General features: G+C 68.6%; 112 protein-coding genes, 1 tRNA gene and 3 pseudogenes (2 of these 116 cut by a window edge). 64 read left to right on the forward strand and 52 right to left on the reverse strand.

Going from position 1 to position 110,481, the window contains the following annotated elements:
- The 5 genes in view from JAN5088_RS02445 to JAN5088_RS02465 are tightly spaced (at most 59 nt apart) and all read left to right on the forward strand, a layout consistent with a single transcriptional unit that may run on beyond the window.
- Positions 1–678, forward strand: the 3' portion of a protein-coding gene (locus tag JAN5088_RS02445; protein ID WP_055681226.1) for a YebC/PmpR family DNA-binding transcriptional regulator. Its footprint begins 66 nt before the window's first position; the window shows 678 of its 744 coding nt (coding positions 67–744); its start codon lies off the left edge, out of view; it ends in the stop codon at positions 676–678.
- A gap of 36 nt (positions 679–714) precedes the next feature.
- Positions 715–1,365 carry a DUF998 domain-containing protein gene (locus JAN5088_RS02450; protein WP_055681227.1) on the forward strand — a complete coding sequence of 217 codons (651 nt, stop codon included), beginning with the start codon at positions 715–717 and terminating at the stop codon, positions 1,363–1,365.
- A gap of 48 nt (positions 1,366–1,413) precedes the next feature.
- On the forward strand, positions 1,414–2,007 hold the full coding sequence (locus JAN5088_RS02455) for a LysE/ArgO family amino acid transporter (protein ID WP_055681228.1): 594 nt from the start codon (positions 1,414–1,416) through the stop codon (positions 2,005–2,007).
- Positions 2,008–2,046: 39 nt separating this feature from the next.
- Positions 2,047–2,943 (forward strand): DMT family transporter, encoded by an 897-nt coding sequence (locus tag JAN5088_RS02460; RefSeq protein ID WP_055681229.1) that lies wholly within the window; start codon positions 2,047–2,049, stop codon positions 2,941–2,943.
- 59 nt (positions 2,944–3,002) lie between these two features.
- Complete coding sequence (locus JAN5088_RS02465; RefSeq protein WP_055681230.1) at positions 3,003–3,671, forward strand: thermonuclease family protein; 669 nt, start codon at positions 3,003–3,005, stop codon at positions 3,669–3,671.
- A 27-nt stretch (positions 3,672–3,698) separates the two neighbouring features.
- On the opposite strand, the gene JAN5088_RS02470 is transcribed toward JAN5088_RS02465, so the two are convergent.
- Together JAN5088_RS02470 and JAN5088_RS02475 are read right to left on the reverse strand one after the other, a co-directional pair.
- Positions 3,699–4,160 carry an SRPBCC family protein gene (locus JAN5088_RS02470; protein WP_055681231.1) on the reverse strand — a complete coding sequence of 154 codons (462 nt, stop codon included), beginning with the start codon at positions 4,158–4,160 and terminating at the stop codon, positions 3,699–3,701.
- Positions 4,161–4,214: 54 nt separating this feature from the next.
- Positions 4,215–5,444 carry a multidrug effflux MFS transporter gene (locus JAN5088_RS02475; protein ID WP_055681232.1) on the reverse strand — a complete coding sequence of 410 codons (1,230 nt, stop codon included), beginning with the start codon at positions 5,442–5,444 and terminating at the stop codon, positions 4,215–4,217.
- A 138-nt stretch (positions 5,445–5,582) separates the two neighbouring features.
- Between JAN5088_RS02475 and JAN5088_RS02480 the strand changes: the two genes are divergently transcribed.
- Both JAN5088_RS02480 and selD read left to right on the forward strand, forming a co-directional pair.
- The gene (locus tag JAN5088_RS02480) at positions 5,583–6,758 is read left to right on the forward strand and encodes a BaiN/RdsA family NAD(P)/FAD-dependent oxidoreductase (RefSeq protein ID WP_055681233.1); all 1,176 of its coding nucleotides are present in this window, start codon (positions 5,583–5,585) and stop codon (positions 6,756–6,758) included.
- Between the two features lie 66 nt (positions 6,759–6,824).
- Positions 6,825–8,996 carry a selenide, water dikinase SelD gene (selD, locus tag JAN5088_RS02485; RefSeq protein ID WP_055681234.1) on the forward strand — a complete coding sequence of 724 codons (2,172 nt, stop codon included), beginning with the start codon at positions 6,825–6,827 and terminating at the stop codon, positions 8,994–8,996.
- On the opposite strand, the gene mnmH is transcribed toward selD, so the two are convergent.
- The 3 genes from mnmH to aroQ all read right to left on the reverse strand — a co-directional run bounded on the left by mnmH (position 8,993) and on the right by aroQ (position 11,140).
- Positions 8,993–10,036: a tRNA 2-selenouridine(34) synthase MnmH gene (mnmH, locus tag JAN5088_RS02490; RefSeq protein ID WP_055681235.1), complete on the reverse strand. Its 1,044-nt coding sequence runs from the start codon at positions 10,034–10,036 to the stop codon at positions 8,993–8,995. The two genes, selD and mnmH, sit on opposite strands and share 4 nt — an antisense overlap.
- 80 nt (positions 10,037–10,116) lie before the next feature.
- A complete protein-coding gene (locus JAN5088_RS02495) occupies positions 10,117–10,722 on the reverse strand; it encodes a nucleoside/nucleotide kinase family protein (RefSeq protein WP_055681236.1) in 606 nt (201 codons plus the stop codon).
- The gene (gene aroQ / locus JAN5088_RS02500; protein ID WP_055681237.1) at positions 10,715–11,140 is read right to left on the reverse strand and encodes a type II 3-dehydroquinate dehydratase; all 426 of its coding nucleotides are present in this window, start codon (positions 11,138–11,140) and stop codon (positions 10,715–10,717) included. Before aroQ ends, JAN5088_RS02495 begins: the two co-directional genes overlap by 8 nt.
- A gap of 325 nt (positions 11,141–11,465) precedes the next feature.
- Between aroQ and JAN5088_RS19615 the strand changes: the two are divergent.
- A pseudogene (locus JAN5088_RS19615) lies at positions 11,466–13,794 on the forward strand (FAD-dependent oxidoreductase).
- Positions 13,791–15,945 (forward strand): annotated as a pseudogene (locus JAN5088_RS02525) (GcvT family protein). The pseudogenes JAN5088_RS19615 and JAN5088_RS02525 overlap by 4 nt, the downstream one beginning before the upstream one ends.
- 99 nt (positions 15,946–16,044) lie before the next feature.
- Here the strand turns inward: JAN5088_RS02525 and glnA are convergent.
- The gene (gene glnA, locus JAN5088_RS02530; RefSeq protein ID WP_055681242.1) at positions 16,045–17,451 is read right to left on the reverse strand and encodes a type I glutamate--ammonia ligase; all 1,407 of its coding nucleotides are present in this window, start codon (positions 17,449–17,451) and stop codon (positions 16,045–16,047) included.
- Positions 17,452–17,481: 30 nt separating this feature from the next.
- Entirely contained in the window at positions 17,482–17,820 is a 339-nt protein-coding gene (locus JAN5088_RS02535) for a P-II family nitrogen regulator (protein WP_055681243.1), read from the reverse strand.
- Positions 17,821–17,976: 156 nt separating this feature from the next.
- Here JAN5088_RS02535 and JAN5088_RS19620 point away from each other — a divergent pair.
- Positions 17,977–19,463: pseudogene (locus JAN5088_RS19620) on the forward strand (NAD(P)H-hydrate dehydratase).
- Here the strand turns inward: JAN5088_RS19620 and JAN5088_RS02545 are convergent.
- Positions 19,454–19,963, reverse strand: coding sequence for a Hint domain-containing protein (locus JAN5088_RS02545; RefSeq protein ID WP_055681244.1), 510 nt, complete (start codon positions 19,961–19,963; stop codon positions 19,454–19,456). The pseudogene JAN5088_RS19620 and the gene JAN5088_RS02545 sit on opposite strands and share 10 nt — an antisense overlap.
- A 129-nt stretch (positions 19,964–20,092) precedes the next feature.
- Between JAN5088_RS02545 and JAN5088_RS02550 the strand changes: the two genes are divergently transcribed.
- The 3 genes from JAN5088_RS02550 (at position 20,093) to JAN5088_RS02560 (ending at position 22,066) form a co-directional block, all read left to right on the forward strand.
- A tRNA-Leu gene (locus tag JAN5088_RS02550) sits at positions 20,093–20,177 on the forward strand.
- 189 nt (positions 20,178–20,366) lie between these two features.
- Positions 20,367–21,572, forward strand: a complete 1,206-nt coding sequence (locus JAN5088_RS02555) for a glycerate kinase type-2 family protein (RefSeq protein ID WP_055681245.1) — start codon at positions 20,367–20,369, stop codon at positions 21,570–21,572.
- A gap of 41 nt (positions 21,573–21,613) precedes the next feature.
- Entirely contained in the window at positions 21,614–22,066 is a 453-nt protein-coding gene (locus JAN5088_RS02560; protein WP_055681246.1) for a DUF1499 domain-containing protein, read from the forward strand.
- Positions 22,067–22,073: 7 nt separating this feature from the next.
- On the opposite strand, the gene JAN5088_RS02565 is transcribed toward JAN5088_RS02560, so the two are convergent.
- The 8 genes from JAN5088_RS02565 to JAN5088_RS02595 form a co-directional block, all read right to left on the reverse strand.
- Positions 22,074–23,099, reverse strand: coding sequence for an aldo/keto reductase (locus JAN5088_RS02565; RefSeq protein WP_055681247.1), 1,026 nt, complete (start codon positions 23,097–23,099; stop codon positions 22,074–22,076).
- 9 nt (positions 23,100–23,108) lie between these two features.
- Positions 23,109–23,891, reverse strand: a complete 783-nt coding sequence (gene xth / locus JAN5088_RS02570) for an exodeoxyribonuclease III (RefSeq protein WP_055681248.1) — start codon at positions 23,889–23,891, stop codon at positions 23,109–23,111.
- 80 nt (positions 23,892–23,971) lie between these two features.
- Positions 23,972–24,466 carry a hypothetical protein gene (locus JAN5088_RS02575; protein WP_143114845.1) on the reverse strand — a complete coding sequence of 165 codons (495 nt, stop codon included), beginning with the start codon at positions 24,464–24,466 and terminating at the stop codon, positions 23,972–23,974.
- Positions 24,467–24,814: 348 nt separating this feature from the next.
- Entirely contained in the window at positions 24,815–25,054 is a 240-nt protein-coding gene (locus JAN5088_RS02580) for a hypothetical protein (protein WP_055681250.1), read from the reverse strand.
- Between the two features lie 130 nt (positions 25,055–25,184).
- The gene (locus tag JAN5088_RS02585; protein ID WP_055681251.1) at positions 25,185–25,811 is read right to left on the reverse strand and encodes a hypothetical protein; all 627 of its coding nucleotides are present in this window, start codon (positions 25,809–25,811) and stop codon (positions 25,185–25,187) included.
- Positions 25,781–25,975, reverse strand: a complete 195-nt coding sequence (locus tag JAN5088_RS18130; RefSeq protein WP_158448462.1) for a DUF4123 domain-containing protein — start codon at positions 25,973–25,975, stop codon at positions 25,781–25,783. Before JAN5088_RS18130 ends, JAN5088_RS02585 begins: the two co-directional genes overlap by 31 nt.
- Positions 25,976–26,185: 210 nt before the next feature.
- Positions 26,186–26,587, reverse strand: coding sequence for a hypothetical protein (locus JAN5088_RS02590; protein WP_055681252.1), 402 nt, complete (start codon positions 26,585–26,587; stop codon positions 26,186–26,188).
- A gap of 10 nt (positions 26,588–26,597) precedes the next feature.
- Positions 26,598–27,800, reverse strand: a complete 1,203-nt coding sequence (locus JAN5088_RS02595; RefSeq protein WP_055681253.1) for a pyridoxal phosphate-dependent aminotransferase — start codon at positions 27,798–27,800, stop codon at positions 26,598–26,600.
- A 74-nt stretch (positions 27,801–27,874) separates the two neighbouring features.
- On the opposite strand from JAN5088_RS02595, the gene JAN5088_RS02600 reads away from it, so the two are divergent.
- The 4 genes from JAN5088_RS02600 (at position 27,875) to tig (ending at position 30,692) form a co-directional block, all read left to right on the forward strand.
- Positions 27,875–28,252, forward strand: coding sequence for a helix-turn-helix domain-containing protein (locus JAN5088_RS02600; protein WP_055681254.1), 378 nt, complete (start codon positions 27,875–27,877; stop codon positions 28,250–28,252).
- On the forward strand, positions 28,249–28,515 hold the full coding sequence (locus JAN5088_RS02605) for a succinate dehydrogenase assembly factor 2 (RefSeq protein ID WP_055681255.1): 267 nt from the start codon (positions 28,249–28,251) through the stop codon (positions 28,513–28,515). Before JAN5088_RS02600 ends, JAN5088_RS02605 begins: the two co-directional genes overlap by 4 nt.
- 77 nt (positions 28,516–28,592) lie before the next feature.
- The gene (locus JAN5088_RS02610; protein ID WP_055681256.1) at positions 28,593–29,090 is read left to right on the forward strand and encodes a MarR family winged helix-turn-helix transcriptional regulator; all 498 of its coding nucleotides are present in this window, start codon (positions 28,593–28,595) and stop codon (positions 29,088–29,090) included.
- A 276-nt stretch (positions 29,091–29,366) separates the two neighbouring features.
- Positions 29,367–30,692, forward strand: a complete 1,326-nt coding sequence (gene tig, locus JAN5088_RS02615) for a trigger factor (RefSeq protein ID WP_055681257.1) — start codon at positions 29,367–29,369, stop codon at positions 30,690–30,692.
- Positions 30,693–30,744: 52 nt separating this feature from the next.
- Here tig and JAN5088_RS02620 read toward each other — a convergent pair whose 3' ends face one another.
- Positions 30,745–31,932, reverse strand: coding sequence for a PQQ-dependent sugar dehydrogenase (locus JAN5088_RS02620; RefSeq protein WP_055681258.1), 1,188 nt, complete (start codon positions 31,930–31,932; stop codon positions 30,745–30,747).
- Positions 31,933–32,035: 103 nt separating this feature from the next.
- On the opposite strand from JAN5088_RS02620, the gene JAN5088_RS02625 reads away from it, so the two are divergent.
- A complete protein-coding gene (locus tag JAN5088_RS02625) occupies positions 32,036–33,535 on the forward strand; it encodes a malonate--CoA ligase (RefSeq protein ID WP_055681259.1) in 1,500 nt (499 codons plus the stop codon).
- Positions 33,536–33,544: 9 nt separating this feature from the next.
- Here the strand turns inward: JAN5088_RS02625 and JAN5088_RS02630 are convergent, their stop codons facing one another.
- The 5 genes from JAN5088_RS02630 to JAN5088_RS02650 form a co-directional block, all read right to left on the reverse strand.
- A complete protein-coding gene (locus JAN5088_RS02630) occupies positions 33,545–35,503 on the reverse strand; it encodes a bifunctional 2',3'-cyclic-nucleotide 2'-phosphodiesterase/3'-nucleotidase (RefSeq protein WP_055681260.1) in 1,959 nt (652 codons plus the stop codon).
- A 147-nt stretch (positions 35,504–35,650) separates the two neighbouring features.
- Positions 35,651–36,280, reverse strand: coding sequence for a 50S ribosomal protein L9 (rplI, locus tag JAN5088_RS02635; protein ID WP_055681261.1), 630 nt, complete (start codon positions 36,278–36,280; stop codon positions 35,651–35,653).
- A 12-nt stretch (positions 36,281–36,292) separates the two neighbouring features.
- On the reverse strand, positions 36,293–36,520 hold the full coding sequence (gene rpsR / locus JAN5088_RS02640; protein WP_055681262.1) for a 30S ribosomal protein S18: 228 nt from the start codon (positions 36,518–36,520) through the stop codon (positions 36,293–36,295).
- Positions 36,521–36,531: 11 nt separating this feature from the next.
- On the reverse strand, positions 36,532–36,903 hold the full coding sequence (gene rpsF, locus JAN5088_RS02645; RefSeq protein ID WP_055681263.1) for a 30S ribosomal protein S6: 372 nt from the start codon (positions 36,901–36,903) through the stop codon (positions 36,532–36,534).
- A gap of 197 nt (positions 36,904–37,100) precedes the next feature.
- Positions 37,101–37,544: a PRC-barrel domain-containing protein gene (locus JAN5088_RS02650; protein ID WP_055681264.1), complete on the reverse strand. Its 444-nt coding sequence runs from the start codon at positions 37,542–37,544 to the stop codon at positions 37,101–37,103.
- 197 nt (positions 37,545–37,741) lie between these two features.
- Between JAN5088_RS02650 and JAN5088_RS02655 the strand changes: the two genes are divergently transcribed.
- The 10 genes from JAN5088_RS02655 to JAN5088_RS02700 all read left to right on the forward strand — a co-directional run bounded on the left by JAN5088_RS02655 (position 37,742) and on the right by JAN5088_RS02700 (position 49,112).
- Positions 37,742–38,314, forward strand: a complete 573-nt coding sequence (locus JAN5088_RS02655; RefSeq protein ID WP_055681265.1) for a YceI family protein — start codon at positions 37,742–37,744, stop codon at positions 38,312–38,314.
- A 110-nt stretch (positions 38,315–38,424) separates the two neighbouring features.
- The gene (locus JAN5088_RS02660; protein WP_055681266.1) at positions 38,425–39,303 is read left to right on the forward strand and encodes an AAA family ATPase; all 879 of its coding nucleotides are present in this window, start codon (positions 38,425–38,427) and stop codon (positions 39,301–39,303) included.
- A gap of 52 nt (positions 39,304–39,355) precedes the next feature.
- Positions 39,356–40,561, forward strand: coding sequence for a vWA domain-containing protein (locus JAN5088_RS02665; protein ID WP_055681267.1), 1,206 nt, complete (start codon positions 39,356–39,358; stop codon positions 40,559–40,561).
- Between the two features lie 73 nt (positions 40,562–40,634).
- Entirely contained in the window at positions 40,635–41,120 is a 486-nt protein-coding gene (locus tag JAN5088_RS02670) for a DUF1203 domain-containing protein (protein WP_055681268.1), read from the forward strand.
- A 76-nt stretch (positions 41,121–41,196) separates the two neighbouring features.
- Positions 41,197–43,209: an OmpA family protein gene (locus tag JAN5088_RS02675; protein WP_055681269.1), complete on the forward strand. Its 2,013-nt coding sequence runs from the start codon at positions 41,197–41,199 to the stop codon at positions 43,207–43,209.
- Between the two features lie 132 nt (positions 43,210–43,341).
- Entirely contained in the window at positions 43,342–44,310 is a 969-nt protein-coding gene (locus JAN5088_RS02680; RefSeq protein WP_055681270.1) for an XdhC family protein, read from the forward strand.
- A complete protein-coding gene (locus JAN5088_RS02685) occupies positions 44,307–45,284 on the forward strand; it encodes a molybdopterin-binding protein (RefSeq protein WP_055681271.1) in 978 nt (325 codons plus the stop codon). The genes JAN5088_RS02680 and JAN5088_RS02685 overlap by 4 nt, the downstream gene beginning before the upstream one ends.
- A gap of 81 nt (positions 45,285–45,365) precedes the next feature.
- Complete coding sequence (locus JAN5088_RS02690) at positions 45,366–45,851, forward strand: (2Fe-2S)-binding protein (protein WP_055681272.1); 486 nt, start codon at positions 45,366–45,368, stop codon at positions 45,849–45,851.
- Positions 45,852–45,941: 90 nt separating this feature from the next.
- Positions 45,942–48,317 (forward strand): xanthine dehydrogenase family protein molybdopterin-binding subunit, encoded by a 2,376-nt coding sequence (locus JAN5088_RS02695; RefSeq protein WP_055681273.1) that lies wholly within the window; start codon positions 45,942–45,944, stop codon positions 48,315–48,317.
- Positions 48,318–49,112 carry an FAD binding domain-containing protein gene (locus JAN5088_RS02700; protein WP_055681274.1) on the forward strand — a complete coding sequence of 265 codons (795 nt, stop codon included), beginning with the start codon at positions 48,318–48,320 and terminating at the stop codon, positions 49,110–49,112.
- 273 nt (positions 49,113–49,385) lie between these two features.
- On the opposite strand, the gene infC is transcribed toward JAN5088_RS02700, so the two are convergent.
- Positions 49,386–49,931, reverse strand: coding sequence for a translation initiation factor IF-3 (infC, locus tag JAN5088_RS02705; RefSeq protein ID WP_074962630.1), 546 nt, complete (start codon positions 49,929–49,931; stop codon positions 49,386–49,388).
- 181 nt (positions 49,932–50,112) lie between these two features.
- On the opposite strand from infC, the gene JAN5088_RS19035 reads away from it, so the two are divergent.
- Positions 50,113–50,805: a hypothetical protein gene (locus tag JAN5088_RS19035; protein ID WP_055681276.1), complete on the forward strand. Its 693-nt coding sequence runs from the start codon at positions 50,113–50,115 to the stop codon at positions 50,803–50,805.
- A gap of 73 nt (positions 50,806–50,878) precedes the next feature.
- On the opposite strand, the gene JAN5088_RS02715 is transcribed toward JAN5088_RS19035, so the two are convergent.
- Genes JAN5088_RS02715 through cysG form a run of 6 tightly spaced genes read right to left on the reverse strand, consistent with a single transcriptional unit; the run spans position 50,879 to position 56,267 of the window.
- On the reverse strand, positions 50,879–51,718 hold the full coding sequence (locus JAN5088_RS02715; RefSeq protein ID WP_233489702.1) for a ferredoxin--NADP reductase: 840 nt from the start codon (positions 51,716–51,718) through the stop codon (positions 50,879–50,881).
- A 60-nt stretch (positions 51,719–51,778) separates the two neighbouring features.
- Entirely contained in the window at positions 51,779–52,216 is a 438-nt protein-coding gene (locus JAN5088_RS02720; RefSeq protein ID WP_082429784.1) for a DUF934 domain-containing protein, read from the reverse strand.
- 3 nt (positions 52,217–52,219) lie between these two features.
- Positions 52,220–52,954: a phosphoadenylyl-sulfate reductase gene (locus JAN5088_RS02725; RefSeq protein WP_055681278.1), complete on the reverse strand. Its 735-nt coding sequence runs from the start codon at positions 52,952–52,954 to the stop codon at positions 52,220–52,222.
- On the reverse strand, positions 52,944–54,593 hold the full coding sequence (locus JAN5088_RS02730) for a nitrite/sulfite reductase (RefSeq protein WP_055681279.1): 1,650 nt from the start codon (positions 54,591–54,593) through the stop codon (positions 52,944–52,946). Before JAN5088_RS02730 ends, JAN5088_RS02725 begins: the two co-directional genes overlap by 11 nt.
- A gap of 1 nt (position 54,594) precedes the next feature.
- Positions 54,595–54,888 (reverse strand): DUF2849 domain-containing protein, encoded by a 294-nt coding sequence (locus JAN5088_RS02735; protein ID WP_055681280.1) that lies wholly within the window; start codon positions 54,886–54,888, stop codon positions 54,595–54,597.
- Entirely contained in the window at positions 54,885–56,267 is a 1,383-nt protein-coding gene (gene cysG / locus JAN5088_RS02740; protein ID WP_055681281.1) for a siroheme synthase CysG, read from the reverse strand. The genes JAN5088_RS02735 and cysG overlap by 4 nt, the downstream gene beginning before the upstream one ends.
- A gap of 138 nt (positions 56,268–56,405) precedes the next feature.
- Between cysG and JAN5088_RS02745 the strand changes: the two genes are divergently transcribed.
- The gene (locus JAN5088_RS02745; RefSeq protein WP_055681282.1) at positions 56,406–56,867 is read left to right on the forward strand and encodes an Lrp/AsnC family transcriptional regulator; all 462 of its coding nucleotides are present in this window, start codon (positions 56,406–56,408) and stop codon (positions 56,865–56,867) included.
- Between the two features lie 3 nt (positions 56,868–56,870).
- Here the strand turns inward: JAN5088_RS02745 and JAN5088_RS02750 are convergent, their stop codons facing one another.
- The gene (locus JAN5088_RS02750; protein ID WP_055681283.1) at positions 56,871–57,335 is read right to left on the reverse strand and encodes a SixA phosphatase family protein; all 465 of its coding nucleotides are present in this window, start codon (positions 57,333–57,335) and stop codon (positions 56,871–56,873) included.
- 22 nt (positions 57,336–57,357) lie between these two features.
- Positions 57,358–58,371 carry a GTP 3',8-cyclase MoaA gene (gene moaA, locus JAN5088_RS02755; RefSeq protein ID WP_055681284.1) on the reverse strand — a complete coding sequence of 338 codons (1,014 nt, stop codon included), beginning with the start codon at positions 58,369–58,371 and terminating at the stop codon, positions 57,358–57,360.
- Positions 58,372–58,476: 105 nt separating this feature from the next.
- Between moaA and JAN5088_RS02760 the strand changes: the two genes are divergently transcribed.
- Positions 58,477–58,941 carry a hypothetical protein gene (locus tag JAN5088_RS02760; RefSeq protein WP_055681285.1) on the forward strand — a complete coding sequence of 155 codons (465 nt, stop codon included), beginning with the start codon at positions 58,477–58,479 and terminating at the stop codon, positions 58,939–58,941.
- Between the two features lie 14 nt (positions 58,942–58,955).
- Here the strand turns inward: JAN5088_RS02760 and JAN5088_RS02765 are convergent, their stop codons facing one another.
- From JAN5088_RS02765 to argE, 3 genes are read right to left on the reverse strand one after another with little or no spacing between them, the layout of a single operon-like run.
- Complete coding sequence (locus JAN5088_RS02765; protein WP_055681286.1) at positions 58,956–60,116, reverse strand: M20 aminoacylase family protein; 1,161 nt, start codon at positions 60,114–60,116, stop codon at positions 58,956–58,958.
- A 54-nt stretch (positions 60,117–60,170) separates the two neighbouring features.
- Positions 60,171–61,055: a mechanosensitive ion channel family protein gene (locus JAN5088_RS02770; protein ID WP_055681287.1), complete on the reverse strand. Its 885-nt coding sequence runs from the start codon at positions 61,053–61,055 to the stop codon at positions 60,171–60,173.
- 52 nt (positions 61,056–61,107) lie between these two features.
- Positions 61,108–62,277: an acetylornithine deacetylase gene (gene argE / locus JAN5088_RS02775; protein WP_233489699.1), complete on the reverse strand. Its 1,170-nt coding sequence runs from the start codon at positions 62,275–62,277 to the stop codon at positions 61,108–61,110.
- A gap of 149 nt (positions 62,278–62,426) precedes the next feature.
- Here argE and JAN5088_RS02780 point away from each other — a divergent pair, with 149 nt between their 5' ends.
- The 5 genes from JAN5088_RS02780 to JAN5088_RS02800 all read left to right on the forward strand — a co-directional run bounded on the left by JAN5088_RS02780 (position 62,427) and on the right by JAN5088_RS02800 (position 68,254).
- Positions 62,427–63,437, forward strand: a complete 1,011-nt coding sequence (locus JAN5088_RS02780) for an ABC transporter ATP-binding protein (protein WP_055681289.1) — start codon at positions 62,427–62,429, stop codon at positions 63,435–63,437.
- A complete protein-coding gene (locus tag JAN5088_RS02785) occupies positions 63,434–64,438 on the forward strand; it encodes an ABC transporter ATP-binding protein (RefSeq protein ID WP_055681290.1) in 1,005 nt (334 codons plus the stop codon). The genes JAN5088_RS02780 and JAN5088_RS02785 overlap by 4 nt, the downstream gene beginning before the upstream one ends.
- Before the next feature lie 49 nt (positions 64,439–64,487).
- On the forward strand, positions 64,488–66,203 hold the full coding sequence (locus tag JAN5088_RS02790) for a peptide ABC transporter substrate-binding protein (protein WP_055681291.1): 1,716 nt from the start codon (positions 64,488–64,490) through the stop codon (positions 66,201–66,203).
- A gap of 64 nt (positions 66,204–66,267) precedes the next feature.
- Positions 66,268–67,275, forward strand: coding sequence for an ABC transporter permease (locus JAN5088_RS02795; RefSeq protein WP_055681292.1), 1,008 nt, complete (start codon positions 66,268–66,270; stop codon positions 67,273–67,275).
- A gap of 67 nt (positions 67,276–67,342) precedes the next feature.
- Positions 67,343–68,254, forward strand: coding sequence for an ABC transporter permease (locus tag JAN5088_RS02800; protein ID WP_233489703.1), 912 nt, complete (start codon positions 67,343–67,345; stop codon positions 68,252–68,254).
- Positions 68,255–68,258: 4 nt separating this feature from the next.
- Here JAN5088_RS02800 and JAN5088_RS02805 read toward each other — a convergent pair whose 3' ends face one another.
- Positions 68,259–68,687, reverse strand: a complete 429-nt coding sequence (locus JAN5088_RS02805) for a protein tyrosine phosphatase family protein (RefSeq protein ID WP_055681294.1) — start codon at positions 68,685–68,687, stop codon at positions 68,259–68,261.
- Positions 68,688–68,827: 140 nt separating this feature from the next.
- On the opposite strand from JAN5088_RS02805, the gene JAN5088_RS02810 reads away from it, so the two are divergent.
- Positions 68,828–70,717, forward strand: coding sequence for an AMP-binding protein (locus JAN5088_RS02810; RefSeq protein ID WP_055681295.1), 1,890 nt, complete (start codon positions 68,828–68,830; stop codon positions 70,715–70,717).
- Positions 70,714–72,195: a hybrid sensor histidine kinase/response regulator gene (locus JAN5088_RS02815; protein ID WP_055681296.1), complete on the forward strand. Its 1,482-nt coding sequence runs from the start codon at positions 70,714–70,716 to the stop codon at positions 72,193–72,195. The genes JAN5088_RS02810 and JAN5088_RS02815 overlap by 4 nt, the downstream gene beginning before the upstream one ends.
- Here the strand turns inward: JAN5088_RS02815 and JAN5088_RS02820 are convergent.
- Entirely contained in the window at positions 72,192–73,415 is a 1,224-nt protein-coding gene (locus JAN5088_RS02820) for a bifunctional alpha/beta hydrolase/OsmC family protein (RefSeq protein WP_055681297.1), read from the reverse strand. The two genes, JAN5088_RS02815 and JAN5088_RS02820, sit on opposite strands and share 4 nt — an antisense overlap.
- A 106-nt stretch (positions 73,416–73,521) precedes the next feature.
- On the reverse strand, positions 73,522–74,853 hold the full coding sequence (gene gltX / locus JAN5088_RS02825; RefSeq protein ID WP_055681298.1) for a glutamate--tRNA ligase: 1,332 nt from the start codon (positions 74,851–74,853) through the stop codon (positions 73,522–73,524).
- 116 nt (positions 74,854–74,969) lie between these two features.
- Here gltX and JAN5088_RS02830 point away from each other — a divergent pair, with 116 nt between their 5' ends.
- The 7 genes from JAN5088_RS02830 (at position 74,970) to JAN5088_RS02860 (ending at position 80,906) form a co-directional block, all read left to right on the forward strand.
- Entirely contained in the window at positions 74,970–75,884 is a 915-nt protein-coding gene (locus tag JAN5088_RS02830) for an MBL fold metallo-hydrolase (protein ID WP_143114842.1), read from the forward strand.
- Between the two features lie 74 nt (positions 75,885–75,958).
- Positions 75,959–76,348 carry a cytidine deaminase gene (locus JAN5088_RS02835; RefSeq protein WP_055681299.1) on the forward strand — a complete coding sequence of 130 codons (390 nt, stop codon included), beginning with the start codon at positions 75,959–75,961 and terminating at the stop codon, positions 76,346–76,348.
- Entirely contained in the window at positions 76,345–77,661 is a 1,317-nt protein-coding gene (locus JAN5088_RS02840; protein ID WP_055681300.1) for a thymidine phosphorylase, read from the forward strand. The genes JAN5088_RS02835 and JAN5088_RS02840 overlap by 4 nt, the downstream gene beginning before the upstream one ends.
- Complete coding sequence (locus JAN5088_RS02845; RefSeq protein ID WP_055681301.1) at positions 77,658–78,833, forward strand: phosphopentomutase; 1,176 nt, start codon at positions 77,658–77,660, stop codon at positions 78,831–78,833. Before JAN5088_RS02840 ends, JAN5088_RS02845 begins: the two co-directional genes overlap by 4 nt.
- A complete protein-coding gene (locus JAN5088_RS02850) occupies positions 78,830–79,798 on the forward strand; it encodes an adenosine deaminase (protein ID WP_143114838.1) in 969 nt (322 codons plus the stop codon). The genes JAN5088_RS02845 and JAN5088_RS02850 overlap by 4 nt, the downstream gene beginning before the upstream one ends.
- On the forward strand, positions 79,799–80,428 hold the full coding sequence (gene upp, locus JAN5088_RS02855; protein WP_055681303.1) for a uracil phosphoribosyltransferase: 630 nt from the start codon (positions 79,799–79,801) through the stop codon (positions 80,426–80,428). It begins immediately after the preceding gene.
- Positions 80,429–80,510: 82 nt separating this feature from the next.
- Positions 80,511–80,906: a hypothetical protein gene (locus JAN5088_RS02860; protein ID WP_055681304.1), complete on the forward strand. Its 396-nt coding sequence runs from the start codon at positions 80,511–80,513 to the stop codon at positions 80,904–80,906.
- Here the strand turns inward: JAN5088_RS02860 and JAN5088_RS02865 are convergent.
- From JAN5088_RS02865 to JAN5088_RS02875, 3 genes are all read right to left on the reverse strand, one after another.
- On the reverse strand, positions 80,887–81,273 hold the full coding sequence (locus tag JAN5088_RS02865) for a TfoX/Sxy family protein (protein WP_055681305.1): 387 nt from the start codon (positions 81,271–81,273) through the stop codon (positions 80,887–80,889). The genes JAN5088_RS02860 and JAN5088_RS02865 overlap by 20 nt on opposite strands.
- 446 nt (positions 81,274–81,719) lie before the next feature.
- Entirely contained in the window at positions 81,720–85,412 is a 3,693-nt protein-coding gene (locus tag JAN5088_RS02870; RefSeq protein WP_055681306.1) for an efflux RND transporter permease subunit, read from the reverse strand.
- Positions 85,409–86,686, reverse strand: coding sequence for an efflux RND transporter periplasmic adaptor subunit (locus tag JAN5088_RS02875; protein WP_055681307.1), 1,278 nt, complete (start codon positions 86,684–86,686; stop codon positions 85,409–85,411). The genes JAN5088_RS02870 and JAN5088_RS02875 overlap by 4 nt, the downstream gene beginning before the upstream one ends.
- Before the next feature lie 232 nt (positions 86,687–86,918).
- Here JAN5088_RS02875 and JAN5088_RS02880 point away from each other — a divergent pair, with 232 nt between their 5' ends.
- The 4 genes from JAN5088_RS02880 (at position 86,919) to JAN5088_RS02895 (ending at position 90,777) form a co-directional block, all read left to right on the forward strand.
- On the forward strand, positions 86,919–87,578 hold the full coding sequence (locus tag JAN5088_RS02880; protein ID WP_055681308.1) for a tetratricopeptide repeat protein: 660 nt from the start codon (positions 86,919–86,921) through the stop codon (positions 87,576–87,578).
- 38 nt (positions 87,579–87,616) lie between these two features.
- On the forward strand, positions 87,617–88,933 hold the full coding sequence (locus JAN5088_RS02885) for an outer membrane protein assembly factor BamB family protein (RefSeq protein WP_233489700.1): 1,317 nt from the start codon (positions 87,617–87,619) through the stop codon (positions 88,931–88,933).
- A 48-nt stretch (positions 88,934–88,981) separates the two neighbouring features.
- Complete coding sequence (gene der, locus JAN5088_RS02890) at positions 88,982–90,445, forward strand: ribosome biogenesis GTPase Der (protein ID WP_055681310.1); 1,464 nt, start codon at positions 88,982–88,984, stop codon at positions 90,443–90,445.
- A 110-nt stretch (positions 90,446–90,555) separates the two neighbouring features.
- The gene (locus JAN5088_RS02895) at positions 90,556–90,777 is read left to right on the forward strand and encodes a hypothetical protein (protein WP_055681311.1); all 222 of its coding nucleotides are present in this window, start codon (positions 90,556–90,558) and stop codon (positions 90,775–90,777) included.
- Between the two features lie 50 nt (positions 90,778–90,827).
- On the opposite strand, the gene grxD is transcribed toward JAN5088_RS02895, so the two are convergent.
- From grxD to JAN5088_RS02930, 7 genes are all read right to left on the reverse strand, one after another.
- Entirely contained in the window at positions 90,828–91,190 is a 363-nt protein-coding gene (gene grxD / locus JAN5088_RS02900; protein WP_055681312.1) for a Grx4 family monothiol glutaredoxin, read from the reverse strand.
- A complete protein-coding gene (locus JAN5088_RS02905; RefSeq protein WP_055681313.1) occupies positions 91,183–91,458 on the reverse strand; it encodes a hypothetical protein in 276 nt (91 codons plus the stop codon). Before JAN5088_RS02905 ends, grxD begins: the two co-directional genes overlap by 8 nt.
- Positions 91,455–91,697 carry a BolA family protein gene (locus JAN5088_RS02910; protein WP_055681314.1) on the reverse strand — a complete coding sequence of 81 codons (243 nt, stop codon included), beginning with the start codon at positions 91,695–91,697 and terminating at the stop codon, positions 91,455–91,457. The genes JAN5088_RS02905 and JAN5088_RS02910 overlap by 4 nt, the downstream gene beginning before the upstream one ends.
- 62 nt (positions 91,698–91,759) lie before the next feature.
- Positions 91,760–93,934, reverse strand: a complete 2,175-nt coding sequence (gene purL / locus JAN5088_RS02915) for a phosphoribosylformylglycinamidine synthase subunit PurL (RefSeq protein WP_055681315.1) — start codon at positions 93,932–93,934, stop codon at positions 91,760–91,762.
- 69 nt (positions 93,935–94,003) lie between these two features.
- Positions 94,004–94,630 carry a DUF1638 domain-containing protein gene (locus JAN5088_RS02920; protein WP_055681316.1) on the reverse strand — a complete coding sequence of 209 codons (627 nt, stop codon included), beginning with the start codon at positions 94,628–94,630 and terminating at the stop codon, positions 94,004–94,006.
- The gene (locus JAN5088_RS19180) at positions 94,627–94,956 is read right to left on the reverse strand and encodes a YbjQ family protein (RefSeq protein ID WP_306455442.1); all 330 of its coding nucleotides are present in this window, start codon (positions 94,954–94,956) and stop codon (positions 94,627–94,629) included. The genes JAN5088_RS02920 and JAN5088_RS19180 overlap by 4 nt, the downstream gene beginning before the upstream one ends.
- Positions 94,957–95,169: a hypothetical protein gene (locus tag JAN5088_RS02930; protein ID WP_055681317.1), complete on the reverse strand. Its 213-nt coding sequence runs from the start codon at positions 95,167–95,169 to the stop codon at positions 94,957–94,959.
- Between the two features lie 112 nt (positions 95,170–95,281).
- Between JAN5088_RS02930 and JAN5088_RS02935 the strand changes: the two genes are divergently transcribed.
- Positions 95,282–95,779, forward strand: coding sequence for a gluconokinase (locus JAN5088_RS02935; RefSeq protein ID WP_055681318.1), 498 nt, complete (start codon positions 95,282–95,284; stop codon positions 95,777–95,779).
- Here JAN5088_RS02935 and JAN5088_RS02940 read toward each other — a convergent pair.
- The 3 genes from JAN5088_RS02940 to JAN5088_RS02950 all read right to left on the reverse strand — a co-directional run bounded on the left by JAN5088_RS02940 (position 95,766) and on the right by JAN5088_RS02950 (position 97,677).
- Complete coding sequence (locus tag JAN5088_RS02940; RefSeq protein ID WP_055681319.1) at positions 95,766–96,275, reverse strand: superoxide dismutase family protein; 510 nt, start codon at positions 96,273–96,275, stop codon at positions 95,766–95,768. The two genes, JAN5088_RS02935 and JAN5088_RS02940, sit on opposite strands and share 14 nt — an antisense overlap.
- 71 nt (positions 96,276–96,346) lie before the next feature.
- The gene (locus tag JAN5088_RS02945; protein WP_055681341.1) at positions 96,347–96,961 is read right to left on the reverse strand and encodes a glutathione S-transferase family protein; all 615 of its coding nucleotides are present in this window, start codon (positions 96,959–96,961) and stop codon (positions 96,347–96,349) included.
- Between the two features lie 14 nt (positions 96,962–96,975).
- Complete coding sequence (locus tag JAN5088_RS02950) at positions 96,976–97,677, reverse strand: cobalamin B12-binding domain-containing protein (RefSeq protein WP_055681320.1); 702 nt, start codon at positions 97,675–97,677, stop codon at positions 96,976–96,978.
- A gap of 161 nt (positions 97,678–97,838) precedes the next feature.
- On the opposite strand from JAN5088_RS02950, the gene JAN5088_RS02955 reads away from it, so the two are divergent.
- A complete protein-coding gene (locus JAN5088_RS02955; RefSeq protein ID WP_055681321.1) occupies positions 97,839–98,882 on the forward strand; it encodes a PA0069 family radical SAM protein in 1,044 nt (347 codons plus the stop codon).
- A gap of 31 nt (positions 98,883–98,913) precedes the next feature.
- Here JAN5088_RS02955 and bmt read toward each other — a convergent pair whose 3' ends face one another.
- On the reverse strand, positions 98,914–99,927 hold the full coding sequence (gene bmt, locus JAN5088_RS02960) for a betaine--homocysteine S-methyltransferase (RefSeq protein WP_055681322.1): 1,014 nt from the start codon (positions 99,925–99,927) through the stop codon (positions 98,914–98,916).
- A 110-nt stretch (positions 99,928–100,037) separates the two neighbouring features.
- A complete protein-coding gene (locus JAN5088_RS02965) occupies positions 100,038–100,364 on the reverse strand; it encodes a DUF1476 domain-containing protein (RefSeq protein WP_055681323.1) in 327 nt (108 codons plus the stop codon).
- Positions 100,365–100,499: 135 nt separating this feature from the next.
- Between JAN5088_RS02965 and purC the strand changes: the two genes are divergently transcribed.
- From purC to JAN5088_RS03030, 13 genes are all read left to right on the forward strand, one after another.
- The gene (gene purC / locus JAN5088_RS02970) at positions 100,500–101,261 is read left to right on the forward strand and encodes a phosphoribosylaminoimidazolesuccinocarboxamide synthase (protein WP_055681324.1); all 762 of its coding nucleotides are present in this window, start codon (positions 100,500–100,502) and stop codon (positions 101,259–101,261) included.
- Between the two features lie 9 nt (positions 101,262–101,270).
- Positions 101,271–101,498: a phosphoribosylformylglycinamidine synthase subunit PurS gene (purS, locus tag JAN5088_RS02975; RefSeq protein ID WP_055681325.1), complete on the forward strand. Its 228-nt coding sequence runs from the start codon at positions 101,271–101,273 to the stop codon at positions 101,496–101,498.
- 4 nt (positions 101,499–101,502) lie between these two features.
- Positions 101,503–101,970, forward strand: coding sequence for a hypothetical protein (locus JAN5088_RS02980; protein WP_055681326.1), 468 nt, complete (start codon positions 101,503–101,505; stop codon positions 101,968–101,970).
- 75 nt (positions 101,971–102,045) lie between these two features.
- Entirely contained in the window at positions 102,046–102,243 is a 198-nt protein-coding gene (locus JAN5088_RS02985; protein ID WP_055681327.1) for a CsbD family protein, read from the forward strand.
- Between the two features lie 131 nt (positions 102,244–102,374).
- Positions 102,375–103,409 (forward strand): alcohol dehydrogenase catalytic domain-containing protein, encoded by a 1,035-nt coding sequence (locus JAN5088_RS02990; RefSeq protein WP_055681328.1) that lies wholly within the window; start codon positions 102,375–102,377, stop codon positions 103,407–103,409.
- A gap of 57 nt (positions 103,410–103,466) precedes the next feature.
- Positions 103,467–104,135, forward strand: coding sequence for a phosphoribosylformylglycinamidine synthase subunit PurQ (purQ, locus tag JAN5088_RS02995; RefSeq protein WP_055681329.1), 669 nt, complete (start codon positions 103,467–103,469; stop codon positions 104,133–104,135).
- A 175-nt stretch (positions 104,136–104,310) separates the two neighbouring features.
- Positions 104,311–106,005 (forward strand): sensor histidine kinase, encoded by a 1,695-nt coding sequence (locus JAN5088_RS03000; protein ID WP_370736402.1) that lies wholly within the window; start codon positions 104,311–104,313, stop codon positions 106,003–106,005.
- Between the two features lie 13 nt (positions 106,006–106,018).
- Positions 106,019–107,353, forward strand: coding sequence for a sigma-54-dependent transcriptional regulator (locus tag JAN5088_RS03005; RefSeq protein WP_055681330.1), 1,335 nt, complete (start codon positions 106,019–106,021; stop codon positions 107,351–107,353).
- Positions 107,350–107,544 carry a hypothetical protein gene (locus JAN5088_RS03010; protein ID WP_055681331.1) on the forward strand — a complete coding sequence of 65 codons (195 nt, stop codon included), beginning with the start codon at positions 107,350–107,352 and terminating at the stop codon, positions 107,542–107,544. The genes JAN5088_RS03005 and JAN5088_RS03010 overlap by 4 nt, the downstream gene beginning before the upstream one ends.
- A 57-nt stretch (positions 107,545–107,601) precedes the next feature.
- A complete protein-coding gene (locus tag JAN5088_RS03015) occupies positions 107,602–107,811 on the forward strand; it encodes a hypothetical protein (RefSeq protein ID WP_055681332.1) in 210 nt (69 codons plus the stop codon).
- A complete protein-coding gene (locus JAN5088_RS18830) occupies positions 107,808–108,023 on the forward strand; it encodes a hypothetical protein (protein WP_055681333.1) in 216 nt (71 codons plus the stop codon). Before JAN5088_RS03015 ends, JAN5088_RS18830 begins: the two co-directional genes overlap by 4 nt.
- 119 nt (positions 108,024–108,142) lie before the next feature.
- Positions 108,143–108,379, forward strand: coding sequence for a hypothetical protein (locus tag JAN5088_RS18835; protein WP_055681334.1), 237 nt, complete (start codon positions 108,143–108,145; stop codon positions 108,377–108,379).
- Positions 108,380–108,832: 453 nt separating this feature from the next.
- Positions 108,833–110,481, forward strand: the 5' portion of a protein-coding gene (locus JAN5088_RS03030; protein ID WP_055681335.1) for an Rne/Rng family ribonuclease. 1,231 nt of this gene lie beyond the right edge of the window; 1,649 of the gene's 2,880 nt are visible here — the first part of the coding sequence; the start codon lies at positions 108,833–108,835; its stop codon lies off the right edge, out of view.

The following is a 110,481-nucleotide window of genomic DNA, read 5'->3' on the forward strand; positions in this document are numbered from 1 at the left end:
AAGCTGTTTTCCAAGCTGTCCAAGGAAATCACGGTTGCCGCCAAGATGGGCGACCCCGATCCCGACAAGAACCCCCGCCTGCGCCTTGCCGTGAAGGAGGCCAAGGGCCAGTCCGTCCCGAAGGACGTGATCCAGCGCGCCATCGCCAAGGCGTCGGGCGGCGATGCCGAGACCTATGACGAGATCCGCTACGAAGGTTACGGCCCAGGCGGCGTCGCCGTCATCGTCGAGGCGATGACCGACAACCGCAACCGCACCGCCTCGTCCGTCCGCTCGATCTTTTCCAAGAGCGGCGGCAATCTGGGTGAGACCGGGTCGGTCGGCTTCATGTTCGACCGCAAGGGGCAGGTGATCTATCCCGCCTCCGTGGGCGACGCGGAAACCGTGTTGATGGCTGCGATCGAGGCGGGCGCCGAAGACGTGGAATCCGACGATGAAAGCCACGTCGTCTGGTGCGCCGACACCGACCTCGCCGTCGTCTCGACTGCGCTCGAGGATCAGTTGGGCGAAAGCGAGAGCACCAAGCTCGTCTGGCGGCCGACGACCACGACGGAACTGGATCTCGACGGGATGCAGTCGCTGATGAAGCTGCTCGACGCGCTTGAGGATGACGACGACGTCCAGTCCGTAACCGCCAACTTCGAAGCCAGCGACGAGGTCATGGCCCAGATCGAGTGACCCGGAACCACGGCCCGGCACATCGGGTTGGGGTCCATGCCAGTCGATCCGCACCCCTTCGCCGGGCCTTTGCCCGAACACCCCCACCTGCTGCGCACCCTCGGGTGGATTGCGTTGCTGGGGCCGGCCGTCTTCATCGCCATGCTGATCGTCGCGGATGTGGTCGTCCCCGACCACGACTGGATCGCCGACACGGTCAGCGACCTTGGCGCGGGCAGATACGAATGGATCGCGGATGTGGGCATCTATGCCTATTCCGCCGCGCTTCTGGCCTGTGCGGTGGGTGCCGCCCACGCGCATCTGGGCGGCCGGGGATGGACGTTCGGTATCTACGGGTTGATCCTGCTGGGCCTGATCGTCTTCCTGATCGGCGCGCGCAACGAATACGGCGACGGCGACAGCGAGGGATGGGAAATCCACTCCTATCTCGTGTGGGTGCTGGGCGCGCTGTTCGCGGCGGTGCCCTGGGCGATGTCCGAAGGGGCGGGCCGGATCGCGCCCGCGCTGAAATGGTCCTGCCGCGCGGTCACTGTCCTGTGGGTGCCGCTGGCGCCCCCCTTCTTCATCTTTCCGACCGGCTGGGACGGTCTTTATGAACGGATGCTGGGGGCGATCACCTTCGTGTTCGTCGTCTCGATCGGCTTCGCGCTCATCGGTCGGGCCCGCGCCATCGAGACCCGCATCTGACGGCACCGCAGCCTTGCACCGTCGCGCCGGAGCCGCCATTCCGGCGCGATGACCTCGCTCACCTCCGGCTTCCTGCTCGGCGTCTCGCTGATCCTCGCCATCGGCGCGCAGAACGCCTTCGTCCTGCGGCAGGGCTTGCGGGGCGAGCACGTGATGGCCGTGGTGCTGACATGTGCCCTGTCGGATGCCGTACTGATCGCGGCGGGCGTCGCGGGGTTCGGCATCCTGGTGCAGACGGTGCCGTGGATCGTGCCGGTCTTTCGCTGGGGTGGTGCCGCGTTCCTTTTGGCTTACGGCGCGCGGGCGGCCTGGGCGGCGTGGCGGGGCGGCGGCGCGCTCCGGCCCGAGGGGCAGGCGGGCGGGCTGGGCCGGGCGGTGGCAACCTGCCTCGCCCTGACCTGGCTGAACCCGCATGTCTACCTCGACACGCTGGTTCTGCTTGGCTCCATCTCGACGCAGGCCGCGTCGCCCGTCCTGTTCGGGGCGGGGGCGGTGACGGCCTCCTTCGTGTTCTTCTTCGCGCTCGGCTACGGCGCGGCCTTGCTGCGCCCCGTGTTCGCCCGCCCGGCGGCGTGGCGGGTGCTCGATGCCGTGATCGCCGCGGTCATGTGGGCCATCGCCGCAAAGCTGGTTTCTGGCTAAGGACCTTGCGGATGCCCCCGCCCCGGCCCATGGAAAGGCATGACACCGCCCTCCCGCCCGTTGCAGGGCATCATGTGGATGATCCTGACCGGTCTGTGCTTCATCGCCGTCACGGCAGGGGTCAAATATTCCGCCCAAGGCCTGCCGGCCGCCGAAGCCGCCTTCCTGCGCTATCTGCTGGGGCTCGTGTTCCTGCTGCCGGTCGCCCGGACGCTGTTCGCCACGCGCCTGCCGGTCCGCGACGTGGGGATGTTCGCGGCACGTGGCCTGCTGCACGCCTTGGGCGTCATGCTCTGGTTCTTTGCCATGACCCAGATCCCCATCGCCGAGGTCACGGCGATGAACTACCTCAACCCCGTCTACGTCACCATCGGCGCCGCCATTTTCCTGGGCGAGCCTCTGGCCCTGCGCCGCATCGGCGCGGTGATCGTGGCACTTCTGGGCACGGTCGTCATCCTGCGGCCCGGCTTCCGCGAGGTCGAACCGGGGCACATCGCCATGATCGTGACCGCGATCCTGTTCGGGGGGTCCTATCTTCTGGCCAAGCCGCTGTCGGATCGCAATTCGGCGACGATGGTCGTGGGGATGCTCTCGCTGACTGTGACGCTGGGCCTCGCGCCCTTCGCCTTTGTGGTCTGGGTCACGCCGACGACGACGCAGGTGGCGTGGATGTTCCTCGTCGCGGCCTTCGCCACGGCGGGCCACTATTCGATGACGCGCGCCTTCGCGGCGGCACCCGTGTCGATCACGCAGCCGGTGACGTTCCTCCAGATGGTCTGGGCCGTGCTGCTCGGCTGGGCGGTCTTCGACGAGTCGCCGGACCTCTGGGTCATGGTCGGCGCCCTCATCATCATCGCGTCGGTCAGCTTCATCGCCTGGCGCGAGGCGCGGCTGAAACGGCGCATCACCCCGCCGTCGCCGGCCACGAAAGGATAGGGCTGCATTAACGATATTTTAACTTCTGACTTGTCCGGGGCCGATTCCTGCGGCATTCCATGGGCATGTTCAGACTTTGTTCACTTCTGCTGGCGATGCTCGCCGCTCCCGTTGCGGCGCAGACGCTGGCGGGGACGGTCCGCGTCATCGACGCCGATACCATCGACATCGGCGCCCCCGCGACCATCCGCCTGTTGGGCATCGACGCCGCCGAAGCCGACCAGACCTGCAGTGATGGCAATGCCGTCCTGCCCTGCGGCGCCATGGCGACGGAGGCGGCGCGGCGTCTGTATCACGGTCGACAGGCGAGCTGCCAAGTGCACCAGACCGACGTCTATGGCCGCGCCCTGGCCATCTGCTCGGTCGAGGGTCGCGACATCAACGCCGAACTCGTGCACCTTGGCATCGCGCGCGTCTACCGCGACGACCCGAGGTATTTCGAACAGCAGAAGGAGGCCGTCCTGCTGTCGCGCGGCCTCTGGGCCTACGACATGGTGGACCCAGCCGTCTGGCGGGCCGAGGGACGTGCCCGCAACGCAGCCAAGACGGCACCCGCGCCCCACGGCGACTGTGCCATCAAGGGAAACATCAGCGACAACGGCCGCATTTATCACTTGCCGGGCAGTCGGTCCTATGACCGGACGCGCATCGACGAAGGCCGGGGCGAGCGCTGGTTCTGTTCCGAGACGGAGGCCCGCGCCGCCGGCTGGCGCGCGGCCCGCGGGTAGGAAAGCCAACAGGTTACGGCGCGACGTTCACGCGGTTTCGTCGCCGCCCCCGCCTTCCACCTGCGTCTTGAAGTTCTCGAAGAACGTATCCGCCATCTTCGCCGAAAAGCTGTCGATCAGGCGGGAGCCCAACTGCGCGATCTTGCCGCCCACCTTGGCATCGACGGCATAGCTGAGCTCCGTCCCCTCCTCGACCTCGGCCAGGGTGACGTTGGCGCCGCCCTTGGCGAAACCCGCCACGCCGCCCTTGCCTTCGCCCGAGATGCGATAGCTTTCGGGCGGCCGCGCATCCGTTACCACGACGGCCCCTTTGAAGGTGGCCTTCACCGGCCCGACCTTCTGCGTCACCACCGCCTCGAACCCGTCGTCCGGGTTGCCGGTCAACTCCGAGCATCCGGGGATGCAGGCGCGCAGGGTGTCGGCGTCGTTCAGCCGCGCCCAGACCACGTCGCGCGGCGCGGCGATGATGCGCGTTCCCGTCAGTTCCATCCCGGCTCTCCCCCTCGTCCTGTCGCGACAGTCATGGCAGATGGAGTGGCGTGTTCACAAGCCGGAACCCGATGCGACCTGCCGGTTGCGCCGGATGGTCAGGACGATCGCGGCCAGACCGCACATCCCCGACGCCACCATCAGCAGCAGAAGCGGCAGCGTCCCGGATGCGGCCTGCGTCAACCAGGCCGCAATCACCGACATCGCCGCGCCGACGCCCAGCATCATCGCCCCGCCCAGCCCCGATGCCGTCCCCGCCAGATGGGGTCGGACCGAAAGCATCCCGGCCGTCGCATTGGGCACGACCAACCCGTTGCCGAGCCCGAGGAACGTCATGAAGCCGAAGAACACCCAATGCGACGTGAACCCGCTCGCCGTCAGCAAGGCCAGCGCCACCAGCCCCCCGGCCTGACCCAGGCATCCCGTCACGATCATCCGGTCGATCCCGTAGATCGCCGAATACCGACCCGAGATGCCGTTGCCGATCATGTAGCCGACCGCCGGCGCGCCGAAGAACAGGCCCAGTGTCTCGGGCGACATGCCGAAGACCTGTCGCCCGACGAAGGGCGCTCCGCCCAGGTAGGCGAAGAACGATCCCGACGCGAAGGCCGAGGCCGCGCAGTAACCCCAGAACCGGCGCGAGGTCAGGAGCGCCGGATACTGCCGGACCTGCGCGAACAGGCTCGCGGTGGATCGCGGCGCCGTCTCGCCCAGGTCGCGCCACGTGAGCAGCCACAGTCCGGCGCCCGCCGCCAGCAGGAGCCAGAAGTTGGCCTTCCACCCGAAGGACGTCTCCAGCACCCCGCCCACGTAGGGCGCGAGCATCGGCACCACGGACATGCCCATGGTGACATAGCCCAGCATCGACGCCGCCTTGTCCTGCGGATAGAGGTCGCGCACCACCGCCCGCGACAGCACCATCGCCGCCACGACGAAGGCCTGCGCCATGCGGAAGGCGAGGAAGATGCCGATGGTCGGCGCCCAGAGACACCCCAGCGTCGCCAGCATGAACAGCACCAGCCCCGTCAGGATCACCGGGCGTCGGCCATAGCGGTCCGACACCGGCCCCACGAACAGTTGCAGCACGGCGTTGACCGCCAGATACAGCCCGACCGACAGGCCCATGATCGCATCGGTGGTCGAGAAATGGGCCGCCATCGCCGGCAGCGACGGCAGGAACAGGTTCATCGACAGGGTCGACACCCCCACCAGCGCCACCAGCGTCAGGATATGCGGCGGGCTGCGGACGGGGCGCAGCGACGGGGGGTCGGTCAGGGTGGCCATCCGGCCTTGCTACGCCGATCCAGACGCGCTGTCTGCCTACGGGAATGCACAGACGGTTGTGCGGCATTGGCGGGCGATTGCGACCGGCGCCGGGGCGACCTAGAACCCTTGGCGGAACCAGGCACCCGAAAGGCCCGCATGAACTACGACGCGATCATCCTCGGCGCGGGCGGCGCGGGCCTGATGGCGGCCGCCACCGCAGGGCAGGCGGGGGCGCGGGTTCTGGTGATCGACCACGCGGACCGGCCGGGCAAGAAGATCCTGATCTCGGGCGGCGGGCGCTGCAACTTCACCAACACCGGGACGGAGGCCGACAGGTTCCTGTCCGACAACCCGCATTTCGCAAAATCCGCGCTCAGCCGCTATACCCAGTGGGATTTCCTGGTCCTGATCGAACGCCACCGCATTGCCTGGCACGAAAAGACGCTGGGGCAGCTTTTCTGCGACGGCTCGGCCCGGCAAGTGGTGGCAATGCTCATGGCGGAATGCGCGGCGGGCGGGGTCGAGGTCCGGCTGTCCACCACGCCCGGCCCCATCGAACAGGGCGACGGTCTGTTCCGCGTGGCAGGTGCGGCCGCGCCGAACCTCGTGATCGCGACCGGCGGGCCGTCCATCCCCAAGATGGGCGCCACGGGCCTCGCCTATGACATCGCCGCGCAGTTCGGCCTGCCGCTGGTGACCCCCCGCCCCGCCCTCGTGCCGATGACGCTGGGCGAGGGCGACGCGGCCTTCCGCGACATCGCGGGCGTGTCCTGCCCGGCGGTGGCCCGCGCCGGCGGCGTCGCATTCGAGGAGGCAGCGCTTTTTACCCATCGCGGCCTGTCCGGCCCGTCGATCCTGCAGGTCTCGTCCTATTGGTCGCCGGGTCAGCCCGTGTCGCTGAACCTTCTGCCCGGTGCAGCGGGCCTTCTGCGCGACGCCCGCCGCCGGATGCCGCGCGCACAGCTCAAGTCGGCGCTGGCCGAGCATCTGCCCCGGCGACTGGCCGATGCGCTGGCCGCGCGGATCGCGCTGGCGACCGAGATGGGCAACGCCTCCGACGCGGACCTCGACCGCGTGGCCGGGGTTCTGACCGACCTGACATTCCACCCCACGGGCACGGAAGGCTATGCCAAGGCCGAGGTCACGGCAGGCGGCATCGACACCGCCGCCCTGTCGTCACGAACGATGGAGGCGCGAAGCGTCCCCGGCCTCTATGCCATCGGCGAGGCGGTAGACGTGACCGGTTGGCTCGGCGGCTACAACTTCCAATGGGCGTGGTCGTCGGGCGTGGCGGCGGGTCAGGCCATCGCCGCCCGCCGCGCGGGCGCGTGACCGCGGGGGTTTGACGTCGCCGGCCGGATTGCGGATGCAGGGCGCGTCCGATGAAAGGGACCGAAGATGCAGGCCGACATCCCCCTGACCCGCGACCTCGTCCTCATCGGGGGCGGACATGCCCATGCGCTCGTCCTGCGGAAATGGGGGATGGACCCGCTGCCCGGCGCGCGGATCAGCGTCATCAACCCCGGTCCGACGGCGCCCTACACCGGCATGCTCCCGGGGCATGTGGCGGGCCATTACACGCGGGAGGAGCTCGACATCGACCTCCTGCGGCTGGCGCGGTTTGCAGGCGCGCGGCTGATCGACGGCGCGGCGAGCGGCATCGACCTGCATGCGCGGCTGGTCACGGTACCGGGACGGCCGCCCGTTGCCTATGACGTAGCGTCCATTGACGTGGGCATCACGGCGCAGATGCCCGAGGTTCCGGGCTTCGCCGAAAACGCCGTGGGGGCCAAGCCGCTGGATGTCTACGCCCGGTCCTGGCGTGCCTTCCGTGAGGCGGTCCGCCAGGGTGCTCGCCCGCCGCGGGTCGCCGTGATCGGCGGCGGCATCGCGGGGCAGGAACTGGCGATGGCCATGGCGCATGCGCTTCGCTCCGACGGCGCCGATCCGCAGGTGACGGTGCTTGAGGCGGCGCCGGTGCCCACCGGCACCGGCGACCGCGCGCAGGCCCTGCTGGACCGCGCGATGGCGGGCCTGGGCGTGACCCTGCGGACCGGCGTCTCGGTCGCGCGGGTCGGTCCCGAGGACGTGACGCTCGACGGCGGCGAACGCATCCCTGCCGCTTTAATCGTCGGCGCGGCAGGCGCGTGGCCCCACGGCTGGCTCACGGGCACCGGCCTGCCGCTGGAGGACGGGTTCATCCGCGTCGGGCCGACGCTGGCGGTCGAGGGGCGGGACGACCTGTTCGCGGCGGGCGACTGCGCCCACCTGACCCACGCTCCGCGCCCCAAGGCGGGCGTCTTTGCCGTGCGCGAGGCTCCGATCCTGCACCACAACCTGCGCGCGGCCCTGACCGGCGGCGCGATGCGCGCGTTCCGGCCGCAGAAGCACTACCTCAAGCTCGTGTCGCTGGGCGGCAAGGCGGCACTGGCGCAGCGGGGCGGGCTGGCCCTGTCGGGGGAATGGCTCTGGCGGTGGAAGGACCGCATCGACCGCAAGTTCATGGGCAAGCTTACCGACCTGCCCACCATGGCCGCGCCGGCCCTGCCGCGCCTGCGGGTGTCGGGCGGGGATGCGGGGACGAAGCCGCTATGCTCGGGCTGCGGGTCCAAGATCGGGGGCGACGCGCTGGCCGCCGCGCTGACGGCGTTGCCGTCCAATGTGCGCGACGACGTGCTGTCGCGGCCGGGCGACGACGCGGCTGTGCTGGCGCAGCCGGGCGGTGGGCGGCAGGTCATCACCACCGACCACCTGCGCGCCTTCACCCCGGATACGGCGCTGATGGTGCGGATCGCGGCCGTCCACGCGCTGGGCGACGTCTGGGCCATGGGCGCGCGGCCGCAGGCGGCGCTGGCCAGCATCATCCTGCCCCGCATGTCCGAAGACCTGCAGGCCCGCACCCTGACCGAGGCGATGGCCGTCGCGGCCGAAGTCATGTCCGCCGCCGGGGCGGAAATCGTCGGCGGCCATTCGACCATGGGGGCCGAGACGACCATCGGCTTCACCGTCACCGGCCTGCACGACGGCACCCCCATCGGCCACGGCGGCGCGCAGCCGGGCGACGCCATCGTCCTGACCCGGCCCATCGGCACTGGCGTCATCCTTGCCGCCGAAATGGCTGGGAAGGCTCGGGGGGCGGACGTCGTGGCGATGCTGAATCGCATGTCCACCCCGCAGGGCGATGCGGCGGCGATCCTGTCGGATGCGCGGGCCATGACCGACGTGACGGGCTTCGGGCTGGCCGGACACCTCAGCGCGATCTGCCGGGCGAGCGGAGTAGGCGCCGACCTGATCCTCGCCGCTGTGCCCGTCTATGCGGGGGCGGAGGATCTGGCTGCCTCGGGCCACGCTTCGACGCTGTTTCCCGCCAATCGCCGCGCAGCGCGGGTGACCGGGGGCGCAGGCGCACGGCTCGACCTGCTGCACGATCCGCAGACGGCGGGGGGCCTGCTCGCCGCCGTGCCCGCAGACCGGGCCGATGCGCTGGTGGCGGAGCTTCGGGCGGCGGGCCACGATGCCGCCCGCATCGGCACCTTCACCGACGGCCCGCCCGGCATCGCCTGCGTCTAGCCCAGCATCGCCATCACCCGTTCCGCCGCGCGGGCCAGGTCGGCGTCGGTCAGGCCGGAAAGGGCGACCGTGCCCGTGACCTGCCGTGCGGTCCGGGCGGGGCTGGCGTAGCGCGGATCGTAGTGGTCCGCGATCAGCGATGCGGCGAGATCCACGAACCGCCCCGCACGCGCCATCTCGTGCCAACCTTCGATGCGGTCGCGGGGATGATAGGGGCGCAACCGCTCGATCCGCGCGCGCAGGCGGTCGGCATCGTCGGTCAGGTCGGGATAGGCCGTCGTCAGGAAGCGGGCACGGGCCGCGACGGGCACCTCCATGCGGATCACGCGCGCCGTGCCCATGGCCGACCAGATCGCGGGCGGCAGCAGCACCTTTCCGATGGCGTTGCTCTCGGCCTCCAGGAACAGCGGGCGGGCGGGGTCGAGCGTGCCGATGGCCTGCGCAAGCCGCGACTCGAACATCTTCTGCGAGGGTTGCCCTCCGGCCCAGCCACCGAAGTTCGACCCCCGATGCTCGGCCAGCCCCTCCAGGTCGATGACCTGCGCCCCCAGCCGCGCCAGATGCGGCAGAAGCTGCGTCTTGCCCGATCCGGTGCCGCCGTCGATCAGCACCACCCGCGCGCCCAGCGGCCGATGATACAGTCGGTCCACCACCAGCCTGCGATAGCTGCGATACCCGCCATCCAGCACTTCGACGCGCCAGCCAATCTGCTCGAGGATCGTGGCGAAAGACCCCGACCGTTGCCCCCCGCGCCAGCAATAGACCAGCGGTCGCCAGCCGCCGTCACGATCGGCCAGCGCGCCCTCCAGATGCCCGGCGACGTTTCGCGCGACCATCGCGGCGCCCATCTTGCGGGCGAGGAACCTGTCCTGCCGCACATAGACGGTGCCGACTTCGGCGCGTTCCGCATCGCTCAGCGCTGGCAGGTTGATCGCGCCGGGGATGTGGTCCTCGGCGTATTCGGCGGGGGCGCGGACGTCGATCACGTCGTCGAACGGCAGTCCGTCGGGCGGGGGCAGAGCGGTCAGGGCGTGGCGCATGGGTCTTCCTCGGGTCGCGGGCGAGAGGCGCAGCATCGGGGCCGAAGGTCAACCGATCGGTTCGTCGCGTACGGAGCGCTTCAGCGCAGCGTCACCTCCGCCGGGACCGACCCGGACATCACGCGGCGCGCATTGGGCAGGTCGTTTTCTTCGGCCCTTGCCCGCGCCGCGTCGGGTGCAAGGCCGTGGTCCAGCCACCGCGCGATCAGCCGGTCGCGCAGCACCTCCTCCGGCACCTGAAGCGCGATCGTCATGTCCCACATCGGCGCGAGCGCCCGCCAGGGATCTTCGTCGAGCAACAGGTAGTTCCCCTCGACCACCGCGATTTCCGCCGTCAGGCACCCGCCGTCCGGCACCACGGCATCGGCGGCCCGGTCGAAGATCGGAAAGGCCACGTCGCCGCCCGCCCGGACCGTGCGGAGCAGTGCGGCAAGCCCTCCCACATCGAAGGTCGCGGGCGCGCCCTTCCGGTGGCGCAGGCCGCGCGCGTCCAGCACCGCGTTGTCCAGGTGGAAGCCGTCCATCGGCACAACCTGCGCCGACCGTCCCGCCGCGCGGATCGCATCGGCCAGTCGCGTGGCCAGCGTGGACTTGCCCGACGCGGGCGGCCCGGCCAATGCCACCAGCCGCCGCCCCGGCGGCAGCGCGGCGACCCTACGGGCCAGCGCTTCCATTCTCTCAGTCATCTGTGCCGGCGATCCAGCGAAGGGCGGCGCGATAACCTTCCGTCCCCAGCCCCGCGATCACCGCCTCGGCGCGGGCGCTGACGAAGGAGTGGTGACGGAACGCCTCGCGCCGGTGGATGTTCGAGATATGCACCTCCACCACCTTACCCTCGAAGGCGTTGAGCGCGTCGAGAATGGCAACGGAGGTGTGCGAATAGGCACCGGGGTTGATGACGATGGCGTCCACCGTGCCCCGCGCCTCCTGTATCCAGTCGATCAGCTGGCCTTCGTGGTTCGACTGCCGAAACGTCAGGTTGCCCAGGTCCAGCGCACGGCACGACGCCTCCACATCCGCCAGCGTCTCGGAGCCGTAGAGATGCGGCTCGCGCTGGCCCAGAAGGTTCAGGTTGGGGCCGTTCAGGATCAGGATGTCGGTCATGGCGCCTCCGTTCCCTCGGCCTAGCGAAGCGGCGCGGCTTTTCCAACCGGCAAGGCATCCGAACTTGCCGTCGCGCATTCTCCTGTGGCCTGATCGACGCGCGGGCTTGATCGGCCACCGCAACGCGGCCACGCTCCGCGCCGGAGGCATTCGCTTGACCTAAACCGCGCATATCCCCGCCGCAGCACCCCCCATCGGCGACCGGGTCGCCATGTCGGTGGCCGTGGCGCCGATGGATGCCGTGGATACCCCGCCAGACCGCACCGCCCGCGACTGAACCGGCCGCGCGTGCGGCCATCTGCGGCCGAACGAGCGAGCATCCGACATGATCCCAACGGACAAGTCCTTCCCGGCGAAGGCATGGGTCGTCATCATCGCGGGCGGCGCAGTGGGCGTCTCCTCCCTCTGTCACCTGGCGCAGCCGATTGCCCCAACTTCGCGGCAAGCTGGGCCATCATGAACATCCAGCGGTATTCCATGGCGCTCTCCGGCGGGCAGGCGGAGGCTGTGGATCATCCAATCGACTACCACGTCACCGTTGCCATTCGCCTGGCCCAGACGCCCGAGCGCACGCAGGAGTTCGAGCATGTATGCACCATCGGTGCGATGCAGGGCCTGCGCCCGTCGATGGTTGCGCCCGACGACATCCGCGCGCAAATCCCCTCTGCGAAAGCCCACGACCTGCCTGTCGGTTTCTGAGACCCGAAGGATGGCGACATCGACTCCGCGCAGTCGACGCAGGTTTTGGCGAAGGGCGCGCGCGAACTGGGCGCCCGCATCCTGCGCCACACCTCGGCGACCGGCATGACGCGCGACGGGGGAAGGCTGGGTCGTCCACGCTGATCGGGGCGACATCGCCTGCGACGTCATGGTGAACGCCGCCGGATACTATGCCGCCCGCGTCGCCGAATGGTTCGCCCCCCACGGCCGGCCGCCCCTGCCCCTGCTCATGGCAGTCATGTCGCACCAGTATCCGCTGGTCGAACCTATCGCGGAGATCGCCGCCCGGACCGCCGAACACGGGCAGAAGCTGCCGATGATCCGCGACCCCGACGTGAGCTATCACCTGCGGCAGGAAAAGACGGGCCTGAACCTCGGCCCCTATGAGCGGACCTGCCCGTCCGAATGGACAGCGGGCGACATGCCGGACGATTTCAGCTTCCATCTCTGGCGCGACGACCTCGACCGGCTGGAGGACTACATCGCCGACGCGATGGAACGGATGCCACCGCTTGCAACCGCCGGCGTCATCAACGGCCCCATTCCCCAGACCCCCGACGGCCTGCCCCTGATCGGACCGATGCCGGGGGGGGGGGCCGGGGGCCTTCGACGCCAACGTCTTCACCTTCGGCATCGCGCAGACCGGCGGCGCGGGCAAGGTGTTGGCCGACTGGATGACAAATGGCGCGATCGAGTGGGATTGCCGGAACGTGGACCCCTGCCGCGTCGGCGTCTATGGCTCCTACCCCACCAACGCGCGCGTGAAGGCCGGAGAGGTCTACGGCCACGGATACGCGATGCATTCCCCGCACGTGTGTTGGCCCGCGGGGGCGGGGCGCCGGTGTCGCCGCTGCATGACCGACTTCTGGAACAGGGCGCCGTCATGGGAAGCTACGGCGGCGGGGAGCGCGCCACATGGTTCGCGAAACCGGGCGACGATACCGGGTTCGACGCGACGCAGACAGGGGCGCAGAACGGTCCGTGGCACACGTGGGGGGCCGAAGAAGTGGCTGCCATGCAGACGGCGTGCGGCGTGCTGGACCTGTCCGGGTTCGCACGGTTCGACCTGTCGGGGCCGGACGCTGCGACGTGGCTGGGGGGCGGATCGCCGGGCGCCTGCCGAGCGTGGGCCGCATGACGCTTGCCTACCTTAAAGGGCCGACGGGCCGGTTCGCCACCGAGATGTCCGTCGCGCGCACAGGCCACGACACCTTCATCCTCATCACCGCAGCCGTCGTCCGCTGCTACGACCGCGACTTCTGCTGCGCGACCTGCCCCCCGGCCTGACCCTCGCAGACCGGACCGAGGACATTGCCTGCCTTCTTCTCACCGGCCCCATGTTCCGCGACGTCTTGGCAGCCGTTACCGACGTCGACCTGACGCTACCCTGGCTGTCGGTGCAGGACACGCGTGCCGCCGGGCGCCGGGCGCGACGGAACCGAGTCGGTTTTCCGGAGAGTTCGGCCGGGAAATCCATGTGTTGCGGGACGATCTTCAGGCGATACATGAAACGATCGACGCCACGCCCTTCGGCATGTGGGCGCTCGATTCCATGCGGATCGAAAAGGGCCATCCCGCTTGGGGCAGCGACCTCTCGCCCCCCTATACCCTGCGCGAGGTGGGCGCGGAACGGTTCACGTCTGATCCCGGCGCAGCACCCGACCGTGCCCTGACCATTCTGAAACTGGACGACTGCGGATATGACCCGCACCCCATGTCGCCCCGTCTCGCTGGGCGGCCGCCTGGTGGACGAGGTGACGTCGACCGCCTTCGGCCACCGCATCGGCAAGCCCGTCGCCATGGTCATACTGTCCTGCGCGGGCGCGCCGCCCGGCACGGAGGTGGAGGGCGAGGTCTTCGGCCGCCGCATCCCCGCCCGCGTCCACGGCGACGCGCCGCTCTATGATCCCGCCAACGAAAGGATGCGCGCATGACCCTTCCGTTCCGGGCCCGTGCCGTCGTCATCGGCGGCGGCGTCATCGGCTGTTCCGTCGCCTACCACCTGACGAAGTTTGGCTGGACCGATGTGGTGCTGCTGGAACGCAAGCGCCTGACCTCGGGCACGACATGGCATGCGGCCGCGCTGATCGCGCAGTTGCGCGCCTCGACCCGGATGACGCGGCTCGCGAAATACAGCGCCGACCTTTACGCGAGGCTGGGGGAGGAGACGGGCGTCGCCACCGGCCTGCGCCGCGCCGGATCGATGTCCGTCGCCCTGACCGCGGCGCGGCAGGAGGAGCTGCTGCGCGGCGCTTCCATGGCCCGCGCCTTCGGGGTGGAGGTGGAAGATCTGTCGCCGGCCGAGGTGGTCGAGAAATACCCCACCATCAACCCCGACGGCGTCGTCTTGGGCGCCTGGCCGCCGGGCGACCGGCAGGGCGATCCGGGAAACATCGCGCACGCGCTGGCCGAAGGCGCGCGACAGCGGGGGCCGCTATGTGACCGACGACGTCACCATGGGCACCATCGCGGCGGAGAATGTGGTCAACTGCGCGGGCATGTGGGCGCATGGCGTGGGGCGGACAGCGGGGGTGAACGGGCCGCTGCACGCTTAAGAACATTTCTACAACGTGACCGAGACCATTCCCGATCTGGCCCTCCTGCCGGTGCTGCGGGTGCCGGACGAATGCGCCTGTTACAAGAAGGATGCAGGCAAGATCCTGCTCGGCGCGTTCGGGCCGCGGGCCAAGTCCTGGAGCATGGCCGGCATCCACGAAAGCTTCGTGTTCGATGCGTTCCCCCCCCACTTCGACCGTTTCGAGCCGATCCTGAAGGCCACGATCAACCGCCTGCCCATACTGGCCGACGCGGGGATACACACATTCTTTAGCGGCCCCGAAAGCTTTACCCCCGACGACGCCTACAACTCAGGTCCTGCGCCCGAGTTCCCGAACGTCTGGATCGCGGCCGGGTTCAACTCGGTCGGCATCCAGTCGGCGGGCGGGGCGGGCATAGCGCAGGCGCAGTGGATGGAGGATGGCGAGGCGCCATTCGATCTGGGCGACATGGATATCGCACGCATCCAGCCGTTCCAGCGCAACCGGCGCTATCTGCGCGAACGCGCGACCGAGACGCTGGGCCTGCTCTATGCGGACCACTGGCCGTTCCGGCAGAAGGCCACTGCGCGGGGCGTCCGCCGTTCGCCGTTCCACGCGCAGCTCGACGCGATGGGCGCGGTCTTCTGCGAACTGGCGGGGTGGGAGCGGGCCAACTGGTTCGCCTTCCCGGGCGAGGCGCGGGAATATTCATGGGACTGGGGGCCGCAGAACCGGTTCGCGAACGCGGCGCACGAGCATGCGCTGATCCGGGGCGGTGCGGGCTTCTACGACATGTCGTCCTTCGGCAAGCTGCGGATCGAGGGGCGGGATGACGAGGCGTTCCTCAACCGCGTCTAGGGCGGCGATATGTCCGTGGACGTGGGCCGGATCGTCTATATCCAGATGCTCAATTCCCGCGCCGGCGTCGAGGCGGACGTGACCGTCACCCGCCTCTCCGAGACGGCTTGGCTGATGGTCACGCCGGCCGCGATGCGCGTCAAGGACGACGCCTGGCTGCGGCGCCATCTGGGCGACGCGAACGTGGTCATCACTGATGTGACGGCGGGCGAAGCGGTGCTGGCAGTCATGGGGCCGAAATCGCGCGAGGTGATGCGCGCAATCAGCCCCGGCGACTTTAGCACCGAGGCCTTCCCCTTCGGCACCGCGCGCGAGATAGAGGCGGGGCTGGGCTTTGCCGTCAAGACCGGCACGCCCGCGGATTTCATCGGCCGGGACGCCGTCCTGCGAAAGCGGGAGGAGGGGCTGACGCGGCGGATGCTGCAGTTCCGCCTGCGCTAGCCGCGTGTGATGTTGTATCATAACGAGCCGATCCTGCGCGACGGCCGCATCGTCGGCCACGTCGCCTCGGGCGCTCATGGCCACCATCCGGGTGGGGCGATGGGATTGGGCTATGTGCCCTGCGCGGACGAGAGCGTCGCCGATCTGCTCGGGTCGGACTGGTCGGTCGAAGTCGCAGGACGGAGGGTGGCGGCGGAGGCGTCCTTCGCGCCGATGTACGACCCGAAGGGGGAGCAGTTGAAGACTTGAAGGAAGGTAAGTCCTTCCTGAACAACGTGGTGCATGGCGAAGTTCACGTAACCGTGAAACGAATAAGGGCGGCCCCCGAAGGCCGCCCCGTCTTTCCCGTCAGCAGGAATAATACATCTGGTATTCGACCGGATGTGGCGTGTGTTCGTAGGCATAGACCTCTTTCCACTTCAGCCGCAGGTAGCCGTCGATCTGGTCGCGGGTGAAGACGTCGCCGGCCAGAAGGAACTCGTTGTCCTTTTCCAGCTCCTCGAGCGCCTCGCGCAGCGATCCGCAGACGGTGGGGATGGAGGCAAGCTCCTCCGGCGGAAGGTCGTAGAGGTCCTTGTCGGACGGCTCGCCCGGATGGGTCTTGTTCTTGATCCCCTCTAGGCCGGCCATCATCAGCGCGGCAAAGCACAGATAGGGGTTGGCTGCCGGATCGGGGAACCGGGCCTCGACGCGCTTGGCCTTGGGGCTTTCGGTCCATGGGATGCGGATGCAGCCGGAGCGGTTGCGCGCGGAATAGGCGCGCAGGACCGGCGCCTCGAACCCCGGAATCAGCCGCTTGTAGCTGTTGGTCGAGGGGTTGGTGAAGGCGTTGAGCGCCTTGGCATGCTTGAGGATGCCGCCGATGAAATACAGCGCCTCCATGGACAGGTCGGCGTATTGGTCGCCCGCGAACAGGGGCTTGCCGTCCTTCCAGATCGACATGTTGACGTGCATCCCCGACCCGTTGTCGCCCGCGATGGGCTTGGGCATGAAGGTTGCGGACTTGCCGTAGGCGTGGGCCACGTTGTGGATCACGTACTTGTATTTCTGCATGTTGTCGGCCTGCTCGACCAGCCCGCCGAAGATCATCCCAAGCTCATGCTGGCAGGAGCCGACCTCGTGGTGGTGCTTGTCGACGCGGATGCCCATGCGCTTCATGGTCGACAGCATTTCGCCGCGCAGGTCCTGGGCGGAATCGGTCGGGTTCACGGGGAAATAGCCGCCCTTGACGCCCGGCCGGTGGCCCATGTTGCCCATCTCGTATTCGGTGTCCGAGTTCCAGGCGCCGTCGGCGGCATCGACCTCGAACGAGACCTTGTTCATGGTGTTCGAGAACCGCACGTCGTCGAACAGGAAGAATTCCGCCTCCGGCCCGAAATAGGACGTATCGCCGATGCCAGACGCCTTGAGGTAGGCCTCGCACTTGGTGGCGGTGCCGCGGGGGTCGCGCTCATAGGGGACGCCGGTGTCGGGCTCGACCACGTTGCAGTGGATGCAGATCGTTTTTTCGGCATAGAACGGGTCGACGTAGACGCTTTCGGTATCGGGCATCAGCTTCATGTCGGACTGGTCGATCGACTTCCATCCGGCGATGGACGAGCCGTCGAACATGAAGCCTTCCTCCAGGAATTCCTCGTCGACCAGGTCGGACACCAAGGTGACGTGCTGCAACTTGCCCAGCGGGTCGGTGAAGCGGATGTCGACGTAGTCGGCCTCCTCGTCCTTGATCAGTTTGAGGACCTTGTCCGTGCTCATGGGATGTTCCTTGGTTGTGCAGGATGGGGTTCAGATGGCGTCCGTGCCGGTCTCGCCGGTGCGGATGCGGATGACCTGTTCGACGGGGGTTACGAAGATCTTGCCGTCGCCGATCTTGTCGGTGCGGGCGGCCTCGACGATGGCCTCGATCGCCGAATCTACCATGTCATCGGACAGCACCACCTCGATCTTCACCTTGGGCAGGAAATCGACGACGTATTCGGCGCCGCGGTAAAGTTCCGTGTGCCCCTTCTGGCGCCCGAAGCCCTTGACCTCGGTCACGGACAGGCCCTGGATGCCGATGTCCTGCAGGGCCTCCTTCACCTCGTCCAGCTTGAAAGGCTTGATGATGGCTTCGATCTTCTTCATCGCGTTCGTCCCCGCCCTTGTGTCGGGCAGGGCATGGCAGGCGCCGTGCGGGGGGTCCACCGGCGGGCGCCTCCGAGGCCGCATGCCGGGGTTGATTTCGGGTCCGATGCCGACAAATCAGGCAACATGCCGCTTTTTTGTGCAACGGAGAAACCGATGACCCCCGCCCCCCTGACCGCCGACGAGATGCGCGCGCTGGAGCGGGCCGCCATCGGCTCCGGTGCCGTGACCGGATCGGAGTTGATGGAGCGTGCAGGTCGGGGTGCGGTCGATGCGATACGCGAGCGTTGGCCCGGCCTCGGCCGCGCCACGGTGCTCTGCGGGCCGGGTAACAACGGGGGCGACGGTTTCGTCATCGCGCGGCTGCTGCGCGACGGCGGTTGCGACGTGACGGTTCACCTGTTCGGCGCGCTCGACAAGCTGCCGCCGGATGCACGCGCCAACCACGACCGCTGGGCGGCCACCGCGCCGGTCGGACGGATCGGCACGGACGCGGTCACGCCTGAAACCGACCTCTGGGTCGATGCGGTGTTCGGCATCGGCCAGACCCGCGCGCTGCCGGAGGAGGTGGTCGCGGTGCTGGCTTCCGCAAGGGATAGCGCCGCGCCTCTGGTCGCCGTCGACGTGCCCTCGGGCCTCGCGTCGGACACGGGCGAGGTGCTTCAGACGTTCCGCCCCGGGGCCGACCTGACCGTCACGTTCCACGGCCCGAAGCCCGGCCACCTGACCGGCGCGGGGCCGGAATGCTGCGGCAAGGTGGTCGTCGTGGACATCGGCCTGTGACCGGGGCGCGGACCCTGTCGGCGGCCGATCTGCAGCCCTTGGGGAAAGGCGGCGGTCACAAGTACGACGAGGGCCATGCCGTCGTCGTGTCCGGCGCGATGGGGCGCACCGGCGCCGCGCGGCTGTCGGCGCGGGGGGCGCTGCGGATCGGCGCGGGTCTGGTCACGGTCGCGGCTCCGGGGTCGGCGATGATGGAATGCGCGGCACAGTTGACGGCGATCATGCTGCGCCGCTGCGAAGACGGCGAGGCACTGGCGGAGATGCTGGGCGACGGGCGGCTGAACGCGCTCTGCCTTGGGCCGGGGCTCGGCACGGACGGGCGGGCCGGCGGGCTGGTCGACGCGGCGGTCGCGGCGCGGCGGTCGGTGGTTCTGGACGCAGACGCGCTGACAGTGCTTGCTGGATGCGACGATCCCTTCGCCATGCTCCACGACGCATGCGTCCTGACGCCCCACGGCGGCGAGTTCGCGCGTCTGTTTCCCGACATCGCCGAGCGGCTGGACGACATGCCCAAGGCGGATGCAACCTGGGAAGCGGCCGCCCGCGCGGGTTGCACCGTGGTCTTCAAGGGCCCCGAGACGGTGATCGCGGGCGCGGATGGGCGCACCTGGATCAACGATGCCACGGGCGACAGGGCGGTGCCGTGGCTGGCCACCGCCGGAACGGGCGACGTGTTGGCGGGGATGGTGACGGGGTTGCTGGCGCGCGGGCTGGACCCGGTGGACGCGGCGTCGGCGGCGGTCTGGCTGCATGCGGAGGCGGCACGCGCCTTCGGGCCGGGCCTGATCGCCGAGGACCTGCCCGAAATGCTGCCGCAGGTGCTGCGCACCCTGACGGGTGGAGCGCGGGGTCAGTCGTGACTGGCGGGCACGACGACGTGGCTTTCGGTGCGCCCGCTGGGTGCTTCCAGCCCGTCTGCCTGGATGGTGAGGGCGCTGCCGAAATCGAGGCGCCAGACCTCCGCCCGGCCCGCCGCCGCGATCTGGCGGCCGTCTGCCAGGCGCGCGACGGGGACGAGCGCGCAGGGTGCATCGAACAGCGCCTCGGCCCGCCAGTCGCGGATGGTGACGTGCTGGTCGGCGGCGAGGGTCGTGTCGCGTCTGGGGCGGCCCTGTCCCAGGCTGTCGGCACGGACGACGACGGTATCGGACAGATGGCGGGTCACGGCGCGCAGGACGGCGAGGCCCCGTTCGCGGGTGACGATCCGGTCACCGCGGCGCAGGTTCTCGACCGCGACGAGGCCCCGCGCGGTCAGGACCGGCGTTCCGGCAGCAAGGCCACCGCGGAACGTCGCCGGGGCCACGGCAACGGCGTCGGTACGGGCAAGTTCTTCGGCATTCCGGCGTAGCTGGACGGTCATGGCAGTGACCCCTTTCTGTGGCTGGCGATGCGATATGGATGGCGCTAAATTGCGGCGCAATGCGGGCAGGGCGGCGGAGTCTTCGCGGCCCTTTCAGCAGCATCCGAACGATGCTATGCCGCCGCCGATGCGGGTGTGGCGAAATTGGTAGACGCACCAGATTTAGGTTCTGGCGCCGCGAGGCGTGGGGGTTCGAGTCCCTTCACCCGCACCATCGGTTCTTTCCAAGGAAGATGTCGTGGCTCTCGCAACAGCGGCAGAGCGGCAGTCGTTTCTAATGAATGGTGAGAGCTCTTTTCTCAACTGGTTTCGACTTGGCGCCCCCCCCCTTTGATCGGACGTGCGCGCCGGTCGCATCCGCGTTATGCCTCCGTCAGGGCGAAGGGCAATTTCGGGGCAGTCGATGACTGACATGCGACGCGACCTGACCGCGATTTTCATGGCGGGTATGCGCCGGGCCGACCCTGTAGCGGCCACGGCGGCGGCGTTGCGGGATTTGCCGCGTCCTGACCTGATATTGGCATTGGGCAAGGCGGCGGGCGCGATGGCCGGCGCCGCCCTGACGCGGTTTCCGGGGGTGCCCTGCACGGTCGTGACGAATGCCGAGAACCCGGCCGACCTGCCGGGCACGCGGGTGATGATCGGGGGTCATCCCGTGCCCGACGACGGATCGCTCGCGGCGGGCGAGGCGCTGCTGCGGGCCGTTCGGCCGCTGACGGCCGGGCAACGGTGTCTCGCGCTGATCTCGGGCGGTGGATCGGCGCTGGCGGTGGCGCCCTTCGCCGGAGTGACATTGGCCGACAAGGCCGAGGTCTCGCGCCTGCTGCTCGGGGCGGGGCTGGACATCCGGGCGATGAACTTGGTGCGGCAGAACCTGAGCCGCCTGAAGGGGGGCGGGCTGGCGCATGCCGCGGCGCCCGCGACGGTGGACGCGCTGATCCTGTCGGATGTGGTGGGAGACGACCTGTCGGCCATTGCGTCGGGGCCGACCGTGGCGCCCATCGGCGGGCCCGCCGAGGCGCGCGCCCTGCTGCACGAGGCGGGGCTGTGGGACCGGATGCCGGAAAGTTGTCGCGTGGCATTGGACCGGCCCGACGCGGGGCCGGTGCCGCAGGGCACCGCGCGCCTGATCGGATCGAACCGCCTGTCGGCCGAGGCGATGCGAGCGGCGGCGCCGGGCGCCACACTCGACCCTGCGCCGCTGGTGGGCGACGTGGCCGAGGCGGCGGCAATGGTGGCGGCACGCGCGCGGGCGGGCGCGGGCACGACCCTTTGGGGTGGCGAGACGACGGTGGTCCTGCGCGGCGATGGGCGGGGCGGGCGCAATCAGGAACTGGCGCTACGGGTCGCGCTGGCCTTGCACGGCTTTGACCGGCCATGGGCGTTCCTGTCCGGCGGCACCGACGGGCGCGACGGGCCGACGGACGCGGCGGGGGCGCTGGTCGACGGTGGCACTCTTGGCCGGATCGCGGCCGCCGGGTTGGACGTGGAGGCGATGCTCGCGCGCAACGACAGCCATCCGGCGCTGGCGGCGGCGGGCGACCTGCTGATGACGGGCGGAACGGGAACGAACGTGGCGGACCTGCAGATCCTGCGTGTCGCGGAATGACGGGTTGTTCGCCCGGTCCGACGGCTTAGATGCGGAGGATGATGAAACGCACCCTTCTCGTCGCCGTCGCAGGTCTGGCCGTTGCCGGACTGGGATACATCCGCCTCGCCCCCATGGACCCCGTGGAGTGGCATGTGGACCCGGAGGCCGCGCAGCGGACAGGCAACCCGAACGACTATCTCGTAGCCGATGGCGGCGATCGCCCGGCGGCCCGGTCCGACGTGCTGCCCGGTGCGCTCATGGCGCGGTTGGACGAGGTTGCACTGGCCGAGGATGGCACGGAACGGCTGGCCGGGTCGCCGGAGGGGGGCTTCGTCACCTATGTCCAGCGGTCCCGCATCATGGGCTATCCCGACGCGATCTCGGTCCGCGCGGTTCCCGACGGCGACGGCAGCCGCCTGACGATCTACAGTCGGTCGCGCTATGGAAAGTCCGACATGGGCGTGAACGAGGCGCGGGTGAAGCGGTGGCTGGCCGCGCTCGACCTGACATAGCACGGCGTCAATAGGGCAATGGGTGCGCCTTGTTGAGGTCGTCGATCTGCGCGACGACCTCCTCCGCCAACGTCAGGTCCACGGCCTTCAACCCATGTGCCAGTTGCGCGGCGGTCGTGGCGCCGAGGATGGCCGAGCAGGCGAAGGGGCGCGTCCGCATCCAGGCCAGCGCCATGTGAACGGGATCGAGCCCGTGGGTGCGCGCAAGCTCCAGATAGGCGGCCGTGGCGGGTTGCACCCGGTCTGACCACCGGCCGCCCAGGTTCTCGGTAATCGACCGGCGGGAGCCTTCGGGCACCGCGCCGCGCTGATACTTGCCCGTCAGGATGCCGGTGGCGAGCGGCGAGAAGGCCAGCAGCGTCACCTGCTCATGCACCATCATCTCGGCCAGGTCGGTGTCGGCCGCGCGGTGCAGCAGCGAATATTCGTTCTGGATCGACAGTGGCCGGGCAGGGCCGTCGGCCGTCAGGCGCAGCCACTGGTCCATCCCCCAGGTCGATTCGTTGGACAGGCCGAAGGCGCGGATCGTGCCCCGGTCGATCTGCCGCTCCAGCGCGCCGATGCAATCGGCCATGTCCTGCAGGATGCCGGGGCGGTCGCCTTCGGGCCGATAGGTCCAGTTCTGGCGGAACTGGAAGCTGCCGCGATTGGGCCAGTGGAACTGGTAGAGGTCGATGTGGTCCGATTGCAGCCGGGCCAGCGACCCTTCGATGGCCTCGGGGATCGTGTCCGGCGTGATGGGCGCCCCGTCCCGCGATTTGCTTCCCGCGCCCGAGTGTTTCGTGGCGATGCGGATGCGGCCGGCGTTGCCCTGCGCGATCCAGTTGCCGATGACGGTCTCGGTGATGCCCGTGGTCTCGGGCCGGGGCGGTACCGGATACATCTCTGCCGTGTCGAGCCAGGTGACGCCCGCGTCGACCGCCATGGCGATCTGTTCGTGCGCCACCGCCTCGGGCGTCTGGTTGCCCCAGGTCATGGAGCCCAGCATGATCTCCGAGACGGTATCGTCGCGGCCGAGGGGGACGTGGCGCATGACGCCTCCTTACAGGTCGAGGTCGAGCCAGACGGGTACGTGGTCCGACGGCTTTTCGCGGCCCCGCATCTCGGTCTGGATGGTGCAGTCGCGCATCGCGTCGGCCACGGCGGGCGACAGCAGGAAGTGGTCGATGCGGATGCCGTCGTTCCTGTCCCAGGCATTGCCCTGATAGTCCCAGAAGCTGTAGTGCCCGGCGGCCGGCGTGCGCGCGCGGAAGGCGTCGGTCAGCCCCAGGTTCACCAGCCTGCGCCATGCCGCCCGCGTCTGCGGCAGGCCAAGGGCGTCGTCCTCCCAGGCCTTGGGGCGCGTGGCGTCCCGATCGTCGGGAATGACGTTGAAGTCGCCGGTCATCAGGAACGGCACCTCTTCGGCGAGAAGCTGCCGGGCGCGAACCTCCAGCCGGGCCATCCAGGCGAGCTTGTAGTCGTATTTCGGCCCCGGCGCCGGGTTACCGTTGGGCAGGTAGAGGCCGCAGATGCGGACGGCGCCCCGGTCGCCGATCACCGTGCCTTCGATATAGCGGGCCTGCTCGTCCTCGTCGTCGCCCGGCAGGCCGCGCGTGACATCCTCCACCGCCGTCTTCGACAGGATCGCCACGCCGTTGAAGCCCTTTTGCCCGTGGGTGTGGATCTCATACCCCGCGTCTTCGGCCAGATCGCGGGGGAAGGCCTCGTCCACCGACTTGATCTCCTGCAGGACGGCCACGTCGGGCGCATCCTCGCGCAGCCAATCGGCGACGGTCAGGTAGCGCGCCTTGATGCCGTTGACGTTGAAAGTGGCGATCTTCATGGCCCGGCCCCCGGCGGTCTGCGGGGGCGCGGCCCCCGGTGATCTTTGGGGGCGCGGCCCCCGGTGGTTCGCGGGCCGGTCTAGGCGAGGGTCGGCGGACTGTCACCCCTCCGGCGTGATCCGTGTCGACCGCGTTCCGCCGTCCTCCGTCGCCACCTGCTCGCGCAGCAGGTCGACCCGCCAGCGCGGCGAGTGCGGCGGCGGGGGAGCGTCAGATATTCCTCGCCCGCCCAGACGCAGGCCATGTTGGCCGAACGGCGGTAGAGCGGGAACCCCAGGATGAGGACCTCCGGCGCCGTGGGGTCGGCAACGGGTAGGACCGCGGTCAGGACACGGTCGCCGGGGATGGGGCCGTCGTGAAAGATGACCTGCCGCCCTTTAAGTTCGGAATAGGCCTGCGCGATCGTCAGGTCGTCCCGCTCGAACGGAAAGGGCGGGTCGAGCACGAAGGCCGCCGTCCGCACGGGGCCGTCCGGGCGCGGTGCGACGCCGCGGTCGTCATGGCTCGCCAGCCAGTCGGCGTATTCCGCATCGGTCCCGACGTGGCAGAAGGGCAGGTCCTCGGGTCTGGTCATGAAAAGCGCTCCCGCAAGTCCGATGGCCGCGGCGATGCCGAGAACCAGGAATGTGCTCAACAGCCCCAGTTGCATCATTCGCCCGCCGGCAGGAGGGTGAAGAAGCCGGCGGGCTGATCCGTGGACGTGTTCCCACCGACCGGAAGGGCCCGCGCGCCGTTCCTGCGCCAGAGCGCGTAGTCGTTGATCCCTTCCACCTCGCCGCCATCGGGGATGAGGGGAATAGACCCGGCGCTGAGACCGGGGTGGGGGTAGGCGACGTGCTCGGGCGGCAGGCATAGGACAGGATGCGCCCGTTCGGCGCGAAGGCATCGGCCGGAACCCGTGCAAGGTTGCCGAACGTCACGTTCATGTTCGACCCCGGCTCGCCGTAGTTGAGCGAAAAATAGTTCGGCAGGCCGTGGGCGAAGATAACGAGGTGATCCGCACGACGTTGATGCCCAGCGTGTCGCGCAGGCAGTCGAGGTCCCGCAACTGCCACTGCGAATAGTCACCCCGGACGTAGGCCACGGTGGTGCGATCGGCACGCCGGTAGCCGGGCGGGACGAGGGTGCCCTGCGTCACCCCGTAGCCGCAGGCGAGGAACATCGCCTTGTGCTGGAACCCGGAGGCCGGATATTCGAACTCGGATCCGATGACGATGATGTTCTCGGTCTTGTCGGGGCAGGTCGCGCAGTCTTCATCCGCCGCCGTCCGGGAGAACTGCGGGCCGGCCGTCTCAGGTCTCCGGCGGCGCGAGGGCGCGGGCGCGCGAATAGAGGATGTCGGACGCGGAGAGATCGTCGTCGGGCAGGCGCGACGCGCGGGTCAGGTCCGTGAGGTCGGCCCCCGCCCTCCGGGCGAGGATTGCGGCGCGGACGACGTTCCAGACCGCCGCCTCCCTCCGGTAGCCCGCCGCGCGGACCTCGTCGCAAAGGGCAGCGGTGTCCTCGGGCGGCACGGTGTCGAAGGGCGGCCCCTCGGCCCGGAGGGCGCGGTGGATTTCCTCCCTGAACGCCTCCCACCGCGCCGCACGGAACAGGGGCCGGTAGGTGTCGATCGCGCCGGGCGTGGCACTCCGCTGCGGCAGGGCGGCATCCGGCCCCGTGCAGACGAGGTCATCGCCCTCGGGCCGGATCACCGACCGGACAGCGGAGCCGTAGCGCCAGCCAAGTTCGGTGTCGTCCTCGGGGAAGGAGGCCCAGAGCGCCCCGGCGGTGCGAACCTCGCAGAAGCGGAGGAAATACCATTTCCCCGCGCGGTCCCTGTGCCGCGTCATCAGGCGCAGATGCCGGCGCAAGCCTTCGGTCCCCACACCCGCCCAGGTCCGCAGGATCAGGCCGGGCCGGTTCCCAAGAGGTGCCACGGCACGTCGTCCTCCGGTCGTCTTGTGACCATCGCCCGCAGCAGCCAAGACCCTTCGGACAGCCGCGCCAGCCAGGGTGCGCCATTGGCCATCTGGTCGCCGGCCCGCCCGTGCGAGAGGCACCGTGCCTCCTCTCCGTGCGCTTCCAGGAGTTCTGGCAGCAACGGAAAGGCCGTCGCATCCACCACCGCGTGACAGCATCCGTCGGACAGGCCCAGAAACGCCGCGACCCCCTCCGGCAGCGGATCGCTTCAGGAGGTCATCGGCCGGACCGGCCCCAGGCGTGTCGCGGTCAGTCGCGCCATGCCGTCCGCCCCCATCGCGGCGGTCCCGCCAGGCGGGACGAGGTGGAGCGGTGAGCCCACATTTCGCGCCTATCTCTCCTGCAACCGGTCGGCGCGCTTGCGCACCAGCACCGTTCGCAGGTCGTGCATGGCCAGCAGCAGCCGGTCCGTCACGGCGTCGAGCTGTTCCTCGGTGGCCCGCGACTGCGCCCAATGCGCGGTGAGGTTCAGGTGGTCGACCGCACGCCGGATGTCGTCCACGTCGCGGCGGGCAAGCTCCTCGCGCCGGGCAACCGTCCAGTCGTCGATGGCCGCGCGGTCGGCATTGGTCAGCTCTCGCTCGCCCTGCGCCTTGACCTGTCCGTTGTTGACGTTGACCGTCGCGATATGGTCCAGGTCGAGCCGCCGTTGCCGGTTCTCGGTATCCACCCGGAAGACCAGCGCGCCGTTTTCCTTGACGCGGAAGTAATAGGGGGGCAGGCCGCCGTTCATCGGCCGCCCCTCACGTCAGCCTCTCGCAGAACCGCTTGATCCGGTTGCAGGCCTCCTCCAGCGCCTTGTCCGAGGTGGCATAGCTGACGCGGAAGTGCGGCGAGAGGCCGAAGGCCGCGCCGAAGACGACGGCCACGCCCTCCTCCTCCAGCAGCGCGGTGGCGAAGGCCTCGTCGTCGGCGATCTCGGCCCCCTGCGCCGAGGTCTTGCCGATGCAGCCCGCGACGGAGGGATAGACGTAGAAGGCGCCTTCGGGCACCGGGCAGTCGATGCCGGGGCAGGCGTTCAGGCCCGCGACCACCAGATCGCGACGGCGCTTGAACAGGGCCTGGTTCGGGCGGATGAACTCCTGCGTGCCGTTGAGCGCCTCGACCGCCGCCGCCTGGCTGATGGAACAGGGGTTCGACGTCGACTGCGACTGCACCTTGCCCATCGCCTTGATGAGCTGTTCCGGCCCGCCCGCGTATCCGATCCGCCAGCCGGTCATCGCATAGGCCTTGCTGACGCCATTCATGGTCAGCGTCCGGTCCTTCAGGCCCGGTTCCACCTGCGCGGGGGTGGCGAAGACGAAGTTGTCGAAAACGAGGTGCTCGTACATGTCGTCGCTCAGCACCCAGACGTCCGGGTGCCGCATCAGCACGTCGGTCAGCGCCTTCAGCTCCTCGGCCGAATAGGCCGCGCCTGTGGGGTTCGAGGGCGAGTTGAACAGGAACCACTTGGTGCGCGGCGTGATCGCGGCCTCCAGCGCGTCGGCGGTCAGCTTGAACCCGGTGTCGATGCCCGCCTCGACGATCACCGGCTCCCCCCCGGCCAGCAGGACCATGTCGGGATAGCTGACCCAGTAGGGCGCGGGGATGATGACCTCGTCGCCGGGGTTCAGGGTGGCCATGAAGGCGTTGTAGATCACCTGCTTGCCGCCCGATCCCACGGTGATCTGCGACGGCGCGTAATCCAGCCCGTTCTCGCGCGCGAACTTGGCGGCGATGGCCTGCTTCAACTCGGGCGTGCCGTCGACGGCGGTGTATTTCGTCTGCCCTTCCTCGATCGCGCGGATGCCGGCCTGCTTGATGTTGTCGGGCGTGTCGAAGTCCGGCTCGCCCGCGCCCAGGCCGATGACGTCGCGTCCCGCGGCCTTCAGCTCCTTCGCCTTGGTGGTGACGGCGATGGTCGGCGAGGGTTTGACGCGCGAGAGGGTGTCGGACAGGAATGCCATGTCGGGTCTCCGGGTTGGCAAGAGGGTCGCGTCCGTCCTAGGTAAAGCGCGATCCGCAATCAAGGAGCAGTGCCGTGCCAGACCAGACCGATTGGTTCGATCCCGACACCACGACCTTCGGCGACCGCCTGACCGGCGCGCGGGAGGCCGTGGGGATGAGCGTCGACGAACTGGCCCAGCGGCTGGGCGTCAAGCGCAAGACCATTCTCGCGTGGGAGGACGACAGGTCCGAGCCTCGCGCCAACCGCGTCTCGACGCTGGCGGGTCTGACCAGCGTGTCGCTGATGTGGCTGATGACCGGCGCGGGCGATGGGCCGACGGTGGCGCGCCACGACTACGACGGCGATCTGGGAGCCGAACTCGGCCGCCTGCGCCGCGATGCCGCCGCCCTGACGGACCGTCTGGCCCGGCTGGAGGCACGGCTGCGGGCGCCCACGGCGAACGACGCATGACGTCCCCGGAGGAGGCGCGGCGGAAGCGCTTGAAGATCCGTGCCTGGCGCCGCGGCATCAAGGAAATGGACCTGATCCTGGGCGGATACGCCGACGAGCGTCTGGCCGCGATGGACGACGACGATCTGGCCCTGTTCGAGGCGGTGCTTGGCGAGAACGACCACGACCTTTATTCATGGGTCACGGGCCAGGTCGAAGCCCCCGCCCGCTTTGCTCCACTGATGGCGGAGCTTGGGCGCCGCGCCGCAACATATCGCGGATAGGACGTTTCGTTTAACGAAATGTCAGGAATTTTCGGTTCAAACCTTCTTCGACGAATATCGAGAGCAGGGTGTCCCGGATGAGCCGACTTGAAAAGTTCCAACCTCGCAAGCAGCCGGACTTCATGTCCGGCTACCTGGATGCGCTGACCTTGGTGGAGCGGCTGCACCGGCTGCTTCTCGACGTCATCAAGGACGAGTTCGAGCGTCTGGGCTTGATCGAGATCAACGCCGTCCAGGGGCTTCTGCTGTTCAACATCTCCGACAACGAGGTGACGGCGGGCGAGTTGAAGACGCGCGGCTACTATCAGGGTTCCAACGTCAGCTACAACCTCAAGAAGCTCGTCGAGATGGGCTACATGCACCACCAGCGCTGCGAGATCGACCGTCGCGCCGTCCGCGTCCGCCTGACCGCGAAGGGGCGGGAGGTGCGCGACGCCGTGGAAGGGCTGTTCGTGCGCCACGCCGACGGCATCCGCCACACCGGCGTCCTGTCCGATGCGGGGCTGGTCGAGATCGTGGGAACGCTGCGGCGGGTCGAACGCTACTGGGCCGACCAGATCCGCTATATCTACTGACGTCATTCCCGGCCCTCTGCCCGTGGAACACGGAAGGCGGGGGCCGGGCGCGGGCGGTGAAACCGCCACGCCAGCGACGCACGGCCCCGGCGGATCGCCGGGGCCGTGTGCCGTTCCGTACCGATCCGGCGCGCCGCGTGGGCTGCCGGGGAATCGGCTTGCGCCCCATCCGCCGCGCACATAGAGACGGGCACGATTTGGCCCCGCCCACCGGCGGGGAACGTTCGCACATGCGGGGGCCGGAACGGCCCGGCCGGTTAGACAAAGGATGATCCCATGCAGGTGACCGAGACCCTGAACGAAGGCCTCAAGCGCGGCTATACCATCACGGTCCCGGCCGCCGATCTGGAGGCCAAGGTCAACGAGAAGCTGGTCGAGGCGCAGCCGGGCATCGAGATGAAGGGTTTCCGCAAGGGCAAGGTGCCCATGGCCCTGCTGAAAAAGCAGTTCGGCCAGCGCCTGATGGGTGAGTCGATGCAGGAAGCCGTCGACGGCGCGATGAGTTCGCATTTCGAGACATCGGGCGACCGTCCCGCGATGCAGCCCAAGGTCGAGATGACCAACGAAGACTGGAAGGAAGGCGACGACGTGGTCGTGTCGCTGTCCTACGAGGCGCTGCCCGAGGTGCCGGAGGTCGATTTCTCGGGCGTCGAGATCGAGCGCCTGGTGGTCGAGCCAGCCGAGGAAGACGTGACCGAGGCGCTGGAAGGGCTGGCGAAGAACGCCCAGACCTTCGAGACCAAGAAGGGCAAGGCCGCCAAGGGCGACCAGGTCGTCTTCGACTTCCTCGGAAAGGTCGACGGCGAGGCCTTCGAGGGTGGCGCGGCCGAGGATTATCCGCTGGTGCTCGGCTCCAACTCTTTCATCCCCGGCTTCGAGGATCAGCTGATCGGCGTGAAGGCCGGTGAGGAGAAGACCGTGGAAGTGACCTTCCCCGACGAATACCAGGCGGAGCATCTGGCCGGCAAGGCCGCGACCTTCGACTGCACGGTGAAGGAAGTGAAGAAGCCTGCCGAAGCGAAGATCGACGACGAGCTGGCCAAGCAGTTCGGCTCCGAAAGCCTCGATGCCCTGAAGGGCCAGATCAAGGAGCGGCTGGCTGCGGAATACGCCGGTGCCGCGCGCCAGGTGGTCAAGCGCCAACTGCTGGACCAGCTCGACAGCCTCGTCACCTTCGACCTGCCGCCCTCGCTGGTGGATGCCGAGGCGCAGCAGATCGCGCATCAGCTCTGGCACGAGGAAAACCCCGACGTGCAGGGCCACGACCATCCCAAGATCGAGCCGACGGAGGAGCATCGCAAGCTGGCCGAGCGCCGCGTCCGACTTGGCCTCTTGCTGGCCGAACTGGGCCAGAAGGAAAACGTGCAGGTCACGGACGCCGAGATGACGCAGGCCATCATGACCCAGGCGCGTCAGTATCCGGGTCAGGAGCGGGAGTTCTTCCAGTTCATCCAGCAGAACCAGCAGGCGCAGCAGCAACTCCGCGCGCCCCTGTTCGAGGACAAGGTGATCGACCTGGTGCTGGACCGCGCCAAGGTCACGGACCGGACCGTCACGAAGGAGGAGCTTCAGGCCGAAGTCGAGAAGCTCGAAGAGATGTAGGTCTCCGGTCCTCGCAGAATGGGGGCGGCCCGCTGGGGCCGCCCCTTTCTTGTTATTCGGCCGGCGTGACGCGGATGACCGAACCGTTCTCGAAATCGGTCAGGATCACGAAGGAGCCGTCGGGCTGGATCTCGACGTCGCGGACCCGGCCGATGTCGCGCAACAGGCGCTCCTCTTCGGTGACGAGCCCGTCCTCGAGCGACAGGCGCACCACGCCGCCGGGCTTGAGCGAGCCGATCAGCAGGTCGCCGTTCCAGTCCGAGAACGTCTCGCCCGAATGGAACGCCATGCCGCCCGGCGCGATGACCGGATCCCAGAAGTAGACGGGCTGCTCCATCCCCTCCTGCGCAGCACCGCCCGACCCGACCACGCCGCCGTCGTATCGCTTGCCGTAGGAGATCACGGGCCAGCCATAGTTGAGCCCGGCTTCCGGCCGGTTCAACTCGTCCCCGCCCGCGGGGCCATGCTCGATGGTCCAGAAGGTGCCGTCGTCGGCGACCGCCGCACCCTGGATGTTGCGGTGGCCGTAGGACCAGATCGTGTCCACGGCACCGTCCTGATCCACGAAGGGGTTGCCCTCGGGCACGGTTCCATCGGGATTGACGCGGATGACCTTGCCGTAGGTCTTGTCGAGATCCTGCGCATAGAGCCGTTGGTCGTCGGTAAAATGCTCGCCGGAGGTGATGGCCACGGTCCCGTCGTCCAGGAACAACACCCGTGCGCCATAGTGCATCGGCGTCTCCGACGGCGGCTCCTGCACGAAGATGTCCTCGACATCGCTGACCGAGGCCAGGTCGTCCGACAGGGTCATCCGTGCCGCGGCGGTGGCGCTCTTGCCGTCGATGGGCTTGGCGTAGGTAAGGTAGATCGTCCGGCTGTCCGCGAAATCGGGGGCGAGTGCCACGTCGAGCAACCCGCCCTGCTTCTCGGCCAAGACCTCCGGGATGCCCTCGACGGGCTCCGACAGTGTGCCGTCGGCCCCGAGGTGGCGGAGGCGGCCGGCGCGTTCCGTGACCAGCCAGCCGCCGTCGGGCAGGTTCGCGATGCCCCAGGGGTGGACCAGCCCGCCGGCCAGCGTCTCGGTCGCAAGTTCGATGCCGCTGTCGGTCAGGGGCGCGCGGGTCTGTTCGGGAAAGGCGGGCGGATAATCGGTGTTGCGCTCGCCATAGGTGAAGCCCTGCGCCAGCGCGGCAGCGGGCAGAAGGGTGGCGAGGGTCAGGGGCAGGGTCAGGTGTCGCATCGTGGCCTCCGGCGTTCTGTTGTTGCTGATTGGTCAGATAGAGCCATGCCGCCCCGCGTCACGAACGCTTTACGCCCGCCCGCCGGTGGCGCAGAAACCAGACATGACCAATCCGCTCCACGATCTTCTGTTCGCGGCGCGCGCCGGCAGCGCCGCGCCCTTCCTGCACCTGCCCGGTGGGCGCACGCTGAGCCATGCCGACTTCGACCGGTTGTCGGCGCGCATCGCCCATGCGTTCGTCGCGCAGGGGCTGGCCCCCGGCGACCGGGTGGCCATGCAGGTGGCGAAATCACCCGAGGCCCTCGCCGTCGTGGGCGCCTGCGCGCGCGCGGGCCTCGTGATCCTGCCCCTCAACCCGGCCTATACGCCCGCTGAGACCGAGTATTTCGTCACCGACTCCGGCGCGCGCCTGTTCGTTTGCGATCCCGGCGACGCGGAGGCGATGGCGCAGGTTCTGGACGGCGTGCAGGTGATGACCCTGTCGGCGGACGGGCAGGGGACGCTGGCGCAGGCCGCGGCGGACGCACCCGACACTTTCGTCACCGTGCCGCGGGACGGCGGGGACCTCGCGGCGCTGCTCTATACCTCCGGCACCACGGGGCGGTCGAAGGGCGCGATGCTGAGCCAGGACAACCTGATCTCCAACGCGCAGACGCTGGCGCGGGAATGGCGCTTCACCGAACGCGACGTGCTGATCCACGCGTTGCCGATCTTCCATACCCACGGCCTGTTCGTCGCCACCAACGTCGTGCTGGCGACCGGCGGCGCGATGATCTTCCTGCCGAAGTTCGACCTCGATGCCATCGTTGCTGCCCTGCCGCGGGCGACGGCGATGATGGGCGTGCCGACGTTCTATACCCGCCTGCTCGACGATGGTCGGTTCGATCGCACGCTCGCGGGGCACATGCGCCTGTTCGTCTCCGGCTCGGCCCCCCTGCTGGCCGAGACGCACCGCGCGTTCGAGGCGCGGACGGGCCACCGCATCCTGGAACGCTACGGCATGACCGAGACGAACATGAACACGTCGAACCCCTACGACGGCGACCGCCGCGCCGGAACGGTCGGCCTGCCGCTGCCGGGGGTGGAGTTGCGGATCGTCGAAGGCGGCGCCCCGGTCGCCCCCGGCCGGACCGGCACGATCGAGGTGCGCGGCCCCAACGTCTTCCAAGGCTACTGGAACATGCCCGAAAAGACGGCGGACGAGTTGTCGCCCGACGGCTGGTTCGCCACCGGCGATCTCGGCACGCAGGACGCCGACGGCTATGTCACCATCGTCGGGCGCGCGAAGGATCTGATCATCTCGGGCGGCTACAACGTCTATCCGAAGGAAGTGGAGGAGGTGCTGGACGATTGCCCCGGTGTGCTGGAATCGGCGGTCGTGGGCCTGCCGCACGCCGATCTGGGCGAGGTTCCGGTGGCGATCCTCGTGGCGCAGCCCGGCACTTCGCCGGATCTCGCGGCGGTGGAGGAACGGCTGCGTGCCGCGCTCGCCCGCTACAAGCACCCCGCCCGGATAGTGGTCGCGGACGAACTGCCCCGCAACACCATGGGCAAGGTGCAGAAGGCCGCGCTGCGCCGGACATACGCGGACCTTCTGGCCTGATCCACGGCGTCAGAGGGTGATGCGGTATTGCAGGAACCCCTCGTCGTTCACGCCGACTTCCTCCAGCGTCAGGCCGGGCACGCCCTCGGCATAGGCCGCGGCCGCCGGGCCCGTCTCGAACAGCGCGGTCGCGCCCTCGACCGGGGCGAAACCCCAGTTGCCGTCGGCCGAAGGGCTGATGGTGCCCTGCTCGACGATGTAACGGACGATGACGTCGCGGTTGGTGTCCGGCGCCTCCAGGATGATGGTCGACCCGTCCGCGCCCGGGAACGACCCACCGCCCGATGCGCGGTAGTTGTTGGTGGCGACGACGAACTCCGCCTCCGCGTCGATGGGCGCGCCCTGATACGTCAGGTCAAGGATGCGGTTCGCGTCGGCGTCGGCAACCGCGCCTTCGGCATCGAACCGGGCGGGCTGGCTCAGGTCGATGCGGTATTCGACGCCGTCCATCACGTCGAAGTTGTAGCTGGGGAAATCGGGGTTCAGCAGAGGCACGTCGCTGTCGCCCGGCTGCACCCGGTTGAACATGCCGGCCGACCGCTCCAGCCAGTCCTTGACCTGCGCCCCGGTGATCTTCACCGCGCGCACCGTGTTCGGATAGAGATACAGGTCCGCCACGTTGCGGATCGCCACGTCGCCCGCCGCCACGTCGGTGTAATATTCCGGTCCGCCCCTTCCGCCCGACTTGAAGGGCGCGGCGGCCGACAGGACGGGGAGCCCCTCGTCCGCGGTGCCCTTCAGCAGTTGCTCCACATACCATTTCTGCGCGATCGACACGATCTGGACCGACGGGTCGTCGGCCACCTGCGCGAAATAGCTGTGCAGCGGGGCGTCGGTCTTGCCCACCGGACGGCGGACGTATTCCAGCGTCGCCTCGTGGTCGGCTTCGGTCGCGGCCAGCACGGCGTCGACGCTCTCGACCTGCGGCACCCAGGTCCGGTCCTCCTGCCGCACGGCGATGGGCCGGATCTCCGACGTCGACCCCGCGATGCGCCAGCCGTCGCCGTCCCGCTCCAGCAGCAGATCCACCAGCCCCATGTGCGAACCCCAGAAGCCGGGCATCACGGCGGGCTTGCCGTGGATGGTCCCCGCGACCGCATCGACATGGTCGATCCCGGCGTAATCCTCGCCCGGAAACTCCCGGTGGTGGTGGCCGGTCAGCACGACGTCGATGCCGGGCACGGCCGCCAGCGGCACGCTCGCGTTCTCCATCATCTCGGTATGCTCGGCCTCGCCGATGCCGCTGTGCGACAGGGCGATGACGATGTCGGCGCCCTCGGCCTTCATGCGCGGCACCCAGGCTTCGGCGGTGGCGACGATGTCGCGCGCGGTGACGTTGCCCTCCAGATGCTGCCGGTCCCACCGCATGACCTGCGGGGGCGTGAAGCCGATGACGCCGATGCGGATGGGGTGCGTCTCGCCCGCCCCGTCCGTCAGATCGCGGTCGAGGATGACATAAGGCGGCACCAGCGTGGTATCGGCCGTGGGCTCCGCCGCCTGTTCCCTGACGATGTTGGCCAGCACGATGGGGAACCCCGCACCGGCGACGGCCTTGTCGAGGAACTCCAGCCCGTAGTTGAACTCATGGTTGCCGATGGTGCCCGCGTCGAACCCCACGGCGTTCATCGCGGCGATCACGGGGTGGATGTCGCCCGCCTTCAGCCCGCGCTCATAGGCCATGAAGTCGCCCATGGGATTGCCCTGCAGAAAGTCGCCGTTGTCCAGCACGATGGTATTGCCCGCCTCGGCGCGCACCTGTTCGATCAGCGCGGCGGTGCGGGCCAGGCCCACGGTATCGACCGGTTTGTCGCCATAGTAGTCATAGGGCCAGACGTGGACATGCAGGTCCGTCGTCTCGGCGATCCGCAGATGCGCCTGCCCGGCCTGCGCGCGGGCAGCGAAGGGATGCACCGCGATCAGCGCGGCCCCCGCGGTGGTGGTCAGGAAATGGCGGCGGGTCAGGATCATGGCGCTTGCTCCGTGGCAGAATCGGCGGTTTGTCCCGCCAGTATGCACGCCCGGGCGCCGCCGTGTGACGCATTTCCCGACGTCAGCAATGAAACGAAAAAGGGCCGCGCCCATGACAGGCGCGGCCCTTCGCAAGGGTGTCGCGGTTCAGGCGGGCTGCTCGCCTTCGCCGTCGCTCTCGGGGGTGCGGACGGGGCCGGTGTCGTCACCGAACTCGTCGGCGGCACCGCCGATGTCGTCGAACAGCTCCGAGATCTCGAACTCGGCGGCGGCTTCTTCCTCGGCGGCAAGCTCCTGGATGGACTTGCCGGCGGCCTGAAGCTCGGCCTCCTCGGGCGACCGGGCGACGTTCAGCTCGATCTCGGCCTCCACCTCGGGGTGCAGGCGCACCGTGACCTTGTGCAGGCCCAGGTACTTGATCGGCGCCTGCAGGATGACCTGCCCGCGCGCGACCGTGAACCCGGCCTCGGTCGCGGCCTCGGCGGCGTCGCGCGTGGTGACGGAGCCATAGAGAGCGCCTGCGTCCGACGCGGAGCGGATGATGACGAACTGCTCCCCGTTCAGCTTGTCGCCCATCTTCTCGGCTTCCTTGCGGGTCTCGAGGTTCTGGGTCTCAAGCTGGGCCTTGCGACCCTCGAACGCCTTGATGTTGGCGTCCGACGCCGACAGCGCCTTGCCTTGCGGCAGCAGGAAGTTGCGGGCGTGGCCGGGCTTGACGTCCACGATCTCGCCCATCTGACCGAGCTTGGCCACGCGTTCCAGAAGGATCACTTTCATGTCGAAGTCTCCTTATTTCACGGCATAGGGCAGCAGGGCCAGGAACCGCGCGCGCTTGATCGCCCGGGCGAGGGCGCGCTGGTTCTTGGCCGAGACGGCGGTGATGCGCGACGGCACGATCTTGCCGCGTTCGCTGATGTAGCGCTGCAGCAGACGGGTGTCCTTGTAGTCGATCTTGGGGGCATTGGGGCCCTCGAACGGATCGGACTTGCGACGGCGGAAAAACGGTTTGGTGCCCATGTCTCTGCTCCTTACCTGCGGTCGCCGCGGTCACCGCGATCGCGGCGGTCCGGACGCTCATCGCGCTTCTGCATCTGGACCGAAGGTCCTTCCTCGTGGGCGTCGACCTTGATGGTCAGCACGCGCATGACGTCGTCGTGCAGACGGGCCAGACGCTCCATCTCCTGCACGGCGGCGCTGGGCGCGTCGGTCCGCAGGAAGGCGTAATGCCCCTTGCGGTTCTTGTTGATCTTGTAGGCCATCGTCTTGACGCCCCAGTATTCGGAATCGACGACCGAGCCGCCGTTGTCCGAAAGGACGGTGCTGAAATGTTCGACAAGGCCCTCGGCCTGCGCGGTCGACAGATCCTGTCGCGCGATCATCACATGCTCATAGAGCGGCATGTTCACTCCTGTCTTGTAGGCGCGCGTTTCAAAGTCCGGGGCAGGTCCCGCCCCCCGGACACGAGAGTCCACGCGATCGAAGGTGCATGGCGGGATGGGCGGGGTATAGCGATGTGGCCCGCCGGCGCAAGGGCCGCGGCACGCCCACGAAAAAGGGGGCCGAAACGGCCCCCTTCGCATGTCGCTTCAGACGGGGATCAGTCCCACCAGCCTTCGTCGACCGACGGCAGCTCTTCCAGCTGCTCCTCGCTCAGGCGCGTGACGTAGCTGTAGCTGGCGTCGTCCACGGCCACGAGGCGGATGTCGTCCACCGGAACCATGACGTGCTTGTCGCCGATGTCGAGGAAGCCGCCGACTTCGGCCACGATGCCGACCATCTGGCCGCCCTTGTCGAGGATCACGTCCTCGATCTCACCGATCTGGTTGTAGTCGGTGCCGTAGCCATAATTGTTGTAGCCGTAGGAATCGCGGTCGTTCAGGTCGAGCCAGGTATTCTCGTCATAGTTGTTGGCGATCGAATAGACCGGGCCGCCGGTGATGTCGCGCGAGCGGATCAGGTCGGACATGTCCGCCATGTCCTGCGCGAAGGCGGGAACGGCGAGGGTGACGGCAAGCGCGGCGGTGCTCAGGGTGCGTAGCATGTGTTTCTCCTGTTGCAGGTTCGTTTCCTGTGCCCTTCCAACGCCCGATCCCGGCCTCGCGGTTCCGTAATTCCGAATGACTTTCGAAATTCCCGGCGGTGCGCCGCTGCACACGACATGTTGAGGGGGACGCCCTTTCCTATCGTCATCGGATGCTGGATCGTCCGTCCGGTCAACTGCAACAACCGGAGAGCTCCATGTTCCGCACCACCCTCGCCGCCGCCGTCCTGCTTGCCGCGCCCGCCCTGGCCGAACCCGTCGCCTATGAGCTCGACCCGAGCCACAGCCAGACGCTGTTCGAATATGAGCACCTGGGCTTCTCGACGACCTGGGGCATGTTCTCCGGCTGGGAAGGGACGATCATGTTCGACGCGGAAGATCCGGCCAATTCCTCGGTCGAGGTGTCCATTCCCGCCTCCGAGATGTTCACCGGCTGGGAAGAGCGCGACAAGCACCTCAGCTCCCCCGATTTCCTCGACGCGGCCGCGAACGACACCGTTTCCTTCACCTCCACCGCGATCGAGGTGACGGGCGACGACACCGCGAAGATCACCGGCGACCTGACGCTGGGCGGCGTGACCAAGGAGATCGTGCTCGACGCGGAACTGACGCAGATGGCCGATCATCCGCAGCAGAACCGCCCCTGGATCGGCTTCGACGCCACGACCACGCTGCTCCGGTCGGACTTCGATGCGGACATGTTCGCCCCCTTCATCTCGGACGAGGTCGAGGTGACCATCTCGATCGAGGCGGGGCAGCCCGAAGCCTGACGCTGCGTCAACCGGGCCGCATCCGAAAATGTATGCGGCCCGATGTTTCGCATGCGAAACATTGGCCGTCGCGCCTTGACCCCGACGCGCGCAGGATGCCCCATGCGGCCATGAACTCCATCGACGATGTGCAGGCCGCGCTGGCCGATCAGGACTATGTCTGCGGACCGGCGCTGGCGACGGTGGTGTTCCTCGCCCTGCGCCTTGGCCGACCGCTGTTTCTGGAGGGCGAGGCCGGCACCGGCAAGACCGAGATCGCCCGCGCAATCGCCGCCGCCCTGGGCCGCCGCCTGATCCGGCTGCAATGCTACGAAGGGCTCGACGCGGCTTCGGCGGTCTACGAATGGAACTTCGCCGCGCAGATGATGGCCATTCGCCGGGCCGAAGCCACGGGCGCGGCGCCGCCGGACCTCTATTCCGACGATTTCCTGATCGCGCGACCCCTGCTCGAAGCCATGCGCCCCGATCCCGCCGGCCCCCCGGTCCTCCTGATCGACGAGATCGACCGCACCGATGCCCCGTTCGAGGCCTTCCTGCTGGAGGCGCTGTCGGACTTTCAGGTCACGATCCCCGAAACCGGCACCGTGCGCGCGCCGGCGCCGCCCATCGTCGTCCTCACCTCCAATCGCACGCGCGAGGTTCACGACGCGCTCAAGCGCCGGTGCCTCTATCACTGGGTCGATTACCCGGACCACGACCGCGAAATGGCCATCCTCGCCGCCCGCGCGCCGGAGGCGTCGGAGGCCCTGTCGCGCGAGGTCGTCGCCTTCGTCCAGCGCCTGCGGACCAAGGATCTGTTCAAGAAACCCGGCGTAGCCGAGACGATCGACTGGGCCAAGTGCCTGCTGGCGCTCGACATGATCGACCTGTCGCCCGAGGTCATCGCCGACACGCTGGGCGCGTTGCTCAAGTATCAGGACGACATCCAGAAGCTTCAGGGGTCGGAAGCCGCGCGCATCCTGGCCGAAGTCCGCGCCGAAGTCGCATGACCTTCGTCCTGTCCCAAATACTCCGGGGGTCCGGGGGCTAGCCCCCGGTCGCATGGAACACGCGCCCCTCGATCTGCCCGACGTGCCGCGCCTTGCCGGCAACATCGCCCATTTCGCCGCCGCGCTGCGCCGCGCGGGCGTGCCCGCCGGCCCCGACCGCCTGATCCTCGCGGTGCGGGCGGTGCAGGCGGCGGGGTTCACCGACAGGGCCGATTTCTTTCATGCGCTGCAGTCGGTCTTCGTGCAGCGTCCCGAACACCGCGCGACCTTCGCGCAGCTGTTCCGCCTCTACTGGCGCGATCCGCGGTATCTGGAGCACATGATGGGTCTGCTCACGCCCACCGTCCGGGGGGTGCAGCAGGACCGTCCGCCGAAGCCCGCCGAAAAGCGCGCGGCGGAGGCCCTGCTCGACCGCCCGCCGGAGGAGGAGCCGGAGGGCGCGGGCGAGGAGCTGACCCTCGACGCCTCCGCCACCGCCAGCGGGCGCGAACGGCTGCGGACGCTTGACTTCGAGCAGATGTCGACGGCCGAGATGGCGCAGGCGAAGCGGATGCTCGCGACCCTGCGCCTGCCGGTGCCGCCCTTGCCGTCGCGCCGCAGGCAGGCCGCGCCGCAGGGCCGGATCGACCGGCAGGCCACGCTGCGCGCCACCCTGCGCCGCGGCGACATGGCGGCGTTGAAACATGCGCGCCCCCGCACCCGCTGGCCGAACCTCGTGGCGCTTTGCGACATTTCCGGGTCGATGTCCTCCTATTCGCGGGCGCTCCTGCACTTCCTCCATGCCGTCGCCAACCGGCAAGGGCAGGGTTGGGCCGAGGTGCATGGCTTCACCTTCGGCACCCGCCTGACCAACATCACCCGCCACCTGCGGACCCGCGACGTGGATGCCGCCCTCGCCGCCGCAGGGGCCGAGGCGCAGGACTGGGAAGGCGGAACCCGCATCGGCGACGCGCTCCACGCGTTCAACCGTGACTGGTCCCGGCGGGTGATGGGGCAGGGGGCCATCGTCCTTCTCGTGACCGACGGTCTCGACCGGGGCGACCCGGAGCGGCTGGCGTTCGAGGCGCGGCGCCTGCATCTGACCGCCCGCCGGGTGATCTGGCTGAACCCCCTCTTGCGATGGGACGGCTTCGCCCCCCGTGCGGCGGGCATCCGCGCGATCGTGCCCCATGTGGACGTGCTGCGCGCAGGCCATTCCATCGCCGCGCTGGAGGGGCTGGCGGCGGCCCTCTCGGCCCCTGACACGCCGCTTCGCTGAATTGCGCAGGTTCCGGGTCGCGGTGGCATGGCGCCCGCCGTCAGATCGGTGGCGACAGCACGGAGGAGCCATCATGCAGTTCACCCCCTACGACCCTGATTTCGTCGGCGCCGTCCGTGCCGGCGGCTCAGATGCCCACGGCCAGCCCGCCGAACGCGCGGTGTCGGACGGCATCGGCGTCCCCTGCCGGTCCTGCCTTTGCGACGTGCCGAAGGGCGCGGAGTACCTGATTCTCGCCGCGCGACCTTTCCCCGCGCCGCAGCCCTATGCCGAGACGGGACCGATCTTCCTCTGCGCCGATGCCTGCACGCCTTGGGAAGGCGACGGCGTGCCGCCGATCCTGACGACCTCGCCCGATTATCTCATCAAGGCATACACGTCCGATCACCGCATCCGCTACGGCACCGGGGCGGTCGTGGCGGCCGGGGTGCTGATGGCGGAAGTCGCGCGGCGCCTGTCCGACCCGGGCGTCGCCTTCGTCGACGTACGGTCCGCGCGCAACAACTGTTTCCAGACCCGTGCGCGGCGGGACGCCGAAGCAGGGCAGGTTATCGGATAACACGACGGCGTGCTGGAACATCGGTGTCATGCCGGGGTTATGTGACGTCAAGGAACAACCCCCGGAGGAGGCATCCATGCCCCGCACAACACCGTCCACCCACCCGCTGCGCGCGGCCACCGCGCTCGCTGCGAGCCTGTCGCTGCTGGTTCCGGGCCTGTCCGCCCCGGCCTTCGCACAGACCGCCGAAGACGTCCTGTCGGCCTGCACCGCCGAATTCGGCGAGGACGCGGAAGGCCTCGCCAACTGCGTGGCCGAACGCTCGGAAGGTGCCGCGGAGGCCGCGCCGGTAGAGGAGGCCGCGCCCGAGGAGGAAGCTGCGCCGGCAGGGGAAGCTGCGCCCGAAGAGGAGGCTGCCGAAGAAGCCGCGCCGGTCGAGGAGCCTGCTGCGGAAGCGCCGGTAGTCGAGGAGCCGGCGGTCGAGGAGCCGATCGTAGAGGAAGTTCCGGCCGAGGAACCTGCTGCCGAGGAAGCTCCGGTCGAGGAGCCGGCCGCCGAGGAAGCGGTGACGGAGGAGCCCGAGGCCGAGGCTCCGGTCGCGGAGGAAGCCCCAGCCGGGGCCGAGGCGGCGACGACGGCCGAGGAAGCACCTGCGACCGAGGAAGCGCCCGTTGCGGAAGAAGCCCCTGTCGCCGAGGAAGAAGCACCCGTCGCCGAGGAAGCCCCTGTCGCCGAGGAAGAAGCGCCCGTCGCCGAGGAAACCCCGGCGGAGGAGGAGAGCGGCATCGACACCGAGGAAGTGGTCGACGACATGCTGAACACGCCGGATGCCGTGGACCCCGACGTCGCGGACCCGGGTGCGGGCGTGCCGGCCGTCGATCCGGCCACGGGCGAGGCCCCCGAGGCCGCGACCGAGGAACAGACCGAAGCCGAAGCCCCGGATGCCGGGGCGCAGACCGAGATGGCGGCGCCCGAGGAGGAGACCGCGCCCATCGTCGAGACCCCGACCGAGAGCGAGATCGCGGCGGAAGTCGCGGCCCAGCCCGAGCCGGAGTTGACCGAGGAGGAGACGGAGGCCCGTGACCAGACGGCCGCCGCGCTGTCGTCGCTGCTGGGGGACGGGGATGCCCCCGCCGCCGCTGCCGCCGCTGCCGAGGAAGGTGCCGAAGGTACCGAGGTCGAGGAGCAGACGGTGACGCAGGAGGACGTGCGCACCTCGGCCCAGGATTTCACGACCCAGGCTGTCGAGACCGAGCGCGACGAGAAGCGGTTCGACCGCAATGACAAGATCCTGCTCGGCGCGCTCGGCGCGCTCGCGGTCGGGGCAGTCCTGAACAACCGGTCGCGCGTCGTGTCGAATTCGGGCGACCGGGTGATCGTGCAGCGCGACGACGGTGGGCTGCAGGTGCTCAAGGACGACAACGTCCTGCTGCGCCAGGCCGGATCGAACGTGCGGACGGAGCAGTTCGACGACGGCTCGACCCGCCAGACGGTGCTCCGCGAGGACGGCAGCCAGGTGGTGACGATCCGCGATGCCTCGCTGCGCGTGTTGCGACGCGAAGTCGTGCAGCCCGACGGCAGCCGCTACATGCTGATCGATGACACCACGCAGGTGGCGCCGGTCGACGTGTCGACGCTGCCGCGGCCGAACCCGTCCGTCTCCACCCGGTCGGGCACCGACGAGTTGGCCGCCGCGCTGGCGCGGGAGCAGGGTCTGGACCGTCGGTTCAGCCTGGCGCAGGTCCGCAACATCCCCGAGGTCCGCGCGCTGGCGCCCGCCTTCGAGGTGAGCACCGTGACCTTCGCCAGCGGATCGGCCGCCATCGTGCCCGAACAGGCGCAAAACCTGAACGGTCTGGCGCAGGAGGTGCTGAAGCGCATCCAGCAGAACCCGCGCGAGGTCTTCCTCGTGGAAGGTCACACCGATGCGGTGGGCGACGCGGCCTACAACCTCGCGCTGTCGGACCGCCGCGCGGAATCGCTGGCGCTGGCCCTGAACGAGTATTTCGGCGTCCCGGTGGAGAACATGGTCGTTCAGGGTTACGGCGAATCGTTCCTGAAGGTGCCGACGCAGACGGCGGAACAGGCCAACCGGCGCGCGACCGTGCGCCAGATCACCGGCCTGCTGCAGACCGCCGCGGCGAACTGATCGCAGCCGAGAGGTGAAGATGCGGCCCGTCCCTTTCCGGGGGCGGGCCGTTTGGCATATGATCGACCGGGCGAGGGGCCAGCCCCTCGCGCTCCCCGGAGTATTTCCGACAGGAAGAAGGAGACGGGCGGCATGAGCGGTCTGGACGATGCCCCGAAGGCCGCGCTCGACTGGCACCGGGCGGGCAAGGGTGCGGCGCTGGCCACGGTGATCGAGACCTGGGGCAGCGCGCCGCGTCCGCGCGGGTCGCAGCTGGCGGTGTCGGGCGAGGCGGGGCTGGTCGGGTCGGTGTCGGGCGGATGCGTCGAGGGGGCGGTCGTGGCCGAGGCGCTGGAGGCGATGGGCGATGGCAAGCCCCGGGTGCTGACCTATGGCGTGACCGACGACGAGGCCTTCGCCGTGGGGCTGGCCTGCGGCGGCACCATCCGCGTCCTGGTGGAGCCTGTGGGCGGCACGCTGCCCGAGGCGGTGCTGGCCGATCTGGTGGCGCGCCGTGCGCGGGGCGAGGCCGTGGGGCAGGCGGTGGATATGGAGACGGGGCAGGTGGCGCTGAGGTCGGCGGAGGCGGTGGCCGACCGTCTGCGCGAGGATCGGAGCGGGTTCGAGGAGGACGGCCGGACCTTCGTGACGCTTCACGCGCCGCCCTTGCGGCTGGCGGTGGTGGGCGGGGTGCATATCGCGCAGGCGCTGGTGCCGATGGCGCGGATCGCGGGCTACGCCGTCACCGTGATCGACCCGCGGGAGGCCTTCGCCGCGCCGGAGCGGTTTCCCGACACCACGCTGGTCCACGACTGGCCCGATGAGGCGATGGCGGCCTTCGCCCCCGATGCCCGCAGCGCCGTCGTCCTGCTGACGCATGATCCGAAGCTGGACGACCCTGCGCTGACGGTCGCGCTCGGGAGTCCGGCGTTCTATGTGGGCGCGCTGGGTTCGATCCGGACCCATGCGAAGCGGGTCGCGCGGTTGGAGCAGGCGGGGATGGACGCGGAGGTCATCGCGCGGATCGACGCGCCCATCGGGCTCGACATCGGGGCGCGGACGCCGGGCGAGATCGCTATCGCCGTGCTCGCCGCGATGACGCAGGCGTTGCGGCGGCCATGAGGTTCGGGGCGGTCCCCACGGCTTCGGCCGAAGGCGCGATCCTGGCCCACTCGGTCGCGGTGGAGGGAGGGCGCCTGCGGAAGGGGCTTCTCATTGGCGCAGCCGAGATCGAGGCGCTGACGCGGGCGGGAATCGCGGAGGTCACGGCGGCGCGGCTCGACCCCGGCGACGTGGACGAGAACGCGGCGGCGGCGCGGCTGGCGGCGGCGCTGGCGGGACCGGAGCTGGACCTGCGCGAGGCGTTCACCGGCCGCGCCAACCTCCATGCGGCGGGGCCGGGGGTCGTGGGGGTCGATGTGGCCGCGGTGAACGCGGCCAATGCGGTCGATCCGATGATCACCGTGGCCACGCTGCCGCCCTGGCAACGGGTCGCGGCGGGAACGATGGCGGCGACGGTCAAGATCATCGCCTATGGCGTGGCGGGCGCGGCGCTCGACCGGGCGTGCGAGGCGGCGCGGGGGGCGATGCGCCTTCACCCGCCGGTCATGGACCGCGCGCGCCTGATCGTCACGACGCTGGACGGGGCGGCCACGGGGGCGAGGGCGGTCGTGGCGCGGCTGGACCGTCTGGGCGTGTCCTGCGAGGTGGTCGAGGTGCCGCATCAGGTCGATGCGCTGTCGCGTGCGCTGGCGCAGGGGGACGCGCCGTTGCGGCTGGTGCTGACGGCCTCGGCCACGTCGGACGTCGCGGACGTGGGGCCGGCCGCATTGGTGGCCGCCGGGGGGCGGGTGACGCGGTTCGGGATGCCGGTCGATCCGGGCAACCTGCTGTTCCTGGGGGACCTGGGCGGGGCCGCGGTGATCGGCCTGCCGGGATGCGCCCGGTCGCCTGCGCTGAACGGCGCGGACTGGGTGCTGGAGCGGGTGGTCTGCGGCGTGCCGGTGGGGGCCGGGGACATCGCGGCGATGGGCGTGGGCGGATTGCTGAAGGAGATCCCGACGCGGCCGCAGCCGCGCGACCGGCCGCGCCGCTGACGCAGGGCGGATGGCAGAAACCTGTTCCCCGGCGGATTGTCCTGTGATTGACTGCCGCCACGAACAGGGGAGGATCGCACCATGGGCAAGGTCACGATGACCGTGAACGGCAAGTCGCGCACGGCGGAGGCCGAGGGGCGCACCCTGCTGGTCGAATGGCTGCGCGAGGGGCTGCGCCTGACGGGCACGCATGTGGGCTGCGACACGTCGCAATGCGGCGCCTGCGTCGTCCACGTCGACGGCGCGCCGGTCAAGGCATGCACCGTGCTGGCGCAGGAGCTGGACGGCGCGGAGGTGAGAACCATCGAGGGGATGGCCGACGCCGACGGCAGCCTCGGCACCATCCAGCAGGCGTTCCAGGACTATCACGGGTTGCAATGCGGCTTCTGCACGCCGGGCATGGTGATGTCGGCGGCATCGCTGCTGGAGGAGAACCCGAAGCCGTCGGAGGCGGAGGTGCGGCATTACCTCGAAGGCAACATCTGCCGCTGCACCGGCTATCACAACATCGTCAAGGCAGTGATGGCGGCATCGGGGCAGGAGGTCGCGCCGGTCGCCGCCGAATGACCGGCCGAGGCCGGACGGCGGGGCACGGAAGGGAGGAGCCGCGCCCCGCATCGACATCGGCGCCAGGCGCCACAGAGGGAGGATGGACACATGCCCAAGGACACCGGAATCGGCGCCAGCACACCGCGGCGGGAGGACGTACGCTTCCTGACCGGAAAGGGGCGTTACACCGACGACATCGACGTGGCGGGGCAGGCGCATGTGGTGTTCCTGCGGTCCGACGTGGCGCATGGGCGGATCGCGTCCATCGACACTTCGGCCGCCGAAGGGGTGGAGGGGGTCGTGCGCATCTTCACCTCCAAGGATTTCGAGGGCGTTGGCGGCATCCCCTGCGGCTGGCAGATCACGTCGCGCGACGGCGAGGTGATGCGCGAGCCCAAGCACCCGATCCTGGCCGAAGGCAAGGTGCGTCACGTGGGTGACCCGATCGCGGCCGTGGTGGCCGAGACGCGGGCGCAGGCGCGCGACGCGGCCGAGGCCATCGTGGTGGAGATCGAAGACCTGCCGGCCGTCATCGACATGAAGGCCGCGCTGGCCGAAGGCGCGCCCAGGGTCCACGACGACCTGCCCGACAACCTGTGCTACGACTGGGGCTTCGTCGAGGAGAACCGGGAGGCCGTGGACCGTGCCATCGCCGAGGCGGCGCATGTCACGACGCTGGACCTGGTGAACAACCGGCTGGTCGCCAACCCGATGGAGCCGCGCGTGGCCGTGGGCGACTATGCGCGCCACGACGGGTCGAGCACGCTCTATACCACGTCGCAGAACCCCCATGTCATCCGCCTGCTGATGGGGGCCTTCGTGCTGGGCATCCCGGAGCACAAGCTGCGGGTGGTGGCGCCGGACGTGGGAGGCGGTTTCGGCACCAAGATCTTCCACTATGCGGAGGAAGCCTTCTGCACCTTCGCTGCTCGCGCGCTGGAACGTCCGGTCAAATGGACGTCGTCGCGGTCGGAGGCCTTCATGTCCGACGCGCATGGCCGCGACCACGTCACGCGGATCGAACTGGCGCTGGACGCGGACCACAACTTCACCGCCGTCCGCACGCAGACCCTGGCGAACATGGGTGCCTATCTGTCCACCTTCGCGCCCTCGGTGCCGACCTGGCTGCACGGGACGCTGATGGCGGGGAACTATCGCACGCCGCTGGTCTATGTGAACGTCAAGGCGGTATTCACCAACACGGTGCCGGTCGACGCCTATCGCGGCGCGGGCCGGCCCGAGGCGACGTTCCAGCTGGAGCGGGTGATCGACAAGGCGGCGCGGGAGCTGGGCGTCGACCCAGTGGAGTTGCGGCGCCGGAACTTCATCCGGGAGTTTCCGTACCAGACGCCGGTGGCGGTGGAATACGACACGGGCGACTACGATGCGACCATGGACTGCCTGCTGGAGATGATCGACCGCGACGGCTTTCCCGCCCGCCGGGCCGAGAGCGAGGCGCGGGGCAAGCTGCGCGGGCTTGGCATCAACTGCTATATCGAGGCCTGCGGGATCGCGCCGTCCAAGCTGGTGGGGCAACTCGGCGCGCGCGCGGGGCTCTATGAAAGCGCCACGGTCCGCGTCAATGCGACCGGGGGGCTGGTGGTGATGACCGGCAGCCACAGCCACGGGCAGGGTCACGAGACGTCCTTCGCGCAGGTGGTGGCCGACATGATCGGCATCAACGAGGATCAGGTCGAGATCGTGCATGGCGACACGGCCAACACGCCGATGGGCATGGGCACCTATGGCTCGCGCAGTCTGGCCGTGGGCGGCAGCGCGATGGTGCGCGCGACCGAGAAGATCATCGCCAAGGCCCGAAAGATCGCCGCGCATCTGATGGAGGCGGGCGAGGACGACATCGAGTTGAAGGACGGCAAGTTCACCGTGATGGGCACCGACAAGTCGGTGGCCTGGGGCGACGTCACGCTGGCCGCCTATGTGCCGCACAACTATCCGCTGGAGGATATAGAGCCGGGGCTGGAGGAGACGGCCTTCTACGACCCCAACAACTTCACCTATCCCTCGGGCGCCTATGCCTGCGAGGTGGAGGTGGACCCGGAGACGGGCAAGGTGGACGTTCTGGCCTTTGCCGCGGCCGACGATTTCGGCAACGTCGTCAACCCGATGATCGTCGAGGGCCAGGTACACGGCGGCATCGCGCAGGGCATCGGGCAGGCTCTGCTGGAAAACTGCGCCTATGACGCCGAGGGGCAGCTTCTGTCGGCCAGCTACATGGACTACACCATGCCGCGCGCTCATGATTTTCCGATGTTCCAGGTAGACCATTCCTGCCGCACGCCCTGCACCCATAACCCATTGGGCGTGAAGGGATGCGGCGAGGCGGGGGCCATCGGCTCGCCGCCGTCGGTCGTGAACGCGGTGCTGGACGCGCTGGCCTCGGGCGGGCACGACGTGGCGCATATCGACATGCCGCTGACCTCCGGTAAGGTCTGGGCGGCGATGCAGGGTCGGGGAGACAAGTGAATGTATGATTTCGAACTTCTGAAGCCCGCGACGATCGACGAGGCGGCGGCGATGCTGGCCGAAGGCGACGCGCAGGCGCTGGGCGGGGGACAGACGCTGATACCCACGATGAAGGCGCGGCTGGCGCAGATGGACCGGCTGGTCGCCCTGTCCGGCATCGACGCGATCCGGGGTGTCTGCACCGACGACGACGGCCGCATCTGCATCGGCGGCGGCACGTCCCACGCCACCGTCGCGCGGGAATATGCAAAAAGCTATCCGGCACTCGCCTCACTGGCCGGGCGGATCGGCGATCCGGCAGTCCGCAGCCGGGGGACCATCGGCGGGAGCCTGGCCAACAACGACCCTTCGGCCTGCTATCCGGCGGCGGCGCTGGCGTCGAACGCCACCATCGTCACCAATACGCGCGACATCGGGGCGGATGACTTCTTTCAGGGCATGTTCACCACCGCGCTGGAGGAAGGGGAGATCATCACCGAGGTGCGGTTTCCGGTGCCCGAGAAGGCCGCCTACGAGAAGTTCATCCAGCCCGCGTCACGTTTCCCATTGGTCGCCGTCTTCGTGGCGAAGTTCGCCGATGGCGTCCGCGTCGCCGTGACGGGCGCGTCGTCGGACGGCGTGTTCCGTTGGTCCGAGGCCGAGCAGGCGTTGTCGGACGACTGGTCCGCGGATGTGGTGGCGGGGCTGGCGGCGCCGGGTGCGGAGGGAATGATTTCCGACCTGCACGGCGACGGCGCCTATCGCGCGCATCTGGTCAAGGTGATGACGGCCCGCGCGGTAAAAGGCGCCGTCTAGGAAAGAACCAGGGCAGCGCAAGAGCCCGCAAAGGTGGCCTTGCGCATGCGTTCGGATGTGCTTCGGCGGGTCACGGCGCAGCGATGCGCCGGGTTCCGCCAGCGAATGCCCGATCGGCTGGACGGCGCGGACGGCCTGCGGTTCCTGGCGTCCGTGACCGGCAGCGCCGGTTCGGGCCGGCCGGCCGATTCCCCCATGTGACGCCGCGGCCCGGAAATGCGAAACCCCGGCGCAAGGCCGGGGTTTCCGTGCATTCATCGGGTCACGAGGCGCTCAGCGCTGCGTCGGGCCGATCATCATGACCATCTGGCGACCTTCCATCTTGGGGAAGTTCTCGACCTTGCCGATTTCCTTGGTGTCCTCTGCCACCCGTTCCAGCAGTTCACGGCCCAGGTTCTGGTGCGCCATCTCGCGGCCGCGGAAACGCAGGGTGACCTTCACCTTGTCGCCGCTTTCCAGAAACTTGAAGACATTGCGCATCTTGACGTCGTAATCATGCGTATCGGTGTTGGGGCGGAACTTCACCTCCTTCACCTCGATGATCTTCTGCTTCTTGCGCGCCTCGGATTCTTTCTTCTGGGTCTCGTACTTGAACTTGCCGAAATCCATGATCTTGCAGACAGGCGGGGTCGCGTTCGGGCTGATCTCCACCAAGTCGAGCCCGGCGTCTTCCGCCATCTGGCGGGCGCGGGCGGGGCTGACGACGCCGACGTTTTCGCCTTCGGCGCCGATCAGACGGATTTCGACGGCGCGGATACGGTCGTTGACGCGGGGGCCGGTGTCGCGCTGCGGTGGCGCGTTATGGGGTCTGCGGGCGATGGTCGTGGTCCTTCCGGATCGTTGATTTCAGGGCGACAAGGTAACTCCGGCGCCTCGCGGCTTCAAGACCGGAACGGCAGCGCGTGGCCGAATACGGCCTGCAACCCGCGCTGTGCCATTGTCTATCGGCGCCCTATAGTTCACGTCTGTAAGTCAACGAAACATCACAAGGAGGTTTTGAATGTCCCGCAATGTCATCGTCGGTCTGGCCGTATTGGTCGTGGCCGTGCTCGCCTGGATCGTCATCGACGGCTACATGACTGCGCCCGAGGTCGAGGAGCCCGTCGTCGAAACGGCCCCCGTCATCGAGGAGCCCGTTATCGAGGAGCCCGTCGTCGAGGAGCCGGTCATCGAGGAGCCCGTCGTCGAGGAGCCTGTCGTCGTCGAGCCGGAAGTCGAAGCGCCGGCCGTGACCGAAGTTCCGGTCGAGGAAGAAGCCGACGTCGATCTCGTCCCCGTCGCCCCGGTCGAGGGCGAAGCCCCCGCAACGGATGACGCCGAAACCGGGACGGACGCCACCGAAACGGACGTCACCGAGACGCCGGCCGTGGACATCGACGCCACCGAGACGGACGCCACCGAGACCGACGGCTCCGATACCGACACGACGACCACGACCACGACCGTTCCGATCGTTCCGATCGACGAGGACGGCGACACCGACACAGGTTTGGCTACGACCGACGCCGATCTGGCCACGCTGCTGACGCCCGAAGGGTTCGATGCGGACGCACTGATCGTCTATGTCGAGGACTCGGACCTCAACGCGCTGGCCAAGACGACGCTGACGACGTCGATCGAGGAAGCACGGAACAGCCCCGAGATGGTCGAGGCCGTCATCGCCCAAGTGAGGGAGCGTATGAACCTGGAGTGAGGTTCTGCCCTTGCGACATTGAAGACCGCGCAGGGCAGCCTGCGCGGTCTTTTTCTTTCGGCCTGTTGACGGTTCAGCCCACGAAGGCCTTTTCCACGACGTAGTGCTTCGGCTCGGAATTGGAGCCTTCCTCCAGCTCGAAGCCTTCCAGAATGTCCTTGAGTTCGGTGTTGAGCCCCATCGACCCGCAGACCATCGCGCGGTCCGTCGCGGGCGTGATGGACGTCACGCCCAGATCGCGGAAGGCGGTGCCGTCGCGCAGAAGGTCGGTGATCCGGCCCATGTTGGCCGACGCCTCGCGCGTGGTGGTGGGATAATAGGTCAGCTTTGACAGGTTGTCGGGACCGAGCAGTTCGCCCAGCATCTCGTCGTTGCGGATCTCCTCGATCAGGCGGCGGCCGTATTCCAGATCGGCCACCTCCCGGCAGGTATGGGTGAGGATCACGCGGTCGTAGGCCTCATAGGTCTCCGGGTCGCGCAGGAGCGAGGCGAAGGGCGCGATGCCGGTGCCGGTGGCGAAGAACCACAGGCGGTTGCCGGGCAGCAGCGCGTCATGAACCAGCGTGCCCACGGGCTTGGGGCGCAGGATGACCTGGTCGCCTGGCTGGATATGCTGAAGCCGCGACGTCAGCGGCCCGTCCGGCACCTTGATCGAATAGAACTCCAGCTCATCGTCCCAGGAGGGCGAGGCGATGGAATAGGCGCGCAGCAGGGGCTTCTGCCTGCCGGTCACGGGGTCGGGGTCGCCCATCAGGCCGATCATCACGAATTCCCCCGACCGGAAGCGCAGCGAGGCGGGGCGCGTGACGCGGAAGCTGAACAGGCTGTCTGTCCAGTGGGTGACGGATGTCACCGTCTGCGCGTCCGGCAGGACCGGCGTGGCGGGGACGGGGGCTGTGGCGGAAGAAGTCATCTGGTTCATGTGTCCGATTACGGCGGTCGCCGCACCTCTAGGTCGAATTGGGGGAATGTTCTAGCGGTGCGCCTGCGACGGAGCGTCCGCGCCCCGGCCAAGACGCGCCTGATAGTCGTGCGCGCGCCAGTCGGCGCGGGCCTGCCACTGTGTCTCCGGCTGCCGGGCGGCGAGGTCGTCGTCGATCTCGACCTCATCGAAGCCCGCGCGCCGGGCCATCGCATACTGGTCCGCGATGACGTGGCCGTATGCCCGCAGACGTCCGGCATAGCCTGCGCGCCGCAACTCCCGCGCGATGGTGAAGCCGCGCCCGTCGGCAAAGGCGGGAAATGCCACGCGGATCGCCGTTGCGTCGCCGAGGCGCGGAAGAAGGCGCGCGAGATCGGCGTCCGGCGGCAGATCGACGGCAAAGGGGCCGGTATCCGGCAGGTCGTCGGCCGGGGCGAACCGGGCGTTCAGCGTGTCGGGGCCGAAGCCCGCATCGGTCACGATGGGCATGGATCAGACCTTTCCGGCGGGCCAGACGCGCCCCCCTGCGAAGTGGATGCCGCATTCCGTCTTTTCGCGGCCGCGCCAGCGACCGGCGCGCGGGTCCTCGCCCGGCGCCACCCTGGTGGTGCAGGGCGCGCAGCCGAGCGAGGCGAAACCCTGCGCCACCAGCGGATGCCGGGGCAGGTCGTGGCGGGCCATGTGGTCGGCCATGTCCCGCGGCGTCCAGCCGGCCAACGGGTTGATGCGAAGCTTGCCCGCCTCGACCTCGAAGACCTGCATGGCCACGCGGTCGCCGGTCTGGTGACGCTTGCGCCCGGTGATCCAGCCGTCGAAGGGTTGCAGCGCCAGCTCCAGCGGCTTGGCCTTGCGGATGGCGCAGCAGGTGTCGGGGTCGCGGCCGTGCAGGTCGCCTTCGGGGTCGTGCAGGAACAGATCGGTGGGGTCGGGGCAGATGACTTTCACCCGCGTCAGGCCGAGCTTTTCCGCCACCTCGCGCTGATAGGCGAGGGTTTCGGGAAAAAGCATCCCGGTCTCCAGAAACAGCACCGGCGTATCGGGCGCGAGTTGCGACAACAGATGCAGCAGCACAACCGATTCAGCGCCGAAGGACGACACCATGGCAACGTCGCCCACGGCGGCGTTCCGCAGTGCGGTGTCGAGGATCGTCTCGGACGGGGCGTCGGCCAGCGCGGCGTTCAGGCTGGCCGCTCGGGCGGCGACGAGGGCGTGGGTATCAAGCGGCATCGCGGGCCTCCTGCTCGTAAAGCGCGGCCTTGAAGGGCGCGGGACCAAGTCGGCGGAACGTGTCGATGAAGGTCTCGTCCGGCGAATGACGCAGGTCGAGATAGGCGAGGATCAGACGCTCGATCGCGGGGACGACCTGATCGTAGGCGAAACCCGGCCCGGCGCGTTCGCCGATGGCGGCGGTCTGCGTGTGGTCGCCGCCAAGCGTGATCTGGTAGTTTTCGACCCCCGCGCGGTCGAGGCCGAGGATGCCGATATGGCCGACGTGGTGATGGCCGCAGGCGTTGATGCAGCCTGAGATCTTGATCTTCAGGTGCCCCACCTCATGCTCGATCTTGAGCGCGTCGATGCGCGTGGCGATGGCCTGCGCGACGGGGATGCTGCGTGCGGTGGCCAGCGCGCAGTAGTCCATGCCGGGGCAGGCGATGATGTCGCTGGCCAGCCCGATGTTGGCCGTGCCGAGCCCCGCCGCCCGCAACGCGGCGTGAAGGTCGGGCAGCGCCTCGCGCCGGACGTGGGGCAGGATGACGTTCTGTTCGTGACTGATGCGAAGCTCGCCGTAGGCATGGGCCTCGGCCAGGTCGGCCATCAGGCGCATCTGGTCCGCCGTTGCGTCGCCCGGCGTGGCGCCATGCGCCTTGAGCGAGATGGTGACGATGGCATGGTCGTCGCGCCGATGCGCCGTGACGTTGGTGTCGACGAAGCTGCGGAGCAGGGGGTCGAGGATCGGCGCGGGCGTGTTGTCGAGGAAGGCTGGGGGCGCGAAGGCCGCTTCCAGTTCGGACAGAAGCGCTTGATCGACGCCGCTGAACAGGGGCCTCACCTGGGCGAACCGCTCCTCGATCCGGGCGCGGATCTCGTCGATGCCATGCTCGTGCACGGTGATCTTGAGACGGGCCTTGAACTTGTTGTCGCGCCGTCCAAGCTGGTTGTAGACCGACACGATCGCCTCGCAATAGGGCAGCAGATCGGCCTGGGGCAGGAACTCCCGCACGGTCTTGCCGATCATCGGCGTGCGGCCGAGGCCCCCGCCGACGATGACCTCGAACCCCCGCTCGCCGTCGCGCTCGGTCATCACGAGCCCGATGTCGTGGGCGCGGGTGACGGCCCGGTCGTTGGGCGAGCCGGTGACGGCGATCTTGAACTTGCGCGGCAGGAACTGGAACTCCGGATGGTCGGTGGACCATTGGCGCAGAAGCTCGGCCACGGGGCGGGGGTCGGCGATCTCATCGGCGGCGGCGCCGGCGAAATGGTCGGCGGTCACGTTGCGGATGGTGTTGCCGCTGGTCTGGATGGCATGCAGCCCCACGTCCGACAGACGGTCCAGCATGTCGGGAATGTCGACCAGCCGGGGCCAGTTGTACTGGATGTTCTGGCGTGTGGTGAAATGGCCGTAGCCCCTGTCCCACCGCTCGGCCAGGTCGGCCAGGACGCGCATCTGGTCGGAGCCGAGGGTGCCGTAGGGGATCGCCACGCGCAGCATGTAGGCATGGAGTTGCAGATAGACGCCGTTCATCAGGCGCAGCGGCTTGAACTCGTCCTCGGTCAGCGACCCGTCGAGGCGACGCGCGACCTGCGCCCGGAACTGGGCGTTGCGTGTCGCAAGGAAGGCATGGTCGAAATCGGTGTACTGATACATCTCAGACCCTCTTGCCGTGGGCATAGTTGGTGGGGCCGGTGGCGCGGAACGCCTCGCGGAAGTGGACGGGTTCGGGGCCGCCCGAGCCTTGCCGCACGTCGGCCAGATAGGCGCCGACGACGCGGTCGGTCTGGCGCGACCCGTCGATGAGGCGGATGGCGGCGTCGGCCTCGTCGGTCAGCACCTCGGCGAGCGACAGGTCGCCCACCCATTCGTCGGAGGCGGTCAGGTAGACGACGTCCCCCTCGCGCAGCAGGTTGGCGGTGACGACCTTGGGCGTGAAGGGGCGGGTCATAGCGCGATCTCCCGTTCGGGCAGGGCCCGGGCCGCGGCGCGGGGCGCAAGGCCCAGCATCAGGACGGCGGGGCCGGTAACGTCCGACAGCGTGTCGGGCAGGGTGGCGAGCGTGGCGGCGCGGACGGTCTGGTCGGGGCGGCTGGCGTTTTCGACCACCGTGACGGGGGTGTGGGGGGCGCAGCCGTGCATCATCAGGCGCCCCTGCATCCAGCGCGCGGCGCGCTTGCCCATGTAGATGGCGGCGACCTCGCCCGGCCGGGCCAGCGCGGCCCAGTCCTGATCGGCGAAACCCTTCATGTCGTGGCCGGTCAGGAAGCGGACCGACCCGTTGCGCTGCCGCCTGGTCAGGCTCTGCCCGATGGTTGCGGTCGCGGCGCTGGCGGCGGTGATGCCGGGCACGATGGACCAGTGCAGCCCGGCGGCGTCCAACGCCTCGATCTCCTCATCCAACCGGCCGAACACGGTGGGATCCCCCGCCTTCAGGCGCACGACATGCAGGCCGCGCGCGGCGTGATCCACCATCAGCGCGTTGATGTCGGCCTGCGCGGTCGAAGGGCCGAAGCCCTCCTTGCCCGCATCGACGATCAGCGCCTCGCGCCGGGCGAGTTCCAGGATCTCGGGCGCGACGAGGCGGTCGTGGATCACCACGTCGGCGCGGTCGAGGGCGCGGCGCGCGCGCAGGGTCAGAAGCTCCGGGTCGCCGGGGCCGGCTCCCACCAGATCGACGTGGCCGGGACGCGCATCGGCACTGGCGTGGGTATCGAGCAGGGTGTGGAGCGCGGCGCGCAGGGCCGTCTCGCCGCCTTCGGCCGCGCGCGGACCGGCCTCGTCGTAGTAGTCGGCCCAGAAGCGGCGGCGCACGGCGCCCATGGGCAGGACGTCGGCGGCCTTGCGGAAGGTCTTGCCGACGCGCGCCAGAAGGCCCAGCCGCGCGGGCAGGCGCTCCTCCATCTCGGCCTTGATCCGGCGGGCCAGCACGGGCGCCGCGCCTTCGGTGCCGATGGCGATGACCACGGGGTCGCGGTCGACGATGGCGGGGGTGATGAACTGGCTCGCTTCCAGGTTGTCCACGATGTTGACGAGCGCGCCGTCGGCGCTGGCCAGCCGCAACGTCCGCGCGTCGAGCGCCGCATCCTCATGCGCGCCATAGGCGATGACGCAGCAGAGGGCGTCGCCCGGTTCCTGCGCACGGCGGATCAGGGTGAGCTTGCCGGCGGAGGCCCAGGCCGCGATCTCGGGCGCGGGGTCGCGAGCCACGACGGTGATGCGGGCCGTCGTCTTGAGCAGCAGGCGCAGCTTGGCCACGGCCGCATCGCCCCCGCCCGCGACAAGGACGCGCCGCCCTTCGAGGGCCAGGAAAACTGGAAAATGGTTCATCGGGCGGCTCCGGTGGCTGTTCCCCAGATATAGAACAATGTTCTGGCAATCGGACAGGGGGAGGGGCATAACAAGGACGAACACGCTGATTACTCCGCCATGGGAGGAACGGTGTCCCATCTGACGGAGGGTGAGCGAATGGCGGTCCGGCTGGACGATCTCGACCGGAACATCCTCCGCGCATTGCAGGCGGACGCGGGGCAATCGCTGGATGAAATCGCCCGTCAGGTCGGCTCAAGCAAGACACCCGTCTGGAATCGCATCCGCAAGATGCGGGAGGCCGGGGTGATCGGACCGACGACGGTGATCCTCGATCCGGAGGCGCTCGGGCTGGAGGCATGCTTCTTCGTCCTGATCCGCACATCGGAGCATGAGGCGGACTGGCAGGCGCGGTTCCTCGCCGCGCTCAAGGCCCGGCCGGAGGTGCAGGAGGCGCACAGGCTGGCCGGAGAAATCGACTACATCCTCAAGGTCCGGGTCGAGAACGCGCGCGCCTACGACCGGTTCTACCAAGCGCTGATTTCGGAAGTGCGCGTGTTCAATGTCACCGCCCTCCTGTCGATGGAGGAGATCAAGTCGACCGTCGCCCTGCCGGTCTGAGGGTCAGAGGTCGCCGGGCACCGCGAAGTCGATCAGGCGCCCGGGCAGCCCGTCGGACAGGTCGATGATGGTGCAGGCCCCGGTCGGATAGCGCGCGAAGTCGGCATGCGCCGGGGGGTCGGCGACGGCCTGTCCTGCGGCGTCTCCGATGCCGGGGTTGTGGCCGACGACCAGAAGGCAGTCGTCGGTTCGGTCCTGCACCAGCGCCAGAATCGTCTCGGACGGCGCGTTGTAGAGCGCGGGCAGATACGTGGGCTCCACCCCCCGAAGCCGCATCCGGGCCAGCGTCTCGCGCGTGCGCTTGGCGCTGGAGCACAGGATCGCCGTCGGAACGTGGCCCCTGTCGCGCAGCCATTTGCCCACCTTGGGGGCATCGGCCTGCCCGTGGGCGTTCAGCGCGCGGTCGTGATCGCCCTGCGAGGGCGTGGACCAGTCGGACTTCGCGTGGCGCATCAAGATCAGTTTCATGGCGCGCCGTCCGTAGCTGCCGTCATCCGCCGGTATGACTCATGTGGCGGGACATCTGCCCGGCGACTTCCTGGCGGGAATAATCGAAGTCGTGCCCCTTGGGCTTGCGGGCGATGGCGCGGCGGATGGCGTCTTCCAGCGGCGCGTCGGATTCACTGCCGCGCAGGGGCGCGCGCAGGTCGGCCATGTCCTCCTGCCCGAGGCACATGTAGAGTTCCCCAGTGCAGGTGACGCGCACGCGGTTGCAGGATTCGCAGAAGTTGTGCGTGAGCGGCGTGATGAAGCCGATGCGCTGGCCGGTCTCTCCCACCTCGAAATACCGGGCGGGGCCGCCGCTGCGATAGCTCAGTTCGCTCAGGGTGAAGCGTTCGGCCAGTTGCGCGCGCAGATCCTTGAGCGGCCAGTATTGATCCAGCCGCTGCACCTCGCCCATGTCACCCATGGGCATGACCTCGATGAAGGTCAGGTCCAGCCCTTCGGCGGCGCACCAGGACAGCAGGTCGAACAGCTCCACATCGTTGAAGTTCCGGAGCGCCACCGTGTTGACCTTGACGCGCATGCCCACGGCCTTTGCCGCCGCGATCCCGCGCAGGACCTTGTCGAGCGATCCCCAGCGGGTGATCGCCTTGAACTTGTCCACATCGAGCGTGTCGAGCGACACGTTGATACGCCGCACGCCCGCGTCCCAAAGGGGCTGCGCGAAGCGTTCGAGCTGGCTGCCGTTGGTGGTCAGGGTCAACTCGTCCAGACCGTCGCCCAGATGGCGCGACATGCCGTCGAAGAACGTCATGATCCCCTTGCGGACCAGAGGCTCCCCCCCCGTGACGCGCAGCTTGCGGACGCCGAGCCGCACGAAGGTCGAGCACAGGCGGTCCAGCTCCTCCAGCGTCAGAAGCTCCTTCTTGGGCAGGAAGGTCATGTGTTCCGACATGCAATAGGTGCAACGGAAGTCGCAGCGGTCCGTGACCGACACCCGGAGGTAGTCGATGCTGCGCTCGAACGGGTCCACAAGACGGTCGGGAAGGGCATGGGTCATGGGCGGATAGCTACGCCCTGTGTCGCCGGGTCACAAGTGGGGCTGACAGTCGCGGCCCCGGCGCTAGGATGACGCGAAGCGTGCCCGACCCAGGAGTCCTCCGCCATGTTCCGATCCGTATTGATCCTGCCCTTCGTCCTCGGGGCCTGCGCCGAACTGTCCTCGGGGGGCGGGGGCGCGACGGCCTCGCGGCCCTCCGGCCAGACGACGGCGCCCGCGCCGCGCCCGGTGCTGCAGGGGCCATCGACCTCGGCCGCGGCGCTCGACACCGTGTCGGAAGCCGAGAAGGCCGCCGCGCGACAGGCCGCCGCCAGCGCGCCGGCAGGCGGCGAACTGGGGCAGGCGACGGTCGCACTGGGCAGCCCGACCGATCCGGGGCTGTGGGTCAAGACGTCGCTGGTGACGCAGGACACGCCCGGCACGGTGCGGACGGGCGCGGGCGATGCCATCGCGGTGACGCTCCGCCCCCTCGGGTCGGACGGGGGGGCGCAGATCTCGCTCTCGGCGTTGCAGGCCCTGGGCCTGCCGCTTGCCGGGCTGCACCCCGTCACGCTGGCGCGCACGGGGTAAGCCGCCGCGCGGGTTCAGGCGGCGGGCATCCGTCGCTCCACGATGCCGGCCCACCAGGAACATCCGGCGGGAATGGCTTCGTCGGTGAAATCGTATTCCGGATGGTGCACGGCGGCCGTGTCGCCGTTGCCGACCAGGATATAGGCGCCGGGCCGTTCCTCCAGCATGAAGGCGAAATCCTCGCCCCCCATGACCAGGGGCGCCGTCTCGCAGTCGCCAGACACCTCGCGCGCGACTTCGGCGGCGAAGTCGGTCTGTTCCTCGTGGTTCACCATGACCGGATAGCCGCGGTGATAGGCGACTTCGGCCGCACCGCCGAAGGTGCCGCAGATGCCGTCGCTGATTTCCCTGATCCGCCGCTCCGCCAGGTCGCGCATGGCGGTGGACATGGTGCGGACCGTGCCTTTCAGGTGCACGCGCTGCGGGATCACGTTGAACGCCTTGGACGACGATTCCATCGACGTGACCGACACGACGATCTGGTCCACGGGGTCGGCGTTGCGCGACACGATGGTTTGCAGTGCGGTGATCAGATGCGCGGCCATGACGCCGGTATCCACGACCTCATGGGGCTTGGCGGCATGGCCGCCGCGCCCCTCCAGCGTGATGTCGAACTGGTCGGTGGCCGCAAAGAAGGCGCCGGGGCGGATCGCGAAGCTGCCGACCGGGCGCCCGGGCCAGTTGTGCATGCCGTAGACCTCCTGGATGTTCCAGCGGTCCATCAGGCCGTCGTCGCACATCTCCTTGCCGCCGCCGCCGCCTTCCTCGGCGGGCTGGAAGATCACCACCACGGTGCCGTCGAAGTTGCGCGTCTCGGCGAGGTATTTCGCAGCGCCGAGCAGCATGGCGGTATGGCCGTCGTGGCCGCAGGCGTGCATCGCGCCGGCCGTCTTGCTGGCGTATTCCTTGCCCGTCTGCTCGTGGATCGGCAGCGCGTCCATGTCGGCGCGCAGGCCGATGACGCGGCCGCCGTCGGTCTTGCCGCGGATGACGCCGACCACGCCGGTGCGGCCGATCCCCTCGACCACCTCGTCGCAGCCGAAGTCGCGCAGGCGGTCGGCCACGACCTTGCTGGTGCGGTGGGTGTCGAACAGGATCTCGGGGTTCTCGTGCAGGTCGCGGCGCCACTCGGTGATCTCGGGCAGCAGTTCGGCAAAGCGGTTCTTGACGGGCATGACGGGTCTCCTTCGCGCGCGAAGGTGCGACGGCTGCGCGCCGCCCGCAAGGGGTCAGCCGTCGTCGTCCCGCGAGAGCCGGCCGTCCAGATGCAGATCGGTGCGCCGGGGCAGGGTGAAGCCCGCCCCCGTCAGCGCACCCTCGACGGCGAGGCGCACGCGCGACGCGGTGGCGATGACATCCTTCTGCGTGGGCTCGGTCCACCACCGCACGCGCACGATCTTGGACAGGCTGTCGATGTCCTGCGCCTGCGCATCGGGGGCGGGGTCGGCCGTGACACCGTCCACCCCACGCGCGGCCTGCAACGCCACCTCCACGGCACGCGACCAGTCGTCGTGCAGCGCGACGGGGAAATCCTGCTGCGACCGGCGCGCGGCGAAGGCCGTGTTGACGGTGACGGCGTCGGTATAGACCTCGGCATTGGGGATCACGACGCGGCGGCCGTCATAGGTGCGGATCAGGGTGGCGCGGGTCTCGATATGCTCGACGGTGCCCTCGAAGGTCCCGACCGAAATCTGGTCGCCCACCTGGAACGGTTGGCGGATCAGCAGCAGGATGCCCGACAAGAGGTTCTGCAGGATGTCCTTGAAAGCGAAGCCGATGGCCACCGATCCGATTCCCAGCCCCGCAATCAAGTCACCGGGCCGGAGCGAGGGCGTCACCACCGTCAGCGCCAGCAGCGCGCCCGCGAGCCAGACGATCCACTTGATGACGCTGCCGACCACGGCCCCCAGGTCGGCGCGCCGGCGGTTGCGGGCAAGGCGCCGGATGCTGAAGGCGACGGCCAACCCCAGGGCCACGAAGATCGCCAGCAGGACGAGCGCGACCGCGATGTTGGGGATCAGCCGGAAGAATCCGTCGAGCCAGGCGTCGAGCTTGTCGATGATGAGGCCGGGATCGGCCTCGATCTGTTCCGGCGTCGGTACGTCGTCTTCCATCCGTCCCCCCTGCGCATCGGAACCGCCCCGGCGGCGGCCCGGTTCCGCCGTGTCAGACCAGAGTCTCGACGACCCGCCGCATCAGGGCCTCGCCCTTGTGAAACTGGTCCTTGTCGATCCATTCGTCGGGCTGATGCGCCTGGGCGATGTCGCCGGGGCCGCAGACCACGGCGGAATAGCCGCGTTCCTGGAACTGCCCCGCCTCGGTCCCGTAGGTCACGACATGGGTACCGTTATCGCCCGTCAGCCGCCGGATCAGCGCTTCGGCCGCGCCGCCGTCCTCGGGTGTGAGAGCGGGCACGCCGTTCATGCGCTCCCACGTCACGCCGGCCTTCGGGTTCTTCGCGCGCAGCCCTGCATCCAGTTCTTCCAGCATTGCGTTGAGCGCCGCCTCGTGCCGGCCCAGGTCATCGCCCGCGGGCACCCGAAACCCCAGTCGCAGGCCGCAGTCCCTCGCCGTGATGTTGTGCGCCGTGCCGCCCGCGATCATGCCGACGTGGGTTGTGGTATGCGGCGGGTCGAAGGTTGCCGACACCGGGTCGGGCGTCTCGGCCATCAGGCGGTCGTTCCAGTCGTTCACCCATTGCAGGATGCGCCCCGCCTCGTGGATGGCCGACACCCCCTGCGGCAGCTTGGAGGAATGGACCTCGAACCCGTGGACGTCGATCTGGAACATGGCCGAGGCGTTGTGGCCGGTGACGGGGCGCAGCATCGACGGCTCGCCGATGATGGCGGCGGCGGCGCGGGGCAGGTGGGCCACCATGTCGTCGATCATGGGCGGCGCGCCGATGCAGCCCACCTCCTCGTCGTAGGACAGCGCGATCTGCAGCGGGCGCGACACGCCGCAGGCGAGCGCATGGGGCACCATGGCCAGCGCGATGGCGTCGAACCCCTTCATGTCGCAGGTGCCGCGGCCATAGTATTTCCCGTCCCGCTCGGTCACGGCGAAGGGGTCGAAGGTCCAGTCCTGGCCGTCGATGGGCACGACGTCGGTATGGCCCGACAGGACGACGCCGCCCGGCACCTCCGGCCCGACGTTGGCATAGATCGCGGCCTTCCGTCCCGTCGCATCCGGCACGCGGCGCGCGGTCACGCCGTAGCTGCCGAGGTATTCCTCCACCCAGTCCACGAGGGCGAGGTTCGAGTCGCGGCTGACGGTCGGGAAGGCGACCAGCGTCTCCATGATCTCATAGGCGGTCAGGTTCATTGGCTTGCGGGTCATCTGGGCACCTCCGCCTTCATCCGTGGGGCGGGACCGGGCGAAGGTCAAGCCGTGGAAAGACCGCGGCAAACGCCTTGCGGGCGGCGGCGCATCTGATAGCCTGCTGCGACAGGACGGGCACGAGACCCGCAGATCACGGGGAGTGGTGGATGCCGGACGGCGACACCGGGAACGTGCTCGAGGTCCGCGACCTCCGCACGGTCTTTCAGACACGGGGCGGCGAGGTTCACGCCGTCAATTCCGTCAGCTTCGAGGTGAAGCCGGGCGAGTTGCTGGGCGTCGTGGGCGAATCCGGCTCGGGCAAGTCGGTGACGATGATGTCGCTGGTCGGCCTGTTGCCGTCCCCCCCGGCCGAGGTGCGCGAAGGCCGCGTCCTGCTGGCGGGCGAGGACCTGCTGCGCGTCACCCCCGCCCGCCTGCGTGAGGTGCGCGGCGGCGAGGTGGGGTTCATCTTCCAGGACCCGATGACCTCGCTCAACCCGGTGTTCACCGTGGGCTATCAGATCATGGAGCCGATCCGCCGGCACATGGGCCTCGGCAAGAAGCAGGCTCGCGAGCGCGCGGTCGAGCTGCTGGAGCTGGTGGGCATCCCGTCGGCCCGCGACCGTCTGTCGGACTATCCGCACCAGTTTTCGGGCGGGATGCGCCAGCGTGTCATGATCGCCATGGCGCTGGCCTGCGACCCCAAGGTGCTGATCGCGGATGAGCCGACGACCGCGCTCGATGTGACCATCCAGGCGCAGATCCTGGAGATCGTGGCCGACCTGCGCGCGCGGCTGGGGATGGCCATCGTCTGGATCACGCACGATCTGGGCGTCATTGCGGGCATCGCGGACCGGGTGCTGGTGATGTACGGCGGGCAGGTGGTGGAACAGGCGCCGGTGCATCCGCTGTTCAACGACCCGCGCCATCCCTACACCCGCGCGCTGCTGCGGACGATCCCTACGGTCACGGGCGCGCGGGCCGAGAAGCTCGAGGTGATCGAGGGGCAGCCGCCGATCCTGGGGGCGGCGCCCACGGCCTGCCCGTTCCGCGACCGATGCCCGCTGGTCTTCGACCGCTGTCATGCCGAGAACCCGGCGCGCGAGGTGGTGGCCCCCGAACACGACGTGGCCTGTTTCCATCCAAGCGCCCGTTCGGGAACGGGGGGCGCGTCATGAAGCCGCTGGTCGAGGTCCGCGACCTGAAGATGCACTTCCCGATCCATGCGGGCCTTCTGCGCCGGAAGGTGGGCGCGGTGAAGGCCGTGGATGGCGTGACGTTTTCGATCATGGAGGGCGAGACGCTGGGCCTTGTGGGGGAATCGGGCTGCGGCAAGTCCACCTGCGGGCGGGCCGTCCTGCGGCTTTACGACATCACGGCGGGCGAGATCGTCATCGACGGGCAGGAGATCGGGTCGGTCCCCCAGGGAAAGCTGCGCGCTCTGCGGCCCACGATGCAGATGGTGTTCCAGGATCCGCAGGCGTCGCTGAACCCGCGCATGACGGTGGGGTCCATCATCGCCGAGCCGCTGGACGAGCACACCGACCTGTCGAAGGCCGAAAAGCGCGAGCGCGTGGCGGAGCTGATGGACAGGGTCGGCCTGAACCGCGCCTTCCTGAACCGCTATCCCCACGAATTCTCGGGCGGTCAGCGGCAGCGCATCGGCATCGCGCGGGCGCTGGCGCTCAACCCCCGGTTCATCGTCTGCGACGAGCCCATCGCCGCGCTCGACGTGTCGATCCAGGCGCAGGTGGTGAACCTGCTGGAGGAGTTGCAGGACAGCCTCGGCCTCACCTACCTATTCATCAGCCACGACCTGTCGATGGTGCGCCACATCGCCGACCGGGTGGCCGTCATGTATCTGGGCAAGGTGGTGGAGCTTGCGCCGCGCGACGACCTCTACGACCGGCCGCTGCATCCCTATACCGAGGCGCTGCTGTCGGCGGTGCCCGAGCCTGATCCCGCGAAGGCGGGCCAGACGCGCGAACGGATCGTGCTGCAGGGCGATGTGCCCAGCCCCGCGAACCCGCCCGAAGGCTGCAATTTCTGCACCCGTTGCCCGCGGGTGATGGACGTCTGCCGCCGCATCGACCCCGAGTTCCGCGAGGTGGCCCCCGGCCGGTTCGCGGCGTGCCACCTGCACGACGAAAGATACCAAGGTGCGGGCCCAACCGCATGACCCAGAGGCATCGACCGGAGATCGAGCCCCCAACACGGAGAGAAAACCGATGAACACGAAATCAGCCCTGCTCTGCGCGGCCGCAAGTTTCGTCCTGGTGCCGGTGGCGAATGCCCAGGACCAGGAAGGCGAGCGCGGACGCGACGGCGAAGTCAGCATCATCTACTGGCAGGCGCCGTCCACCATGAACCCCTTCCTGTCGGGCGGAACCAAGGACATCGAGGCGGCGAGCCTCGTGCTGGAGCCGCTGGCCCGCTTCGACGAGACGGGAGAGATCCAGCCCTGGCTGGTAGAGGAGATCCCGACGCTGGAGAACGGCGGCATCTCGGAAGACCTGAAGTCGATCACCTGGAAGATCAAGCCGGGCATCCAGTGGTCCGACGGCACTCCCTTCACCAGCGCCGACGTCAAGTTCACCTATGAATACTGCACCGACCCCGAGGGCGGCTGCGCGCAGGCGTCGAAGTTCGAGCCGGTGGAGAGCGTGGACACGCCCGACGACCAGACGGTCGTGGTGAATTTCAAGGAACCGACGCCCAACCCCTATACCGCCTTCGTCGGCGGCGAGAGCCCGATCATCCAGAAGGCCCAGTTCGAGAATTGCACCGGGGCGGCCACCTCGACCTGCACCGAGCAGAACTTCAACCCCATCGGCACCGGCCCCTATGTGGTGGACGAGTTCCGCACCAACGACGCGATTACCTTCTCGGCCAACCCCAACTACCGCGAGCCGAACAAGCCGGCCTTCGCCAAGGTCAACTTCAAGGGTGGCGGCGACGCGGAGGCCGCGGGCCGGGCAGTGCTGCAGACCGGCGAATACGATTATGCCTGGAACCTGCAACTGGCCCCCGAGGTCATCGCCCAGATGGAAGCGGCGGGACAGGGCACGCCGGTCGTGGGCTTCGGCACGCTGGTCGAGCGGATCGAGTTGAACCACACCAACCCCGACCCCGCGCTCGGCCCCGATGAGCGGTCGGTGGTGCGTCCCCACCCGTTCCTGCAGGACCCCGCCGTCTACAAGGCGCTGTCCATGGCGATCGACCGGCCCCTGCTGGTCGAGATCGGATACGGACAGGCGGGCCGCGTGACCTGCAACTACGTCCCCGCGCCTGATGCCTTCAATTCGACCGCGCTCGAATGTTCCGAGCAGGACATCGAGGGCGCCAAGGCCCTGCTTGAGGAAGCGGGCTACGTCGACAGCGACGGCGATGGCGTGCGCGAAAAGGACGGGGTGGAGCTGAAGATGCTGTTCCAGACCTCGACCAACGCGGTGCGGCAGGACTTCCAGGCTCTCATCAAGGAGTGGTGGGAGGAGATCGGCTTCGAGGTCGAGCTTCGCAACGTGTCCGGCTCGGTCTTCTTCGGCGGAGACGCCGGGTCGCCCGACACCTTCCAGAAGTTCTATGCCGACGTCGAGATGTATGCCAACAACTTCGACGGCATCGATCCGCAGGCCTATCTGGGCCAGCTTCTGTGCGAGAACATTCCCGGCCCCGACACCCAGTGGCAGGGCGAGAATGTCCCCCGGTTCTGCAACGAGGAGTACGACACTCTCTGGAACGAGCTGAGCGAGACGGCCGATCCCGCCGAGCGCCAGCGTCTGTCAAAGGAGCTGAACGACATGTTCGTGTCCACCGGAGGGCAGATCCCGCTGGTGCATCGCGGTCGTCTGTCGGCCCATGCCAACGACCTGGGCGGCATCAAGCTGAACGTCTGGGACAGCGAGCTGTGGAACATCGCCGACTGGTACCGCATCTCCGAATGATCCTGCACGGGGCGGGCGTCGATGCCCGCCCCGGCACACCCGATGACATGAACCGAGACGTCGCATGCTGACATTCACCTTCAGACGGCTGATCTTCGCGATCCCGACGCTTCTGTTCATCGCATTGGTGATCTTCCTGCTGCTGGAACTCGCACCCGGCGACCCGATGGCTAACGTCCCCCTGACCGTCCCGCCCGAGGTGAAGGAGCAGATGCGCCAGGCGCTCGGCCTGGGGGAACCCGCGCCCATCCGCTTCTGGAAGTGGATCGTGCAGTTCTTCTGGATCGAGCCGCTCAACATCTTCGACCACCTCTTCGGCACGGGCTTCGCCGAGGGCAAGCTGCGCATCATCAGCTGGCAGAACCGCGCGCCCGTCTTCATCGTCATCGCCGAACGCATCCCCCAGACGCTGTGGGTGGTGGGCACGGCCTATGTCGTGGCCATCCTGATCGCCATTCCGGTGGGCATCTATTCGGCTTACCGCCAGTATTCGATCTTCGACCAGGCGGGCACCTTCGTCACCATGATCGGGTTTTCAGTGCCGCCGTTCTTTTCCGGCGTGCTGGTCATCGTGATCTTCGCGGTGCAGCTTCGATGGTTCCCCTCAATCTACGACACGACGCACGTCGTGGACGACTGGGACGCCTTCGTCTTCCAGCTTCGGCAGATGTTCCTGCCGGTGATGGTGCTGGCGCTGCAGATCACGTCGCAACTGTCGCGATTCATGCGGGCGTCGATGCTCGACAACCTCGGGCAGGACTACGTCCGCACGGCGCGCGCCAAGGGCCTGCGGGAGCGGTCTGTCGTGATGATCCACGTCCTTCGCAACTCGATGATCCCGGTGGTCACGGTCATCGCCCTTGGCATCCCGCAGGTGTTCGGTGGCGCCATCATCACCGAGCAGGTGTTCAAGGTGAACGGCATCGGCCAGCTTCTGATCACCGCGATCCAGGCGAACGACCTGCCGATGGTGCAGACGCTGACCTTCATCTTCGCGGTGCTGATCGTGCTGTTCAACCTGATCGCGGATGTGCTCTACGGCATCCTCGACCCGAGGATCCGCTATGAGTGACGCGCGCGACCCGAGATCCCCCATCGGTGCGGAGGACGAGGGCGTCGTCGCCGCCTCCGCCGCCGTCATGGGGGCCGAGCCGGTGCTGCTGTCGACCGGCGCACGCAGCCAGTGGCTCGACGTCTGGGACCAGTTCAAGACCCACAAGGGGGCCTTGATCGGTGCGGCGATCTTCCTTGCCATCGTGGCGGTCGTGGCCCTCGGCCCGTTGGTCTGGGACCCGGAGTTGGGCATCAAGTCCAACATCCGCGCCCGGAACGAGGGCATGAGCCTGGCCCATCCCTTCGGCACCGATCAGCTCGGCCGCGACATCTTCGCCCGGATGATGGCCGGGGGGCGGGTGTCCCTCGCCGTGGGGCTGACGGCGATGTTCCTCAGCGTCGTGATCGGCACCCTGATCGGCGTGCTGGCCGGGTACTTCCGCGCGCTCGACGGGGCGCTCATGCGGTTCACCGACCTGTTCCTGGCATTGCCCCTGCTGCCGCTTCTGCTGGTCATGGTGCTTTTGTTCCGCGAGCCGCTGACGGCCGTCTTCGGGGTCGAGACGGGGATCTTCCTTCTGATCGTATCGGCCATCGGCATCACGTCCTGGATGCAGACCGCCCGCATCGTGCGCGGTGAGGTCCTGGCCCTAAAGGAGAGGGAGTTCGTGCTGGCCGCCCGGTCCATCGGCACGCCTTCGCGCCGGGTCATCACGCGCCACGTCCTGCCCAACGTCCTGTCGCCAATCATGGTGTCGGCCACGCTGGGCATCGCCACCGCGATCATCACCGAATCCGCCCTGTCGTTCCTGGGCCTCGGGTTCCCGCCTGACTTTCCGACCTGGGGCCGCCTGCTGAACGACGGCGTGCCCTATCTGGAGCAATATCCCGAGCGTGTGTTCTGGCCCGGTATCGCCATCTCGCTCGTGGTGCTGTCGATCAACTACGTGGGCGACGGATTGCGTGACGCGCTGGACCCCCGCATCCGGGGCCGCTGAACCGTCAGCCGTCCCTGGCCAGCGCGTCGATCTGCTCGCGCAGCCCGTCGAGAGCGTACCCCACCTGCGCCGTGGCCCGCAGGATGTCGTCCGTCGGCATTCGCCCCGCCATCGCCAGCGCCCAGAGGATCGCGGAGCGCGTTCCGGCCGCGCAATAGGCCAGTACCTTGCCGTCGGCGCCGTCGATGGCATCGGCCTGCTCGTCGACCGTCTGGGTCGAAAGCCGCGGCATGGTGACGGGGTTGTAGACGAAGGCGATCCCGGCCTCCTCGGCCGCCTTCTGCATGGCGGCAGCCTGAAGGTGGGCGGGCACCTCGGCGTCGGGACGGTTGCAGATGATGGTTGTCACGCCACCCTGTGCCAGCCGGGCCATGTCGGCGGGGTCGATCTGGGGGGCGACGGTCACGGTCTCGTCGAGGGGGCGCAGGTCCATGGGGCATCTCGGGTTGTGGCGGTGCGGGGACGGAGCATGCCTCCGCTCCGGTCCAAGGTAAAGGTGGGCCTCCAAAGCCTTGCGCCCCCCGGCGCCGCGGCCCTAGATGGCGCCATGACAGCTTTGTGTGGGAGTGACGCATGGCCTGGAAGATCCAATACGACCACGCCAGGACGGACCCGGAGGGGTTCTGGATGGAACAGGCCCGCGCCATCGACTGGGACCGGATGCCGTCGAAGGCGCTGCACGACCTGGGCGGGCCGGTGCCGGAATGGTATGCCGACGGCCTGGTGAACGGATGCCACAACGCCGTGGACCGCCACGTCGAAGCGGGGCACGGCGACCGGGTCGCCATCATCCACGACAGCCCGGTGACCGGATCGGTCACGCGCATCACCTACGCCGAACTTCGGGACCGCGTCGCCCGGCTGGCGGGCGCGCTGGCTGCCAGGGGCGTGACCAAGGGCGACCGCGTCATCGTCTACATGCCCATGGTCCCCGAAGCGCTGGAGGCGATGCTGGCCTGCGCACGCATCGGCGCCATCCATTCCGTCGTCTTCGGCGGCTTCGCGGCGGGCGAACTGGCCGTCAGGATCGACGATGCGAAGCCCAAGGCCATCCTCGCCGCCTCCTGCGGGATCGAGGGGCAGCGGGTCGTGCCCTACAAGCCGCTGCTCGACGGCGCCGTGGACATGGCCGCGCACAAGCCCGACTTCTGCGTCGTCCTGCAACGCGACGCGGGGCGGGCCGACATGGGACCGCTCGACATCGACTGGGACGATTTCGTGCGGGATGCGGAACCCGCGGACTGCGTCCCGGTCGAGGGAAACCACCCGGCCTACATCCTCTATACCTCCGGTACGACCGGGGCGCCCAAGGGCGTCGTGCGGCCCACGGGGGGGCATCTGGTCGCGCTCGACTGGTCGATGACGAACATCTACGATGTCGCACCGGGCGAGGTGTTCTGGGCCGCCTCCGACGTGGGATGGGTCGTGGGCCACAGCTACATCTGCTATGCCCCGCTCATCCACGGCTGCACCACCGTCGTGTTCGAGGGCAAGCCCATCGGCACCCCGGACGCCAGCACCTTCTGGCGCGTCATGGCCGACCACAAGGTCGCCGTCTTCTTCACCGCTCCCACGGCGTTCCGCGCCGTCAAGCGGGAGGACCCGGAGGCCCGGCTGATGGAAGGCCACGATCTGAGCGCCCTTCGCACGATCTTCCTTGCCGGCGAGCGTGCCGACGCCGACATCATCGACTGGGTCGCCCGCGTCACCGGCAAGCCCGTCATCGACCACTGGTGGCAGACGGAAACCGGTTCCGCCATCGCCGCGAACCCCGTGGGCCTCGGCGCGCTGCCGGTCAAGATCGGCTCGCCCGCCGTGCCTATGCCGGGCTATGAGATCCATGTGCTCGACGAAGCTGGGCACGAGGTCCCCCCCGGCACGCTCGGCTCCGTCGCGATCTGCCTGCCGCTGCCGCCGGGAACCCTGCCGGGCCTGTGGAACGCGCAGGACCGGTTCCGCAAATCCTATCTCGATGCTTTCCCCGGCTACTACGAGACCGGCGACGCGGGCATGATCGACGAGGACGGATATCTCTGGATCATGGCGCGCACCGACGACGTCATCAACGTCGCGGGCCATCGCCTGTCCACCGGCGCGATGGAGGAGGTTCTGGCGAGCCACCCGGACATCGCCGAATGTGCCGTGATCGGCGTGGCCGACGATCTGAAGGGGCAGGTGCCGCTGGGCTTCATGTGCCTGACCAAGGGCGTATCCCGCCCGGAGGAGGAGGTGCTGTCCGAATGCGTCCGGCTGGTGCGCGACCGCATCGGCCCCGTGGCGGCGTTCAAGCTGGGCTGCGTGGTCGACCGCCTGCCCAAGACGCGGTCGGGCAAGATCCTGCGGGCGACGATGGGCAGCATCGCCGACGGCCGCGACTGGAAGATGCCCGCGACCATCGACGACCCCGCCATCCTGGACGAGATCGCTGCGGCACTGGCCCGGATCGGATACCCGAAGGGATGACCGACGACGGCGGCGGAACCCTTCGGACCGACGCCCCCGCGCCCGACGGGATGCAACTGCTCGGCCACGACATCCGCTCGGCGGTGTCGGACGTCATCGGCGGGCTGCGCCTGATGGACCGCGACACCCTGCCGCCCGACTCGCGCGCGCAGTTCGACCGGGTGCATGCGGCATCGGAGCTGCTCGCCCGACTGGTGGAGGAGCTTCTGGACGGCACGCCGCGCGACACGGCGGGGCCGGTGGGCAACCTGAACCTGCGCCGGTTCCTGGACGATGAGCTTCGCCGCTGGCACGGCGCCGCGCAGGGCACCGGCACCGGCGTCACGCTCGACCGCGCCGCCGACCTGCCCGAGATCGTGCAGCTCAACCTTCTGCACCTGCGCCGGATCGTGGCGAACCTGATGGGCAACGCCCTTCGCCACGCCGAAGGGGGCCGCGTCACGCTGGGCGCGGAGTTGGCCGGCGATGGCGCGCTGTCGATCCGGGTGACGGACAACGGCCGAGGGTTTCCGCCCGACCTTCTGCCCGACCTGTTCAAGCCTGCGATCCGCGGCGACGATGGCATACCGGGGACCGGAATGGGCCTGCACATCGCTTCCGCCCATGCGGAGGCCATCGGCGGCACCCTGGATGCCCGCAACGGCCCGCACGGCGGCGCGCAGGTGACGCTGACCATTCCGCGCGACGTCTGGCTGCGCCCGGAGGAGCCGGAGGGCGGGCTGCCCGACCTGGGCGGCGCGCGCATCCTGGTGGCCGACGACAGCCGGGCCAACCTGTTGCTGGTGCGCGCCATGCTGACCCGGCTGGGCGCGGAATGCGAGACGGCGCGCGACGGGATCGAGGCGCTGAACTGGCTCGCGCGCGAACGCTTCGACCTGGCGCTCATCGACATCGAGATGCCGTCGCTGGGCGGGATCGAGGTACTTCGCTCCGAACGCCTGCGGCAGGCGCGGGGCATCGCGCCGCCCACGTCCATGGTTGCGATGACGGCCTATGTCCTGCGCGATAACCGCGACGTCATCTTCGATGCGGGGGCCGACGGGATCCTGGCGAAGCCTCTGGGCTCGATCGAGGATTTCGGCAAGGCGATCCGGCATTACCTGGACCTCGCGCCCGATGCGGCGGCCTGGACGCCCGACACCGCCCCCGCGCTGTCCGCCGTGACCCTCGCGGAGCTGATGCGCGCTGCCGGACCGGAGTTCGAAGGCCAGCTTCTGGACCGCCTTCGTGAAGACCTGGAGATGGTGGCGCGCAATTTGAAGGACGCGGTGGCCGACGCGGACCTCGCCGCGATCCTCAGCCAGACCCATATCCTGCTGTCGCTGTCGAGTGCCGTAGGCGCCCTTCCCACGCAGGAGGCCGCCCGCCGTCTGAACCATGCCGCGTCACGCGAAGATCCGGAGGCGCTCCGCGCGGCGAGCCGGCTCTGCCTGTCGCGGCTGGCCCAGCTTCGCAGCGACCTCGACGCCGCGCATTAGGCCGCGCCGTCCAGCAGGACCGTCTCGACCTTCGCGCCGGCTTCCAGCGTCCGGTGGACGGGGCAGCGGTCCGCAATTTCGAGCAGCCGGGCCCGCTGCGCGTCATCCAGCGTGCCGGTGAGCGTGATCTCGCGGCGGAAGCGGTCGATGCGTTCGGTGCCGGGCGAGGGCGCGTCCTGCGCGTGCATCCGGTCGTGGGTCACGTCGACGGACACGCCGTCGAGCGGCCACCCCTTGCGCCGTGCATACATCCTGAGCGTCATCGTCGTGCAGGCGCCCAGCCCTGCGGCAAGCAGTTGATAGGGCGACAACCCCCGGTCGGTTCCGCCATAGGTGGCAGGCTCGTCCGCGATGAGATGATGTTTGCCGCCCGCGACGATGTCCTGGGCGAAGCCCTCGGGGTCGATCTCGGTCACGCGGGTCACCCCCTCCGGCGCGCCCACGGGCGGGGCGGGACGACGCATGTCGAGGTAGCGCGTGGCCCAGGCGGCAATGACGTCGGCGGCATAATCCGCGTCCTGCGGGCGCGAGATGAGGTGGTCGGCGTCGTCGAGCGTCACGAAGCTTTTCGGATGGCGGGCGGCCATGAAGATGCGCGTCGCGTTGTCGATACCCACGATTTCGTCACGCGGACCGTGCAGCACGAGAAGCGCGGGCTTCAGCGCCCCGATGGCCTTGGCCAGCCCGACGCCGGAGATATCCTCGACAAAGCCGCGACCCACGCGGAACGACTGCCCGCCCAGCGTCACCTCGCCCACGCCGTCGCGGACGATGGCGTCGAGCGCGCCGCCGAAATGCCGGGTGACGTGCTCGGGGTCGAAGGGCGCGCCGATGGTGGCCACCGCCTTGACCGAGGCGATGCCGCCCGCGGCGAGCAGGACGGCCGCGCCGCCGAGGCTGTGCCCGACCAGAAGGGCGGGCGGCATCCCGCGCCCCTCCAGCGCCCGCGCGGCAGCGGCGATGTCCCCGACGTTGGAGGTGAAGGAGGTATTCTCGAACTCGCCTTCCGAATGGCCCAGGCCGGTGAAATCGAAGCGCAGGACCGCGATCCCCAGCCCGGCCAGACGCGCGCTGATACGACGCGCGGCGGCGATGTCCTTGCCGCAGGTGAAGCAATGCGCGAACAGCGCGGTCGCGACATGGGGCCCGTCGGGCAGGTCGAGACGCGCGCTGAGATCGCTGCCGTCGTGTCCGGCGAATGTCATCCGTTCGGTCTTCATGGCGCACCCCTTCTGTCGATACCAGAGTGGCCCCCCGGCACGGCCGCAACAAGGCCGGTCGCAACCGCGTCACGCCCCCGTGACGACGCGCGAGGGGCGCGCACGGTCACAGGGACGGCTTGCGGCGCAGGAGCGGCATCAGGCCGCCCATCGCGGGCCCCGTCGTCCGGCCCGTCAAGGCAAGGCGCAGTGGCTTGAACAGCGCCGCGCCCTTGCGCCCCGATGCGGCCTTTGCAGCAGCGGTCCAGTCGTCCCAGCTCTGCGCGGTCCAGGGGGCGTCGGGCAGCAGCGACAGCGCCTCCGCGACGAAGGGGCGGTCGTCCTCGGGAATGTCGGGGCGGGCGCCTTCGGTCATCAAGGCCCACCAGTCCGCCATCTCGGCACGGGTGGCGATGTTCTCGCGCACCACCGTCCAGAACCGCTCCCGCTCGTCCTCCGGCACGCCGAGCGCGGCGATGTCGTCCTCGACCGCCGGAAGGGGCAGAGATTGCAGGTGGTGCGCCGTCAGCGGCTTCAGGTCATTCTCGTCGAACTTGGTCGGCGCGGCGCCGAACTGCCCGATCTCGAACCCCTCCACGATCTCGTCGAGCGAGGTGCGAAGCTCCACCGGCTGCGACGACCCGAGGCGCGCCATCAGCGACAGCAGGGCCATCGGCTCCACCCCCGCCGCGCGCAGGTCGCGCAGGGACAGGGTGCCCAGACGCTTCGACAGCCCCTCGCCCTGCGGGCCGGTCAGGAGGGAGTGATGCGCGAACTGCGGCGCGGTGCCGCCCAGGGCTTCGATGATCTGGATCTGCGTGGCGGTATTGGTGACGTGGTCCGACCCGCGCACCACATGCGTCACCCCCATCTCGGTGTCGTCGATGACCGAGGCCAGCGTATAGAGGACCTGTCCGTCGCCCCGGATCAGCACCGGATCGCTGAGCGAGGCCGCGTCGATGGAGAGCGGCCCGAGGATGCCGTCGGTCCATTCGATCCGCTCCCGGTCCAGCAGGAAGCGCCAGTGCCCGTCGCGCTCGGCGCGCAGGGCCGCCCGTTCCCCGTCCGACAGCGACAGGGCGGCGCGATCGTAGACCGGCGGCTTGCCCATGTTAAGCTGCTTCTTGCGCTTCAGGTCCAGTTCCGTCGGCGTCTCGAAGGCTTCGTACAGGCGGCCGCTGTCGCGCATGGTGTCGGCGGCGGCGGCATAGCGGTCGAGGCGCTGCGACTGCCGCTCCTCCCGGTCCCAGGTGAGGCCAAGCCATTCCAGATCCTCGCGGATGGCGTCGGCATATTCCTCGCGCGAGCGTTCGGGGTCGGTGTCGTCCAGCCGCAGGATGAAGGTGCCCCCCGCCTTGCGCGCGATCACCCAGTTCATCAGGGCGGCCCGCATGTTGCCCACATGCAGGAAGCCGGTGGGCGAAGGGGCGAAACGGGTGACGGTCTGCGTGTCGGGCATCTGGAAAGCTCCTTCGGGGTTGGCGCGATGTGCCACCTCGGGCGGGGGCGTGTCCAGTGGCGGGGCCGCGCGGATGCGCTACCTTCGCCGGATCGCAACCCCAAGGAGGACGCCCGATGATCCGATTGACCCGCCGCGCCGCCCTCGGCTCCGCCGCCGCCCTGCCGTTCGCCGCCGCCCTGCCGGCGCGGGCGGAGGCCCCCCGCCTCGACCCCTCGCATCCGACCGTCCGGCGCTTCGACCTGGGCGACCTTCAGGTGACGGTCCTGCTGGCCAACACCCTGACCAACCCGACGCCCCCGCAGGAAATCTTCGGCATGGACGTCGATGCCGAGACCTTCGCGCAGGTGTCCCGCGACGCCTTCATCCCCGACGACGTCAGCCAGTTCTTCTTCACGCCCACGCTGGTCAACACCGGCGACAGCCTGATCCTGTTCGACACCGGCCAGACCGGCGCCGACATCGCCCGTGTGATCGAACAGGCCGGCCATTCCACCGATCAGGTGGACACCGTCGTCCTCACCCACATGCACGGCGACCATATCGGCGGTCTGATGACCGACGGTACGCCCACCTTCGCCAATGCCTCCTATGTCACCGGGCAGACCGAATACGACGCCTGGGCCGCGATGGAGAGCGAGGGGTTCGAGACGAACGTGCGCCCCTTGGCCGACCGGATGACCTTTCTGTCCGACGGCGACGACGTGGTGTCAGGCGTGACGGCGCAGGCCGCCTTCGGGCACACGCCGGGGCACATGATGTACCGCCTGTCGTCGGGCGACCGGTCGCTGATGCTGACGGCGGACATGACGAACCACTACGTCTGGTCGCTGGCCCACCCGGACTGGGAGGTGAAGTTCGACATGGACAAGGCCGCCGCCGCCGAGACGCGCCGCCGCGTCCTGGGGATGCTGGCCGAGGAGCGGATGCCGATGATCGGCTATCACATGCCGTTTCCGGCCATCGGCTATGTCGAGACGCGGGGCGACGGGTTCCACTGGGTTCCCGAAAGCTATCAGATGATGCTCTGACGGCAGCGGGCTTGCATCGGGGCCATCGCGGGGCATAGCACGGGGGGAACGATTTCTGCCCGGAGAGCCCCGCGATGACCGACCTGCGCCGAGCCGCGCTTTCCGTGCGCGAGAATGCCTACGCCCCCTATTCGGGGTTCAAGGTGGGCGCGGCCGTCCGGACGGCGTCGGGGGCGGTCTATCGCGGCTGCAACGTGGAAAACGTGGCCTATCCCGAAGGCACCTGCGCCGAGGCGGGGGCCATCGCCGCCATGGTCGCGGCGGGCGACACGACGCTGGCCGAGGTCTATGTCGTCGCCGGGTCGCCGGAGCCCGTGCCCTGCTGCGGCGGATGTCGCCAGAAGCTGGCCGAGTTCGGTGCGGGCGACGTTCCCGTGACGCTCGCCACCGTGGACGGGGCGGAACGACGAACCACCATCGCGGCGATGCTGCCGGGTGCCTTCGACGCGGGGTTCATGGCTTGACCGGCATCCGCGACATCCTGGCCGACCTGCGCCGCGGAAACCGCCCGTCTTCCGGCGACCTCCTGGCCGTGGCCGAGGCGCTGGCAGACGGCTCCATGTCGGACGCGCAGGCGGGGGCCTTCGCCATGGGCGTCTGCCGCGTGCCCCTGGGCGCCCGGGGGCGGGCCGCGCTGACGCGGGCGATGCGCGACGGGGGCGAGGTGCTGGAATGGGACCTGCCCGGCCCGGTGATCGACAAGCATTCCACCGGGGGCGTGGGCGATTGCGTGTCGCTTGTGCTGGCCCCGGCGCTGGCGGTCTGCGGGGCCTTCGTGCCGATGATCTCGGGGCGCGGGCTGGGGCACACCGGCGGAACGCTCGACAAGCTGTCGTCCATCCCCGGTTTCCGCACCGAGATGCAGACGGACGAATTGCAGGACCTCGTACGCCGCGTCGGCTGCGCCATCGTGGGGGCGACGGCCGACATCGCCCCGGCGGACCGGCGCCTGTACGCCGTGCGGGACGTGACGGGAACGGTCGAGAGCCTGGACCTGATCGTCGCCTCGATCCTGTCGAAGAAGCTGGCCGAGGGGTTGGAGGCGCTGGTCCTCGACGTCAAGACCGGGTCAGGCGCCTTTATGGCCGACCCAGACGCCGCCCGCGCCCTGGCGCGCGCGCTGGTCGAGACGGGGCAGGCGAACGGGGTGATGACCTCGGCCATCCTGACCGACATGTCGCAGCCCGCCGCCACCTCGGCCGGCAACGCGCTCGAGGTCATTGCCGCGATGGAGGCGCTGACCGAACCCGGCACCCGCCGGTCCAGCCGCCTGATCGCCCTGACCCGCGCCCTGGGCGGAGAGGCGCTGGCCTTGGGAGGACTTGTCGCCGACGCACGCGAAGGTGCCGACAAGATCGGGGCAGCGCTGACCTCGGGTGCCGCGGCGGAGGTGTTCGGCCGCATGGTCGCCGCACAGGGCGGTCCGTCGGATTTTCCCGACCGTTGGCGCGACCGCCTGCCCGCGGCACCCGTGGTGGCCGAGCTGCGCGCCGACCATCCAGGCGTCGTCGGCCGCATCGACGCGCGCGCGCTGGGCGAGATCGTCGTCGATCTGGGCGGCGGCCGCCGGCGCGAGGACGACCGCATCGACGTGACCGTGGGCATCAGTCACATCGCCCAGATCGGCGCCGTCGTGACCGAGGGGCAGGCGCTGGCCCGCGTCCATGCCGCCGACACCGACGCGGCCGAGGAGGCCGCCGCCCGCGTGGCCCGCGCCATCGTCATGGAAGGCGGCGCCGTGACCCCGCCCCCCCTTGTGCAGGAGACGATCCGATGACCCGTGCCTTCCTTGTCGTCCTCGATTCCGTGGGCTGCGGCGGTGCCCCCGATGCCGCCGAGTTCGGAGACGAGGGCGCGAACACGCTGGCCCATATCGCCGCCCATTGCGCCGCGCACCGGGCGGAGGGGCCGCTGCGCCTGTCCAACCTCGACGGGCTGGGGCTTGGCGCGGCGATACGGCTGGCCTCGGGCGATGACGCTCCGGGCCTTGATGCCGTGCCCACTGGCCTCTGGGGGGCCGCGACCGAGGTGAGCCGGGGCAAGGACACGCCTTCGGGCCACTGGGAACTGGCGGGCCTGCCGGTGCCGTTCGAATGGACCTATTTTCCCGACACCGATCCCTGCTTCCCCCCCGAACTCGTCGCCCTGATCCGCGAGACGGCGGGGACGGCGGGCATCCTGGGCAATCGCCATGCCTCCGGCACCCTCATCATCGAGGAGGAAGCGGAGGCGCATATCCGCACCGGCTGGCCCATCTGCTACACTTCGGTGGACAGCGTGTTGCAGATCGCTGCGCATGAGGAACACTTCGGTCTTCAGCGCCTGCTCGACCTCTGCGAGGCGCTGGCCCCCACGCTGCACGAGATGCGCGTCGGCCGCGTGATCGCGCGCCCCTTCATCGGCGAAGGCCCGTGGGAGCGGACGCCGAACCGTCGCGACTTCGCCATGGTCCCGCCCGCGCCCACGCTCTGCGACGCGGTGCAGGGGGCCGGGCGGCAGGTCCATGCGATCGGCAAGATCGGCGACATCTTCTCGATGCGCGGCATCGACACCGTGGCCAAGGGCCCCGACGCCGCGCTGATGCGCCATCTGGAACAGGCCGTCCGCGACATGCCCGACGGCAGCCTGACCTTCGCCAACTTCGTCGAGTTCGACAGCCTCTACGGCCATCGCCGCGACCCCGAAGGCTATGCCGCGCATCTGGAATGGTTCGACGGCTGCCTTTCGCCGATCCTGGAGGCGACGCGCGACGGCGACATCGTCATCTTTACCGCCGACCATGGAAACGATCCGACCTGGCGCGGCAGCGACCACACCCGCGAACGGGTGCCCGTGCTGGTGGCAGGTGCGAGCGGCGAGGCGGGGCAGGTCGCCTTCGCGGACGTAGCGGCCAGCGTTTGCGCCCATCTGGGCGTGCCCACCGTCGGCCCGGGAAGGAGCTTTCTGTGACATTCGACCCCAAGATCGAACTGCACCTGCACCTGGAAGGCGCCGCCCCGCCCGAATTCGTCGGTCGTCTGGCCGACGAGAAGAAGATGCGTCTGGATGGTGTCTTCAACGAGGCCGGATCATATGATTACAAGGACTTCGAAGGCTTCCTTCAAGTCTACGAGCGCGCGACCGAAGTCCTGAAAACACCCGAAGACTACGCGCGCCTGACCCGCGCCGTGCTGGAACATTCGGTCGAACAGGGCGTGATCTATACCGAGGCGTTCCTGAGCCCCGACTTCTGCGGCGGCCGCGACCTGACGGCCTGGCGCGAATACATGCACGCGATGCAGGAAGCGGCCGGGGCCGTGCCGGGTATCGAGATGCGCGGCATCGTCACCTGCATCCGCCACTTCGGCCCCGACAAGGCACGGGAAACGGCGCGCTGCGCTGCCGAGACCGCCGGCGATTTCATCACGGGCTTCGGCATCGGCGGCAACGAGGGGCTGTTCGCGCCCGGCGATTTCGTCTGGGCCTACGACTGCGCACGCGAGGCTGGGCTGGGCCTGACGGCGCACGCGGGTGAGTTCGGAGGGCCGGAGTCGGTGCGCTCCGCGCTCGACGACCTGGGCGTCAGCCGCATCGGCCACGGCGTCCGCGCGGTGGAGGACGAGGCCCTGATCGACCGGCTGGCGGAGGACGGCATTGTGCTGGAGGTCTGTCCGGGGTCGAACGTGGCGCTCGGCGTCTACGCGAACATCGCCGCGCATCCCATTGAAAAGCTAAGAGAGAGGGGCGTCAAGGTCACCGTCTCGACCGACGATCCGCCGTTCTTCCACACCACCATGCGCGAGGAATACGAAGCGCTGGAGCGGACCTTCGGCTGGGACGGGGAAGCGTTCCGCCAGATCAACCGCACCGCCGCCGAGGCCGCCTTCTGCGACGATGCCACCCGCGCCGATCTGCTTGCCCGACTGGAGGCCTGAATGGACCATCTGACCGTCGTCACGCACCCTCTGGTGCAGCACAAGCTGACGCTGATGCGCGAGAAGGAGACCTCGACTGCCGTCTTCCGGCAGCTTCTGCGGGAAATCAGCCAGCTTCTTGCCTATGAGGTCACGCGGAACCTGCCGATGACGACGCGCAGGATCGAGACGCCGGTGGAGGCGATGGACGCGCCGGTGCTCGACGGGCGCAAGCTGGCGCTCGTCTCGATCCTGCGGGCGGGGAACGGGCTGCTCGACGGTATCCTGGAACTGGTTCCCTCGGCCCGCGTGGGGTTTATCGGCCTCTACCGCGACGAGGCGACGCTGAAGCCGGTGCAATATTACTACAAGGTGCCCGACTGTTTGGACCAGCGGCTGGTGATCGCGGTCGACCCGATGCTGGCCACGGGCAATTCATCCGCCGCGGCCATCGACCTGCTCAAGGGGAGCGGGGCGACCGACGTGATTTTCCTGTGCCTGCTTGCCGCGCCCGAAGGCGTCGCGCGCATGAAGGAGGCGCATCCCGACGTCCGCATCGTCACCGCGGCCCTGGACGACCGATTGGACGACAAGGGATACATCGTGCCGGGCTTGGGCGACGCAGGGGATCGGATGTTCGGGACCAAATAGGCTGGTCCGCAGGGTCGCGCGCTTTACTTGAGGGGAAGGCGCGGGCAGGGTGTCCGCGGGGGCGAAGGTTCTGGAGGATGTCATGGCGATATGGCAACAACTGAAATTCGGCCTGACGATCGGGGCGATGCTCGTGACGGCGGGGGCAGCCCAGGCGGATACGCGGAAGCCCGCGCGCATCGTGATCGTGCCGTTGCCGGTCGAGACGATCCATGTCGATCCGTCGACACCAAGCCCCAACCGGAGGGATGCGCGGATCATCGCGGGTGATGCGCTCCGGCGCGGGGTGGTCGTGCCGGCCATAGGGACGACGCTGTCTCGCTCCACACCGCCGCCGGGGTTTCGTGAGGCCTGGAACGACGATCGCATGAATCCGTACCGCGGACCGCGGACGCTGAAAGGCGACTTTCAGACCCAAGGCATCTGGACGACGACGGTGCCCCGACGGTTGCGTCCCGTCATTTACGTCGCGCGCTGATCGCGCATGAGGCGTGGCGGGGCAGCCAGTTGCCATGTCCGGACGCGATCACCCCGATCGCGTCCATCATCGCCTCGAAGTCATCGCGATCAGGATCGGTCGCGCGCGACTTGAGGGCGTCGAAGCGTCGGCGGAGGTCGGCCTTTTCATCGCCCTTGCAGTCGTTCCACGGGCGGCCCTGCAACGCCATCTCGATGACGTAGAATGCGATGAAATGCGGCCGGACGCCCGATCGCGATAGACGGTCATAGGCCTCAACCGTTCCCAGATCGCGCAGGTCCGCGACCGTGTCGATACCGACGCGGGCAAAGGCCGCCTCCATCGCGGGGCCGAGGTTGCGAAGGCTAGATATCGGGCCGTGATCCATCCCGACATCAAGGTCGCGGAATGGCCTGACCGTCCAGCCTCAGATCGACGCCCAATCCGTGAACCGGACCGGGAAGGGTCGAGGCACATGCTGATCGGCGATCGGAGCGGGACGGGGCGATTGCGTGGGAGTCTGGCGAATCATCGGGCGAATCCGGCGAAGGGGAGAGATACTGTAAATGATCCCGAAACAATGAAGCTGGTGAGGCGGAAGTGTGGCGAAAGTGCGACCTCGCCCTAGGGAGGAGGAGAGAGCGAGGCCGCGGTAGTTGACCGGCCGGCAGGACCAGGGAAGGGGGGCCCTGCCGTCCGATACGTCAAACTTAAGCTGCGCCGCAGCATGGTCAATCGTGCAGCTGCAGAAACGGTGTCGGAGCGGATTTCAGCCGCGCGCCCGTCAGGCCGTCCGGCGGAAAACGGCACGACCGCTGTTGCCGGCGCGCCGGTTCACTCCGCAGCGCGCATCGGCGGTCGGGGCGGCCCGAAAGACAGGGGGCTCGGCTCAGCGTCGTAGGCTTGCGGGTGAGCGGTCTCATCTTCCCACAAAAGAACGGGCAGGCGGATCTGTGCCGCCTCGTGGCGCACCGCCCAATCCGCCGCCGCACGGCTGCCGTGCCCCATGCCGACCCGTTCCAGAAGTCGCGCGAGGGCCTTTGCGTAAACCGCGAGCCAGACGCGACCAGCAAGCATCGCCGGCGTGAACACCAGCGTCAGGACGGTCGCCACCCCCAGGCCCCAGACGACGGCGGTGGCGAGCTGAATCCACCAGAGCGCGGTGGGCGAACCAATGGAATAGCCGCCCCCGATGAAGTCGAGGGACAGCCCGAACATCATCGGTGCCAGCCCCGCCATCGTCGTCAGCGTCGTCAGCAGGACGGGACGGATGCGGTCCTCGGCGGTGCGGGTGATCGCTTCCAGCCGGGGCATGTACTGCGCGTACTCCTGATAGGTGTCGATCAGCACGATGTTGTTGTTCACCACGATGCCGGCCAGCGCCACGATCCCCGTGCCGGTCATGATGATCGAGAAGGGCTGACCCATCACGATCATCCCGATCAGGACCCCCGTGGTCGAGAGGACGACCGCGAGCAGGACCAGCACGGAATTGTAGACCGAATTGAACTGCGCCAGCAGGATCACGAACATCAGGCCGAGCGCGCCGACGAAGGCCTGGCCAAGGAACGCCTGACTCTCGGCCTGTTCCTCCTGATCACCGGTCCATTCCCAGGTCACACTGTCGGGCAGGATGTCGCCCTCCGCCAGCGCGGCCGTCAGCGTCTCGATGCGTTCGTTGGCGGTCACGGGCACTGCGGTCAATCCGCGTCCCTCGGCTTCCGCCGCGGACACTATGTCGACCGTTCGACCTTCCGTATCGACCAGCTTGACAAGGCCCGATGCGACATCGGCCTTCACGTCGAAGAACCGCTTGCCGTCGACGCGGTCGATCTGCGCCAGTTGCGGTACGGGCCGACGGGTGATGAAATTGGCCAGCGGGACGAGCCCGTCGGTGGTGCGGACCTTGAGGCTGTCGAGGGTGGAGAGAACACGGTCGTTCTCGGGCAGGCGAATGCGGATCTCGATCTCGTCGTCGGAAGTCTCGACGCGCATCGTGTCGAGCAGGATGCCCCGCGTGACCATCTGGACCATGCCGCCCACGGTTGCCACGTCGGCACCGAACCGGCCCGCCTTTTCGACGTCGACGTCGATCTCCCAGTCGATGCCGGGCAAGGGCAGCGTCTCCTCCACGTCGATGAGGCCGGGCGTCGCGGCGAAGCGGTCGGCCATGGCGGCCGTAGCCTGGCGCAGCTCTTCCCAATCGTCGCCCTTGAGGCGCAGTTGCACCGGCTTGCCCTGCGAGGGACCGCGATCCTGCGCCGAGAGGTCGACCTTGATTCCCGGTATCTGCCGCAGCCGCGCCAAAACGTCTGCTGCGATGACGTCGCCGTCGAAGGCCGGATCGACCACCGACTTGTCCACTGTCAGTCCGAACAGGCTGAACAGCGGCGCCGACACCGTGGGACGATCTTCCCAAGGCACCATCTCGATCTGGATCTGGCCGATGGTGTCGCCGGGAGCGCCGGCGGCACCGGGCCCTGCCGACGACAACCCGCCTTCGCCCGCGAAGGCGAAGGCAGACTGAATGCCGGGCGTCTCGAGCACGATGCGTTCGGCTTGCGCCAGCAGGGCGTCCTTCTCGGGAAGGGACAGGTTGCCGCGGGCGCGGACGAAGATGTTGGCCTGCTCCAGCTCGGATTCGACGAAGAACTCGACACCCCTGTTGTGCGTCTGGAAGTAGGTGAAGACCGAAACCACGGTGAACCCCACCACCAACACCGCGACGACCGGGCCGATCGGGTTGCCCACGATCAGGTGGATTGCCCGGCCGAACAAGGTGCGACGATAGCCGGACCGCACCTTTTTCGGCTGGCGCAACCGCGTGATCGAGCCAAGCGTGGCCGACAGAAGCCCCGCCGACAGCACGAACAGCACCGCACCGAGCCCGGATGCGAAGCGCACGTCGGGCGGCAGAAGGAACGCGGGGTTCAGCACCTGCAGGATCGACAGGACCATCAGCGCCGCCGCCCCGAGCGCCAGCGCCGAGCGGACGCCCCAGGGTAGCGTGCCGCGAAGCCAGCCCGCCGTCCGGTCGAGCATCCGCGAGATCCGCCCCGCCACGCCGCCCAGCACCGGCAGATAGATCAACGCGACGACCAGGGAGGCCGAGAGCACGAAGATCAGCGTCACGGGCAGGTTGCCCATGAATTCGCCCGGGATGCCCGGCCAGAACAGCATGGGCAGGAAGGCGCAGAGCGTCGTGGCCGTGGAGGAGACCACGGGCCAGAACATGCGTTTCGCGGCCTCCGTATAGGCGGCCATGGGGCCGGAGCCTTCGCGGATGCGCTTGTCGGCGTATTCGACCACGACGATGGCCCCGTCGACCAGCATGCCGACCGCGAGGATGAGACCGAACATCACGATGTTCGAGATGGTGATGCCCGCGACCGCCATGATCGCGAAGGACAGAAGGAACGAAGTAGGGATCGAGAACCCCACGAGCAGCGCCGACCGCGTGCCCAGCGTGGCCAGAACGACGACCATCACCAACGCGATGGCCGTCAGCACCGATCCTTCGAGTTGCGACACCATCGACTGCACCGTGCGCGACTGGTCCAGCGCGACGGTCACGTCCACCGCTTGCCGCAACTCCTCCGGCCAGGTGGCGGTCTCGGCTTCGATCTCGTCGCGGACCTGCTCTGCGGTTTCGATGATGTTGAAACCCTTGCGCTTGACCACCTGCAGCGCGACCGTGGTGTCGCCGTTGTATCGGGCCGTGCCGGTGCGATCCTCGAACGTCAGGTTGATGCGGGCAAGGTCGCCCAGCGTCACGACGCGGTCGCCGTCTGTCTTGACGGGCAGGGCGTAGACGTCGGCGGGGGTTTCGAAACTGCCGGGGATCTTGACGGGAAAGGCGCCGGTCGCCGTCTCGACCGCGCCGGTGGCGACCAGCAGGTTGTTCTGGGTGACGACGGCGGACAACTCGCCCGCCGTGACGTTGTAGGCCTCCAGCGCCAAGGGGTCGATCAGCACTTCGAGCATCTCGTCGCGGTGCCCGGCGAGGCCCGCTTCCAGGATCGGGGGCATTCCCTCCAGCCGGTCCTGCAGGTCGCCCGCGAGCCGCAGCAGCGTGCGCTCGGGCGCGGAGCCCGAGAGCGAGACGATCAGGATGGGAAATTCGCTGAAGTTGATCTCGTTGATGGTGTATTGCTCGGCCCCGTCGGGAAACTCCGCCTCCGCCTGACCCATCTTGTCGCGGACGTCGGCGATTGTGGCGGACTTGTCCCAGCCGAACTCGAACTCGAGGAACAGCCCGGCGTAGTTCTCGGCAGCCGTGGCGGTCATCTCCTTCAGGCCGTCGAGCTCCTTCAGGCGGGTCTCCATCGGCTTGACCAGCAGCTTTTCGGAATCGCTGGCCGAGATGCCCGGGAAGGGGACCGACACGAAGATGCCGGGGATGTCGATGTCGGGCTCGCCCTCCTTGGGCAGCGAGACATAGGCCGCGATGCCGGCCACCAGCGACAGCAGGATAAAGGCCATGACCATGCGGGCACGGCCGGCCGCCCAGTCGATGATGCCGGTCATTCGGACGCCCCCGGCGGGGTGAAGCTGGCCTGCACCGGCACGCCGTCGGTCACGTATTCCTGGCCCACGGTGATGACGTCCGCCGTCTCGGGCAGGCCGGACAGGAGCACGCCGTCGACCGTGTCGCGCACCAGCGTCACCGGCACGAAGCCGGCGCGTCCGTCCTGCACGGTCCGCACGCCCAGCCGCCCCTCGTCATCGAGGGTCAGGGCTGAGGCGGGGATCAGATGGGCGGTGGTCGCGGGCGTGCTGATGACGATTTCGACGGTCTGGCCGTCGCGGATGGCAAGGTCGAGGTTCGGCACCGTCACCTCGACCCGGAAGGTCCGCGTCAGGTCGTCGGCGGAGCGGCTGAGGAAGGTGACCTGACCGCGCACTTCCTGCCCGGAGGCGAGGCGCGCGGCGGCCTCTGCGCCGGTCGAGACGCGATCGACTTGTGTCTCCGGAAGAAAGCCCACCAGCTTGATCGGGTCGAGTTGCACGATGGTCGCACATTCGTTGCCCCCCGGCGCCCCGGCCTGAAGGTAGGTGCCCAATTCGGCGGTGTCCGTCTCCAGCACGCCGGAGAAGGGGGCCTTCATCGTCAGCCTTTCGATGTCGAGGCGCGCACGGGCCACCTGTGCCTCGGCCGCCTGGATGCCCGCCTGCGTGGTTTCCAGCCCGGTTTCCGCCGCCGTGACCGAGGCGCGCGCCGCGCTGAGCGCCGCATCCGCCGTCGCCACGCTGTTGGTCGAGGCGAATCCCCGGTCGCCCAGACGTTCCGCCGCGGTCTGGTTCAGCCGCGCTTCCTCCAGCCGGGCCTGCGCCTCGACGATGCGGGCCTGGGTCTCCGGCACGCGGGCACGGGCTTCGGCCAGCCGGGCCTCTGCCTCGGCCAGCAGGGCCTTGCTGGTGCCGGGGTCGATCTCGCACAGGACGTCGCCCTGCTCGACGAACGCGCCCTTGCGGATCGGCTCCGAAATGACGCTGCCGGAGATCTCGGCCAGTACCGACACCTGCCGAGCGGCCGCCGACTGCCCGCGCACCAGCACGGCGTCCGGCACCTCGCGCGCCTTGGATCGCAGCGCCACGACGTTCACCGGCACCTCGCCCGCGGCCTCGCTCGTGGCGATGGCCACGGGCACGCTCGCACTCTCCGGTGCCGTGGCGGGCGCCTCGTCCTCCGGACCGCCGGTCACGCTTCGCGCGAATCCGAGCAGGGCGTCGCGCTGAAGCACCACGAAGAACAGCGCGACGCAGACCAATGCGGCGGTCAGCACGGGGAAGAAGCGCATGTCGGGCCTTTCAGCGGATCGTTGCGGTATAAGGACTGTCGAGTATTACGAAAGAGTGAACCGATTGGTTCAGTTTTATGCATCCCGAGGCATGACGACAAGGCTGCAGCGCCGTCTTCTTGCATCCGGGCGGTTCTCCGGGCAACGATCGATTGGCGGATCGGCGCCTTTGCCGCTTGGCGCCTGCGGGCCGACGCGCTAGGAAGCGCCGACGTCAGGCAGGAGGGCGCATATGTCCAACCCGGAGAGCTTCATCGACGAGGTGACAGAGGAGGTCCGCCGCGACCGTCTCTATGCGATGATGCGCCGCTGGGGCTGGGTTGCGGTCGTGCTCGTCCTGCTGCTGGTCGGCGGGGCGGCCTGGACCGAATGGCAGAACGCCCGCCGTGCCGCGTCGGCACAGGCCTTCGGGGATGCCGTGCTGGTCGCGCTGTCGGCTGATGACATCGCCGCGCGCCGGGCCACGCTGGCCGCGATCGAACCGGCGGACGGGGGCCAGTTCGCCATCCTGTCGCTGCTTCGGGCCACTGCCGATCTGAACGGCGAGGACGGCGCCGCGGAGGCGGCGCGGGACGACCTCATGACGCTTGCCGACACACCGGACGTGCCGGCGATCTATCGCCACCTGGCGTTGGCCAAGGTCATGCTGAACGGCGGCACGGGCGATGCGGCGCGTGACGGGGCCGTGCTGGAGGAGCTGGCCGCTCCGGGCGCGCCGTTCCGCACGATGGCGGTGGAGATGCAGGCGCTCGCCGCCCTCGACGCGGGCGACGAGGCGACTGCGCTGACGCTGCTGCGCGTCCTGACCCAGGACGCCGAGGCGACGGAAGCCTTGCGCCGACGCGCCGTGCAGTTGATTGTGGCGCTTGGCGCCTCGCCCGAACCGGCGTGAAGCCGGGCGCGGGGACGAAAGCCATGGACGGGGGCGGGATGATGAGACCATTCGCGGGCATTCTTCTGGGTGCGGGCCTTGTGCTCGCCGGTTGCGCCGAAAAGGACGTCGTTCTCCCCGGTGAACGTATTCCGGTGCGCGCTGGCGATGGCGTGGGTGTCATCGCGGCGGCGACGACCACGGGGTCGGTCCCGTCGCTGGCGCTGGCGGCGCCGCGCCGTCTGGGCGACTGGCCGATGCGCGTCGGCAATGCGGCCAACGATCCGGCCCATGCGACGCTGTCCCCCGCGCCTCGTCTGGTCTGGTCGGCGAATGTCGGCGCGGGCGACAGCCGACGCCATCGCATCACCGCCGATCCGGTTTCGGACGGCAGCCGCATCTACACCCTCGACGCCCGCGCGACCGTGACCGCCGTGGGCCTGAACGGCGCCGTCCTCTGGTCGCGCAGCCTTGTCCCCCCGACGGAGGGCGCAGGCGAGGTGTCGGGCGGCGGCGTCGCCGCGGTCGGCGGCACGGTCTACATCTCGACGGGCTACGGCCGCCTGCACGCGCTGGATGCCGCCACGGGGGGCGAGCGTTGGGTGCAGCGGGTCGATGCCGCCATCACGACGCCCAAGGTCGCGGGCGGCACGGTCTACCTCGTCAGCCGCGATAACCGGGCCTTCGCGCTCGACGCTGCGACCGGGCGCATCCGATGGGAGCTGCCCGCCGCGCCGGCCGCCGCCGTCATGGCCACGGCCCCGGCCCCGGCCGTCACCGACCGCGCGGTGATCTTTCCCTTCGGATCGGGCGAGATCGTCGCGGCCCTGCGGCAGTCGGGCACGCGTGTCTGGGGCACCTCGGTCTCGGGCAAGCGTCGCGGTGTGGCCTACAACGAGGTGGGCGACATCACCGGCGATCCGGTCGTGGCGAGCGGCAAGGTCTTCGCCGGAACCTCGGCCGGGCGGATGGTGGCGCTGTCGGCGTCGTCGGGCGACCGCCTCTGGACCGCGAACGAGGGTGCCGTCTCGCCGCTGGTCGTCGCGGGCGGATCGGTCTTTGCGGTGTCGGACCGGGCGCAGCTTCTGCGGCTCGATGCCGAAACGGGCGAGGTAATCTGGCGGTCCGACCTTCCGTTCTATCGCAACACGCGGCTGAAACGGCGGCAGGGGATCTATGCCCATTTCGGCCCCGTGCTGGCGGGCAACCGGCTGTGGGTGGCGTCGTCGGATGGGGTGCTCCGCGGGTTCGACCCCGTGACCGGTGCCCTGTCGGCCAGCGTCGAGGTGCCGTCGGGCGCCGCATCCCGGCCCATCGTCTTCGGCGACGCGCTCTATGTGGTCGGGCGGTCCGGCACGCTTCACGCTTTCCGTTAGACGGCGCATGCGCTAGGGCCGCGTTCTAGGTTTCCAAAGGCTGCGCCAATGTTCACCCTCGCCATCGTCGGACGACCCAACGTGGGCAAGTCCACATTGTTCAACCGTCTGGTCGGCAAGCGGCTGGCGCTGGTCGACGACCAGCCCGGCGTCACGCGCGACCTGCGCGAGGGAGCGGCCCGTCTGGGCGACCTGAAGTTCACGGTAATCGACACCGCAGGGCTGGAGGATGCGACCGACGACAGCCTTCAGGGACGGATGCGCCGGCTGACCGAACGCGCCGTCGACATGGCCGACGCGGCCCTGTTCGTCATCGACGCGCGCGAGGGCGTCACCGCGACCGATCGCGTCTTTGCCGAGATCCTTCGCAAGAAGGGCAACCCGGTGTTCCTCGCCGCCAACAAGGCCGAGGGGCGCGCAGCCGAGTCGGGCCTGCTCGACGCCTACAGCCTGGGGCTGGGGGAACCGCTGGCCCTGTCGGCGGAACACGGCGAGGGGATGGCGGAACTGGCCGGGATGCTGCGCCCCCTGATCGACGCCGCCGGCGCGCGAGCCGAGGCGGCGGAGGAGGAGGCCGACACCGACGTCGCCATCGACGCGGACGATACGGGCGAGGAGGCCGACTGGGCCCCCACGACCCGCCGGCCCCTGAAGATCGCCGTGGTCGGCCGCCCGAACGCGGGCAAATCCACCCTCATCAACCGCATCATCGGGGAGGAGCGTCTGCTGACCGGGCCTGAAGCCGGGATCACACGGGATTCCATTTCGCTCAACTTCGACTGGGACGGGGTGCCGACGCGCCTGTTCGACACCGCGGGGATGCGGAAACGTGCCAAGGTGGTCGAGAAGCTGGAGAAGCTGTCGGTCAGCGACGGATTGCGCGCGGTGAAGTTCGCCGAGGTCGTGGTCGTCCTGCTCGATGCGGACATTCCCTTCGAGACGCAGGACCTGCGGATCGCGGACCTGGCCGAGCGCGAAGGCCGCGCCGTGGTCGTCGCGGTCAACAAGTGGGATCTGGAGGAACACCGACAGGAGAAGCTCGCCGCCCTGCAGGAAGCGTTCGAGCGGTTGCTGCCGCAACTGCGCGGCGCGCCGCTCGTTACCGTGTCGGCCAAGACGGGTCGCGGGCTCGACCGCCTGCATGCCGCCATCCTGAAGGCCCACGCGACCTGGAACCGTCGGGTTCCGACGGCGGGGCTGAACCGCTGGCTGACGGGGATGCTGGAGCAGCACCCGCCCCCCGCACCGCAGGGCAAGCGGATCAAGATGCGCTACATGACGCAGGTCAAGACGCGACCGCCTGGGTTCGTGGTGATGTGTTCGCACCCCGACCTGATTCCCGAAAGCTATTCGCGGTATCTGGTCAACGGGTTGCGCATCGATTTCGACATGCCCGGCACGCCGATCCGCCTGCATCTGCGCGGGCAGGGGGACCAGAACCCCTACAAGGGTCGCAAGCGGGCCGAGCCGTCGCGCCTGCGGAAACATACCCACGGAAGGCGCGCGGATTGACCGGACGGTCGCGACAGGGTGCCGACAATTCACCCCATCGGATGCGCGCCGCGCCATAGTTTAGGCTGACTGGACCGTCATGAAGGCGGGACAACAGCCTGGGACACCCGATGACCGCCATTGATTTCATCCACGCCGAAACCGGCGCCGTGACCGTGGACTGGGTCGTCCTGACGGCGGCGATCAGCGTTCTGGGACTGGCCGTAGGCAGTACGGTGGCGGGCGGTCTGGGCAAGCAGTCGGCCGACATCCAGAAACAACTGCTGCGCGACGACATAATCTGCCTGGACTTCTGCGACCGGTCACAGCCGGACGAAGGCGACGACGGCTGACCGTCGCTGCACCCCGGCGACCCAAGGGGCCGCCGGGGCACGATGGCGGGTCAGGCGTTGGCTTCGCGGATCTTCTCGGCGGCGTCCTTGTCGAAGGCCACGCCCTTCTGTTCCAGCATCGTGTCGAGTTCCCCCGACAGCGTCATCTCGGTGATGATGTCGCAGCCGCCGACGAATTCGCCCTTGACGTAAAGCTGCGGGATCGTGGGCCATTCGGAATAGTCCTTGATGCCCTGCCGGATGTCCGCGTCGTCCAGCACGTTCACATCTGCGTAATCCACGCCCATGTAGTTCAGCACGCCCGCGACCTTGCTGGAAAATCCGCATTGGGGCATCGTTTTGGTGCCTTTCATGAACAGGACGACGTCCTGTGCCTTGACCATTTCGTCGATCCGGGTCTTCGCGTCAGCCATCGCTCTCGCTCCTGTGGTGTCCGTTGTGGCGCGGCACGAACGCGCGCGCGTATTCCTGAGGGTCCTTCGGAACCCGGGTGATCAGCTGATGGCCGCCGCCCAGACCCGAAGAATAGTTGCTGTCGATCTGCGTATAGCCGGTTCCCGGCGGGATGCCACGGGGGCGCCCGTCGTGCCCTTGCCGCGTCTCGGCCCGCAGGATCCAGATGGCTCGCCCGAGAAGCAGCGCGACGATGAACGCGCCTATCCCTGCCGCCAGCGCGGTCACCCCGGCGCCCGCGTCGTCAGCGCCAGCGCGTGAAGCTCGCCGTTGGCGCCATCCATCCGACCCTTGAGTGCGGCATAGACCGCCCGCTGCTGCGCCACGCGCGACATGCCCTTGAAGGAGGCGTCGACCACCTCCGCGGCATAGTGGTTTCCGTCCCCCGCGAGATCGGTGATGGTGATTTGCGCGTCGGGAAAGGTCTCCCGGATCAGGGCCTCGATCTCGTGGGATTGCATGGCCATGGCGTTGCTCCTGTCTGTCTCTCAAAGCTATGGTCTCGGGGCGCGCAGGGCAAGGCGGCCGATCAGCCGAACACCGTCTCGAACGTCCCGCGATAGAGCGTCGAGAGGTCGGCCATCGGTGCTTCGTCCCGGCCCATCCTGACCATGTCGGAGCCGAACTGCCCGACCATAGATAAAGGCACGCTGGCCTGACCCGCCGCGACCATCAGCGCCTCTGCCGCATCGAAGGTGCAGGCGATGAGATAGCGGCCCTGATCCTCGCCGAACAGCGCCGCGGTACCCGTGACGTCGAGCGTGACCCCCAGCCCCGCGCTTTCCGCCAGCGTGAAGGCGGCAAGCGCCAGCCCGCCGTCCGACAGGTCCGTGCAGGCCGAGATGAGCGTGCGGTTGGCCAGAATGAACTCGCCATGCGCGCGTTCCACATCCAGATCGACGGGCGGGGCATCGCCGTCCGCCTGGCCGAAGTGTTCCGCGAGCAGGGCCGACTGGCCCAGATGCGTCCCCTCGGCCCCCAGAAGCAGCGCCAGCATCCCGTCGAGCAGGGGGCCGGCGATCCGCTCCGACAGGTCGTCGATGAGGCCGACGGCGCCGATGGTGGGGGTGGGGTCGATGCCCTTGCCGTCGGTCTCGTTATAGAGGCTCACGTTGCCGGATACGATGGGCATGTCGAGCGCGCGGCAGGCCTGACCGATACCGTCCAGCGCGCCGACGAGCTGCCCCATGATCCGGGGCTTTTCCGGGTTGCCGAAGTTCAGGTTGTCTGTCGTGGCGAGCGGCCGCGCGCCCTTGGCGACGAGGTTGCGATAGGCTTCGGCCACCGCCTGCTTGCCGCCTTCGACGGGGTTCGCCAGTACGTAGCGGGGCGTCACGTCGGAGGTGAAGGCCAGCCCGCGGTTGGTGCCGTGAATGCGGATCACGCCCGCGTCGAGGCCGGGCAGGTCGACGGTGTCGCCCATCACCTGCGTGTCGTATTGCCGGATGACCCAGTCGCGCGCGCAGTAGTTCACGCTGCCGATCAGGGCGCGCAGGCCTTCCATCGGCTCGACCTCCTCCACCGGGGTCATCGGCGTGGGCACGGGGGAGGGCTCCCACGGGCGGTCGTATTCCGGCGCGCTGCTGGCCAGGGTGGACAGGGGCAGGTCGGCCCGGGTCTCGCCCTTGTGGACGACGACGAAGCGGTCCTCGGCGATGGTCTCGCCCACGATGGCGAAGTCGAGGTCCCATTTGTCGAACACCGCACGGGCGGCCTCCTCCAGCGCGGGGTCGAGAACCATGAGCATCCGCTCCTGGCTTTCCGACAGCATCATCTCGTAGGCGGTCATCGCCTGTTCGCGCACCGGCACGCGGTCGAGGTCGAGCCGGATGCCAAGCCCGCCCTTGTCCCCCATCTCGACCGCCGAGCAGGTCAGGCCCGCGGCCCCCATGTCCTGGATCGAGACGACGGCGCCCGTGGCCATCAGCTCCAGCGTTGCTTCCATCAGGCGCTTTTCGGTGAAGGGGTCGCCCACCTGCACGGTCGGGCGCTTCTCCTCGATGGTGTCGTCGAACTCGGCCGAGGCCATGGTCGCCCCGCCCACGCCGTCGCGGCCGGTCTTGGCGCCCAGATAGACGACGGGCCGGCCGACGCCCGATGCGGCGGAATAGAAGATCGCATCCGCCCGCGCGATCCCCGCGGCGAAGGCATTGACGAGGCAGTTGCCGTCATAGCTGGGATGAAAGCGTACCTCTCCGCCCACGGTCGGCACGCCGAAACAGTTGCCGTAGCCGCCGATCCCTTCGACGACGCCGTGAACCAGTCGGCGCGTCTTGCGGTGGTCGGGCGACCCGAACGACAGCGCGTTCATCGCCGCCACGGGTCGCGCGCCCATGGTGAACACGTCGCGCAGGATGCCGCCCACGCCGGTCGCGGCGCCTTGATAGGGCTCGATATAGCTGGGGTGGTTGTGGCTCTCCATCTTGAAGACGACGGCCAGCTTCTCGCCATCGGCGCCCTCGCCGATATCCACGACGCCTGCGTTCTCGCCCGGCCCGCAGATCACTTGCGGTCCCTCGGTCGGCAGCGTCCGCAGCCACTTCTTGGAGGATTTGTAGGAACAATGCTCGTTCCACATGGCCGAGAAGATACCGAGTTCGGTGAACGACGGCTCCCGCCCGATGATGTCGAGGATGCGCTGGTACTCCTCGTCCTTCAGCCCGTGGGCCGCGATCAGGTCGGGGGTGATGGCAGGGTCTTGCATCGCGGTCTCCGGCTGGCACTGCGCCCCTTTACCCCCGCCCGGAAGCGAAGGCAAAGGGCCGCTTACAGGCTACCGTGCGCCGTGCAGCGCCGACGCGAAGGGGCCGAGGCCGGTGAAGCGTCGCTCGAAGGCAAGGCCCAGCGTTTCGGCGGCTGCCTGCGCCCGCGTCGTCAGCGCCGGATCGTCGGTCTGCGCCAGGTAGACGACCTTGGCGTAATTGCCGAAATACGCCTCCCGCAACTCCGGATGACGGTCGAGACCCAGCGGCCTCGTGACGAACGCGTCGAACTGGCGGGCGAGGAAATCCGTCAGGTAGAAGGCATCCACCTCGTCGCGGGCGGCAAAGGCGTCCTGCCCCTCGAAGAAGGCGTAGCAATGCGGGCCCTCGATCATCCCCACGCCACGTTCGGCGCAGACACGCGCCAAGGCCCCGCCGGTTCCGCAGTCGGCATAGGCGACGAAGGCGCGGTCGTAGGCGCCGGCGCGCGCATCCAGCGCCGCCTCGACGGCAGGGGCGATGCGGTCGGGCCGGTTGTGCAGGATGGCGGGAAGGCAGTGCAGGTCGATATGGTCGAGAGCGTTCGCCGCCTTGATCGCGAGGATCTCATGCGCCAGCGCCCCGCAGGCGATGACCAGGACCCGGCCGCCTCCCTCCGCCTCCAGCCCGTCGCGGGTCAGGGAGGCGTCCGTGATCACGCCAGCCGGACCGCCGTGCCGTAGGCCACGACTTCGGAGGCGGCCTGCGTGATGGTCGACGTCTCCAGCCGGATGCCCACGACCGCGTCCGCGCCCAGCAGCCGCGCCTCGGCCACCATCCGGTCGATCGCCTGCTCGCGCGCGCCGGCCAGAAGCGAAGCGTACTCCCGCACCTCGCCGCCGACGATGTTGCGAAGGCTGGCGACGATGTCCGATCCGATGTGTTTGGCGCGCACGGTCGACCCGCGGACCAGCCCCAAACATTGCGCGATGTCGCGCCCGGCCACGCCGTCGGTGGTGGTCAGCATCATCGTCGCGTCGGTCATTCAGTCCATCCTGTCATAATGGTCGTCCTCCCCGCTACGCAGCCGGTCCGCGATCACGCGCCAGAGGACGTAGATGACCAGAAGCGCCGGGATCAGCGCCACCATGCCGAACGGCAGGGTGAAGCTGGCCATGACGATGGCCGCCAGCCAGATGGTGGCACCCGCCGCGCAGATGACGATGAACAGGATCAGGACAAGGCGGTCGAGGGGCATCGGCGGAACATCCTTCGGAAAGGTGTTCCCAATATGGCGGTGCGGCGGCGTCATTCCAACCGCGTTGACATGACGCGGGAAATGGCCAGCCTCATTGGAAAGGGGAGAACATATGCACCGCAAGATCGTCGTGATGGGCGTGACGTCGACCGGCAAGAGCCTGATCGCCGCCGGATTGGCCGAACACCTGGGCGGCCGCTTCGTGGAAGGCGACGACCTGCATCCGCAATCGAACGTCGACAAGATGGCCGCCGGACAGCCGCTGACCGATGAAGATCGCTGGCCGTGGCTGGACCGGGTGGGGCAGGCGATGCTGGGGGAGGGCATCATCGTGGTCGCGTGTTCAGCCCTGAGACGCGCCTATCGCGACCGTATCCGCGCCGTGGCCGGACCGGTGACGTTCGTGCATCTGACGGGACCACGCGAGGTGATCGAGGAGCGCATGGGGCGGCGGAAGGGGCATTTCATGCCGGTCTCCCTCCTCGACAGCCAGCTTGAGACGCTGGAGCCGCCTGGGGAGGACGAAGATGCCGTCACCCTGGACCTGACGCTGCCGCCCGACGACCTGCTGGCGCAGGCTGTCGAGCGGCTCGGCTTCAGCTCGCGCTGAGCACGGCGCAGGCCACGCGATCGCCCGCATCGCCGGCCGGCTGGCTTTCGTAGTCGTCGGGGCCGGAATGGATGACAAGCGCGGAACCGTCTTCATCCTCGATCTGATTGATGTCGACGCGGGTGGTCAGCGCCTCCATCGACAGGACGCCATCGTCCCCGACGAAGCCGTTGGGCAGGTCGCCGGGATGCGGGCCACCCGCCACCAGGCCATGCTCCATCCCACCCGACAGGTGGCCGCCGGCGGACGAGAAGTCGCCCTCGCACACGCCTGTTTCGTGGATGTGGACGCCATGTGCGCCGGGGGCCAGGCCAGTGGCCTGCACGTTGACGCGGATCACGCCGGACGCCGTCTCGAACAGCGAGACCGAGCCGATGTTCTCGCCCGCTGGGTTGACGATCTCGCCGGTCAGGCGCGGGCCGACGTGATTGTCGGCGAAAGCCGGCGCGGCAATGACGGCCGACAGGACAAGGGGAAGGACGGGATTTAAGCGCATCGGAAATCTCCTTCAATGGTGGGATGTTCCGGTGCCAACGCGCCGAACGGGCGGAAAGGTCCGCGCGCCCGTCAATCCGCCGTGTGGAGCGCGATCACCCGAGCGACGGCCGGGCGGGCGGCGACCCGGTCGTGATGCGCGTGCAGCCGGGGAAAGGGATCGAGCGGCACTCCGTCACCCGGAAACCAGCATGCCACGTTCCAGAGATACAGGTCAGCCACACCGAATGCCCGCCCTACCCAGTCGCCATCGAGTTGCGCGTCAAGATACGCCGCGCAGTCAGCGATGTTCGACGTCACCTTGTCACGCATCGCGTCGCGGGCGCCGGGATCGTCGGCCCAGCGGCTGCCGCGCATCTTGTGGGCATGGGCCACATGGACGGTGGAGGCGAGATAGGACATTGTTTCCCGCACGCGGGCCGCAAGCCACGGGTCGGACGGCATGAGGCGCGGCGTAGCGATGCCCGCGATCCATTCCAGGAGGGCTGGCGTCTCGGTCAGCACGCCCCGATCGGTGACGAGCGCGGGCACCCGCCCCTTGGGGTTGACGGCAAGGTAGTCTGGCGCACGCTGCTGCCCCGCGGCGAAGTCCACCCAATGCAGCCGGTGCGGCAGGTTCGCCTCCTCCAGCGCGGCTTGGACGCACATCGAGATCGTGCCGCGCGCAAGGTGCAGGATCGGTGTCATGCCTGCCCCCGCCGTCACCCCGCCGTCATCTGGTTGTGCTTGCGCGCCATCCACTCCTTCGCCGTCTCGACCGCGACGGCGGCGTCGCGGCAGTAGGCGTCGGCACCGATGGCGCGGCCGAACTCCTCGTTCAGGGGGGCGCCGCCGACCAGAACGATATAATCGTCGCGCATCCCCTCGGCGATCAGCGTGTCGATCACGACCTTCATGTAGGGCATCGTCGTGGTCAGCAGGGCCGACATGCCCAGGATGTCCGCGCCCTCGGTCCGCAGCGCGTCAAGATACTTGTCGGCGGCATTGTTGATGCCCAGGTCCACGACCTCGAACCCCGCGCCCTCCATCATCATCGCGACGAGGTTCTTGCCGATGTCGTGGATGTCGCCCTTGACCGTGCCGATGACCATCTTGCCCACGCGGGGCGCGCCGGTCTCGGCCAGCAGGGGCTTCAGGATGGCCATGCCGCCCTTCATCGCGCCCGCGGCCAGAAGGACCTCCGGCACGAACAGGATACCGTCGCGAAAGTCGTTGCCCACGATGGTCATGCCACCCACGAGCGCCTTGGTGAGGACGTCATAGGGCTCCCACCCGCGCGCGAGCAGGATGTTCACGCCCTCCTCGATCTCCTCCTTCAGGCCGTCGTAGAGGTCGTCGTACATCTGCGCGACGAGTTCCTCGTCGTCGAGATCGGCCAGGATGATGTCGTCGTCGTCGGACATGGGGCAACCTCCGGGGGTGTTTCCGATGATGTGATGCGCGACCGGGGTGCGGTCAGCGCGGAAAGCGACATGGCGCGGGCGACGGGCGACGCCGCTTGCCCTGTCGCGGTTAATGTTCTATTTATGTTCTTATCCAGCAGCGCAATCGGAGGACCGCCGGAATGGGATATCGAGCGCCTGACCGCCCCCGCCGTGCCGCGCGCGGCGCGCTTTCGAACGACGCGAGCCGCTACGACCGGTTCGTCAGCGATGCGCCCTTGCCCGACCGGATCGACACCGAGGTGCGGGAGGAGATGGTCGGCCGCGTCATCGCCACCAACAAATCCCCCGACATCGGGTTCGACCGCTCGATCAACCCCTATCGCGGCTGCGAACACGGTTGCATCTATTGCTTCGCCCGCCCGACGCACGCCTGGCTGGGGCTGTCGCCGGGGCTGGACTTCGAGACGAAGCTGATCGCCCGGCCCAACGCGGCCGTCGCCTTGCGGCGTGAGCTGGGGGCCAGGTCCTACGTCCCGAAGCTGATCGCCATCGGCACCAACACCGACCCTTACCAGCCCATCGAGCGCGACCGGCGCATCATGCGTGACCTTCTGGAGGTGCTGCGCGATCACCGGCACCCGGTCGGCATCACCACAAAAGGCACGCTGGTCGAGCGCGACATCGACATCCTCACGGACATGGGGCCGGAGCTTTGCCGCGTGGGCCTGTCGGTCACGACGCTGGACGACCGGCTCGCCCGCGCGCTGGAGCCGCGCGTGCCGGTGCCGAGCCGGCGTCTGAAGGCGATCGAGCGGCTGGCGCAGGCGGGCGTCCACGTCCGCGTGATGGTCAGCCCCGTCATCCCCGGCCTGACCGATCACGAGGTGGAGCGCATCCTGCGGTCCGCCGCCGATGCGGGCGCCGTCGCGGCCAGCATGATCCCCCTGCGCCTGCCGCTGGAGGTCGCGCCCCTGTTCGAGGAATGGCTGCGCGCGCATGTGCCGGACCGCGCCCGAAAGGTGCTGAACCGGGTGCGGGAATACCACGGCGGCAAGCTCTATGACGCGGGGTTCGGCGACCGGATGCGTGGCAGGGGAGTCCATGCGGAATTGTTGCGTGCGCGGTTCGAGCGGGCTTGCCGTGAGGCGGGACTGGTCCGGCACCTGCCGCCGCTCCGCACCGACCTGTTCGCGGTGCCCGGCGCGCAGATGTCGCTGTTCTGAAAGCGGGGGCACGGTCTGCCTGCGTCGGGGGTCAGCCGCGCGCCCGGCGCCGACTGCCGGTCCGGTCGCGGGTGGGCGCGTTGCCGTCCGTCCCATCGCTGCCCGACGAGAACCCGCCCAGCCGTTCGGCCACATGGTCGAGCGTCGGCGCCGGGCCCTTCGGCGTCTCGTCCAGCGCGGCGCGCATTTTTTGCAGGTGGTCGGGCGTCGTGCCGCAGCAGCCGCCGATGATCGTCGCGCCCGCGTTGCGCGCCATCACGGCGTATTCGGCCATCAACTCCGGCGTGCCGTTGTAGTGGATGTGGCCGTCGTGGAACTTCGGAATGCCGGCGTTGCCCTTGGCGATCAGGGGGCGGTCGGTCTCGCCGAAGCCGAGGACCGTGCGGATCAGGTCCGACGCACCCACGCCGCAATTGGCGCCGTAGGCCACCGGCTTATGCGCCAGCTTGCCCACGATGCGCGTCATCTCGGCCGAGGTGGTGCCCATCATGGTGCGCCCGGCGGTGTCGAAGCTCATGGTCACGCACCAGGGCATCCCCGCCAGATGCGCGGCCTCGCCTGCGGCGCGCAGCTCCTCGGGCGAAGAGATCGTCTCGACCCAAAGGACGTCGGCCCCGCCTTCCTTCAGCCCCTCGGCCTGCTCGTGGAAGATCTCGACGGCCAGGTCGTGAGTCAGCGGGCCCATGGGCGCCATGATCTCACCGGTCGGGCCCATCGACCCGGCGACGATCACGGGGCGACCGGCGGCATCGGCCACCTCACGACCGATCTCGGCGCCCTTGCGCGACAACTCCCGCGCGCGGGCCTGGGCACCGTGCAGCTTCAGCCTGGCGGCGTTTCCGCCGAAGGTGTTGGTCAGGAACAGGTCCGACCCCGCCTCGACCGGGCCGCGGTAAAGGGCACGGATGTCGTCGACCCTGGTGTCGTTCCAGAACTCGGGCGAATCGCCCGACTCCAGCCCCATGTTGAACAGGGTGGTCCCCGTCGCGCCGTCCGTCAGCAGCCAGTCGCGCGTCTTCAGAAGGTCGGTGAGGGCATCGGTCATGGGCACGGCTCCGCAGTCAGGGGTCCGTTCCAATGCCGCAGCCCGGACCCGGGCGCAAATTCATAATTCGCATGAAGAACATGAGCGTCGGGCCAAGCATGGCCCGAGGGTCATTCCTTGAGATGCTCGTTCATGACCTGCTCCTTGGCGACGACCATCAGGGCGTCCATCTTGGCACGTATTTCGGCGGTAGGCATCCGCGCGCCCAGATCGCCCGCAACCTTGCGGAGCACGTCGTCGTCGCCCGCCTCCTCGAAGTCGGCCTTGACGACCTCCTTCGCGTATTCCTCGCGCTCCGGGCCGTCCTTGCCCATCAACTCGGCCGCCCATTCGCCCAGCAGGCGGTTGCGCCGCGCCTCGACCCGGAACTGAAGCTCGGCGTCGTGGGCGAACTTGTTCTCGAAGCTGTTCTTGCGTTCGTCGAAGCTGTTGGACATCGGGGCCTCCGGGTCTGGGTGCGTTTCCTCGGGTATGGGCGTGCCGTGCGCCGCCTGCAAGCCGCTTCGCTTGCGGCAGCCGCCGTTAGAGCCTATGTCCGCCGCAACCCGTACGACAACACCCCCGGAGACATCATGGCCAGACGCAAGAAGGTCTACGAAGGCAAGGCCAAGATCCTCTATGAAGGGCCCGAGCCGGGAACGCTGGTCCAGTATTTCAAGGACGACGCGACCGCCTACAACGCGCAGAAGAAGGACGTGATCGACGGCAAGGGCGTGCTGAACAACCGCTTGTCGGAGTTCTTCATGGTCGGCCTCAACGCCATCGGCGTGCCCACGCATTTCATCAAGCGCCTGAACATGCGCGAGCAGCTGATCCGCGCGGTCGAGATCATCCCGCTGGAGATCATCGTCCGCAACGTCGCCGCCGGCAGCCTGTCCACGCGCCTCGGGATCGAGGAGGGAACACCCCTGCCGCGCCCCATTATCGAGTTCTGCTACAAGGACGACAAGCTGGGCGACCCGCTGGTGGCCGAGGAGCATATCATCGCCTTCGGCTGGGCCTCGCAGCAGGACCTGGACGACATCGTGGCGCTGGCGCTGCGGGTCAACGACTTCCTGTCGGGCTGCATGCTGGCCGTCGGAATCAAGCTGGTGGACTTCAAGATCGAGGTCGGCCGCGTCTGGGACGGCGACTACCAGCGCCTGATCCTGGCCGACGAGATCAGCCCCGACAGTTGTCGCCTGTGGGACATCGAGACGGGCAAGAAACTCGACAAGGACGTGTTCCGCCGCGACCTGGGGTCGCTTACCGACGCCTATACCGAGGTGGCGCGGCGCCTTGGCGTCCTGCCCAGCAACTCCGCCCCCGCGACCAAGCCGCACCTGATCAACTGAGGCCCGCCGATGAAAGCGAAAGTCACCGTCATGCTGAAGTCCGGCGTTCTCGACCCACAGGGCGAGGCGGTGCGTCATGCACTGGGCGCCTTGGGTTTCGATGGGGTCGAGGGCGTGCGCCAAGGCAAGCTGATCGAGCTGGACCTCGCATCCGGCACGACGCAGGCCGACGTGACCGCGATGTGCGAGCGTCTGCTGGCGAACACGGTGATCGAGAGCTACAGCATCGAGATGTGAGGCGATGCCCGACCCCCTCAGCTTCGCGGAGTTCCGGGGCCGCTACGGCGATCTCTGGCTTCCGTGGTCGGAGGGGGACTGGTGGATCCTTCGCTGGGCCATGGCGATCGTCGCGCTGGCCACGGCGCTGGCCTTCGTGCGGGCCATCGACTTCGGCATCGACATCGGCTGGGTCAACGTGCCGATCATGCTGGGGGCCATCGCCGTCATCGTCGTCATGGGCCGGATCACGCCGCGCGGCGGCGGGCTGCGGATCGACGGCACGGGCGTCCGGGTAATGCCGAAGGGGCCGCATCTTGCCCCGGAAGACATTCGCGACGTGACCGTCGTGCCCCACCCGGCAGGGGGTCTGACCCTGCTGATCCACACCCGCGCGACGCATCGGTTCGTCCTGCCGTTCCGGGCGACCATGTCGGGCCATCGCAGCCGCCTGCGGCTTCCCGCCGATTTCGGCGATCGCACTGCGCTCTAGCTTGCGGGACACGGAACGTTCCGGTGGTCCCGGCGTTATCCCTCCAGAACTTCTCAACAAATCAGGAGAGACGCCATGAATTGGGATCAGGTCAAAGGCAACTGGAAGCAGATGCAGGGCAAGGCCAAGCAGCAGTGGGGCGAATTGACGGATGACGACCTGCAGCAGGCCGACGGTGACCGCGACGTTCTGGAAGGCAAGATCCAGGAGCGTTACGGAGACACCAAGGAAGGTGCCAAGCGCAAGGTCGACGACTGGATCAACAACATGTGACCCGTCCCTGACGATGTCTTTCGATGGCCCGGCACCCGGAATGGTGCCGGGCCATTTGCGTTGTGCGGACCGTCACGCGGCCTTTACAAACCGGCGCCGGCCGCCATCCTGCCCGCCGGGGAGGATCCACCATGCGCGCCGCCGTCCTGAGAACCTACAACGAGCCCCTGTCGATCGAGGATGTCCCCGATCCGGACTGTCCGCCCGACGGCGTAGTCCTCAGGACCATCGCCTGCGGCATCTGCCGATCCGACTGGCACGGATGGGTGGGGGAGCATCCGCGCGTGAAGCCCGGACAGATCGGGGGCCACGAATACTGCGGCGAGGTGGTCGAAGTCGGGCGCGACTCCCGCTGGGCCAAGGGCGACCGCGTCGTGGCACCCTTCATCCTGGCCTGCGGCGCGTGTCCTTCCTGCCAGTCGGGCCATCAGAACACCTGCCCGAACCAGCGCCTTCCCGGCTTCATCGAACCCGGCGCCTTCGCGGAATACGTGGCCGTGCCAATGGATCACAACCTGGCCCGCCTGCCCGAAAGCCTGTCGCCCATGGTCGCGGCCGGGCTGGGGTGCCGCGTCACGACGTCTTGGCACGCTTTGACGGGGCGGGCGGCGTTGCAGGCGGGGGAATGGCTGGCCGTGCACGGCACGGGGGGCGTGGGGCTGTCGGCGGCGCTGCTTGGCAAGGCGCTGGGCGCGCATGTCGTGGTGGTCGACGTGGTGCGCGAAAAGCTCGACCACGCGCTGTCGCTGGGCATCGATGCCGCGGTAATGGCCGGTGACGACACCGCCGCTCGCATCCGCGAGATCACCGGCGGCGGCGCCCATGTCAGCGTCGAGGCGCTCGGCATCGCAGCCACGGTCAACTCATCGCTGGACTGCCTGCGCGCCCTCGGCCGCCACGTGCAGGTGGGGATGCCCGTGGGTCACACCGCCTGGATGAACATCGACATGAGCACCGTTTACGCGCGCAACCTTGCCCTTTTCGGCACGCGCGGGATGCCGTCGTGGCGCTATCCTTCACTGCTGGGATTGATCACGGCCGGGGTGGTGGATATGTCCCCGCTCATCGCGCGCGAGGTGGCGCTGTCGGATACGTCGGCCGAACTGGCGGCGTTCAACGGGCCGACGCCACCGGGCATGGCCGTCATCACCGATTTCGGTGGCTGAGGTCCGTATCAACCGGGGCCGGGGTCCAGACCCCTGCCCGAAGCCGAAAGATTGCACATGAAGGCCGCCGTCCTCGTCTTTCCCGGTTCCAACTGCGACCGCGACCTCGCCGTGGCCTTCCGCGCCGCCGGATTCGAGACGGAGATGGTCTGGCACAAGGAAACCGCGCTGCCCGACGGCGTGGATGTCGTGGGCGTGCCCGGCGGGTTCAGCTATGGCGACTATCTGCGCTGCGGCGCCATCGCCGCGCGCTCACCCATCGCGCAGGCGCTCAAGCTGCATGCCGATCGTGGCGGTTACGTCTTCGCACCGTGCAACGGCTTCCAGATCCTGACCGAGGCGGGGATGCTTCCCGGTGCCCTGCTGCGGAACTCCGGCCTGAAATACATCTGTCAGACCGTCGACCTGAGGGTGGAGGAGACCGAGAGCGCCTTCACCGCGGGCTACGGCAAGGGCGACGTCATCCGCGTTCCCATCGCGCACCACGACGGCAACTACACCTGCGACGAGGAAACGCTGAAGCGGCTCAACGACGACAACCTGATTGCCTTCCGCTACGTCGTCACGCCCAACGGGGCGACGGATGGCATCGCGGGCGTCCTGTCGCCCAACCGGCGCGTGCTGGGCATGATGCCCCATCCCGAACGCGCCGCCGATCCGCTGCACGGCAACACCGACGGCGTGGCGCTGTTCCGGGGGCTGGCAGGGGCGCTGGTTTCGGCATGACATCCCACGGCGCCTTTCCGCCGCCATGGGTTGAGCGGTGAGGCAGGCGGGGCTAGACAGGATCATGTTCTGGCGCAGCAAGACCCGCACCGCCGCGGTCCCCGATGGCGACATCGCGGCGGACGGTCAGCCGCCGGACCGGGTCAAGCTGCGGCTGCCCTGGGCCATCCGTATCATGATCGTGCTGATGATCGTGGCCGCCTTCGCCGCGATCTGGATCGTCAACATCCTGCTGACCGAACGCCTGGTCGAGACCACGCGCCAGCGGGCGGAACTGCGCCAGTCGCTCTATGCCGGGGCCATCCTGTCGGAGCTTCAGCGCAACTCCGTCGTGCCGCTGCTGCTGTCGCGCGACCCGACCCTGATCGCCGCATTGAATGCCAGGGATTTCTCGACCTCGAGCCAGCGCCTGATTTCCTATGTGGACGAGATCGGCGCCGCTTCGATCCGTCTTCTGAACATGGACGGGCGCACCGTCGCGGCCACCGACCGGGAACAACTGGGCAGCATCCATGCCACCAGCCCCTTCTTCACCGAGGCGATCGAGACGACGGACACCGTCTTCACCATCTTTCCCTCCGCCTCCGGAGCATATGAGGCCAGCTTCAGCCGCGTGGTGCAGGACGGGCCGCGGCAATTGGGCGTGTTGCAGGTTCAGGTCAACCTCGCCCAGTTCGAGTCGCGCTGGCGCGGCACCATCGCCGCCGTGGCCGTCACCGACGCCAGCGGCACCGTGATCCTGTCGACCGAGCCGCGCTGGCGCGGGCAGCAGCTCGAGGATGCCATCAACGCGACCTCGGTGCCCTCGGCGCTGGAACGCGCGCTGGTCACGACTGGGGCTTTCGGGCCGGACGTCAACGACGGCTATTTCTCGGGCAGCGCGCTGATCCAGCTGGAGACGCGGGTGCCGTTTCGCGGCTGGCGGCTGGTCAGCTTCACCACCTACGAATCGGTGCGCGAACGGGTGAACGGTGTGCTCGCCCTTATCATCATGGGGTTCGCCTTGCTGCTGGCGCTCGGCTTCTACCTGCTCAACCGCCGCTCGACCCTGCGGTCCATGCTGTTCCAACGCGAATCCGTGCAGCTTCGCCGTCTCAACGAACGTCTCTCGCGCGAGGTGGCCGAACGAAAGCGCGTGCAGGAGGAGTTGAAGGAGACCGAGCAATCGCTGGCGCAATCGTCCAAGCTGGCCGCCCTGGGAGAAATGTCGGCCGCCGTCAGCCATGAGCTTAACCAGCCGCTCGCCGCGATGAAGACATATCTTGCCGGCGCGCGGCTGCTCCTGCAACGACGGCGGGCGGACGAGGCGATGTCGTCGTTCCAGCGCATCGACGATCTGATCGAACGGATGGGGGCGATCACGCGCCAGTTGAAATCCTATGCCCGCAAGGGCGGCGACGCCTTCGAGCCGGTGGACGTGCGCGAGGCGCTGTCGTCGGCTCTGACGCTGATGGAGCCGCAGTTGCGTCAGGACAAGATCCGCCTCAGCCAGATCATCCCCGAGACGCCGGTCATGGTCATCGCCGACCGCCTGCGGCTGGAGCAGGTGATCATCAACCTTGTGCGCAACGCGCTGGATGCGATGAAGGGCGTGGACGACCGGGAACTCGACATCCTGCTGACGGCGGGCGAGGATGTCGTGCTGGCCGTCCGCGACACCGGCCATGGCTTGGACCAGCCCGAAAAGCTGTTCGAACCGTTCTACACCACCAAGAAGCCGGGTGAGGGCATCGGCCTCGGGCTGGCGATTTCCTCGGGCATCGTCAACGACCTCGGTGGGCGGTTGACCGCGCGAAACTCGGCGCGCGGCGGCGCGGTGTTTGAAGTTCGGCTTCCCGCGATAAATATGGCATTGGACGCAGCCGAGTAAGTGAGGACTTTCCATGGCCGAGCAGACCCGTATCGCCATCGTCGACGATGAGCAGGACATGCGGCAGTCCATAAGCCAGTGGCTCGCGCTGTCGGGCTTCGCGACCGAGACCTATGCCAGCGCCGACGAGGCGCTCAAGAAGATCACCCCCGACTATCCCGGCGTCGTCATCAGCGACATCCGAATGCCGGGGATGGACGGCATGACCTTCCTCAAGCGGCTGATGAGCGCGGATTCCTCGCTTCCCGTCATTATGATCACCGGCCACGGCGACGTGCCCATGGCGGTGGAGGCGATGCAGCTGGGCGCCTATGACTTCATGGAGAAGCCCTTCAATCCCGATCGCCTGACCGATCTGGCCCGCCGCGCGGCGCAGGCGCGCAAGCTGACGCTCGACAATCGGATGCTGCGGCGGGAACTGTCTGACGGCACCGTCCTGATGCGCAAGCTGATCGGCACCAGCCCCGCAATGGAACGCCTGCGTGAGGACATCCTGGACCTGGGGCAGGCGGACACCCACGTCCTGATCGACGGTGAGACGGGTACGGGCAAGACGCTGGTCGCCCATGCGCTGCACGCCGTGGGGCCGCGCCAGGGCAAGACCTTCTCGCTCACGTCCTGCGCGGCCATGGGCGAAGAGGAACTGGGCGCCCGCCTGTTCGGCCCCGCCGCCGACGGCCGCCTGCCGCTGGTCGAGGAGGCGCGCGGCGGCACGCTGGTGCTGGAGGACGTGGAGGCGCTGCCGCTGGCGCTCCAGGCCCGCCTTCTGACCTTCATCAACGACCAGGGCACCCCGGCGGAGACGCGCATCGTGGCCATCCACAACGGATCGGACCCCGAGAAGTCGTTGGAGGATTCGCTGCGGCCCGACCTGTTCTTCCGGCTGGCGGCGATGAAGCTGGTGCTTCCCCCGCTGCGCAACCGGGGCGAGGACGTGCTGACGCTGTTCACCCATTTCGCGGAAAGCTTCGGCGAGGAATACGGCGCCACCCCGCCGCAACTCTCGGCGCAGGAGGCGGCGCAGCTTTTGCAGGCACCCTGGCCCGGCAACGTGCGCCAGCTCATCAACCTGGCCGAACGGGCAGTGTTGCAGCAGCGGCGGGGAACGGGGTCGATCTCGTCCCTCCTGATGTCGGACACGCAGGAGCAGGGCGAGACGGTTCAGGTCACGACCGAGGGCAAGCCGCTCAAGGAATACGTCGAGGCGTTCGAGCGCATGCTGATCGACAACACCATGCGCCGCCACCGCGGGTCCATCGCGGGCGTCATGGATGAGCTTTCGCTGCCCCGTCGGACCCTGAACGAGAAGATGGCGAAGTATGGCCTGAGCCGTGGAAACTACCTGTGAGGTTTCCGCTGGAAGCCGTCGGCGGCTATTCTGGGCTGGACGAACTCATCGCTCTTGCCGTGATCGTTCCGGCCCTCCTCGCGGCGGCGGTCGTGACGCTGATCGTCTTCGCGGGGCGCGGCGTGTCGGCGCGGCTGCAGGGCCGGACGCGTGCATCAGACTCCGCTCCGGCGCATCGCGGCCACGACTGACGGGCAGGACCGTGCGGCCCCCTTGCGGGCGGACGAGAACGGGTCACAGGGTCGTCGATGATCTCCGAGTCCGACATCATGGTGGCCCTGGCGATTGTCGCGGGGTACTTTGGTCTCCTCATCGTCCTTCTGGTCGCCGGCCTCTGGGCCGTGTTCTTCGGCAAGCTGTGGGTGCGAACCGCCGGGGCAGTCGTTCTTTTCGGAATGATGGCGTCCTTCCTCAGCCCCAGGCCTTCGATGCGGCCCGCAACTGGCAATTACGGATGACCGTGGCCGAAGCGTCGATCATGCCGGACCGGCTCGACCTTTCAGGAAAGGACGTCGTGATCTTGGCGGGGGGTGTTTGGAGGCGAGGCTCGATGCAGGCCATCCACGCCTATACCGACGCCGCGTCCGTCCACCTGAAACGGCCCGCTGTGGATGCATCGACGGACCTCGGCACGGTGACCGCGCTTCTCGCATCGCCCATCCAGATGTAACGGCCCCTGGCCGGCCCGCTCGCGAACGACTGGGACGAACCGATGGAGGAAGTCTTCTCCCTTCCCGCCGACGCCGATGTCGTCTTCGTTCTGGATGCCACGGGTACGTCTCGCTGCTCGTGCCCGTCCCCTTCCGCCTGCCCGAGCCGCTCGCCGGGGTGACGACCGAGACGTTCCATGTCTTCGACCTGTCCGCCCCGCCGCCGGCCACGCTGGTGGCTCGGCTGCTCCGGGTGCACGGGCATGATCGGCCGTGGCTGGCGCCGTTCATCCGGCATGGAAAGACCCTATCCGGGCCTTCCGACCATCGGCGGACGGTTGCCGAGTGGATCTGCGGCGATAGGGAGGCGGAGTAAACGGATTACGCCGCTCCGCCACCGGTTGTCTGCCACGGCCTGTTCTGATCCGGACGGCCCGTCCATGCATCCGCCATTGCAACGGCGACGGAATTGTCACAAACAGGATGCACGGTCGTGTCGTCGCAGGTTCGACGATCGGGACCGGTTGGGATTCTTCCCCGTGCATCACCCGCGTCCAATAGCGGCCCGCGCATCGGGGGAAGTTTGCGAAGACGTGCGAAAGCCGCCTTCGGAGAGACGCCCGGACCAACATCCGGGCATTGAACGGACCCGCCCCTGCCGACAACCGGGGAAGGGTCGGAGTGAGAGCCGCGATGATGCAGGACATGACAGCGACGGATGGGATGCGGCCAGTCCGCCCCGCCGCGACGTCGCCTGCGCACGCCCCATCAAGACGACATGCCCACCTTGCGCCCCCCGGGGCGCCGGTCCGCTGTCGCGGAAAGAACAATGGCGAAAAAGATGCTGATCGATGCCACCCACCCGGAGGAAACCCGGGTCGTGGTGGCGGATGGAAACAAGGTCGAGGAATTTGATTTCGAAAGCCTGAACAAGCGGCAGCTTGCAGGCAACATCTATCTGGCCAAGGTCACGCGGGTGGAGCCGTCCCTACAGGCGGCTTTCGTGGACTATGGCGGAAACCGTCATGGTTTCCTCGCCTTCTCGGAAATTCACCCTGACTACTACCAGATCCCCAAGGCCGACCGGGATGCGATCCTGGCCGAGGAACGCGCGCTCGCGCAGGAGGAAGCCGACGCGGACGACGCCAATGCAGCCGAGGATGACGATGCGACCGACGACAACGGCGCTTCCGCGTCCGATGACGGCGAGCCTGCGAAGAAGTCCCGTTCGCGCAGCCGGTCGCGGTCGCGGTCGCGCAGGAAATCCGACACCCCGGACGACGAGGTGACGCCCGAGGAGCAGCCCATCGCCGGCGAGGCCATCGCCGTGGCGGAAACCTCCGAATCCGGCGTGGTCAGCGGTGGCGCGGCAGATATCTCCGAAGCCGCGACGGAGGCCGAAGGTCTGGCCCGCGATCGCGACCCCCGCGACGACAGCGACGACGGCGACGACGAAAAGGTCACGACCATCGCCGAGGACACCGGCCTGGAAGACGAGACCGTCAGCCAGGACGACCGCCCCGAGCCGTCGGGGATGGAGACCGTCGACCTCGACGACGATGCCGACGCAGGCCCGGTGGAGGATCTTGCGCCCAGGCGCACGTCCCGTTCGCGCAGCCGCAAGAAGGCCGTCGACAAGGACGACAGCGTCGAGCAGGTGGGAGACGAGGACGAGGCCGAGGACGTCCGCCCCGTCCGCAGTGCCCCGCGCCCCAAGGCCCGCAAGTACAAGATCCAGGAAGTTGTCAAGGTCCGGCAGATCATGCTGGTCCAGGTCGTCAAGGAGGAGCGCGGCAACAAGGGGGCGGCGCTGACGACCTATCTGTCGCTGGCCGGTCGCTACTGCGTCCTGATGCCAAACACGGCGCGCGGCGGCGGCATCAGCCGCAAGATCACCAACGCCGTCGACCGCAAGAAGCTCAAGGAGATCGCGCAGGAGATCGACGTGCCGCAGGGCGCGGGCCTGATCGTGCGCACCGCCGGGGCCAAACGGACCAAGACCGAGATCAAGCGCGACTACGAATACCTGCAGCGCCAGTGGGAGCAGGTGCGCGAACTCACGCTGAATTCCATCGCTCCCGCGCCGATCTACGAGGAAGGCAACCTGATCCACCGCTCGATCCGCGACCTCTACAATCGTGACATCGACGAGGTCATCGTGGATGGGGCGGCGGGATACCGCGACGCCAAGGAATACATGAAGCTCATCATGCCGTCGCACGCCAAGAACGTGAAGCAGCATACCGACAGCCAGCCGCTGTTCGCCAAGCACGGCGTCGAATCCTATCTGTCGGGCATGTTCAACCCGACGGTCCAGCTCAAGTCGGGGGGGTACATCGTCATCGACACCACCGAGGCGCTGGTGGCCATCGACGTGAACTCCGGCAAATCCACCAAGGAAGGCTCCATCGAGGAGACGGCGACCAAGACCAACCTCGAGGCCGCCGACGAAGCCGCCCGCCAGATGCGCCTGCGCGA

This window comes from Jannaschia rubra (assembly GCF_001403735.1).
GTDB lineage: Bacteria > Pseudomonadota > Alphaproteobacteria > Rhodobacterales > Rhodobacteraceae > Jannaschia > Jannaschia rubra.

What these genes read in the sequence shown, in the direction of transcription:
- mnmH (WP_055681235.1), bottom strand. Translation starts at nt 10,036, where the DNA reads ATGCGCCACGCCCTGACCGCTCTGCCCCCGCCCGACGGACTGCCGTTC.
- JAN5088_RS19035 (WP_055681276.1), top strand. Translation starts at nt 50,113, where the DNA reads ATGTCCCGCAATGTCATCGTCGGTCTGGCCGTATTGGTCGTGGCCGTG.
- JAN5088_RS02965 (WP_055681323.1), bottom strand. Translation starts at nt 100,364, where the DNA reads ATGTCCAACAGCTTCGACGAACGCAAGAACAGCTTCGAGAACAAGTTC.
- JAN5088_RS18830 (WP_055681333.1), top strand. Translation starts at nt 107,808, where the DNA reads ATGACCGTGGCCGAAGCGTCGATCATGCCGGACCGGCTCGACCTTTCA.
- der (WP_055681310.1), top strand. Translation starts at nt 88,982, where the DNA reads ATGTTCACCCTCGCCATCGTCGGACGACCCAACGTGGGCAAGTCCACA.
- JAN5088_RS02795 (WP_055681292.1), top strand. Translation starts at nt 66,268, where the DNA reads ATGCTGACATTCACCTTCAGACGGCTGATCTTCGCGATCCCGACGCTT.
- purC (WP_055681324.1), top strand. Translation starts at nt 100,500, where the DNA reads ATGGCCAGACGCAAGAAGGTCTACGAAGGCAAGGCCAAGATCCTCTAT.
- JAN5088_RS02685 (WP_055681271.1), top strand. Translation starts at nt 44,307, where the DNA reads ATGAGGTTCGGGGCGGTCCCCACGGCTTCGGCCGAAGGCGCGATCCTG.
- JAN5088_RS02680 (WP_055681270.1), top strand. Translation starts at nt 43,342, where the DNA reads ATGAGCGGTCTGGACGATGCCCCGAAGGCCGCGCTCGACTGGCACCGG.
- JAN5088_RS02480 (WP_055681233.1), top strand. Translation starts at nt 5,583, where the DNA reads ATGAACTACGACGCGATCATCCTCGGCGCGGGCGGCGCGGGCCTGATG.
- JAN5088_RS02860 (WP_055681304.1), top strand. Translation starts at nt 80,511, where the DNA reads ATGGCGATATGGCAACAACTGAAATTCGGCCTGACGATCGGGGCGATG.
- JAN5088_RS03000 (WP_370736402.1), top strand. Translation starts at nt 104,311, where the DNA reads ATGATCGTGCTGATGATCGTGGCCGCCTTCGCCGCGATCTGGATCGTC.
- rpsR (WP_055681262.1), bottom strand. Translation starts at nt 36,520, where the DNA reads ATGGGCACCAAACCGTTTTTCCGCCGTCGCAAGTCCGATCCGTTCGAG.
- JAN5088_RS02930 (WP_055681317.1), bottom strand. Translation starts at nt 95,169, where the DNA reads ATGCCCCTCGACCGCCTTGTCCTGATCCTGTTCATCGTCATCTGCGCG.
- JAN5088_RS02945 (WP_055681341.1), bottom strand. Translation starts at nt 96,961, where the DNA reads ATGACACCGATCCTGCACCTTGCGCGCGGCACGATCTCGATGTGCGTC.
- argE (WP_233489699.1), bottom strand. Translation starts at nt 62,277, where the DNA reads ATGACCCGCAAGCCAATGAACCTGACCGCCTATGAGATCATGGAGACG.
- JAN5088_RS02450 (WP_055681227.1), top strand. Translation starts at nt 715, where the DNA reads ATGCCAGTCGATCCGCACCCCTTCGCCGGGCCTTTGCCCGAACACCCC.
- JAN5088_RS02535 (WP_055681243.1), bottom strand. Translation starts at nt 17,820, where the DNA reads ATGAAGAAGATCGAAGCCATCATCAAGCCTTTCAAGCTGGACGAGGTG.
- JAN5088_RS02865 (WP_055681305.1), bottom strand. Translation starts at nt 81,273, where the DNA reads ATGGATCACGGCCCGATATCTAGCCTTCGCAACCTCGGCCCCGCGATG.
- JAN5088_RS02770 (WP_055681287.1), bottom strand. Translation starts at nt 61,055, where the DNA reads ATGGAAGACGACGTACCGACGCCGGAACAGATCGAGGCCGATCCCGGC.
- JAN5088_RS02765 (WP_055681286.1), bottom strand. Translation starts at nt 60,116, where the DNA reads ATGCCCGTCAAGAACCGCTTTGCCGAACTGCTGCCCGAGATCACCGAG.
- purS (WP_055681325.1), top strand. Translation starts at nt 101,271, where the DNA reads ATGAAAGCGAAAGTCACCGTCATGCTGAAGTCCGGCGTTCTCGACCCA.
- JAN5088_RS02620 (WP_055681258.1), bottom strand. Translation starts at nt 31,932, where the DNA reads ATGCGACACCTGACCCTGCCCCTGACCCTCGCCACCCTTCTGCCCGCT.
- JAN5088_RS02720 (WP_082429784.1), bottom strand. Translation starts at nt 52,216, where the DNA reads ATGCCCATCGTGACCGATGCGGGCTTCGGCCCCGACACGCTGAACGCC.
- JAN5088_RS02625 (WP_055681259.1), top strand. Translation starts at nt 32,036, where the DNA reads ATGACCAATCCGCTCCACGATCTTCTGTTCGCGGCGCGCGCCGGCAGC.
- JAN5088_RS02735 (WP_055681280.1), bottom strand. Translation starts at nt 54,888, where the DNA reads ATGACCCGCCCCTTCACGCCCAAGGTCGTCACCGCCAACCTGCTGCGC.
- JAN5088_RS02670 (WP_055681268.1), top strand. Translation starts at nt 40,635, where the DNA reads ATGCAGTTCACCCCCTACGACCCTGATTTCGTCGGCGCCGTCCGTGCC.
- JAN5088_RS02980 (WP_055681326.1), top strand. Translation starts at nt 101,503, where the DNA reads ATGCCCGACCCCCTCAGCTTCGCGGAGTTCCGGGGCCGCTACGGCGAT.
- JAN5088_RS19180 (WP_306455442.1), bottom strand. Translation starts at nt 94,956, where the DNA reads ATGACCGACGCGACGATGATGCTGACCACCACCGACGGCGTGGCCGGG.
- JAN5088_RS02790 (WP_055681291.1), top strand. Translation starts at nt 64,488, where the DNA reads ATGAACACGAAATCAGCCCTGCTCTGCGCGGCCGCAAGTTTCGTCCTG.
- JAN5088_RS02690 (WP_055681272.1), top strand. Translation starts at nt 45,366, where the DNA reads ATGGGCAAGGTCACGATGACCGTGAACGGCAAGTCGCGCACGGCGGAG.
- JAN5088_RS02655 (WP_055681265.1), top strand. Translation starts at nt 37,742, where the DNA reads ATGTTCCGCACCACCCTCGCCGCCGCCGTCCTGCTTGCCGCGCCCGCC.
- JAN5088_RS02715 (WP_233489702.1), bottom strand. Translation starts at nt 51,718, where the DNA reads ATGACTTCTTCCGCCACAGCCCCCGTCCCCGCCACGCCGGTCCTGCCG.
- moaA (WP_055681284.1), bottom strand. Translation starts at nt 58,371, where the DNA reads ATGACCCATGCCCTTCCCGACCGTCTTGTGGACCCGTTCGAGCGCAGC.
- JAN5088_RS02470 (WP_055681231.1), bottom strand. Translation starts at nt 4,160, where the DNA reads ATGGAACTGACGGGAACGCGCATCATCGCCGCGCCGCGCGACGTGGTC.
- JAN5088_RS02610 (WP_055681256.1), top strand. Translation starts at nt 28,593, where the DNA reads ATGAGCCGACTTGAAAAGTTCCAACCTCGCAAGCAGCCGGACTTCATG.
- JAN5088_RS02695 (WP_055681273.1), top strand. Translation starts at nt 45,942, where the DNA reads ATGCCCAAGGACACCGGAATCGGCGCCAGCACACCGCGGCGGGAGGAC.
- JAN5088_RS02730 (WP_055681279.1), bottom strand. Translation starts at nt 54,593, where the DNA reads ATGTATCAGTACACCGATTTCGACCATGCCTTCCTTGCGACACGCAAC.
- JAN5088_RS02565 (WP_055681247.1), bottom strand. Translation starts at nt 23,099, where the DNA reads ATGCGCCACGTCCCCCTCGGCCGCGACGATACCGTCTCGGAGATCATG.
- JAN5088_RS02675 (WP_055681269.1), top strand. Translation starts at nt 41,197, where the DNA reads ATGCCCCGCACAACACCGTCCACCCACCCGCTGCGCGCGGCCACCGCG.
- JAN5088_RS02750 (WP_055681283.1), bottom strand. Translation starts at nt 57,335, where the DNA reads ATGAAACTGATCTTGATGCGCCACGCGAAGTCCGACTGGTCCACGCCC.
- aroQ (WP_055681237.1), bottom strand. Translation starts at nt 11,140, where the DNA reads ATGACCGACATCCTGATCCTGAACGGCCCCAACCTGAACCTTCTGGGC.
- JAN5088_RS02760 (WP_055681285.1), top strand. Translation starts at nt 58,477, where the DNA reads ATGTTCCGATCCGTATTGATCCTGCCCTTCGTCCTCGGGGCCTGCGCC.
- bmt (WP_055681322.1), bottom strand. Translation starts at nt 99,927, where the DNA reads ATGACCGATGCCCTCACCGACCTTCTGAAGACGCGCGACTGGCTGCTG.
- JAN5088_RS02950 (WP_055681320.1), bottom strand. Translation starts at nt 97,677, where the DNA reads ATGTCCGACGACGACGACATCATCCTGGCCGATCTCGACGACGAGGAA.
- JAN5088_RS02725 (WP_055681278.1), bottom strand. Translation starts at nt 52,954, where the DNA reads ATGCCGCTTGATACCCACGCCCTCGTCGCCGCCCGAGCGGCCAGCCTG.
- JAN5088_RS02885 (WP_233489700.1), top strand. Translation starts at nt 87,617, where the DNA reads ATGATGAGACCATTCGCGGGCATTCTTCTGGGTGCGGGCCTTGTGCTC.
- JAN5088_RS02830 (WP_143114842.1), top strand. Translation starts at nt 74,970, where the DNA reads ATGATCCGATTGACCCGCCGCGCCGCCCTCGGCTCCGCCGCCGCCCTG.
- JAN5088_RS02475 (WP_055681232.1), bottom strand. Translation starts at nt 5,444, where the DNA reads ATGGCCACCCTGACCGACCCCCCGTCGCTGCGCCCCGTCCGCAGCCCG.
- JAN5088_RS02805 (WP_055681294.1), bottom strand. Translation starts at nt 68,687, where the DNA reads ATGGACCTGCGCCCCCTCGACGAGACCGTGACCGTCGCCCCCCAGATC.
- JAN5088_RS02465 (WP_055681230.1), top strand. Translation starts at nt 3,003, where the DNA reads ATGGGCATGTTCAGACTTTGTTCACTTCTGCTGGCGATGCTCGCCGCT.
- JAN5088_RS02660 (WP_055681266.1), top strand. Translation starts at nt 38,425, where the DNA reads ATGAACTCCATCGACGATGTGCAGGCCGCGCTGGCCGATCAGGACTAT.
- JAN5088_RS02455 (WP_055681228.1), top strand. Translation starts at nt 1,414, where the DNA reads ATGACCTCGCTCACCTCCGGCTTCCTGCTCGGCGTCTCGCTGATCCTC.
- purL (WP_055681315.1), bottom strand. Translation starts at nt 93,934, where the DNA reads ATGCAAGACCCTGCCATCACCCCCGACCTGATCGCGGCCCACGGGCTG.
- JAN5088_RS02875 (WP_055681307.1), bottom strand. Translation starts at nt 86,686, where the DNA reads ATGCGCTTCTTCCCCGTGCTGACCGCCGCATTGGTCTGCGTCGCGCTG.
- JAN5088_RS02820 (WP_055681297.1), bottom strand. Translation starts at nt 73,415, where the DNA reads ATGAAGACCGAACGGATGACATTCGCCGGACACGACGGCAGCGATCTC.
- cysG (WP_055681281.1), bottom strand. Translation starts at nt 56,267, where the DNA reads ATGAACCATTTTCCAGTTTTCCTGGCCCTCGAAGGGCGGCGCGTCCTT.
- JAN5088_RS02580 (WP_055681250.1), bottom strand. Translation starts at nt 25,054, where the DNA reads ATGTTCCTCGCCTGCGGCTACGGGGTGACGCAGGGCACCCTCGTCCCG.
- glnA (WP_055681242.1), bottom strand. Translation starts at nt 17,451, where the DNA reads ATGAGCACGGACAAGGTCCTCAAACTGATCAAGGACGAGGAGGCCGAC.
- JAN5088_RS02460 (WP_055681229.1), top strand. Translation starts at nt 2,047, where the DNA reads ATGACACCGCCCTCCCGCCCGTTGCAGGGCATCATGTGGATGATCCTG.
- JAN5088_RS03005 (WP_055681330.1), top strand. Translation starts at nt 106,019, where the DNA reads ATGGCCGAGCAGACCCGTATCGCCATCGTCGACGATGAGCAGGACATG.
- JAN5088_RS02955 (WP_055681321.1), top strand. Translation starts at nt 97,839, where the DNA reads ATGGGATATCGAGCGCCTGACCGCCCCCGCCGTGCCGCGCGCGGCGCG.
- JAN5088_RS02835 (WP_055681299.1), top strand. Translation starts at nt 75,959, where the DNA reads ATGACCGACCTGCGCCGAGCCGCGCTTTCCGTGCGCGAGAATGCCTAC.
- JAN5088_RS02650 (WP_055681264.1), bottom strand. Translation starts at nt 37,544, where the DNA reads ATGCTACGCACCCTGAGCACCGCCGCGCTTGCCGTCACCCTCGCCGTT.
- JAN5088_RS02780 (WP_055681289.1), top strand. Translation starts at nt 62,427, where the DNA reads ATGCCGGACGGCGACACCGGGAACGTGCTCGAGGTCCGCGACCTCCGC.
- xth (WP_055681248.1), bottom strand. Translation starts at nt 23,891, where the DNA reads ATGAAGATCGCCACTTTCAACGTCAACGGCATCAAGGCGCGCTACCTG.
- JAN5088_RS02495 (WP_055681236.1), bottom strand. Translation starts at nt 10,722, where the DNA reads ATGACTGAGAGAATGGAAGCGCTGGCCCGTAGGGTCGCCGCGCTGCCG.
- JAN5088_RS02555 (WP_055681245.1), top strand. Translation starts at nt 20,367, where the DNA reads ATGACTGACATGCGACGCGACCTGACCGCGATTTTCATGGCGGGTATG.
- JAN5088_RS02800 (WP_233489703.1), top strand. Translation starts at nt 67,343, where the DNA reads ATGGGGGCCGAGCCGGTGCTGCTGTCGACCGGCGCACGCAGCCAGTGG.
- JAN5088_RS02575 (WP_143114845.1), bottom strand. Translation starts at nt 24,466, where the DNA reads ATGACCAGACCCGAGGACCTGCCCTTCTGCCACGTCGGGACCGATGCG.
- JAN5088_RS02910 (WP_055681314.1), bottom strand. Translation starts at nt 91,697, where the DNA reads ATGGCCATGCAATCCCACGAGATCGAGGCCCTGATCCGGGAGACCTTT.
- JAN5088_RS02545 (WP_055681244.1), bottom strand. Translation starts at nt 19,963, where the DNA reads ATGACCGTCCAGCTACGCCGGAATGCCGAAGAACTTGCCCGTACCGAC.
- tig (WP_055681257.1), top strand. Translation starts at nt 29,367, where the DNA reads ATGCAGGTGACCGAGACCCTGAACGAAGGCCTCAAGCGCGGCTATACC.
- gltX (WP_055681298.1), bottom strand. Translation starts at nt 74,853, where the DNA reads ATGCCCGACACGCAGACCGTCACCCGTTTCGCCCCTTCGCCCACCGGC.
- JAN5088_RS02605 (WP_055681255.1), top strand. Translation starts at nt 28,249, where the DNA reads ATGACGTCCCCGGAGGAGGCGCGGCGGAAGCGCTTGAAGATCCGTGCC.
- JAN5088_RS02595 (WP_055681253.1), bottom strand. Translation starts at nt 27,800, where the DNA reads ATGGCATTCCTGTCCGACACCCTCTCGCGCGTCAAACCCTCGCCGACC.
- purQ (WP_055681329.1), top strand. Translation starts at nt 103,467, where the DNA reads ATGAAGGCCGCCGTCCTCGTCTTTCCCGGTTCCAACTGCGACCGCGAC.
- JAN5088_RS02815 (WP_055681296.1), top strand. Translation starts at nt 70,714, where the DNA reads ATGACCGACGACGGCGGCGGAACCCTTCGGACCGACGCCCCCGCGCCC.
- rpsF (WP_055681263.1), bottom strand. Translation starts at nt 36,903, where the DNA reads ATGCCGCTCTATGAGCATGTGATGATCGCGCGACAGGATCTGTCGACC.
- grxD (WP_055681312.1), bottom strand. Translation starts at nt 91,190, where the DNA reads ATGGCTGACGCGAAGACCCGGATCGACGAAATGGTCAAGGCACAGGAC.
- JAN5088_RS02990 (WP_055681328.1), top strand. Translation starts at nt 102,375, where the DNA reads ATGCGCGCCGCCGTCCTGAGAACCTACAACGAGCCCCTGTCGATCGAG.
- JAN5088_RS02700 (WP_055681274.1), top strand. Translation starts at nt 48,318, where the DNA reads ATGTATGATTTCGAACTTCTGAAGCCCGCGACGATCGACGAGGCGGCG.
- JAN5088_RS02665 (WP_055681267.1), top strand. Translation starts at nt 39,356, where the DNA reads ATGGAACACGCGCCCCTCGATCTGCCCGACGTGCCGCGCCTTGCCGGC.
- selD (WP_055681234.1), top strand. Translation starts at nt 6,825, where the DNA reads ATGCAGGCCGACATCCCCCTGACCCGCGACCTCGTCCTCATCGGGGGC.
- JAN5088_RS02985 (WP_055681327.1), top strand. Translation starts at nt 102,046, where the DNA reads ATGAATTGGGATCAGGTCAAAGGCAACTGGAAGCAGATGCAGGGCAAG.
- JAN5088_RS02870 (WP_055681306.1), bottom strand. Translation starts at nt 85,412, where the DNA reads ATGACCGGCATCATCGACTGGGCGGCCGGCCGTGCCCGCATGGTCATG.
- JAN5088_RS02560 (WP_055681246.1), top strand. Translation starts at nt 21,614, where the DNA reads ATGAAACGCACCCTTCTCGTCGCCGTCGCAGGTCTGGCCGTTGCCGGA.
- JAN5088_RS02845 (WP_055681301.1), top strand. Translation starts at nt 77,658, where the DNA reads ATGACCCGTGCCTTCCTTGTCGTCCTCGATTCCGTGGGCTGCGGCGGT.
- JAN5088_RS02785 (WP_055681290.1), top strand. Translation starts at nt 63,434, where the DNA reads ATGAAGCCGCTGGTCGAGGTCCGCGACCTGAAGATGCACTTCCCGATC.
- JAN5088_RS02935 (WP_055681318.1), top strand. Translation starts at nt 95,282, where the DNA reads ATGCACCGCAAGATCGTCGTGATGGGCGTGACGTCGACCGGCAAGAGC.
- JAN5088_RS02745 (WP_055681282.1), top strand. Translation starts at nt 56,406, where the DNA reads ATGGCGGTCCGGCTGGACGATCTCGACCGGAACATCCTCCGCGCATTG.
- JAN5088_RS02880 (WP_055681308.1), top strand. Translation starts at nt 86,919, where the DNA reads ATGTCCAACCCGGAGAGCTTCATCGACGAGGTGACAGAGGAGGTCCGC.
- JAN5088_RS02810 (WP_055681295.1), top strand. Translation starts at nt 68,828, where the DNA reads ATGGCCTGGAAGATCCAATACGACCACGCCAGGACGGACCCGGAGGGG.
- upp (WP_055681303.1), top strand. Translation starts at nt 79,799, where the DNA reads ATGGACCATCTGACCGTCGTCACGCACCCTCTGGTGCAGCACAAGCTG.
- JAN5088_RS03015 (WP_055681332.1), top strand. Translation starts at nt 107,602, where the DNA reads ATGATCTCCGAGTCCGACATCATGGTGGCCCTGGCGATTGTCGCGGGG.
- rplI (WP_055681261.1), bottom strand. Translation starts at nt 36,280, where the DNA reads ATGAAAGTGATCCTTCTGGAACGCGTGGCCAAGCTCGGTCAGATGGGC.
- JAN5088_RS02590 (WP_055681252.1), bottom strand. Translation starts at nt 26,587, where the DNA reads ATGAACGGCGGCCTGCCCCCCTATTACTTCCGCGTCAAGGAAAACGGC.
- JAN5088_RS02630 (WP_055681260.1), bottom strand. Translation starts at nt 35,503, where the DNA reads ATGATCCTGACCCGCCGCCATTTCCTGACCACCACCGCGGGGGCCGCG.
- JAN5088_RS02940 (WP_055681319.1), bottom strand. Translation starts at nt 96,275, where the DNA reads ATGCGCTTAAATCCCGTCCTTCCCCTTGTCCTGTCGGCCGTCATTGCC.
- JAN5088_RS02895 (WP_055681311.1), top strand. Translation starts at nt 90,556, where the DNA reads ATGACCGCCATTGATTTCATCCACGCCGAAACCGGCGCCGTGACCGTG.